Origin of the sequence: Escherichia sp. KTE172 (genome assembly GCF_000408845.1) — a bacterium.
Taxonomy (GTDB): domain Bacteria; phylum Pseudomonadota; class Gammaproteobacteria; order Enterobacterales; family Enterobacteriaceae; genus Escherichia; species Escherichia coli.
The window spans coordinates 807,589-917,137 of record NZ_KE137316.1 but is presented as its reverse complement, the minus strand read 5'-3'; the positions used below and the strand labels follow the sequence as shown (position 1 = coordinate 917,137).

Genomic DNA, 109,549 nt, shown 5'->3' with positions numbered 1-109,549 from the left:
ATCCTGACGCCGGTGCTGTGGAAGTACCTCTATCGATATGCGAAAAAACATCAGGCGCGCGGTAACGGCTTCGGTTATGGAATGGTTTATCCGAACAATCCGCAAAGCGTCACCCGTACGCTGTCTGCTCGTTATTACAAGGATGGCGCGGAAATTTTAATCGACCGCGGCTGGGATATGGCCACGGGTGAGAAAGACTTTGACGATCCGCTGAATCAGCAACATCGTCCACGTCGGTTAACACCTCGTGAATGCGCGCGCTTAATGGGTTTTGAAGCGCCGGGAGAAGCGAAATTCCGCATTCCGGTTTCGGACACTCAGGCCTATCGCCAGTTCGGTAACTCGGTGGTCGTGCCGGTCTTTGCCGCGGTGGCAAAACTGCTTGAGCCAAAAATCAAACAGGCGGTGGCGTTGCGTCAGCAAGAGGCACAACATGGTCGACGTTCACGATAAGGCCACCCGCAGCAAAAATATGCGCGCGATTGCCACGCGTGATACGGCGATTGAGAAGCGCCTCGCCAGTTTGTTAACCGGGCAGGGCCTTGCGTTTCGCGTTCAGGACGCCAGTCTGCCCGGACGCCCGGATTTTGTCGTTGATGAATATCGCTGCGTGATATTTACCCACGGCTGCTTCTGGCATCATCATCACTGCTATCTGTTTAAAGTGCCTGCGACTCGAACCGAGTTCTGGCTGGAGAAGATAGGTAAAAATGTTGAACGCGATCGCCGCGATATCAGTCGCTTGCAGGAACTCGGCTGGCGCGTACTGATTGTCTGGGAGTGTGCGTTACGTGGGCGCGAGAAGCTTACGGATGCGGCGCTTACCGAGCGTCTGGAAGAGTGGATCTGCGGCGAAGGTGCCAGCGCGCAGATCGACACGCAGGGGATTCATTTACTCGCTTGATGCATCCTGAATAACTGGCGCGACAACGGGTTTGGCCGGGAAGAGATATTTTCCCAACGTGACCAGTACCACCGCGAAGACAATTACGCCGAGCGCCAGCCATTCAATCTTCGACAGCGTTTCGCCACCCAGTCCCGTACCCAGCAAGACCGCGACCACCGGGTTAACGTAGGCGTAGCTGGTGGCGAGAGCCGGACTGACGTTGCGGATTAAATACATATAAGCGTTAATGGCGATAATCGAACCAAACAGCGCCAGATAGCCGACCGCAAGGAAGCCTGAAAGGGAAGGGAGCGCCGTCAGTTTTTCACCCGCAATCATCGACGCAATCATTAACACCACGCCAGCCGCCAGCATCTCAATCGCACCCGCCATCATCCCTACAGGTAAGGTAATGCGCGAGCCATAAACCGAGCCAAACGCCCAGCTAATCGAGCCGATTAAAATCAGAATCGCGCCCCATGGATTGCCGCTTAAGTTTCCACCGCTATTGAGCATGATGATTCCGGCAAGCCCAATGGCGATACCCACCCATTCCAGTTTGCGCGTTTTAATGCCAAACAGGCGGCTGAAGCACAGGGTAAAAAGGGGCACGGTTGCAACCACTACGGCGGCGATGCCGGAAGGAACATTTTGATGTTCGGCAACCGTCACCATGCCATTACCGACAGCCAGCAATAACAGGCCAATCAGCGCGGCATTGAGCAGCGGACGTAGCGGGGGAAGTTTGTGTCCGCGCAGTAGCAAAAATGCCAGCAATAAAATACCGGCTGCCAGGAATCGAACGCCCGCCATCATTAACGGAGGCCAGCTTTCCACGCCAATCCGAATGACAAAATAGGTTGAGCCCCAAATGATATACAACGCAAACAGCGCGCCAAAAAGCGGTAACAACTGGCGGAAACGCATAATCCCTCACGGCTGAAATAAAAAGGTGGTTCATAGTAAACGTGAAAATCATTCTGCTGGCGAGAGATATAATTGCACTTGATTGTTAAATAAATGTTGACCTGTGAAGCAAGTATCAGAGCTGCCGTTTTTGCTTCATACTTACACCCTTCAACAATAAAAATGAGAGGGAATGCTTTTGGCCGGGAGTAGTTTACTGACGTTGCTCGATGATATCGCCACACTGCTGGACGATATCTCCGTGATGGGCAAACTGGCGGCGAAGAAAACCGCCGGTGTATTAGGGGATGACTTATCGCTCAATGCGCAACAAGTTTCAGGCGTGCGGGCCAACCGGGAACTTCCCGTGGTCTGGGGCGTGGCGAAAGGTTCGCTGATCAATAAAGTGATTCTGGTGCCGCTGGCGCTGATCATCAGTGCGTTTATCCCGTGGGCGATTACGCCACTGTTGATGATTGGCGGCGCGTTTCTCTGCTTTGAAGGGGTAGAGAAAGTGCTGCATATGCTGGAGGCGCGTAAACATAAAGAAGATCCGGCGCAGAGTCAGCAGCGTCTGGAGAAGCTGGCGGCGCAGGATCCGCTGAAGTTTGAAAAGGACAAAATAAAAGGGGCGATTCGTACCGATTTTATATTGTCTGCGGAAATCGTCGCCATCACGCTGGGGATTGTGGCAGAAGCGCCGTTGCTTAATCAGGTGCTGGTGCTTTCAGGCATCGCGCTGGTAGTGACCGTGGGCGTCTACGGTCTGGTAGGGGTTATCGTTAAGATTGATGACCTGGGGTATTGGCTGGCGGAAAAATCCAGCGCGCTGATGCAGGCATTAGGTAAAGGGTTATTGATCATTGCGCCCTGGTTGATGAAAGCGTTATCGATTGTCGGCACGCTGGCGATGTTCCTCGTCGGCGGCGGGATTGTGGTACATGGTATTGCGCCGTTGCATCACGCCATTGAACATTTCGCCGGGCAGCAAAGTGCAGTGGTGGCGATGATATTACCGACTGTTTTAAATCTGATTCTTGGATTTATCATCGGCGGCATCGTGGTGCTGGGAGTGAAAGCCGTAGCGAAAATGCGCGGTCAGGCACATTAATACTCGCACAGGCTATTATGCAAAATTCGCCATCTTCAACTAAGGTGAACAAGTTTCACTCGAAAAAAGGAGGCGAGTATGAGCTTTATGGTTAGTGAGGAAGTTACGGTTAAAGAGGGCGGCCCGCGGATGATTGTCACTGGATACTCCAGCGGTATGGTTGAGTGTCGTTGGTATGACGGGTACGGGGTCAAGCGGGAAGCTTTTCATGAAACCGAGCTTGTTCCGGGGGAGGGGAGTCGTTCTGCGGAAGAAGTTTGAAAGGGTATCATTAACACCAGGCCGGATCACATCCGGCCTGGTGTCCCAATGCCTGCAATGAATGATAGTCGCGTCTTATCATGCCACCATTATAAAATTATCGCTGTTTTGCGGTACGCTATCGCCGGGTTATGCCAGAATCATAAAAAAGCAGGTTGGGAGTCGTCAGGGTGCAGCACGAGACAAAAATGGAAAACCAGAGCTGGTTGAAAAAACTCGCACGCCGCCTGGGGCCCGGTCATGTCGTTAATCTCTGCTTTATCGTGGTATTGCTTTTTTCCACCTTGCTCACCTGGCGTGAAGTGGTGGTGCTGGAAGATGCCTATATCTCCAGCCAGCGTAATCATCTGGAAAACGTAGCCAACGCGCTCGATAAGCATTTGCAGTATAACGTCGACAAACTGATCTTTTTGCGTAATGGCATGCGCGAAGCTCTCGTGGCGCCACTGGATTTCACCTCTCTGCGTAATGCCGTAACCGAGTTCGAACAGCATCGCGACGAGCACGCCTGGCAAATCGAACTCAACCGACGGCGCACCCTGCCAGTCAATGGCGTATCGGATGCATTAGTCAGCGAGGGGAATCTCCTGTCTCGCGAAAATGAAAGCCTCGACAATGAAATTACCGCTGCACTGGAAGTTGGTTACTTGCTGCGACTGGCGCACAACTCCTCGTCGATGGTTGAACAGGCGGTGTATGTCTCGCGTGCTGGATTTTACGTTTCGACGCTGCCGACCTTGTTTACGCGCAATGTACCAACGCGTTATTACGGCTATGTCACCCAACCCTGGTTTATCGGCCATTCACAACGAGAAAATCGTCACCGCGCGGTACGCTGGTTCACTTCGCAACCGGAACACGCCAGCAATACTGAACCGCAGGTTACCGTCAGTGTTCCGGTAGACAGTAATAACTACTGGTATGGCGTGCTGGGGATGAGTATTCCCGTGCGTACTATGCAGCAATTTTTAAAAAACGCCATCGATAAAAACCTCGATGGTGAGTATCAGCTCTATGACAGTAAGCTGAGATTTTTGACCTCTTCAAATCCTGACCATCCAACAGGGAATATTTTTGATCCTCGTGAACTGGCCTTGCTGGCGCAGGCAATGGAACATGACACGCGGGGCGGCATTCGTATGGACAGTCGCTATGTTAGCTGGGAACGTCTGGACCATTTCGACGGTGTGCTGGTGCGCGTCCATACGCTAAGCGAAGGCGTGCGCGGCGATTTCGGCAGTATCAGCATTGCATTAACCCTGCTGTGGGCGCTCTTTACCACCATGTTACTCATCTCCTGGTATGTGATTCGCCGGATGGTCAGCAACATGTATGTTCTGCAAAGCTCGTTGCAGTGGCAGGCGTGGCACGACACCTTAACGCGTTTATATAACCGTGGCGCATTGTTCGAAAAAGCCCGTCCGCTCGCTAAATTGTGTCAGACGCACCAACATCCTTTTTCTGTCATTCAGGTCGATCTTGACCATTTTAAAGCGATTAATGACCGCTTTGGTCATCAGGCGGGCGACCGTGTTCTTTCTCATGCTGCCGGATTAATTAGCAGTTCCTTGCGTGCGCAGGACGTTGCCGGGCGGGTCGGTGGTGAGGAGTTTTGTGTGATTCTGCCAGGCGCGAATCTGACGCAGGCTGCGGAGGTCGCAGAACGTATTCGCCTGAAGTTAAATGAAAAAGAGATGCTGATCGCCAAGAGTACAACGATACGCATCAGTGCCTCGCTGGGGGTAAGTAGCAGCGAGGAAACCGGTGATTATGATTTTGAACAACTCCAGTCATTGGCCGACCGTCGGCTTTACCTCGCAAAACAGGCCGGGCGTAATCGGGTATTCGCGAGCGATAACGCTTAACGGGCGGAGAAAAAATGGTCCAGCCCTTCACGCCAGCCTTCCGGTCCTTCACGCTGCGTTCGCCAGACGCGGGCCGGATCCTCATCATGCAGATGGACCCCTTCACGGTTTAGCCCTTTCACAATCACCGCGTAATCCATTACCTCCAGTAAAGGCGCATCGTTTGGCCCATCGCCCAGGCCAAGTGTGGTTGGGCGTCTGCCTGACAATTGTTGATAGGTCGCGGTAATCCAGTTGGCAGCCTGATCTTTTCCGGCAGAGGCATCCAGTACGTGCCAGAAGCGCGCACCCTGCATAAACTGCAAGCCCAGTTCGTTCAGACGAGCGATAAATTGTGCCATACGCTCGTCACTGTCGCGCCAGATTAGCGTTACCGACGCCTCATGCAGCTGCGTCAGCGCCGCCTGGCTACGGCTTAATCCCGTCCATTCGGCAATGGTTGCATCGTCGACATCATCAAAAGTCGTGAATTTAAAATGTTCTTTCTCGCGTAGCGTATTTAAAACCTGGCAGATTTCGCCATGGCTAATACCTGAGATGATGCGTGGAAAACCGTCTATATCCTGCCATTGTTCAGCAAGCTGGATCACTGCGCCATTCTCTGCAATCAGCGGTAAGCCTTGTAGCCCCAACATTTTTTGCAAGTACAGCATTTCCGCTGAAGTTTTACTGCTACAGAGAATGACGGGAATATTGGCTTCGTGTAAACGGCTGAGCCAGGGGGCTGCCGGTTGCCAGTCATAACTATGACTGTCCAGCAGGGTGCTATCAAGATCGCTAAAAACCAGTAGTGGTTGTTGAATTGAAAACATGGGCGCAGTACTCCCCTTACCAGGATGATTCTCAAAACAGCACAAATAATCAAAGATGATTTTTTCGGGAGCGATCCCGTTGACACCAGAGCCACCAAGGGGTGACGCGCGTCACATTTCTATTCATAAGTAGCGTTAATCATTCATAGCGCGAATATTTTCTTGTCAGCGAAAAAAATTGCAGATAAGGTGATGAACACATCAGATTTCCTGGTGTAACGAATTTTTTAAGTGCTTCTTGCTTAAGCAAGTTTCATCCCGACCCCCTCAGGGTCGGGATTTTTTTATTGTGCATTCAACGATTCACTTCAGAGACGCTGAAGTCATGAATATCCAGTTCGAAGGCATCCGCCAATTCACGCCATGTATGATATTCACGTCCATCGACGCTAACGTGTTCAGAATCGTTCTGGCTGCGATGAACTTCGCTTTCGCTAATTTCATTGATCGCCGCCAGCAGGGCATCGACATCGACGCTGACCTCACGTTTTGCGGTATCGCTGTACTCTTTTGCGGTTTTCATCATCTTTCCTCGCAACCGTTACTCTGTTGTTGCCGCCAGTCGTTAAGTCCGCCTGGCATCTCTTAAGTATAGACCGTCGAGAAAATCAGCACTCGCGCGCGCCTGGCGCTGCCAGAAAAACGAAATTGTTCTACACTGGCACAAAGCCACAGGAGGAAAACGATGAAGGTGAATGATCGGGTAACAGTCAAAACGGATGGCGGTCCGCGTCGTCCTGGCGTGGTACTGGCAGTTGAGGAGTTTAGTGAAGGCACAATGTACCTGGTTTCGCTGGAAGACTACCCGCTCGGCATCTGGTTCTTTAATGAAGCAGGGCATCAGGACGGTATCTTTGTTGAGAAAGCAGAGTAATCTTATTCAGCCTGACTGGTGGGAAACCACCAGTCAGAATGTGTTAGCGCATGTTGACAAAAATACCATTAGTCACATTATCCGTCAGTCGGACGACATGGTAGATAACCTGTTTATTATGCGTTTTGATCTTACGTTTAATATTACCTTTATGCGATGAAACGGTCTTGGCTTTGATATTCATTTGGTCGGAGATTTGAATGGTTCCCTGACCTGCCATCCACATTCGCAACATACTCGATTCGGTTCGGCTCAATGATAAAGTCGGCATATTTAAAAACGAGGTTATCGTTGTATCTTTTTTCAGAATATCGCCAAGGATATCGTCGAGAGATTCCGGTTTAATCGATTTAGAGCTGATCAATAAATTTTTTCTGACCAATAGATATTCATCAAAATGAACATTGGCAATTGCCATAAAAACGATAAATAACGTATTGGGATGTTGATTAATGATGTGCTTGATGCGCTGACTGTTAGAAGCATCGTGGATGAAACAGTCCTCATTAATAAACACCACTGAAGGGCGCTGTGAATCACAAGCTATGGCAAGGTCATCAACGGTTTCAATGTCGTTGATTTCTCTTTTTTTAACCCCTCTACTCAACAGATACCCGGTTAAACCTAGTCGGGTGTAACTACATAAATCCATAATAATCGTTGACATGGCATACCCTCACTCAATGCGTAACGATAATTCCCCTTACCTGAATATTTCATCATGACTAAACGGAACAACATGGGTCACCTAATGCGCCACTCTCGCAATTTTTCAGGCGGACTTACTATCCCGTAAAGTGTTGTATAATTTGCCTGGAATTGTCTTAAAGTAAAGTAAATGTTGCGATATGTGAGTGAGCTTAAAACAAATATTTCGCTACAGGAGTATCCTGGAAGATGTTCGCAGATATTATTTTTCGGATAATCCTTAGGGTAGCATGATAAACGTTACGGAATTATATTAATGGTAATTCACTAATAATATCAGCCAGCAAATTAAAAATTTCACTGAATAAATGTTCGCAAAAAGGCGCAATTAACGGCATTAATGCCGCCATTAAAGAGATGCCGACAGTCAGAGTTAATGGAAATCCAATAACAAAAATGGATAATTGCGGGGCCATACGATTCAGTAAACCTAATGCCAGATTCAGGGTCAGCAACAGAGTAATGAGCGGTAACGCCAGCATCAGCCCGTTAAGGAAAATCAAACTCCCTGCTTTGGTGAGTGCCAGAAACGCATTGCTGTTCAACGGTTCGCTACCAATCGGCAGGGTGTGAAAGGTATCGACCAGCAGTGAAATCAACCATAAATGACCGTTAAATGTCAGGAACAGCAGTAATGCCAGCATATCCATGATGCGCGCTAAAACGGGCATATTGAGATGGCTGCCAGGATCGACAAATGTCGCAAATGACAGCCCCATTTGCAGACCGATAATTTCGCCAGCGGTTCGCACAGCGGCAAAGGCAAATTGCATGGTAAAACCAAGCGCAATGCCGATCAGGATCTGCTGCACGGCCAGCCACAGAGCAAAGAACGAAAAAACAGGAACATCGTTGGCAGGTAATGATGGGGCAATGGCGAACGTGATCATCATTGCCAGACCCAGTTTTACCCGTTTCGGCACGCTGCGTTCGCTCAGAATTGGCGCGGTAGAAATGAGCGCCAGCACGCGCAGTAACGGCCAGAAGTACAGGCTTAACCAGGAAAGCCATTGATCGCTTGTTACCTGCATCATTGTACGGCCTACCCGATGATATACGGCAGGTTAGTGAACAAGGTGCGGACGTAATCCAGCAACAGATTGAGCATCCACGGTCCGGCAATAATAATGGCGATAAATACGGCGATGATTTTTGGAATAAACGACAGCGTCATTTCGTTGATCTGCGTGGCGGCCTGCAAAATACTGATGATAAGACCCGTGACCAGCGCCACCAGCAACAGTGGGGCAGCCAGTGCCAGCGCGACTTTCATCGCTTCAGTCCCCATCATCATGACCGATTCAGGTGTCATTTTGCCTCTCTAGCTGTAAAAGCTCTGCGCCAGCGAACCGACCAGCAATTGCCAGCCATCCACCAGTACAAACAGCATCAGTTTAAAGGGCAGAGCAATGGTGGCTGGGGGAACCATCATCATCCCCAATGCCATCAACACGCTGGCAATCACCAGGTCGATAATCAAAAAAGGGATGAAAATCGTGAAGCCTATCTGAAATGCGGTTTTCAACTCGCTGGTCACGTAGGCCGGGAGCAAAATGCGCATCGGCACAGCTTCAGGCCCCTGCAACGGGCCGGTATTCGCCAGTCTGGCAAACAACCCTAAATCCGCCTCGCGGGTCTGACGCAGCATAAACTCACGCAGCGGCTGCGCCCCTTTTTCCAGCGCCTCCTGCATTGAGATTTTCTCTTCGCTGAATGGCTGGTACGCATCGACATAAATTTTGTCGATCACTGGCGACATAATAAAAAAGGTCAAAAACAGTGCCAGTCCCAGCAATACCTGGTTAGGTGGCGCGGAGGGCGTTCCCAGCGCGTTACGCAATAAACCAAAAACAATAATGATGCGGGTGAAACTGGTCATCATCAGTAAAATCGCTGGAATGAACGTCAACGAGGTGATGAACACCAGCGTCTGCACCGGGAGCGACCAGCTTTGTCCACCGCCAGGTAGCGGCTGGCTGGTGATACCCGGCAGTTGCGCGAAGGCGAGGGGCGTAATCAGCCAGAGAAGGACCGGTGCGACAGAAAACAAACGACGCATCAGGATCTCCCGCCACGCTTAAGCAAATTTTTCATGACCGACTGAAAATCGGTCTGCGGTATCTCCTCCGTTGGTGCTGAAGGGGGAAGTTTATGTAGCAGATTGATTTGCCCTGCGGTAACGCCGAGCACCAGCCGTGCATCTTCCACATCGACCACCACGACCCGTTCACGCGCGCCCAGCGAAGCACTGGCGCTAATTTTCAGACCGTTAACGCCAGTGCGTTTAGGGGCAAATCCCAGCCGTTTTACCAGCCAGGCGGCAGCGAGGATCAGGGCAATAATGGCGATGAGTGCGCCGCTCACCTGCAGCAGTGGCGCAGCAGAAACCGGCGCGGAAGATTGCACAGTAGCATGGTTATTCATCACTAACGGCTCAGGCGGCGCATCCGCTCGGACGGGGTAATGATATCGGTGATCCGCACGCCATATTTATCGGCAACAACCACCACTTCGCCCTGGGCGATTAAATAACCGTTGATCAGAATATCCAGCGGTTCGCCCGCCAGACCGTCCAGCGCCACGACTGATCCTTGCGTCAGACGCAACAGCTCTTTGATGGTCATCCGCGTACGGCCCAGCTCGACGGTCAGCTTGACCGGAATATCCATAATCAGGTCGATATCCTGCAACGTTCCGCTGACATCTCCGCCGCCAAATTGCTGGAACATTGCGTCGGCAGCGCTTTTTCCGCTGGTTGATTTTTGCTCGCTCAACGCTTCAGCCCACATATCGTCCATTGCGCCGTTGTTGTCATCGGCCGGATTATTCATGTCACTCATTTGGGCTGTTCCTCGTTCAGAGAATTTAAAATCGGGTTAATCAAATGTTCTATCCGTAACGCATACTGACCGTTGAGAGTGCCGTACTGACTGGTCAGAACCGGGACGCCGTCAACATGGGCGATGATGCGATCGGGTTTTTCTATCGGCAGGACGTCGCCGGGTTTCAGTTTTAAAATCTGCGACAGGCGTAGCGAGATATCGGCAAAGTTGGCCACCAGTTCCAGCTGTGAATGCTGCACCTGGCGCACCAGGTTATCGCGCCAGTTCTGATCTTCATTACGCGAGTTTTCCAGCGGCGGGTTAACCAACAATTCCCGTAGCGGCTCGATCATGCTGAATGGCAGGCAGATATTAAATTCGCCGGTCAGGTTGCCAATCTCCACATGGAACGGCGTGTTAACCACAATGTCGTTCGGCGAGGTGGTGATATTGGTAAATTTCACCTGCATTTCCGAACGCACGTACTCAACTTCCAGCGGATTAATCGCTTTCCAGGCGTCGCTATAGCCTTCAAGCGCCAGCTTTAACATGCGGTTGATGACGCGCTGTTCGGTATGAGTAAACTCGCGACCTTCCACTTTGGTCGGGAAGCGTCCATCGCCGCCAAACAGGTTATCCACGGCGATAAACACCAGGCTCGGCGAGAACACCACCAGCCCTGTGCCGCGCAGCGGTTTAAGGTGGATAAGGTTCAGGTTGGTCGGCACCGGCAAGTTGCGGGCAAATTCATGGTACGGCTGAATGCGGATGGCCCCGACGGTAATGTCCGGGCTACGGCGCAGCAGGTTGAACAGCCCCATACGAAAATGGCGGGCAAAGCGCTCATTAATGATTTCCAGCGCCTGCAAACGTTCGCGCACAACCCGTCGTTGGGTATTCGGATCGTACGGACGAATGTCACTTTCGCCGCTAACACTGGCTGTCGGTTCGTCTTTGACTTCGCTGTCACCATTCAACAGCGCATCAATTTCAGCTTGAGAAAGAATACTATCGCCCATGTCGTTATCGCAGAATAAAAGCGGTATACAGCACGTCGGTGACATCCTGTTTCGGTTGCCCGGCAACAAGCGGGGTGGAAAGTGTGGTTTTAATCTCGGCAATCAGGTTTTTCTTGCCTTCTTCTGTCGCCAGTACGGCAGCATCCTGACGTGAAAACAGTAACAGCAAGCGACTACGGACTTCCGGCAAATACTCACTCAGCCGCGAGCGGGTTGCTTCATCTTTCAGTCGCAGGGTTATGCCGATATAAAGCACGCGATCCGCATCGCCCAAATTGACCGTAAAGGTATCCAGCGCATAGAAGACCGGGGAGGGCACGACGCGTTGCTGCGCTTTGTCGTCAGCGGCAACCTGATGCGAATGCCAGTAGCTGTAACCTGCGCTGGCACAGGCCGCGAGGGTAATGAATACCAGAATCGGGATCCAAAGCGATCGCTTGCTTTTCTTGCTTATCGCGTAATCAGTCATGTGTTGCGGTCTTCCTGTGTCGCTACTGCTTATCGGCTAATTATCCTGCGTCTTGAGCGCAACAAAGCGGGGAAAAGACGCGGATTACGGTGCTACCTCTGACGTTAGGCGAAAATATCAACGCCGCTGTTGCCTGTTACACGCCCTTGTAAAGAGACGGGAACCGGAAGCGTATCGTCGTCTTCCCCCGTCAGAGGTTCATGGTTTGCTGTGCGTTGGCTTTGCTGTTGCTGGGAAGCGGCCTGCTGCTGACCACTAAAGCTTTCGCCACTAATGTTGCTTTGCCCTAACTGAATGCCACTTTCGGCCAGCTGCGTACGCAGTACCGGCAGCGCTGCTTCCAGGGCTGCGCGTACGTGCTGATGCGGTGAAATCATCTGGATCTGCGCCTGGTTATCATCCACTTTGAGGGAAATTTGCACTTCACCTAAATCCTGTGGGTGCAGACGCAACTCTGCACTTTGTTGCCCCTGGCGGGTGAACAGCGAAATATGCTGGCTTAATGATTGTTGCCATTCGTGAGAACCCAGCGGTGCACTCAAAACAGGCGCGGCGACGGTGGGCAGTGGCTGTGTCTGGTGTGGAGTGATTAGCGGGCTGGCGGCAGCAGTCACCGGCGAAGGTGTGCTGATGACTTCCGCTTTACTCTGGGCTTCTGCTACCAGCGGTGTTAATGGCTGAGCTGGTGTGCCGGGGGCGTCATCAGGCTGTGCTGTTGTGAGTTGCGCAGAAGTCAGTTTTGTGAAAAGCGTTGGTTTCTCTGCCGGTAACACGGTTGACGGTGCATCAGTCACTTTGGGCGTATTGTCAAAACCCGGCAACATCGCAAAAAGGGCGCTCAGGCTTGCGGTGACGTCTTCATTAAGATCATCCGCTTTTTCGTCTTTTGTCGTATTTTTGTCAGCCACCGCAGCCAACGTCATCGTCTGAGCGGTGGTTAACGGTGTTGATGTGGATTGTTCGTCGTTGATGACAGGCAGTGTTTCATCCACGGGGATCAGTAAATCCGCTTGTTGCGCGTCGGAAACAATATCGCTGATCAGCGGCTCGCCTTTTGTCGTGGGCTTATCTGTTGCCACCAGCAACTGGGGGGCCGCTTTGTCGGTAGTTGTCTCGCCTGCTAATGCTTCGCTCAACAACGCGAGAAAATCTTGTGCAGCATCGCTGGCTTTGCCGCCAGGCAATGTGGTGGTGTCAACGTCGGCGGTAATTAAGGGCGCTAAGCGAATCATTCAGGTTTCCTCATGGCGGCGCGCTGGGCGAACTCATCCATCTTTTTCTGATCGAGGCGGTTTTCTGCAAGCAGTGCCGCCGTGGATTGCCGTTCCTGCAGTGTCTGCCAGGCCTGCAAACGTTGTTTCTTTTCTCGCCAGCTGTTCAGGGCAATGTCAACTTTCTGCGTCCACTGATTAAGTTGCTGGCGATGCTGAGTAATGGCTTTTTCCAGCGTCTGGATAAACTGCTGATAGTTGATCCAGCGGTTGCTGGTCATCCCGGCACTCATATCGCTATTGAGGTTATTGCGATATTCATTCTGATAATCGATCAGCATTTTGAGCTGTTCTTCCGCCTGCTGACATCCGCGACGCATTTCACCCAGCAGGCGCGCGGCATCCTCTACCTCTTTTTCTGCCAGATCTTTCAGGGTCGCCAGCGCGCCATGTTCTGCCATCTGCCGTTATCTCCTGGGTTATGACACTGTCGGGAAAATACGCTCCAGCCCCTGGAGAGACGCTTCCCAGTCCGCGCGTTCAAAAATGCCTTGTTGCAAATAGCCCTCCAGCTGCGGCCACAGGGCGATGGCTTTGTCGAGCATCGGATCGCTGCCTTTGGCATACGCGCCGACGCTAACCAGATCTCGGTTACGCTGAAAACTCGACAACAGCTGTTTGAAGGTGCGCACTCGTGCGTAATGTTGCTCACTGATCAACGCCGTCATTGCGCGGCTGATCGACGCTTCAATATCGATAGCCGGATAGTGCCCGGCTTCCGCCAGTCGGCGAGACAGCACAATGTGACCGTCGAGGATGGCCCGCGCGGAGTCGGCAATGGGGTCCTGCTGGTCATCGCCCTCGGTGAGCACGGTATAAAACGCGGTAATCGAGCCGCCGCCGCTAATGCCATTTCCGGCACGCTCGACCAGTGCCGGTAATTTGGCAAACACCGACGGTGGATAACCTTTAGTAGCAGGTGGTTCGCCAATCGCCAGCGCAATTTCACGCTGGGCCATCGCGTAGCGGGTGAGGGAGTCCATAATCAGCAACACATGCTGACCACGATCGCGAAAATCTTCGGCAATGCGCGTGGCATAGGCGGCACCTTGCATTCGCAGGAGCGGAGAAACATCCGCCGGAGCGGCAATCACCACTGAGCGTGCACGTCCTTCGGCACCGAGGATATTCTCAATAAAATCTTTTACTTCGCGCCCACGTTCACCAATCAAACCCACGACAATGACATCGGCGCGGGTGTAACGTGCCATCATCCCCAACAGCACACTTTTACCAACGCCGGACCCGGCAAACAGCCCCATACGCTGCCCGCGCCCGACGGTAAGCAGGGCATTGATTGGGCGCACGCCGGTGTCCAGCACATGTTCAATCGGTGTACGTTGCAATGGGTTAAATGGCGGGGTAATCAGCGCACCGGTTTCCGTCGTATCGGGGGAGGGGAGGCCATCGAGCGGTTTACCGCTGCCGTCCAGAACACGACCTAATAACGCCGGACCGAGCGGCAACTGCTTGCCGCTTTGCAGCCCTTCTGCCGAAATGTTTTTGGCATATACACGCGCGCCGGGCAGGACACCTTCCACTTCCTCCAGCGGCATTAAAAACAGCCGTTGACCGTTAAAGCCGACGACTTCGCTTTCTACTTCGTGCGTTTTGCTGCCGTTCTGGCGCTCAATGACACAGGTTGCGCCGAGCGGCAATTGTAATCCGGTGGCTTCCAGCACCAGCCCGGTAGCGCGGGTTAATCGCCCGTAGCGACGTACCGCAGGCAACTGCGCCATTTTGGCTTCAAAGTTATCTAGCGTGGTTAGCCAGCGAGTCAGGCGCGTGGTCATTACACCACTCCTGGTGCTGCCAGACGGCAGAGTTCTTGCCAGCGAGTGGCGACACTGGCGTCGAGATCGCCTTCATCGGCGGAGACTTTGCAACCGCCAGGATGGAGGGTGGGATCGCCCCGCAAGCGCCAGCCATGCAAACTTAAAGTTGCGCCGAGCATATCATCAACACGTTGCAGATCATCCGGGTGTACGCGCAGCTGTGGTTTACCGCTGAATAACGGTTCTTGCTGCAACAACTGTTGGATCTGTTTGATCAGTGCCGAGTTATCCACCGTTGGCGTCTGACCTATGACCTGACGTGCTGCCTCCAGCGCCATCTGCATCAGGCGCGAAGCTATCACACTATCAAGCGCATCAAGGGTAGTTTGAAATTCGCTGACCAGTTGCTGCATCCGGGCATGAATTGGCGCTTGTTGAGCCTTCGCCTCTGCCAGACCTTGTTCCAGCCCCTGGGCCAGTCCTTCCTGATAGCCCTGTTCATGACCTTGCTGGCGACCTTCGGCAATCCCTGCCTGATAACCCTGCTCGTGGGCCTGCATTTGCAGTTGCGCCAGTTGCTGCTCAAGGCTGGGTTCGGCCTCTTCAATAATGGTTTCTTCCGACTCGACCATTGGCACAAACTCTGCCGGTGGTGGCGCGAGATCGTCCGGCGTCCAGGTTTTCCACGGCAGATTATCAGACATAGGTATCCTCGCCGCTGCCAATCACCATCTCGCCAGTTTCGGCAAGACGGCGCACAATCAGCAGAATCGCTTTCTGTTCGTTTTCCACCTGCGACAGACGCACCGGACCACGGTTGGCGAGATCGTCGCGCAGAATATCGGCGGCACGCTGCGACATATTGCGCAAGAATTTCTCGCGCAGTGGCTGCTCGGCCCCTTTCAGCGCGATCAGCAGCGATTCGGAATCCACTTCCTGCAACAGACGCTGAATGCTGCGATCATCGACATCCACCAGATTCTCGAACAGGAACATCTCGTCGATGATTTTCTGCGCCAGCTCGCCGTCGAATTCACGCACGGCGGTAATAACGGCTTCTTCCTGCTGCGTTTTCATCAGGTTGATAATTTCGGCTGCCGTTCTCACGCCGCCCATTTTGCTGCGCTTGAGATTCTGACCGTCGAGCAAGCCATTCAGTACTTCGGTCAGTTCCGCCAGCGCGGCTGGCTGCACGCCGCCAAAGGTGGCGATACGCAACATCACGTCGTGGCGCAGACGTTCATCGAACAACGCCAGAATATCGGCGGCCTGGGCGCGCTTCAGATGCACCAGAATGGTGGCGATAATTTGCGGATGCTCATCGCGAATCAGATCGGCGGCGCTCTGCGGCTCCATAAAGTTGAGCGTTTCAATACCGCTGGCGGTATCGCGGGTTTCGAGAATATCTTCCAGCAGGCTGGCGGCACGTTCTTCACCCAGAGCTTTGACCAATACCGAACGCAGATAATCGTTGGCGTTGATATTCAGTGCGGCAAACTGTTCAGCTTCTTGCTCAAACTCCGCCAGCACATCGGTTAGCTGCTTGTTGGAGATCTGCGTGACGTTCGCCATTGCAGCGCTAAGGGTTTGCACTTCGCGCTGGGAGAGGTGCTTGAACACCTCTGCCGCCCGGTCTTCGCCAATGGTCATCAGCAGGATGACGCTTTTATCGGTGCCTGTCAGGTTACTCATGATCGTTATTTATCCACTGGCGAATGACCAGCGCCACCACGCGCGGATCGTTATCAGACATTTCACGGATACGCTGGCTCATGACTTCTGCCCCCAGTCGTTGGTTAGCGCGCCGTTGTTGGAGTTGTTCGTCTTTGCTCAGACGGACTTCCACCGCATCTTCCATTTCCTCGCGGGCCAGCGCTTGTTGCTGCACAGTCTTCACCGCCTCGGCGCGACGTGTTAGCTGCGGGCGTACCGCTTTCCGCCACAGCAACCACGCCACCAGCAGTACCAGCAACCAGCGACCGGCAGCCAGCAACTGATCGATAAACACTTGCTGTTGCCAGAACGGCAGTGCTCCGCCGCTTTCGTCACTGCTATTGAACGGCGAGTTAACAACATTGAGCGAATCACCGCGTTTTTCAGAAAAGCCCATCGCCTCGCGGGTCAGAGCTTCAATTTGCTTCATCTGTTCGTTGCTGAGAGGCAATGGTTTACCGTCTGGCAAGGTTTTGTAATTCACCACTACCGCGACTGACAGACGTTGCACATCGCCCACGTTCATTTTGGTATGACGAATGGTGCGATCGACTTCGTAGTTACTGGTTTCATTCCGCTGTGTGCTACGCGGCCCACTATTGCTGGTGGTGCTCGCCTGCTGCTGGCGGTTATTTTGATTTGCCGGAGGCGTGCTGATTGGTGCGTTATTCGCAGGTGCCGGTTGATTCGACAACGCCCCCGGTACGCCGCCCGGATAACCGGAACCGCTTTGCTCGCTCTCATTAAGCTGGCGTGAACGAAGCGCCGCATGAGATTCATCACCGTTAGGGCGATACTGTTCTTCCGTTTGTTCTTTACTGGCGAAGTCCAGTTGCGCCGTGACCTGGGCGTGAATATTACCGTTACCAACAATAGGCGACAGGATCGCTTCAATACGCCGCTGAATACGGCCTTCGACATCGCTGGCATATTTCAACTGAGCGTCATTAAGATCGCGCCCGCTGGTATTGGACTGGGTTAACAGATGCCCGCCCTGATCCACCAGCGTGACGTTTCCTGGCGGCAGACCAGCAACCGCGCTGGAAACCAGATGTACAATAGCGCTAATTTGCCCTTCATCGAGTGCGCGGCCGGGTAACAGATTTACCGTCACCGATGCAGAAGGGGATTTTTGTTCACGGACGAATAAAGACGGTTTCGGCATTGCCAGATGTACGCGCGCCCCTTTTACCGGGCCGATAGTTTCGATGGTACGAGAAAGCTCGCCTTCCAGCGCCCGCTGATAATTCACCTGTTCGCTGAACTGGCTGATACCAAACTTTTCCTGATCGAGCAGTTCGAAACCGACCGCGCCGCCTTTGGGCAAACCTTGTTGCGCCAGGCGCAGGCGCAGTTCGTGAACTTTATCTGCCGGAACCTCAATAGCGCCGCTGGCTTCGCTGAAGCGGTAAGGAATATTCATTTGCGTCAGTTGGCTGACAATTGCGCCACCATCCTGATCGGAAAGATTGCTGAATAATGTGCGGTAGTCGGGGGCTTTCGCCCACAGGATCAGTGCGACCATGACCGCCACTGCTGCGGAACCGGCAACAATCAATGGAATTTTCGGATTCGCACGCAGGCGATTAAGCCACTCAAGAGATTTTGTCTGGGCTGCAGTCGCATTCATCGCGCACCTCGTGGCTGATTATGGACGGCGTTATTGGCAAAGTGGAACAAGACTCACTCCCGGGTCAGCAAACTCGAAAAATTGACGCTCCCATTATTTGTGCTTTCGTTTTTTTCTATCCGCCAATAAACCCGTTTTTTTGTTGCTATTTAGCGCCTTTGTCTTATTGACTTACTGGTAGGCTTTGCTATCAGAAATTATCCGGGAGACGAAAATGTCAGCGATACAGGGGATTGAAGGGGTTATCAGCCAGTTACAGGCTACGGCGATGAGTGCGCGTGCGCAGGAATCACTGCCGCAACCGACCATTAGTTTTGCCGGGCAGCTGCACGCCGCGCTCGATCGCATAAGCGATACACAAACAGCCGCCCGCACGCAGGCAGAAAAATTCACCCTCGGTGAACCCGGCGTGGCGCTAAACGATGTGATGACCGATATGCAAAAAGCCTCAGTTTCTATGCAAATGGGGATTCAGGTGCGTAATAAGCTGGTGGCGGCGTATCAGGAAGTGATGTCCATGCAGGTGTAGGTTGTGTAACCTGTTGACTATGCTTGTTTAATTATATCCGATCCCACAGCGTGGGGCATGGATGGGCAAACTCACTCAATTTCTGGTTTAAAATGGATACCTGATCCTGGTTGTTTTCTGCCATCCACGATCCGTAAACGCGATAACATGTTTTGTCTTCGCTTTGCTCCCAGGAAGAGTGAACTCTTTCGTTAGCCTGGGGTTCCTTCTGATCATTATTGTTCCTGCCTTTATCTCTTGCCACGCCAGAGCCCCCTGGATACACATACACCAGGATGAAAACAGTGAGTTGTGTTCAAACTGTAGTACAATTCTCTCCAGTATGAACAGGAAAGAATATGCTATGAACCCTTATATTTATCTTGGTGGCGCAATACTTGCAGAGGTCATTGGTACAACCTTAATGAAGTTTTCAGAGGGGTTTACACGGTTATGGCCCTCTGTTGGCACAATTATTTGCTATTGTGCATCATTCTGGTTATTAGCTCAGACGCTGGCTTATATACCTACAGGGATTGCTTATGCTATCTGGTCAGGAGTCGGTATCGTTCTGATTAGTTTGCTTTCCTGGGGATTTTTTGGTCAACGACTGGACCTGCCAGCTATCATAGGCATGATGTTGATTTGTGCCGGTGTGTTAGTCATTAACTTGTTGTCACGAAGTGCACCGCATTAAAAAATAATTATCCTTGAGATAACAGGAATCTGATTTGTGCATATTATGGCTAATGTTCGGGGCACCTTTATAATTATGATTGCATTTGCGCGATCATTGCGCCTTTATGCATAATGAGATCAAGGCACATCAAATAAAATAACGATAGGTCACAACAATGAGGTTTTTATGAAAAAACTTATCGTTTCAAGTGTATTGGCATTCATAACATTTTCTGCGCAGGCCGCAGCATTTCAGGTCACTAGTAATGAAATAAAAACAGGAGAGCAACTTACAACGTCTCATGTATTTTCTGGATTTGGGTGTGAAGGTGGTAATACATCGCCCTCATTAACCTGGTCTGGTGCTCCTGAAGGCACCAAAAGCTTTGCCGTAACTGTGTATGATCCAGATGCTCCTACAGGCAGTGGATGGTGGCACTGGACTGTTGCTAATATTCCAGCAACTGTAACATATTTGCCCGCTGATGCAGGAAGACGTGATGGTACAAAACTTCCGACTGGTGCTGTTCAAGGCCGAAATGATTTTGGTTATGCAGGATTTGGTGGAGCATGTCCTCCCAAAGGAGATAAACCCCATCATTACCAGTTTAAAGTATGGGCTCTAAAAACTGATAAAATTCCTGTGGATTCTAATTCCAGCGGAGCGTTAGTTGGTTATATGCTTAATGCCAATAAAATTGCAACCGCTGAGATAACACCAGTTTATGAGATAAAGTAGGGTAAGAGTATGCTGGCAAAAGATAAGACTAACCTAAAGATTGAAGAAATACGGATGCATAAACATCATGAGATTCACAGGGTTAAGCCTCTTATGCCAGCTTTATGTCGTATCCGTCAGGGAAAAAAAGTTATCAATTGGGAGACGCATAGTCTAACTGTTGATAATAATCAGATAATATTATTTCCCTGTGGATATGAATTTTATATTGCGAATTATCCAGAAGCAGGTCTTTATCTTGCAGAAATGCTTTGTTATCCCATTGATCTAATTGAAAAGTTTCAAAAATTTTATGCGATAACTGATCAAATTCGTAACACGACAGGTTTCTGCTTACCTCAGAACCCCGAGTTAATATATTGTTGGGAGCAACTAAAAACATCTATTTCCCGAGGCTTCTCAACGCAAATTCAGGAACACTTAGCAATGGGCGTTCTACTTTCATTAGGAGCACATCATGTTAATTGTTTACTTTTATCAGATAGTAAACAATCATTAATAAGTCGTTGTTATAACCTAATGCTATCCGAACCTGGAACAAAATGGACAGCAAACAAGGTAGCGAGATATCTCTACATTTCTGTTTCCACATTGCATCGCCGTCTGGCAAGCGAGGGAGTAAGTTTTCAAAGTATATTGGACGACGTGAGGTTAAATAATGCGTTGTCTGCTATACAAACGACAGTAAAACCCATCAGCGAGATTGCCAGGGAAAATGGTTACAAGTGTCCTTCTCGTTTTACTGAAAGGTTCCATAATCGTTTTAAGATAACACCAAGAGAGCTAAGAAAAGCGTCCAGAGAGTAAAAGTATTTTATGAAGGAGCAACAGCATCGATTTTTATTTTGGAAAATAAATACGGCATACTCAACCTATTGGAGTCTGAACAATCCGGTGACTTCTGCGCTAATCGGGGACGTTTCTAAGCACATATAATTGATACTATCTTCCTCCATCACAATTTCAGAAATGCACGTGTGATTTTTTTGCATCCGGCGTTTGGACTATGTGGAGCTCAAGAGTGGGAAAGTTACAAGAGGTTGAGGGGATAATTAAAGGGATGCTTATGACATTAGATATCCGGTTAGGTACGGATATCGTTGTTATTAAATCTAGTTGATACGTTAAGATGCAGCTACTGACAAAATAGCCAGGACTCCACAAAACGCCTTTGTCGTAATACCTGACTGCAATATCTGGTCGATCTCGTCGCAGTAACCTACTCGATACGCCTTTGAGGCTGTTTACCAGACTGGATATCGCCAGTTTGGGAGGATAGTTAATTAACAAATGGACGTGATCTGGTCCGCCATCCATTTCAACCCGTTCAGCTTCAAAATCAGCACATACATTTGAAAAGTAAGTGCGTAGTTTTTCTGTCGCGTCATGGTCAAAAATCTGACGTCGGTATTTAGTAACGAAGACCAGGTGAACATGCTTCAGGAAAACACAATGCCTTCCGCGTCGGATATCGGTTTCTTTTTTCATAGGCCAAAGTATGATTTGGCCCATGAAACGACTACAGGCATTCAAATTCCGGTTAAGACCAGGTGGTCAACAGGAGCGTGGAATGAGGCGCTTCGCAGGCGCATGTCGTTTCGTTTTCAATCGTGCTCTGGCGCTTCAGAATGAGAATCATGAGGCCGGTAATAAATACATCCCTTACGGGAAAATGGCTTCCTGGTTGGTTGAGTGGAAAAATGCCACTGAAACGCAATGGCTTAAAGATTCGCCCTCACAGCCATTGCAACAGTCACTGAAAGACCCTGAGCGGGCTTACAAAAACTTCTTCCGGCTTCGTCACCACGCTCAAACGGTGTGCTACCTATCGCGGCTATAAAAACAGCTTGTCCATCAGCACGATAGATAAAATAAGGCTGCTTTTTGTCGCCTTCTTTTTTCCACTCAAACCAGCCATCGGCAAAACAGATTGCCCGACCATGTTGCCAGAGCGGTTTAAACATGTGACTGGTTGCGGCAGTTTCTACGCGGGCGTTAATCAGCGGCGGTTTATCCCACCATCCGGGAGCATATCCCCAGAAAACCGGATCCAGATGAAGGTGTTCATCACGTTCACTGAGCAGAAGGACTTTGGTTCCCGGCGCGACGTTGTATCTGCCAATAGGTTCGGGATCGTAGGGAATATCGCGTTCAATATCTTCCGCGAGAAACGCGAGGTAATCTTCACGCGTTTGGGATTGGGCAAAGCGTCCACACATAGAAACCTCCTGAGAGCACACTGAAAAGAATAGGAGAGAGGGCGGGTAAAATCTATGTGATAGAGAGGTAACGATGTTCCCGCTGTGGGCCACAGCGGGAATGAGGGATTACTTCTGAATTAAATAACGAATGGTCGGCCCGTCTTGCTGAATATCCAGCACCGTATAGCCGTGATTACGCGCATCCAGTGGAATATTATTGATCGACTGCGGACAGTCGCTCACCACTTCCAGGATCTCCCCTTTTTTTAACTGCGGCATCGCCTCAAGGGTTGCGACTGCCGGATAAGGGCAGGGTTCACCCACCATATCAAGACGGTAATCAGGAACGATATTTTTCATGCGATCTCCTTAGCAGTCTGCGGTGCCGCACGGCGGAAGAAGCGTTTTTCCCAGCCAATAATCAACATTAGAGCAGCAAACAACAGCAAATATGTCACCAGCAGGCCGCCCATCGGGCCAAAGGTTTTCAGCAGGTTGATTTTGTCCCAGTCGGTGGCCAGCGCCGGAGCGAAATCATCCCAGTAGTACGCCAGAATCGTTGAGCCGATCACGTTGCCCAGACCGACCCACCAGTAGTGCACCTGGCCTTCTACCGCGCGGTACATCCAGCCGGTTTCGCAGCCGCCTGCCAGCACGATGCCAAAACCAAACAGTAAACCACCAATTACCGCGTTTGGTCCCGCCCACATGATTTTGGGTTCAACGCCTAACTGTACGTAACTGAAGATCCCGATGGCACTTACCGCCATACCGATAATGATTGCTTTCGCCATATGGGTACGTCCGGTGATCCACATATCGCGGAACGCCGAAGTAAAGCAGATTTGCGCACGTTCAATCAGTAAACCAAAGCCGACGCCAAACAGCATTGCCAGCCCCAGTTTGGGCTGGTTCATCGCCGTCAGCAGCGCCCAGCCCAGCATGCCGAAAAAGACCAGCATCCCGAGACGAAAACGACGCCGCGCCTGATCCGGTTTTTGCGTCAACGGTGAGGCAGCAGAAACTTTCTGCATTTTCACGGGAATACGGAAGATGGGCAGAAGGGTAAAGCGCGCGCCAAACCATGAACCAATGGCAGTGGCGATGGCAAAGAACCAGGCGTGCAGCGAGAACTGTGGAATTCCGGTAAAGAACGCCGCCAGGTTACAGCCCATTGCCAGACGTGCGCCAAAACCGGCGATAATACCGCCAATGATGGCCTGCATAATGCGGATACGGCTGCGCGGCATGCGCAGTTTGACATTGTTGGCCCACAGCGCTGCGGCAAAACAGCCGCCAAACATACCGAGGATCATCATTCCGTCGATGCGGGTTAATGGCGATCCTTCCAGATGGATAATTTTAAAATAACCCCACTCTTCAGCATGGACGCCGAACAACTGCAGGAGCTGACCGCCCCAACGGGTAAATTCACCCGTGACTGCCCAAAAGGTGCCAGTGATGCCAAAATAGTAAGTGGAGAGAATACCCGCCGCGATGACCGCGGGGATGGGCGCCCAGAATTTAATCAACCAGGCGTGTTTGAATTGCTGCCATGACATGAATGTAGCCTCTGAACTCAGAAGGTTTGAAACAAGAGTCGCGAATCATACACCATGCAAATTTATTTTCGGGGTAATAATTCACAAAAATAATGGTTAGATCAAATTTCTCTCTGAACCTGGAAAGGCTGGCGACATCAGGGCTTTAATGCCACAATCCTCTTTTCTTCTCATGCAGGACGAATGATGAAAAAACTCGCAATTGCAGGTGCGCTCATGTTGCTGGCGGGCTGTGCCGAAGTCGAAAACTATAACAATGTCGTGAAAACCCCCGCGCCGGACTGGCTGACGGGTTACTGGCAGACCAAAGGGCCGCAACGTGCGTTGGTCAGTCCGGAAGCGATAGGCAGCCTCATTGTCACTAAAGAGGGCGATACCCTGGATTGCCGTCAGTGGCAGCGGGTGATTGCCGTGCCGGGTAAGTTGACATTGATGTCTGATGATCTCACTAACGTTACCGTAAAACGTGAGCTGTACGAGGTTGAGCGTGACGGTAACACCATTGAGTACGATGGTATGACGATGGAGCGTGTGGATCGCCCGACGGCAGAGTGTGCCGCCGCGCTGGATAAAGCGCCGTTACCGACGCCACTGCCGTAATGAAATCTCCCCGGCTTGCCGCCGGGGATGGATTTAAATCACCTCTTCGATAACCCACACGCTGACGCTGCCGCCGTTGCAAAAGAAGGTCGCTTCGCCGTTTTCGTCTGTCACTACGCTCTCTTGCCGGTTCCCCAGAAAATCGCGCCAGGTTTTATTGCCGTAATTCTCTCCCAGATGAATGGTTTTTTCGCCATCATCTCCGTTCGACATGACCACCACGCAGCCGGGATATTCGTCGGTGCCACTGCGGCTAAAGGCAATGCAGTTCGGATGGTCGAAAAATAACGTCTGTACACCGTGGGCGAAACGCTGACGGGCGAGAATTAACTCATCAAGCTGTTCGATTATTGGCATATCTATCGGATAGGTTTGCCCGTCACCACCGACATCTTCGTAATGTGCACCGTAGAGGTCCGGATAGAACACCGAAGGAACGCCATTTTCCCGCAACAAAATTAAGGCATACGCCAGCGGTTTAAACCACGGTTCGACGGGGGCTTCGAGGGCTTGCAACGGTTGGGTGTCGTGGTTGGCAACGAGGGTTACGGCGTGAAAAGGATCGGCTTCCACCAGCGTCCCAGTGAAGATCTGCGTCATGTCGTAGTCGCGACCCATGCGCGATGCTTCATGGAATTTCATCTGCAGCGGCGCATCAAACAGCATGGTTTTGCCTTCCACCTGATCAATATACGTTTGCAGTTTATCGACTTCATGCGACCAGTATTCAGCCACAATAAACAACGGCTTTGGCGCAACTTCCTGTACGTGTTCGATCCACTCTTTATAAAACCATGCCGGAATATGTTTGACCGCATCAAGACGAAAGCCGTCGCATTGCGTTTGTTCCATCACCCAGCGCGCCCAGTATTTAATCTCTTCCGTCACGGCATGATTGCGAAAATCGATATTCTCCCCCATCAGATAATCGAAATTACCGAGTTCATCATCAACCTGATCGTTCCAGCCTTCTCCGGTATAGTCGTTAACAATTTTAAAAATGCCATCTTCATCAGGGTTTTCGATATGGTCGATACCGCTAAAACATTTGAAATCCCAGATAAACTGCGAGTATTGCCCGGCACGAGCGGGGAAGGTGTAACGCGTCCAGCCTTCACACTCAATGATTTCTTCGTCAATTTGCGTACGGTCATCAGCATTTACACGCTGCACGCGAATAGCTTCTTTTTCATCCGCGCCCATTTTGTGGTTGACTACCACGTCCAGCAGCACCGCAATGTCATTACGTTTCAGGGCGTCAATGGCGGCCAGCAGTTGTGCTTTATCACCATATTTAGTAGGGATGCTGCCTTTCTGATCAAACTCACCTAGATCAAATAAATCATAGGAGTCGTAGCCGACCGAATAGCCGCCCGATGCGCCTTTATAGGCGGGCGGCAACCAGACCATATTGATACCAATATCATTAAAACCGTCTGCGCGCTCGGCCAGTTCAGGCCAGAGCTTACCGCCTTCCGGGTAATACCAGTGAAAACATTGTAACAGCGTGGGATTACGCATTCTTCGACTCCATTCAAGGGGAATATTAGAAGCGTAGCCGTAATCGGATTATTCGCGAGCCATCGGCTCATTAAGATTCAAAAGAGGTTATCCTGCGGAGCCAGCACAAAGCCGCCCTGATCGCCATAGGCACTTAACACCGATTTTTGCACCGATGACTGACCGACCAGTTTCGCCAGTTCATCCATCCGAATCTGTAATAACTGCTTTATCTTGCTTTCGTTGTCGAGAATCAGGCGCAGCATCGGGCGGAGCTGCTCCTGCATCGTAGTGGACGGGGCAACCTCTTCAGTCAGGTGTGCGATCTCCTGCACCGCATTCACATACGCCATTTCGCTGGCGATGAGTTCGTCCCATTGTTCTTCCGTTGCCAGGCGTAACATGAGCTGGCTTTTTTCGACGAGTTGTTGCCAGGCGAAATACAAATGCGGTGCATTGTTCATCAGACTGGGTCCTGAATCAAAGAAGGGGAGAGTAAAGACTCTTTCCAGGCATCGGCAATATTGCGCATTAATGCTTCCACTTCTTCGACTGCGGAGACATCGTTGCGTAAATTGGCTTGCAGCAAACGCCTGACCATATAGCTATAAAGAGCAATCAAGTTTTGGGTTAGTTCGTCTTTGCTCTCTTCATCAAGACTCACCCGCAGTCCGTTCTCAATGATGTTGATCGCTTTTGACAAAGAGACGCCTTTGCCTTGCTGATTGTTGTCCTGCATAAACAGGCGCGCTCTAACCAGTGCGCTCAACACTCCATCAAATAGCATGGTGACCAACTGCTGTTGGCTGGCGCTCATTACGGCGCTTTCGACGCCAATTTGTGCATAGGCCTGGGTGCCTTTTGCCGCGTACATAGTCTCTCCTGAAGATTATTTCGAGTTGCTATTTGAGGTGTCGAACTGCTGTGTCAGATAGCTACTAGTGGAGTTCAGCGAGTTCATTAACACATCTAATTGGGTGAACTGGGCTTTATAGCGCGTCATTAAGGTATCGATACGTTCACTGGCTGCGTTGTACTGGTCGGTCAAATTATTCAGCGTTTTGCTGACGCCATCTTTTGCTGCCTGGATTATCCCGGTGGAAGAGAGCCAACTGGTCAGGTTGCTACTAATGCCGGTGGTTACCCCAGTACTTTTGCCGTCACCTATAAACATTTCACCGATACCAGCGGCATCATTTTTTAGCGCCGTTTGCAGTTTGTCGGTCGCGATTTCCAGCTTGCCGGTACTGGCATCGCTGGTAATGCCAATCTGTGCCAGCGTTTTATAGTTTGAACTGCTGTGAGTATTGGCGAGCAAGGTTTTAAGCTGAGTCTGGATGGTACGCAGTGTGGAGTCACCGAGTAATGCGCCATTACTGGAGTCCTGACTTTCAGCTCCGGCATCGACAGCGGTGTATTTGGTTAAGCTGCTGAATGTATCCTGCAATGTGTTATAGGCATCCACCCACGCTTTAACCGCATTTTCAGCTTTGGATGTGTCTTTACTGATGGTCAGTGTCTGATTACCGGTGGTGACGTCATTCAGGTTGAGGGTGATATCTTCCAGTGAGTCGCTGATAGTGTTACTGCTGTTTTCAATCTCAACGTTATTGACTGTCAGTTTGGCGTTTTGCGCGGTGACGCTTTCAATCATGCCATTGCTGCTATCACCCGGCGTTCCGTTGTAACCCATAAAACTTTCCAGGGCGCTGTCGCCGCTGACGCTAAGTTTCATAGCGTTATTGCTGCCCGTATCGTTAGCGGTGATGGACAGACGATATTCGCCGTTTCCCACATTGATGATACTGGCGCTGACACCAGCTTTGGCGTTGTTAATGGCATCGCGAATGCCGGAAAGTGACGAGTTACCCGCGCTGATATCAATCGTGACCGGATCTTTACCGCCGCCTTGTTGGATGGTCAGTACGCTATCGCTGGTGGCGATGGCGGCTTTACTGTCTTTTTGACTATTTTTTGTTGTCAGCGTCTGTGCCTGCGCCAGTTGGCTAACGCTAATGGTGTATTTCCCAGCAATCGCGCTGCCCGTGGTGGTGGCGCTGAAAGCCGATGAACTGCTGGTGGTTGAGGTGGCGGTAAATAAATCGGCTTTATTCAGTGCTGTGTTGGCTGTCTGGAAACTCTCTAGTGCACTTTTCAGCGTCCCGTAGGCGCTCAGTTTCGCGGTGTAAGAGCTTTGCTGTTTTGATATCGGCGTCAGGGTAGATTTTTCTGCCGCCTCCAGACTGTCAAGGATGCTGCTTAAGTCCAGCCCCGACCCAACCCCAAGCGTTGAAATACTAGCCATATAGTTTCCTTAATCATGCGACGTGTATAGAACGAATACCGGGGTTATCGGCGTAAGCGGGGTAAAGTTTACGATTTATTTTTTGCCTTAATGGCACGAACAGCAACGAGGAAGGGGAGTATTTCGACCGCTAGAAAAAAATTCTAAAGGTTGTGAGTGACCAGACGATAACAGGGTTGACGGCGACGAAGCCGAAGGGTGGAAGCCCAATACTTAAACCGTAGACTTGAAAACAGGAAAATGAATTATGGCACAAGTCATTAATACCAACAGCCTCTCGCTGATCACTCAGAACAACATCAACAAAAACCAGTCTGCGCTGTCGACTTCTATCGAGCGCCTCTCTTCTGGTCTGCGTATTAACAGCGCTAAAGATGACGCCGCGGGCCAGGCGATTGCTAACCGCTTTACTTCTAACATCAAAGGTCTGACTCAGGCCGCACGTAACGCCAACGACGGTATTTCTCTGGCGCAGACGGCTGAAGGCGCGCTGTCAGAGATTAACAACAACTTGCAGCGTATTCGTGAACTGACCGTTCAGGCCTCTACCGGCACGAACTCTGATTCCGACCTGTCTTCTATTCAGGACGAAATCAAATCCCGTCTTGATGAAATTGACCGTGTATCTGGTCAGACCCAGTTCAACGGTGTGAACGTGCTGTCGAAAAACGATTCGATGAAGATTCAGATTGGTGCCAATGATAACCAGACGATCAGCATTGGCTTGCAACAAATCGACAGTACCACTTTGAATCTGAAAGGATTTACCGTGTCCGGCATGGCGGATTTCAGCGCGGCGAAACTGACGGCTGCTGATGGTACAGCAATTGCTGCTGCGGATGTCAAGGATGCTGGGGGTAAACAAGTCAATTTACTGTCTTACACTGACACCGCGTCTAACAGTACTAAATATGCGGTCGTTGATTCTGCAACCGGTAAATACATGGAAGCCACTGTAGTCATTACCGGTACGGCGGCGGCGGTAACTGTTGGTGCAGCGGAAGTGGCGGGAGCCGCTACAGCCGATCCGTTAAAAGCACTGGATGCCGCAATCGCTAAAGTCGACAAATTCCGCTCCTCCCTCGGTGCCGTTCAAAACCGTCTGGATTCTGCGGTCACCAACCTGAACAACACCACCACCAACCTGTCTGAAGCGCAGTCCCGTATTCAGGACGCCGACTATGCGACCGAAGTGTCCAACATGTCGAAAGCGCAGATTATCCAGCAGGCGGGCAACTCCGTGCTGTCTAAAGCCAACCAGGTACCGCAGCAAGTTCTGTCTCTGTTACAAGGCTAATGGCCTTAACCTGCCTGACCCCGCCAACGGCGGGGTTTTTTCTGCCCGCAATTTACCGGTAACCCCCAAATAACCCCTCATTTCACCCACTAATCGTCCGATTAAAAACCCTGCAGAAACGGATAATCATGCCGATAACTCATATAACGCAGGGCTGTTTATCGTGAATTCACTCTATACCGCTGAAGGTGTAATGGATAAACACTCGCTGTGGCAGCGTTATGTCCCGCTGGTGCGTCACGAAGCATTGCGCCTGCAGGTTCGACTGCCCGCGAGCGTGGAACTTGACGATCTGCTACAGGCGGGCGGCATTGGGTTACTTAATGCCGTCGAACGCTATGACGCCCTACAAGGAACGGCATTTACAACTTACGCAGTGCAGCGTATCCGTGGCGCTATGCTGGATGAACTTCGCAGCCGTGACTGGGTGCCGCGCAGCGTGCGACGCAACGCGCGTGAAGTGGCACAGGCAATAGGGCAACTGGAGCAGGAACTTGGCCGCAACGCCACGGAAACTGAGGTAGCGGAACGTTTAGGGATCGATATTGCCGATTATCGCCAAATGTTGCTCGACACCAATAACAGCCAGCTCTTCTCCTACGATGAGTGGCGCGAAGAGCACGGCGATAGCATCGAACTGGTTACTGATGATCATCAGCGAGAAAACCCGCTACAACAACTGCTGGACAATAATCTGCGCCAGCGGGTGATGGAAGCCATCGAAACGTTGCCGGAGCGCGAAAAACTGGTATTAACCCTCTATTATCAGGAAGAGCTGAATCTCAAAGAGATTGGTGCGGTGCTGGAGGTCGGGGAATCGCGGGTCAGTCAGTTACACAGCCAGGCTATTAAACGGTTACGCACTAAACTGGGTAAGTTATAACGTCAGTAAATGCCGCACTTTAATTTTGACTACCAGGAGTTCTTAATGATGGTGCAGCACCTGAAAAGACGGCCATTAAGCCGCTATCTTAAAGACTTTAAACACAGCCAGACCCATTGCGCGCATTGCCGTAAATTACTCGATCGCATTACCCTCGTTCGCGACGGCAAAATAGTGAATAAAATCGAGATTTCCCGCCTGGACACGCTGCTTGATGAAAATGGCTGGCAAGTGGAACAACAATCATGGGCGGCATTGTGCCGATTTTGCGGTGATTTACATTGCAAAACGCAGAGTGATTTTTTCGATATTATCGGCTTTAAGCAATTTCTTTTTGAGCAAACTGAAATGAGCCCTGGTACGGTGCGTGAATATGTCGTTCGTCTGCGCCGTTTGGGGAATCATCTACACGAGCAAAATATTTCCCTCGATCAGCTGCAGGACGGTTTCCTCGATGAAATCCTCGCCCCGTGGCTGCCCTCCACCAGCACCAACAATTACCGCATCGCGTTACGGAAGTATCAACACTATCAGCGTCAAACGTGTACCGGACTTGTGCAGAAATCCTCCAGCCTGCCTGCTTCTGATATATATTAAATAAGAATAAGATGTAGCGGAGTTGTTTTTGTGTTTACAAACAATGGCTCTACACTGCAAACAGACATAACAACATTCGGGGTGAATATGAAATTAGCACATCTGGGACGTCAGGCATTGATGGGTGTGATGGCCGTGGCGCTGGTTGCGGGTATGAGCGTTAAAAGTTTTGCAGATGAAGGTCTGCTTAATAAAGTCAAAGAGCGCGGCACGCTGCTGGTAGGGCTGGAAGGAACTTATCCGCCGTTCAGTTTTCAGGGGGATGACGGCAAATTAACCGGTTTTGAAGTGGAATTTGCCCAACAACTGGCAAAACATCTTGGCGTTGAGGCGTCACTAAAACCGACCAAATGGGACGGTATGCTGGCGTCGCTGGACTCTAAACGCATTGATGTGGTGATTAACCAGGTCACCATTTCTGACGAGCGCAAGAAAAAATACGATTTCTCTACCCCGTACACCATTTCTGGTATTCAGGCGCTGGTGAAAAAAGGCAACGAAGGCACCATTAAAACGGCTGATGATCTGAAAGGCAAAAAAGTGGGTGTCGGTCTGGGCACCAACTATGAAGAGTGGCTGCGTCAGAATGTTCAGGGCGTCGATGTGCGTACCTATGATGATGACCCGACCAAATATCAGGATCTGCGCGTAGGCCGTATCGATGCGATCCTCGTTGATCGTCTGGCGGCGCTGGATCTGGTGAAGAAAACCAACGATACGCTGGCAGTAACCGGTGAAGCATTCTCTCGTCAGGAGTCTGGCGTGGCGCTGCGTAAAGGAAATGAAGACCTGCTGAAAGCGGTGAATGATGCAATTGCGGAAATGCAAAAAGATGGCACTTTGCAAGCCCTTTCCGAAAAATGGTTTGGTGCTGATGTGACCAAATAATCAGCATAATGACAAAAAAGGGCGCTTTCACTAGCGCCTTTTTTATTTACGCGTTTTCAGCGTGCATAATAAGAAAATCACAACAACACACATCGGAGGCTGTTATGCCACTGCATAATTTAACCCGTTTTCCACGGCTGGAGTTTATTGGCGCGCCAACGCCGCTCGAATATCTGCCGCGCTTTTCTGATTATCTTGGACGGGAAATTTTCATCAAACGGGATGACGTCACTCCCATGGCAATGGGCGGCAATAAATTACGTAAGCTGGAATTTCTCGCGGCAGATGCTCTGCGTGAAGGTGCCGATACGCTGATTACTGCCGGGGCGATCCAGTCTAACCATGTGCGCCAGACTGCCGCAGTCGCTGCGAAACTCGGTCTGCACTGCGTGGCGCTGCTGGAAAATCCTATTGGTACAACCGCGGAAAACTATTTAACCAACGGCAATCGTTTGTTGCTGGATCTGTTCAATACCCAGATTGAAATGTGCGACGCACTGACCGATCCCAATGCCCAACTGGAAGAGCTGGCGACGCGAGTCGAAGCACAAGGCTTTCGCCCGTATGTCATTCCGGTTGGCGGTTCTAATGCTTTGGGCGCGCTGGGTTATGTGGAGAGTGCGCTGGAAATCGCGCAACAGTGTGAAGTGGCGGTTAATATTTCGTCGGTGGTGGTCGCATCGGGCAGTGCCGGAACTCACGCCGGACTGGCTGTTGGGCTGGAACAGCTGATGCCTGAAAGCGAACTGATTGGCGTGACTGTGTCGCGTTCAGTTGCCGATCAATTGCCGAAAGTGGTTAACCTCCAACAGGCGATTGCGAAAGAACTGGAGCTGACCGCATCAGCGGAAATTTTACTCTGGGATGACTATTTTGCACCTGGCTACGGCGTGCCGAACGACGAAGGCATGGAAGCAGTGAAATTGCTGGCGAGGCTGGAAGGCATTCTGCTTGATCCTGTGTATACCGGAAAAGCGATGGCGGGGCTGATTGACGGTATCAGTCAGAAACGCTTCAAAGATGAAGGGCCGATTTTGTTTATTCATACCGGCGGTGCGCCTGCGCTGTTCGCCTATCATCCCCACGTTTAGCTCCGGGAACGCTCATGCAAGAAAGTATACAACTGGTTATTGATTCCTTGCCGTTCCTGCTGAAAGGGGCTGGGTATACGCTGCAACTCAGTATCGGAGGCATGTTTTTTGGCTTACTGCTCGGGTTTATTCTCGCGCTGATGCGCCTGTCGCCAATCTGGCCCGTGCGCTGGCTGGCGCGTTTTTATATCTCTATTTTTCGTGGTACGCCGCTCATCGCACAACTGTTTATGATCTATTACGGACTGCCACAGTTTGGTATCGAATTAGATCCCATTCCGTCAGCAATGATTGGTCTGTCGCTGAACACTGCCGCCTATGCTGCTGAAACGCTGCGCGCCGCCATTTCTTCTATTGATAAAGGTCAGTGGGAAGCTGCAGCCAGTATTGGTATGACGCCATGGCAGACCATGCGTCGCGCGATTTTGCCACAGGCGGCGCGGGTGGCGTTGCCGCCGCTGTCGAACAGCTTTATCAGCCTGGTAAAAGATACGTCGCTGGCCGCGACAATCCAGGTGCCGGAGCTGTTCCGTCAGGCGCAGTTGATTACCTCGCGCACGCTGGAGGTGTTCACCATGTACCTGGCGGCTTCGCTCATCTACTGGATCATGGCGACTGTGTTATCGACGTTGCAGAACCATTTTGAGAATCAACTTAATCGCCAGGAGAGAGAACCCAAATGAGTGCCATTGAAGTTAAGAACCTGGTGAAAAAATTCCACGGTCAGACGGTGCTGCATGGTATCGACCTTGAGGTGAAGCCAGGCGAAGTAGTGGCAATTATCGGTCCGAGTGGTTCCGGCAAAACCACGTTGCTACGCAGCATAAATCTGCTGGAACAACCGGAAGCGGGAACCATCACCGTTGGCGATATCACTATTGATACTGCACGTTCATTAAGTCAGCAAAAATCGCTGATTCGCCAGTTGCGTCAGCACGTCGGGTTTGTCTTCCAGAACTTTAATCTGTTTCCGCATCGTACGGTGCTGGAAAACATTATTGAAGGGCCGGTGATCGTCAAAGGCGAACCGAAAGAAGAGGCCACGGCGCGCGCTCGCGAGCTGCTGGCGAAAGTTGGGCTGGCCGGTAAAGAAACCAGTTATCCACGTCGTTTGTCTGGCGGTCAACAGCAGCGCGTTGCGATTGCGCGAGCGCTGGCTATGCGTCCTGAAGTGATTTTGTTTGACGAGCCAACGTCGGCGCTGGATCCAGAGCTGGTGGGCGAAGTCCTGAACACCATTCGTCAGCTGGCGCAGGAAAAGCGCACGATGGTGATTGTGACGCACGAAATGAGCTTTGCCCGGGATGTTGCGGACCGGGCGATTTTTATGGACCAGGGGCGGATAGTCGAGCAGGGGGTAGCAAAAGCGTTATTTGCTGATCCTCAGCAGCCTCGCACCCGCCAGTTCCTGGAGAAGTTTCTGCTGCAATAATAAGAAAAAATCAGCCCCGACGATTCACCAGTCGGGGCGGGACGCCATTTCAAACGTGATAAAACTGCTTAACAAATCAGCATAACTCATTAATAACATAAGAGAATGCGATGGCTTGCAAAAGTAATTCATTGCCTGAATAATATAAATTATATATAAATCTTATTTATGTGATAGTTTGAATTATCATTATAAATGATACTCACTCTCAGGGGCGTTGCGGTTTACTATGCAGGATACGGATTTTTTCAGCTGGCTTCGCACGATGCTGTTGCGTTTTCAGAGGATGGAGGCCGCAGAAGAGGTCTACCATGAAATAGAGCTTCAGGCTCAGCAGCTGGAGTACGATTACTATTCGTTATGTGTTCGCCACCCGGTACCATTCACGCGACCTAAAGTGGCTTTCTACACCAATTACCCTGAGTCGTGGGTTAGTTATTATCAGGCAAAAAATTTTCTCGCAATTGATCCGGTGCTGAACCCTGAAAACTTTAGTCAGGGCCATTTAATGTGGAATGATGACTTATTCAGCGAAGCACAGCCGTTATGGGAAGCTGCGCGCGCACATGGTTTACGCCGCGGTGTCACTCAGTATTTAATGCTGCCAAATCGGGCGTTGGGCTTTTTGTCCTTTTCCCGTTGCAGCACGCGCGAAATACCCATTCTTAGTGATGAACTGCAATTAAAAATGCAGCTACTGGTGCGCGAAAGTCTGATGGCTCTGATGCGTTTAAATGATGAAATAGTGATGACGCCAGAGATGAATTTCAGCAAGCGCGAAAAAGAAATTCTGAAATGGACGGCGGAAGGTAAGACATCAGCAGAGATAGCGATGATTTTGTCAATCTCTGAGAATACGGTCAATTTCCATCAGAAAAACATGCAGAAAAAAATCAATGCACCGAATAAGACGCAGGTTGCCTGTTACGCGGCCGCTACTGGCTTAATTTGATCTCTTTTCTGTTCTGCGTGCCAGATGCAAAAACCGGCTGAAAGGCACGCTCTCAGCCGGTTTTATATTACTGACGGTAGGCTTGTTTAATTTGCTTAACCGTTTTGGAAAATACTGCAGCCTGGGTTTCGTCTTCGATCAGCGCAAGCTGTTTTTCCATCTTTAACATCACGCGGCCCGCGTCAGCTTGTCCCATCGCCTGCAGCATCAGCGTCAGCATCGCTTTCAGGCAGGAGACTTCATTTGCCAGTTCTTGATTATTCTCGGCAGTAGAAAAATCAGGCGTACTCATTTATTTTCCTCGTCATGTTGCAATGAAAATTTGCGGTGAAAAATGTTAAGGCGGCGGAGTATACCATAAGCTTTGCTAAAAATAGCAGTGGTTGTTTTTTGAGCGTGATATCAACAGTACTATAAAATACGTTAATATAATGACCAATAAATATTTTTATCATGAATGTTTTTTGCCCGTATTGTTCGGGTTAATTAATGTTACATATTCAGCGGGCTGATTTTCATTTTTGCTGAATAAAGTCAATTTTTGTCACATTTCATCGCCGGGCTTACTGTGAAACGATCCCGGAAGCCGTTGGTGACGGGCGTGACCATAACTGTGGACAATCGAATTGACAAAAACGAGAGAAAAATCGAATACCCACCATTTTTAACGTTTCAAAGTTGCAATAAAAACCGCTAATATACGAATGACTAACTATCAGTAGCGTTATCCCTATTTCTGGAGATATTCCTTTGATCAACGTTCTACTTGTTGATGACCACGAACTGGTGCGCGCAGGGATACGACGCATTCTGGAAGATATAAAGGGTATAAAAGTCGTCGGTGAGGCATCGTGCGGTGAAGACGCCGTTAAATGGTGCCGGGCAAATGCCGTTGACGTGGTGCTAATGGACATGAGTATGCCGGGCATTGGCGGTCTTGAGGCGACGCGTAAAATCGCGCGTTCCACAGCTGATGTCAAAATCATCATGCTTACCGTCCATACAGAAAACCCTTTACCAGCGAAAGTCATGCAGGCCGGAGCTGCGGGCTACCTCAGCAAAGGCGCGGCTCCGCAGGAAGTCGTGAGTGCGATTCGTTCTGTCTATTCAGGGCAGCGTTACATTGCTTCTGATATCGCTCAACAAATGGCGTTAAGCCAGATCGAACCAGAAAAAACAGAAAGCCCATTTGCCAGTTTGTCTGAACGTGAATTGCAGATTATGCTGATGATCACCAAGGGCCAGAAGGTCAATGAGATCTCAGAACAGCTCAATCTCAGTCCGAAAACGGTGAACAGCTACCGCTATCGTATGTTCAGTAAACTAAACATTCATGGCGATGTTGAGCTGACTCACCTGGCAATTCGCCATGGTCTGTGTAATGCGGAGACATTATCAAGTCAGTGAGTGATCAGTTTGACGCAAAAGCGTTTTTAAAAACCGTAACCAGCCAGCCAGGCGTTTATCGCATGTATGATGCTGGTGGTACGGTTATCTATGTCGGCAAAGCGAAAGACCTGAAAAAACGGCTTTCCAGCTATTTCCGTAGCAACCTCGCTTCGCGCAAAACCGAAGCGCTGGTCGCCCAGATCCAGCAAATTGATGTAACGGTTACTCATACAGAAACCGAAGCGCTGTTACTGGAACACAACTACATCAAACTTTATCAGCCGCGTTACAACGTTTTGCTACGCGATGATAAATCATATCCTTTTATCTTCCTGAGTGGCGATACCCACCCGCGTCTGGCGATGCATCGTGGAGCGAAGCATGCCAAAGGTGAATATTTCGGCCCGTTCCCGAATGGCTATGCCGTACGTGAAACACTGGCGCTACTGCAAAAGATTTTCCCCATTCGCCAGTGCGAAAACAGTGTTTATCGCAACCGCTCGCGTCCGTGTCTGCAATATCAGATAGGGCGCTGTCTGGGGCCGTGCGTTGAAGGACTGGTGAGTGAAGAAGAATACGCTCAGCAGGTCGAGTATGTGCGCCTGTTTTTGTCTGGCAAAGATGATCAGGTGCTTACGCAACTCATTAGTCGTATGGAAACTGCCAGCCAGAATCTGGAGTTTGAAGAAGCGGCGCGGATTCGCGACCAAATTCAGGCGGTGCGACGTGTCACCGAAAAACAGTTTGTTTCCAATACCGGCGACGACCTTGACGTTATTGGAGTGGCGTTCGATGCGGGTATGGCTTGTGTCCACGTATTGTTCATTCGTCAGGGCAAAGTGCTCGGCAGCCGCAGCTATTTCCCGAAAGTGCCTGGCGGTACGGAACTGAGCGAGGTGGTGGAAACCTTCGTAGGTCAGTTCTATTTACAAGGCAGCCAGATGCGCACCTTACCGGGTGAGATCCTGCTCGATTTTAATCTTAGCGATAAAACGCTGCTCGCCGATTCCCTTTCAGAACTGGCGGGACGCAAGATTAATGTTCAAACCAAACCTCGTGGCGATAGAGCGCGTTATCTGAAACTCGCGCGTACCAATGCGGCGACGGCCTTAACCAGCAAACTTTCGCAGCAATCTACCGTTCACCAGCGGCTGACCGCGCTTGCCAGCGTGTTGAAATTGCCGGAAGTGAAGCGGATGGAGTGCTTTGACATCAGCCATACCATGGGTGAACAAACCGTCGCTTCCTGTGTGGTGTTTGATGCCAACGGCCCGCTGCGTGCGGAGTATCGGCGCTATAACATTACTGGCATCACGCCGGGCGATGATTACGCGGCGATGAATCAGGTGCTGCGTCGGCGTTATGGTAAAGCTATCGACGACAGTAAGATCCCGGATGTGATCCTTATTGACGGCGGCAAAGGCCAGCTTGCGCAGGCGAAAAATGTTTTCGCCGAACTGGATGTCTCATGGGATAAAAATCATCCGCTGCTACTTGGCGTTGCCAAAGGAGCAGATCGTAAGGCTGGGCTGGAAACGCTGTTCTTTGAGCCGGAAGGTGAGGGATTTAGTTTGCCGCCAGATTCTCCCGCGCTGCATGTTATCCAGCATATTCGCGATGAATCACACGATCACGCGATTGGCGGGCACCGTAAAAAACGGGCGAAGGTCAAAAATACCAGTTCCCTGGAAACCATTGAAGGCGTCGGGCCAAAACGTCGGCAAATGTTGTTGAAATATATGGGCGGTTTGCAAGGTTTACGTAACGCCAGCGTCGAGGAAATTGCAAAAGTGCCGGGTATTTCGCAAGGTCTGGCAGAAAAGATCTTCTGGTCGTTGAAACATTGATGTCTCTGTAGCAACATAGGGGTAATCTTACTGACAACAGATAGTTACCCGTCATTATGCAATTTAATATCCCTACGTTGCTTACACTGTTCCGTGTCATCCTTATCCCATTCTTTGTATTGGTCTTTTATTTGCCTGTCACCTGGTCGCCGTTTGCCGCCGCGCTCATTTTCTGCGTCGCGGCGGTGACTGACTGGTTCGATGGTTTTCTGGCACGCCGCTGGAATCAGAGTACCCGGTTTGGTGCTTTCCTTGACCCTGTCGCAGATAAAGTTCTCGTGGCTATCGCCATGGTGCTGGTAACCGAGCATTACCACAGCTGGTGGGTGACCTTACCGGCAGCAACGATGATCGCCCGTGAAATTATTATTTCTGCGCTACGCGAATGGATGGCGGAGTTGGGTAAACGCAGTAGCGTGGCTGTCTCCTGGATTGGAAAAGTGAAAACCACTGCCCAGATGGTGGCGTTGGCATGGCTGCTGTGGCGTCCGAATATTTGGGTTGAGTACGCCGGTATTGCACTTTTCTTTGTGGCTGCGGTACTGACTCTGTGGTCAATGTTGCAATATTTGAGCGCTGCGCGTGCAGATTTGCTTGATCAGTGATCGTTTCGGCGCAATTTTCAGCAAACGATCAAAAGTGGTGAAAAATATCGTTGACTCATCGCGCCAGGTAAGTAGAATGCAACGCATCGAACGGCGGCACTGATTGCCAGACGATAATAAAATCAAGTGATTAACTGATTGCTTGATGAATGCGGGAATAGCTCAGTTGGTAGAGCACGACCTTGCCAAGGTCGGGGTCGCGAGTTCGAGTCTCGTTTCCCGCTCCAGTTTAAAAGGCATCGGCGTCAGCGGATGTCTGGCTGAAAGGCCTGAAGAATTTGGCGCGTTAACAAAGCGGTTATGTAGCGGATTGCAAATCCGTCTAGTCCGGTTCGACTCCGGAACGCGCCTCCACTTTTTTCCCGAGCCCGGATGGTGGAATCGGTAGACACAAGGGATTTAAAATCCCTCGGCGTTCGCGCTGTGCGGGTTCAAGTCCCGCTCCGGGTACCATGGGAAAGATAAGAATAAAATCAAAGCAATAAGCAGTGTCGTGAAACCACCTTCGGGTGGTTTTTTTGTGCCTGCAACTTGTCGTTACACCCTCCTTAATTTTTAATCACCGGCAAAGCCACTCAAAAAGTATCTCTGTTACGGACCGACATGTAAGATAGGTGCTGGCGAGTTGAGATCCACAAGGAAAAGCGTATGAAAACGGGACCGTTAAACGAAAGTGAGTTGGAATGGCTGGACGATATTCTGACCAAATACAACACTGACCACGCCATTCTTGATGTGGCGGAGCTGGACGGTTTATTGACGGCGGTGTTGAGTTCTCCGCAAGAGATTGAACCGGCACAGTGGCTGGTTGCCGTGTGGGGTGGGGCTGACTATGTGCCACGCTGGGCGTCAGAGAAAGAGATGACGCGCTTTATGAACCTGGCTTTTCAGCATATGGCTGATACCGCAGAGCGTCTGAACGAATTCCCGGAGCAGTTTGAGCCGTTATTCGGCTTGCGAGAAGTCGATGGCAGCGAGCTGACGATTGTTGAGGAGTGGTGCTTTGGCTATATGCGGGGCGTGGCGCTTTCTGACTGGTCAACGTTACCCGATTCGTTAAAACCAGCGCTGGAGGCGATTGCGCTGCACGGTACTGAGGAAAACTTCGAGCGGGTAGAGAAGATGTCGCCAGAAGCGTTTGAAGAGAGCGTAGATGCCATTCGACTGGCGGCGCTTGATCTACATGCGTACTGGATGGCGCATCCGCAGGAAAAAGCTGTTCAGCAACCGATCAAAGCAGAAGAGAAACCGGGGCGTAATGATCCTTGCCCGTGCGGTAGTGGTAAGAAATTTAAGCAGTGCTGCCTGCATTAAGAGATCAAATTGGGTGTCAGCGTTAATTCTGGCACCCAATAAGGAATTTGAGGCTATCTGATCACCCCACTTCTGGTAACAAGCCTGCTGCAATCAAAAATTGCACGCTAATCACAGCAATACCACAGAGAAACACCACCACCAGCGCCGGACGACCACCTTTGACCCGGTAACCCGCTTGAGGATTGTGCTTTCTGCTTTGCCAGGTCAACAGCGAAGGGATAATCAATGCCAGTACCGCCAGCGCCACACCGGCGTAACCCAGCGCCATCACAAATCCTCGTGGATAAAACAGTGCAAACGCCAACGGCGGCAGAAAGGTAATTGCACCAGTTTGCAATCGTCCACCAACGGTATTTGAACGCTGAAACAAATCTGCCAGATAATCAAATAAACCTAACGCAACGCCGAGAAATGACGTGGCGAGGGCTAAATCAGCAAATAAATGCACCGCCAGCTCAACATGCGGAGAGGCCACCATTTCGCGTAACGCCTGTAACAGCCCGTTTAACCCGGCATGATTAGCCAGCAATCCCATAAAGGTTGTTGAATCAATGCTGCCAAGCGTCGCCACCTGCCAGAAAATATATGCCACCAGGGGGATCGCACTACCGATTATAAACACCCAGCGTAGCTTACGAATGTTGCCATCCATATAGCTGACAATACTCGGCACGCTACCGTGAAAACCAAACGATGTAAAAATCACCGGGATTGCAGATAGTGCCAGCCCCTGTTGCAACGGCAGGGTTAAAAGATTCACCTTGTGAATATGCGGAAGCAGCAGTACCAGCATCACCACCAGAAAAATAATTTTGGCGCTGAACAGAAAACGGTTAAACAAATCGACCAGCGATGTCCCGACACAAACCACGCCACCGGCAACAAAAGTGAACAACAGCACGCCAGCGGTTGCCGACATTGAAATACCTGTCCAGTCGCTGATGCTGGAGGCCAACAATTCACCGGCACCGCTGATGTATGCCGCAGTTAGAGCATACATTAAGAACATCATACTGAAGCCCGTCAGCCACTGACCGTAGCGTCCCAGATAGCGTTTTGCCAGCGTGCCAAGGCCGGTATCTGCCGGGACATGCTGGTACACCTCCAGCAGTAATAGCGCCGTGTAGCACATCAACGCCCAAAGCCCAATCAACAAGATTAACGTGACGCTAAAACCAACACCTGCCGCAGCCAGCGGCATTGCCAGCATGCCTGCGCCAATTGTGGTTCCCGCCACGATAAAAACACTTCCCAGAGTTCTGTTTTTCACGCTTTCTTCTGTCCTGACGATCTTTATGAGTGATATCTGCGGCGCAGGTTAAGGCATAACGGCTGGTTCGTCAAACCGGCGTTACATATGGTGTAAATATAAATGTACAATAAAATGCGTTCAGTCCTGCGCTGGCGCAAAGTCTTGGTAAGCGGCAATCGCTACGCTAGCCTTTTTTCGAGGAGGAACGATGGACTCTATTCACGGTCATGAAGTGTTAAATATGATGATTGAATCAGGTGAGCAATATACGCATGCCAGTCTGGAAGCTGCGATTAAAGCGCGTTTTGGTGAACAGGCACGTTTTCACACTTGCTCGGCAGAAGGGATGACAGCGGGAGAGCTGGTAGCGTTTCTGGCAGCAAAAGGCAAATTTATACCTTCGGAAGACGGTTTTTCGACCGATCAGAGTAAGATTTGCCGTCACTGATTTGAAACGGCGGCAGAAAACCTGCCGCCTGAGAGCATTAGTTTTGTGTGTCGAGGGTAGAGAGTTCTTTGTCGATAAAATACAGACCTTCGCCGCTTTTGCCTGCCAGGCTTAATTTATCAATAATCGATTTGAACAGTTTCTCTTCTTCATGCTGCTCAGAAACATACCATTGCAGGAAATTAAATGTTGGGTAGTCCTGATTGGTCATTGCAGCATGAGCCAGTTCGTTAATTTTCTGGGTGATTAATTGTTCGTGTTTATAGGTTTCCTGGAATAATTCATCAAGTGAGGAATATTCAGCAAACGGAGATTCAACGGTATTAATACGCGGTAAATTGCCGGTATCAGTCAGATAATCAAACAGACGCTGCATATGCGTCATCTCTTCCTGGGCGTGACGGCGCAGGAACGCGGCAGCACCTTCGAAGGTATGATAGCTGCACCAGGCGCTCATTTGCTGATAAAGCAGTGAAGAGTACAGTTCCAGGTTCATCTGCTCATTAAGTTTTTCAATCATTTCTGGTTTCAGCATGATAGTGCTCCACAAAGATTATATTTGTTGCTGTGGCGTCACTATAATTTGTTATTTTATTATTTGCAAAAGGTAAAATATAAACTTCATTTATTAAAAATACGAATGGGAATAAAACGCATTACCGCTATTTCTTTAATCAGCGAAGATCCCCTCGCTGATTAAAATATTTAGAGAAAGACAGGGAAGGCGGAATGATGGCACTGATATGACAAAGTGAATTCCGTATTCAAACATAAGGAACCCGCAAAAAGGCTACAGTTGCCTACTGGCTGACCAAAGGGGATCGCGTGGGTATAGCCTTCCTGCTGGCATGCGCGATCGGCGATCCCGCGACTGACATAACGATCGGTATGGGCATGCTGCAAAAAAGCCTGGTCATAAACCAACCGTACAATACCTGTTGCCGCGTCAACTTCGCTCACATGGGCCTGGCGAGTAACCGTACATCCCGCCAGCGTTATTAATGAAAGAGTCAGAATCAGAAGTCTCATGGTCCAGCCAGAAGAGTAAAAGAAAGCACTATTTTACGCGTTACAGCGCTGCGACAATGGCCGGAAAAGACGCCTGGCAGGCGCTATTTCTTGCCATCTGTAGGTGTCAGAAATGGGGTAGCTGCTTTTTGATTATCATTTTTATAACATCAAAGGGGTATTTATGTGATTTGCATCACATAAAGATTGATTTTTGTGATGATTGTCATATTATAAGCGCAAAGACAATAACACCTGTATAACAAATGGTCGGAGTGCCGCGATGAAACTGCGCAAAATCCTGAAAAGTATGTTCAATAACTATTGCAAGACGTTCAAAGACGTACCGCCAGGCAATATGTTCCGATAACAAAAAACCTGCTCCGGCAGGTTTTTTTGTGTCCTGATGACGGTGGATGTGACTATCGCTGAAGATGTGAAGCCGCTACTATAACGGCTTTCAAAATGCTATCAGGAGTTTACGATGTCCCAGCCGCTGAATGCCGATCAGGAACTGGTTTCTGATGTGGTTGCTTGCCAGTTGGTTATCAAACAAATTCTGGATGTTCTCGATGTAATCGCGCCCGTTGAAGTTCGTGAAAAAATGTCCAGCCAGCTGAAGAATATCGACTTTACTAACCATCCCGCCGCCGCAGACCCGGTCACCATGCGGGCAATCCAAAAAGCCATCGCGCTGATTGAACTCAAGTTTACCCCACAGGGCGAATCCCATTAAAAAAACCGCTGCTTCAAAAAGATGAGGCAGCGGTTTCTCAAAAACTTCATCGGCGCAATGCATTAGCGCCGATGTATGATCAATGCAGCTGATGCGACACGACATTCAGAACATGTTGATCGGTCTGCACAGGGCACATACCCGCAAGTTTCGCACTACGCACTTCATCAAGAATGGTTTGCAGCAACAGGCCATCATGCTGCTGTTCTTTTTCCAGATCGCGCAGGAAATTGACGGTTGAATCATCATTCAGTTCTTTCGCTTCATCGGCTAACTGCGCCAGCGTGCTTGAACGTTGCTCGTATTCTTCCATCGTTTTTTGGAACAGTTCTTCCAGAGAGTTCAGTTTTTCACCGGGAACATCAATGGCTTTAACGATGGGGGTAGCGCCGACACTCTTCATAAAGTTAAACATGCGCATCATTTGGGTCACATTACTCTGTGCCTGGGCGCGAAGGAAAGTGGCGGTGCCGTTCAGACTCTGTTCAGAACACCAGTTACTCAGGTGAAGGTAGAGATTGGATGCGTAAAACTCGCGGTTCATTTGAGAGTTGAGTTTGAGAAGCATTCCAGCGGTTGCCATACCTAATATCCTTATATCCAGAAGTGGAGAGGTGCAAGATAAATCAAAACACCATAATTACTGTTTGCAGAATAATTCCTTTCTGCCGGTCCGAAATGTGATCGTGGAGTCAATTCTGACGATGATCTGAAATAAGAATAACGTCTGAACGGGTATAAGAAAATGCTTAAATCATCAAGTTTATATATTTTTACATTTCATTGATGAAATCAATGTGACTGCAATGAATTTTAATGATAGTGATTTTTGTATCTTGTTGATATTAATCGATTAATTTTGATTCATGATGAAATGATGATTTTATAAAACGTTTTTTCATTTTTGCGAGATGGCTCTCATTATACGTGTTCTGTTAATTAATGAGCACAGTGATAATTAATGGCGAAATGAATGACGCGCATTTTCCACATCTTTGAGTTGTGGTTATTACACCATTTCAAAAACTCAACGCCAGGTAATGCGGCCTATTGACTGGTTAAAAAGAAGACATCCCGCATGGGTACCAAAGACAACAAGGATTTCCAGGCTAATCTTATGGATTAATCTGCTGTGCATTCGACAATTTGTCTGACAAATTGACTTTCCCTTATGTCTTTTCCCGCTAAATTTATGCACGTTCTCACTGTAATTCTGCGATGTGATATTGCTCTCCTATGGAGAATTAATTTCTCGCTAAAACTATGTCAACACAGTCACTTATCTTTTAGTTAAAAGGTAATGCTTTGTTTTCCGATTAATTTAACGAATGTCATTCGTTTTTGCCCTACACAAAACGACACTAAAGCTGGAGAGAACCATGCACAAATTTACTAAAGCCCTGGCAGCCATTGGTCTGGCAGCCGTTATGTCACAATCCGCTATGGCGGAGAACCTGAAGCTCGGTTTCCTGGTGAAGCAACCGGAAGAGCCGTGGTTTCAGACCGAATGGAAGTTTGCCGATAAAGCCGGGAAGGATTTAGGGTTTGAGGTTATTAAGATTGCCGTGCCGGATGGCGAAAAAACATTGAACGCGATCGACAGCCTGGCTGCCAGTGGCGCAAAAGGTTTCGTTATTTGTACTCCGGACCCCAAACTCGGCTCTGCCATCGTCGCGAAAGCGCGTGGCTACGATATGAAAGTCATTGCCGTGGATGACCAGTTTGTTAACGCCAAAGGTAAGCCAATGGATACCGTTCCGCTGGTGATGATGGCGGCGACTAAAATTGGCGAACGTCAGGGTCAGGAACTGTATAAAGAGATGCAGAAACGTGGCTGGGATGTCAAAGAAAGCGCGGTGATGGCGATTACCGCCAACGAACTGGATACGGCACGTCGCCGTACAACGGGTTCTATGGATGCGCTGAAAGCTGCAGGATTCCCGGAAAAACAAATTTATCAGGTACCTACCAAATCTAACGACATCCCGGGGGCATTTGACGCTGCCAACTCAATGCTGGTTCAACATCCGGAAGTTAAACATTGGCTGATCGTCGGTATGAACGACAGCACCGTACTTGGCGGCGTACGCGCGACGGAAGGTCAGGGCTTTAAAGCGGCCGATATCATCGGTATCGGTATTAACGGTGTGGATGCGGTGAGCGAACTGTCTAAGGCACAGGCAACCGGCTTCTACGGTTCCCTGCTGCCAAGCCCGGACGTACATGGCTATAAATCCAGCGAAATGCTTTACAACTGGGTAGCAAAAGACGTTGAACCGCCAAAATTTACCGAAGTTACCGACGTGGTATTGATCACGCGTGACAACTTTAAAGAAGAACTGGAGAAAAAAGGTTTAGGCGGTAAGTAATTTGCCGGAAAAATTCCCCTCTGCATGATGCAGAGGGGGTGTGAACGACCAGTGATTCACGGAGACGTTATGCAACAGTCTACCCCGTATCTCTCATTTCGCGGCATCGGTAAAACGTTTCCCGGCGTTAAGGCGCTGACGGATATTAGTTTTGATTGCTATGCCGGTCAGGTTCATGCGTTGATGGGTGAAAATGGCGCAGGAAAATCAACTCTCTTAAAAATCCTCAGCGGCAACTATGCGCCAACCACGGGTTCTGTAGTGATTAATGGGCAGGAAATGTCCTTTTCCGACACGACCGCAGCACTTAACGCGGGTGTGGCGATTATTTACCAGGAACTGCATCTCGTGCCGGAAATGACCGTCGCGGAAAACATCTATCTCGGCCAGCTGCCGCATAAAGGCGGCATTGTGAATCGCTCATTGCTGAATTATGAGGCGGGTTTACAACTTAAACATCTTGGTATGGATATTGACCCGGACACGCCGCTGAAATATCTCTCCATTGGTCAGTGGCAGATGGTTGAAATCGCCAAAGCGCTGGCGCGTAACGCCAAAATTATCGCCTTTGATGAGCCAACCAGCTCCCTCTCTGCCCGTGAAATCGACAATCTTTTCCGCGTTATTCGTGAACTGCGAAAAGAGGGGCGGGTGATCTTATACGTTTCTCACCGTATGGAAGAAATATTTGCCCTCAGCGATGCCATCACCGTCTTTAAAGATGGGCGTTATGTCAAAACCTTTACTGATATGCAGCAGGTTGACCACGACGCCCTGGTGCAGGCGATGGTCGGGCGCGACATCGGCGATATCTACGGCTGGCAACCGCGTAGTTATGGCGAGGAGCGCCTGCGTCTTGATGCTGTGAAAGCACCAGGCGTGCGTACGCCAATAAGTCTGGCGGTTCGCAGTGGAGAAATTGTCGGTCTGTTTGGTCTGGTCGGGGCAGGGCGTAGCGAATTAATGAAAGGCATGTTTGGCGGTACGCAAATCACCGCCGGTCAGGTTTATATCGACCAACAGCCGATCGATATTCGTAAACCGAGCCACGCTATTACCGCAGGCATGATGCTCTGCCCGGAAGATCGCAAAGCGGAAGGCATTATTCCTGTGCACTCCGTTCGCGACAATATCAACATCAGTGCCAGACGCAAACATGTGCTCGGCGGTTGTGTAATCAACAACGGTTGGGAAGAAAACAATGCCGATCACCACATTCGTTCGCTCAACATCAAAACGCCGGGCGCTGAGCAACTGATTATGAATCTCTCAGGTGGAAATCAGCAAAAAGCCATTCTGGGCCGCTGGTTATCGGAAGAGATGAAGGTCATTTTGCTGGATGAACCTACGCGCGGCATTGATGTTGGTGCTAAGCACGAAATATATAACGTGATTTATGCGCTGGCGGCGCAGGGTGTGGCGGTGCTGTTTGCCTCCAGCGACTTACCTGAAGTCCTCGGCGTTGCCGACCGAATTGTGGTGATGCGGGAAGGCGAAATCGCCGGTGAATTGTTACACGAGCAGGCAGATGAGCGTCAGGCACTGAGCCTTGCGATGCCTAAAGTCAGCCAGGCAGTTGCCTGAGTAAGGAGAGTATGATGTCTTCTGTTTCTACATCGGGTTCTGGCGCACCTAAGTCGTCATTCAGCTTTGGGCGTATCTGGGATCAGTACGGCATGCTGGTGGTGTTTGCGGTCCTTTTTATCGCCTGTGCCATTTTTGTCCCAAATTTTGCCACCTTCATTAATATGAAAGGGTTGGGCCTGGCAATTTCCATGTCGGGGATGGTGGCGTGTGGCATGTTGTTCTGCCTTGCTTCCGGTGACTTTGACCTTTCTGTCGCCTCCGTAATTGCCTGTGCGGGTGTCACCACGGCGGTGGTTATCAACCTGACTGAAAGCCTGTGGATTGGCGTGGCAGCGGGTTTGTTGCTGGGCGTTCTCTGTGGCCTGGTCAATGGCTTTGTTATCGCCAAACTGAAAATAAATGCTCTGATCACGACACTGGCAACGATGCAGATTGTTCGAGGTCTGGCGTACATCATTTCAGACGGTAAAGCGGTCGGTATCGAAGATGAAAGCTTCTTTGCCCTTGGTTACGCCAACTGGTTCGGTCTGCCTGCGCCAATCTGGCTCACCGTCGCGTGTCTGATTATCTTTGGTTTGCTGCTGAATAAAACCACCTTTGGTCGTAATACCCTGGCGATTGGCGGGAACGAAGAGGCCGCGCGTCTGGCGGGTGTACCGGTTGTTCGCACCAAAATTATTATCTTTGTTCTCTCTGGCCTGGTATCAGCGATAGCCGGAATTATTCTCGCTTCACGTATGACCAGTGGGCAGCCAATGACGTCGATTGGTTATGAGCTGATTGTTATCTCCGCCTGCGTTTTAGGTGGCGTTTCTCTGAAAGGTGGCATCGGAAAAATCTCATATGTGGTGGCGGGTATCTTAATTTTAGGCACCGTGGAAAACGCCATGAACCTGCTTAATATTTCTCCTTTCGCGCAATACGTGGTTCGCGGCTTAATCCTGCTGGCAGCGGTGATCTTCGACCGTTACAAGCAAAAAGCGAAACGCACTGTCTGATGCTTTTTTCCACAACAATTTAACGTTTTTTCCCACCACAGCCAGCCGCCACAACGGTTGGCTGTTCTTCGTTACAAATGGCGACCCCCGTCACACTGTCTATACTTACATGTCTGTAAAGCGCGTTCTGCGCAACACAATAAGAAAAGAGAAGGAGGAGAACCGGGTGACAGAACCGTTAACCGAAACCCCTGAACTATCCGCGAAATATGCCTGGTTTTTTGATCTCGATGGAACGCTGGCGGAAATCAAACCGCATCCCGATCAGGTCGTCGTGCCTGACAATATTCTGCAAGGACTTCAGCTACTGGCAACCGCAAGTGATGGTGCATTGGCATTGATATCAGGGCGCTCAATGGTGGAGCTTGACGCACTGGCAAAACCTTATCGCTTCCCATTAGCGGGCGTGCATGGGGCGGAGCGCCGTGACATCAATGGTAAAACGCATATCGTTCATCTGCCGGATGCGATTGCACGTGATATTAGCGTGCAACTGCATACGGCTATCGCCCAGTTTCCCGGTGCGGAGCTGGAGACGAAAGGGATGGCCTTTGCGCTGCATTATCGTCAGGCTCCGCAGCATGAAGACGCATTAATGACATTAGCGCAACGTATTACTCAGATCTGGCCACAAATGGCGTTACAGCAGGGAAAGTGTGTTGTCGAGATCAAACCGCGAGGCACCAGTAAAGGTGAGGCGATTGCTGCCTTTATGCAGGAAGCTCCCTTTATCGGGCGAACGCCGGTATTTCTGGGCGATGATTTAACCGATGAATCTGGCTTCGCTGTCGTTAACCGGCTGGGCGGAATGTCAGTAAAAATTGGCACAGGCGCAACTCAGGCATCATGGCGACTGGCGGGCGTACCGGATGTCTGGAGCTGGCTTGAAATGATAACCACCGCATTACAACAAAAAAGAGAAAATAACAGGAGTGATGACTATGAGTCGTTTAGTCGTAGTATCTAACCGGATTGCACCACCAGATGAGCACGCCGCCAGTGCCGGTGGCCTTGCCGTTGGCATTCTGGGGGCACTGAAAGCCGCAGGTGGACTGTGGTTTGGCTGGAGTGGCGAAACAGGGAATGAGGATCAGCCGCTAAAAAAGGTGAAAAAGGGTAACATTACGTGGGCCTCTTTTAACCTCAGCGAACAGGACCTTGACGAATACTACAACCAATTCTCCAATGCCGTTCTCTGGCCTGCTTTTCATTATCGGCTCGATCTGGTGCAATTTCAGCGTCCTGCCTGGGACGGCTATCTACGCGTAAATGCGTTGCTGGCAGATAAATTACTGCCGCTGTTGCAAGACGATGACATTATCTGGATCCACGATTATCACCTGTTGCCATTTGCGCATGAATTACGCAAACGGGGAGTGAATAATCGCATTGGTTTCTTTCTGCATATTCCTTTCCCGACACCGGAAATCTTCAACGCGCTGCCGACATATGACACCTTGCTTGAACAGCTTTGTGATTATGATTTGCTGGGTTTCCAGACAGAAAACGATCGTCTGGCGTTCCTGGATTGCCTTTCTAACCTGACCCGCGTCACGACGCGTAGCGCAAAAAGCCATACGGCGTGGGGCAAAGCGTTTCGAACGGAAGTTTACCCGATCGGCATTGAACCGAATGAAATAGCGAAACAGGCTGCCGGACCACTGCCGCCAAAACTGGCGCAACTTAAAGCGGAACTGAAAAACGTACAAAATATCTTTTCTGTCGAACGGCTGGATTATTCCAAAGGTTTGCCGGAGCGTTTTCTCGCCTATGAAGCGTTGCTGGAAAAATATCCGCAGCATCATGGTAAAATTCGTTATACCCAGATTGCACCAACGTCGCGTGGTGATGTGCAAGCCTATCAGGATATTCGTCATCAGCTCGAAAATGAAGCTGGACGAATTAATGGTAAATACGGGCAATTAGGCTGGACGCCGCTTTATTATTTGAATCAGCATTTTGACCGTAAATTACTGATGAAAATATTCCGCTACTCTGACGTGGGCTTAGTGACGCCACTGCGTGACGGGATGAACTTGGTAGCAAAAGAGTATGTTGCCGCTCAGGACCCAGCCAACCCGGGCGTTCTTGTTCTTTCGCAATTTGCGGGAGCGGCAAACGAGTTAACGTCGGCGTTAATTGTTAACCCCTACGATCGTGACGAAGTTGCAGCTGCGCTGGATCGTGCATTGACTATGTCGCTGGCGGAACGTATTTCCCGTCATGCAGAGATGCTGGACGTTATCGTGAAAAACGATATTAACCACTGGCAGGAGTGCTTCATTAGCGACCTAAAGCAGATAGTTCCGCGAAGCGCGGAAAGCCAGCAGCGCGATAAAGTTGCTACCTTTCCAAAGCTTGCGTAGGAGCGGTTAATCTCCCGTAAGTGGAACTAACAGCACATCGACCTCACTAGAGGCAATAACTCTTTTCGCCGAGCAGGATGCTCGCGAAAAGAAACTGTGATTGTGATTACCGCAAATCACCAAATCGAAATGATATTTGCGACAAACTTCCAGAATATGTTCGCTTAACTCACCGTAGGCAATAAACGTCTCGTCAACGGGATACCCCGCATCCTGAATTAACTTATCAAGAAAGCTTTGTGTTTCTTCCTGCATCACGCTGCGTAAATCTTCAAGCATCGGCGCAGCTAATTGATTGTACATTTCCGGGTCGGAAGCGAGAGTAATTAAACTGATGTGTCCCTTTACTGGCCTGGCGATAGATACCGCTTTTGCCAGCAGTTGCAGACTTTCCGGTGTAACCGCAACGGCGACAAGAATATTGCTATAGCTCATAACCTGTTCCTTATTCTGTGAACTTCAGGTGACATTAAAGCTTTACTCCTAATGGAGAAACGACGCAATCCCAACTCAGTCAAACAGGTAAATATTAGTCTGATTATTAGTAAAGACAATTAATCAATCACTCTCGGTGATCATATGATTTCAACTGTAATTATAAGAAAATAATGTACTGATTCCCCGCATTAAACAAGTGGTTAATATATGCAAAACATTTTATTAACATTGAGTTGATTGTTGCCTTTCTTTGTATTTAATTAGTTTGTTGTGCGGTAAGTGTCTGTTTAAAAATAGCTTATCTGGTATTGCATAAAAGTGATTATTTATAGCAGATGATTATTTACGGTGAGTTATTTTAACTGTGCGCAACATCCCATTTCGATTATTCCTGTTTCATTTTTGCTTGCTAGCGTAGCGAAAAACTTTTTAACAGATTGAAATACACCCAAAACAAAAGTATGACTTATACATTTATGTTAAGTAATTGAGTGTTTTGTGTGATCTGCATCACACATTATTGAAAATCGCAGCCCCCCTCCGTTGTATGTGCGTGTAGTGACGAGTACAGTTGCGTCGATTTAGGAAAAATCTTAGATAAGTGTAAAGACCCCCCTTCTATTTGTAAGGACTTATTAAACCAAAAAGGTGGCTCTGCTTATTGCAGCTTATCGCAACTATTCTAATGCTAATTATTTTTTACCGGGGCTTCCCGGCGACATCACGGGGTGCGGTGAAACCGCATAAAAATAAAGTTGGTTATTCTGGGTGGGAATAATGCATACCTCCGAGTTGCTGAAACACATTTATGACATCAACTTGTCATATTTACTACTTGCACAGCGTCTGATTGTTCAGGACAAAGCGTCCGCTATGTTTCGTCTCGGCATAAATGAAGAAATGGCGACAACATTAGCGGCACTGACTCTTCCGCAAATGGTTAAGCTGGCAGAAACCAATCAGCTGGTTTGTCACTTCCGTTTTGACAGCCACCAGACGATTACTCAGTTGACGCAAGATTCCCGCGTTGACGATCTCCAGCAAATTCATACCGGCATCATGCTCTCAACACGCTTGCTGAATGATGTTAATCAGCCTGAAGAAGCGCTGCGCAAGAAAAGGGCCTGATCATGAGTGAAAAAAGCATTGTTCAGGAAGCGCGGGATATTCAGCTGGCAATGGAATTGATCACCCTGGGCGCTCGTTTGCAGATGCTGGAAAGCGAAACACAGTTAAGTCGCGGACGCCTGATAAAACTTTATAAAGAACTGCGCGGAAGCCCACCGCCGAAAGGCATGCTGCCATTCTCAACCGACTGGTTTATGACCTGGGAACAAAACGTTCATGCTTCGATGTTCTGTAATGCATGGCAGTTTTTACTGAAAACCGGTTTGTGTAATGGCGTCGATGCGGTGATCAAAGCCTACCGTTTATACCTTGAACAGTGCCCGCAAGCAGAAGAAGGACCGCTGCTGGCATTAACCCGTGCCTGGACATTGGTGCGGTTTGTTGAAAGTGGATTACTGCAACTTTCCAGCTGCAACTGCTGCGGCGGCAATTTTATTACCCACGCTCATCAGCCTGTTGGCAGCTTTGCCTGCAGCTTATGTCAACCGCCATCCCGGGCAGTAAAAAGACGTAAACTTTCCCAGAATCCTGCCGATATTATCCCACAACTGCTGGATGAACAGAGAGTACAGGCTGTTTAACTTATACGGTGTGGCGCAACATTCCAGCAGCGGTAACGACGTACCGCTGCTTTTTTTTGCCCCAATCGCGCGTTAACGCCTGACGACTGAACATCCTGTCATGGTCAACAGTGGAAGGATGATGTCGTGCTTATCTTATTAGGTTACCTGGTTGTTCTCGGTACAGTTTTCGGCGGTTATTTGATGACCGGTGGAAGCCTTGGAGCACTCTATCAACCCGCTGAACTGGTGATTATTGCCGGTGCAGGGATTGGGTCGTTTATCGTCGGCAATAATGGCAAAGCGATTAAAGGCACGCTGAAGGCGCTGCCGTTGCTGTTTCGTCGCTCCAAATACACCAAAGCAATGTATATGGATCTGCTGGCTCTGCTTTATCGGTTGATGGCGAAATCGCGGCAGATGGGGATGTTTTCGCTGGAACGTGATATTGAAAATCCCCGTGAGAGCGAGATCTTCGCCAGCTACCCACGCATCCTTGCGGATAGCGTCATGCTTGATTTTATCGTCGATTATCTGCGTCTGATTATCAGCGGTCACATGAACACCTTCGAAATCGAAGCCCTGATGGATGAAGAGATTGAGACGCACGAAAGCGAAGCAGAAGTCCCGGCGAACAGTCTGGCGCTGGTCGGGGACTCACTTCCGGCGTTTGGTATTGTCGCGGCTGTGATGGGGGTCGTTCACGCGTTAGGTTCAGCCGATCGTCCTGCCGCCGAGCTGGGGGCGCTTATCGCACATGCGATGGTGGGGACTTTCCTCGGCATTTTATTGGCTTACGGATTTATTTCCCCATTAGCGAGTGTTTTACGTCAGAAAAGCGCCGAAACCAGCAAAATGATGCACTGCGTCAAAGTCACACTGCTATCTAATCTGAACGGTTACGCACCGCCTATCGCCGTTGAGTTTGGTCGCAAAACGCTCTATTCCAGCGAACGTCCGTCGTTTATTGAACTGGAAGAGCATGTGCGTGCGGTGAAAAATCCGCAACAACAGACGACAACCGAGGAAGCATGAAGAATCAAGCGCATCCGATTATTGTCGTCAAACGACGCAAAGCCAAAAGCCACGGGGCAGCACATGGATCGTGGAAGATTGCTTATGCCGACTTTATGACCGCGATGATGGCCTTTTTTCTGGTGATGTGGCTAATCTCCATCTCCAGCCCAAAAGAGCTGATTCAGATTGCGGAGTACTTCCGGACTCCACTGGCGACTGCGGTTACGGGCGGCGATCGCATTTCTAATAGTGAAAGCCCAATTCCCGGTGGGGGTGATGATTACACCCAAAGCCAGGGGGAAGTGAATAAGCAGCCGAACATCGAAGAGCTGAAAAAACGCATGGAGCAAAGTCGATTGCGGAAATTGCGTGGCGATCTCGACCAGTTGATAGAGTCCGATCCGAAACTGCGGGCGTTACGTCCACATCTCAAAATCGATCTGGTCCAGGAAGGTCTACGTATTCAGATCATCGATAGCCAGAATCGCCCGATGTTCAGAACCGGCAGTGCCGATGTGGAACCCTATATGCGCGACATTCTGCGCGCCATCGCGCCTGTACTGAACGGTATTCCCAACCGTATTAGCCTTTCAGGTCATACCGATGATTTTCCCTACGCCAGCGGTGAGAAAGGTTACAGCAACTGGGAGCTTTCTGCCGATCGGGCCAATGCATCCCGCCGCGAACTGATGGTCGGCGGGTTGGATAGCGGCAAAGTGTTACGTGTCGTCGGCATGGCGGCAACGATGCGCTTAAGCGATCGCGGACCTGATGATGCCGTCAACCGTCGCATCAGCCTGCTGGTACTGAACAAACAAGCCGAACAGGCCATTTTGCATGAAAACGCCGAAAGCCAGAATGAGCCAGTAAGCGCCCTGGAAAAACCTGAGGTTGCACCACAGGTCAGTGTTCCCACAATGCCATCAGCCGAACCGAGGTGACAGCGTGAGCATGGATATAAGCGATTTTTATCAGACATTTTTTGATGAAGCGGACGAACTGTTGGCTGATATGGAGCAGCATCTGCTGGTTTTGCAGCCGGAAGCGCCAGATGCCGAACAATTGAATGCCATCTTTCGGGCTGCCCACTCGATCAAAGGAGGGGCAGGAACCTTTGGCTTCAGCGTTTTGCAGGAAACCACGCATCTGATGGAAAACCTGCTCGACGAAGCCAGACGAGGTGAGATGCAACTCAACACCGACATTATCAATCTGTTTTTGGAAACGAAGGACATCATGCAAGAACAGCTCGACGCTTATAAACAGTCGCAAGAGCCGGATGCCGCCAGCTTCGATTATATCTGCCAGGCCTTGCGTCAACTGGCATTAGAAGCGAAAGGCGAAACGCCATCCGCAGTGACCCGATTAAGTGTGGTTGCCAAAAGTGAACCGCAAGATGAGCAGAGCCGCAATCAGTCGCCGCGACGAATTATCCTTTCGCGCCTGAAGGCCGGGGAAGTCGACCTGCTGGAAGAAGAGCTGGGGCATCTGACAACGTTAACCGACGTGGTGAAAGGGGCGGATTCTCTCTCGGCAATATTAACGGGCGACATCGCCGAAGATGACATCACAGCGGTACTCTGTTTTGTGATTGAAGCCGATCAGATTACCTTTGAAACAGTAGAAGTCTCGCCCAAAATATCCCCCCCACCAGTGCTTAAACTGGCAGCTGAACAAGCGCCAACCGGTCGCGTGGAGCGGGAAAAAACGACGCGCAGCAGTGAATCCACCAGCATCCGTGTAGCGGTAGAAAAGGTTGATCAATTAATTAACCTCGTCGGCGAGCTGGTCATCACCCAGTCCATGCTTGCCCAGCGTTCCAGCGAACTGGACCCGGTTAATCATGGTGATTTGATTACCAGCATGGGGCAGTTACAACGTAACGCTCGTGATTTGCAGGAATCAGTGATGTCGATTCGCATGATGCCGATGGAATATGTCTTTAGCCGTTATCCCCGGCTGGTGCGTGATCTGGCGGGAAAACTCGGCAAGCAGGTAGAACTGACGCTGGTGGGCAGTTCTACTGAACTCGACAAGAGCCTGATAGAACGCATTATCGACCCGCTGACCCACCTGGTACGCAATAGCCTCGATCACGGTATTGAACTGCCAGAAAAACGGCTCGCCGCAGGTAAAAACAGCGTCGGAAATTTAATTCTTTCTGCCGAACATCAGGGCGGCAACATTTGCATTGAAGTGACCGACGATGGTGCAGGGCTAAACCGTGAGCGAATTCTGGCAAAAGCGGCCTCGCAAGGTTTGACTGTCAGCGAAAACATGAGCGACGACGAAGTCGCGATGCTGATATTTGCACCAGGCTTCTCCACGGCAGAGCAGGTCACCGACGTCTCTGGGCGCGGCGTCGGCATGGACGTCGTTAAACGTAATATCCAGGAGATGGGCGGTCATGTCGAAATCCAGTCGAAGCAGGATACTGGCACTACGATCCGCATTTTACTGCCGCTAACGCTGGCCATCCTCGACGGCATGTCCGTACGCGTTGCGGATGAAGTTTTCATTCTGCCGCTGAATGCTGTTATGGAATCACTGCAACCCCGTGAAGCCGATCTGCATCCACTGGCAGGCGGCGAGCGGGTGCTGGAAGTGCGGGGTGAATATCTGCCCATCGTCGAACTGTGGAAAGTGTTCAACGTCGCGGGCGCGAAAACCGAAGCTACCCAGGGAATTGTGGTGATCTTACAAAGTGGCGGTCGCCGCTACGCCTTGCTGGTGGATCAATTAATTGGTCAACACCAGGTTGTGGTTAAAAACCTTGAAAGTAACTATCGCAAAGTCCCCGGCATTTCTGCTGCGACCATTCTTGGCGACGGCAGCGTGGCACTGATTGTTGATGTCTCCGCCTTGCAGGCGATAAACCGCGAACAACGTATGGCGAACACCGCCGCCTGAATGAGTAAAAAGGTAACAATATGACCGGTATGACGAATGTAACAAAGCTGGCCAGCGAGCCGTCAGGCCAGGAATTTCTGGTATTTACCCTTGGTGATGAAGAGTACGGTATTGATATCCTGAAAGTGCAGGAGATCCGTGGCTACGATCAGGTAACACGGATTGCGAACACGCCAGCGTTTATCAAAGGCGTCACGAATCTGCGCGGCGTTATTGTGCCGATTGTCGACTTACGAATTAAGTTCAGCCAGGTGGATGTGGACTATAACGACAACACGGTAGTTATCGTCCTGAATTTCGGACAGCGGGTGGTCGGCATCGTGGTTGACGGCGTTTCAGACGTGCTTTCATTGACGGCGGAGCAAATTCGTCCGGCACCGGAATTTGCCGTGACGCTTTCAACAGAATATCTCACTGGACTGGGCGCACTGGGCGACCGGATGTTGATTCTGGTGAACATCGAAAAACTGCTGAACAGCGAAGAGATGGCGCTGTTAGATAGCGCGGCGTCAGAAGTGGCGTAATTCTCCCGATTTCCTCAATTGCAATGAACCCGATGACCTGCGCATCGGGTTTTTTATTTCAGTTTCGCGGCGGGTGGCATCAGCAATAAAGTTTCCCCCTTCCTTGCCGATAACGAGATCAACTTGTTTTCAGGAAGGTGCCTTATGATTAACCGTATCCGCGTAGTCACGCTGTTGGTAATGGTGCTGGGGGTATTCGCACTGTTACAGCTTATTTCCGGCAGTCTGTTTTTTTCTTCCCTTCACCATAGCCAGAAGAGCTTTGTGGTTTCCAATCAATTACGGGAACAGCAGGGCGAGCTGACGTCAACCTGGGATTTAATGCTGCAAACGCGCATTAACCTGAGTCGTTCAGCGGTGCGGATGATGATGGATTCCTCCAATCAACAAAGTAACGCCAAAGTTGAATTGCTCGATAGCGCCAGGAAAACATTGGCCCAGGCCGCGACGCATTATAAAAAATTCAAAAGCATGGCACCGTTACCTGAAATGGTCGCTACCAGTCGTAATATTGATGAAAAATATAAAAACTATCACACAGCGTTAACTGAACTGATTGATTATCTTGATTATGGCAATACTGGAGCTTATTTCGCTCAGCCAACCCAGGGAATGCAAAATGCAATGGGCGAAGCGTTTGCTCAGTACGCCCTCAGCAGTGAAAAACTGTATCGCGATATCGTCACTGACAACGCAGATGATTACCGATTTGCCCAGTGGCAACTGGCGGTTATCGCGCTGGTGGTGGTATTGATTCTGCTGGTGGCGTGGTACGGCATTCGCCGTATGTTGCTTACACCGCTGGCAAAAATTATTGCTCACATTCGCGAAATCGCCAGTGGTAACCTGGCGAATACCCTGACCATTGACGGGCGCAGTGAAATGGGCGACCTGGCGCAGAGCGTTTCACATATGCAACGCTCTTTGACTGACACCGTCACTCATGTGCGTGAAGGTTCAGATGCCATCTATGCCGGTACCCGTGAAATTGCGGCGGGCAACACCGATCTTTCCTCCCGTACTGAACAGCAGGCATCTGCGCTGGAAGAAACTGCCGCCAGCATGGAGCAGCTCACCGCGACAGTGAAGCAAAACGCCGATAACGCCCGCCAGGCCTCGCAACTGGCGCAAAGTGCCTCCGATACTGCCCAGCACGGCGGAAAAGTAGTGGATGGTGTAGTGAAAACGATGCATGAGATCGCCGATAGTTCGAAGAAAATTGCCGACATTATCAGCGTTATCGATGGTATTGCCTTCCAGACTAATATCCTCGCGTTGAATGCCGCTGTTGAAGCCGCGCGTGCGGGTGAACAGGGCCGTGGTTTTGCCGTGGTGGCGGGCGAAGTGCGTAATCTTGCCAGTCGCAGCGCCCAGGCGGCAAAAGAGATCAAAGCCCTCATTGAAGACTCCGTCTCGCGCGTTGATACCGGTTCGGTGCTGGTCGAAAGCGCCGGGGAAACAATGAACAATATCGTCAATGCTGTCACTCGCGTGACTGACATTATGGGCGAGATTGCATCGGCATCGGATGAACAGAGCCGTGGCATCGATCAAGTCGCATTGGCGGTTTCGGAAATGGATCGCGTCACGCAACAGAACGCATCGCTGGTGCAGGAATCAGCTGCCGCCGCAGCTGCGCTGGAAGAACAGGCCAGTCGTTTAACGCAAGCGGTTTCCGCGTTTCGTCTGGCAGCCAGCCCACTCACCAATAAACCGCAAACACCATCCCGTCCTGCCAGTGAGCAACCACCGGCACAGCCACGACTGCGAATTACTGAACAAGATCCAAACTGGGAAACATTTTGACGAGTATTTACTAACGCGGTCATTGCCGCCTGATGGGGAGCGTTGATGTTTAATCGTATTCGAATTTCGACCACGCTGTTTTTAATTTTGATTCTCTGCGGGATCTTGCAGATTGGCAGTAACGGCATGTCTTTTTGGGCATTTCGCGACGATTTGCAACGACTGAATCAGGTCGAGCAGAGCAATCAGCAACGTGCGGCATTAGCGCAAACTCGGGCAGTAATGTTACAGGCCAGTACCGCGCTGAACAAAGCAGGCACTCTGACAGCGCTTAGCTATCCGGCGGATGACATTAAAACGTTGATGACGACGGCGCGCGCCAGTCTGACGCAATCCACCACGCTGTTTAATAGTTTTATGGCGATGACTGCGGGCAATGAGCACGTCAGGGCGTTGCAAAAAGAGACGGAGAAAAGTTTTGCCCGCTGGCACAACGATCTCGAACATCAGGCGACCTGGCTTGAAAGTAATCAACTTTCGGATTTCCTCACTGCGCCGGTGCAGGAATCACAGAATGCGTTTGACGTTAACTTTGAGGCCTGGCAGCTGGAGATCAACCATGTGCTGGAAGCTGCCAGTGCGCAAAGCCAGCGTAACTATCACATTTCGGCGCTGGTGTTTATCAGCATGATTATTGTTGCAGCGCTCTACATCAGCAGTGCACTGTGGTGGACGCGCAAGATGATTGTTCAACCACTGGCCATCATCGGTAGCCATTTTGACAGCATTGCTGCGGGTAATCTGGCGCGTCCGATTGCGGTGTATGGTCGCAATGAGATCACCGCCATTTTTGCCAGTCTGAAGACCATGCAGCAGGCTTTGCGTGGGACGGTAAGTGATGTGCGTAAGGGAAGCCAGGAGATGCACATTGGTATCGCGGAGATTGTCGCAGGCAATAATGATCTCTCAAGTCGTACCGAACAGCAGGCGGCATCGCTGGCACAAACGGCCGCCAGTATGGAGCAATTAACCGCCACGGTAGGGCAAAACGCCGATAACGCGCGCCAGGCGTCGGAACTGGCAAAAAATGCCGCGACAACGGCGCAGGCGGGCGGTGTTCAGGTCAGTACCATGACTCACACCATGCAGGAGATCGCCACCAGCTCGCAAAAAATAGGCGACATTATCAGCGTTATCGACGGCATTGCTTTCCAGACCAATATTCTGGCCCTGAATGCGGCACTGGAAGCGGCTCGCGCCGGAGAGCAGGGGCGTGGTTTTGCGGTAGTGGCAGGTGAAGTGCGCAATCTTGCCAGCCGTAGCGCGCAGGCAGCAAAAGAGATCAAAGGGCTGATCGAAGAGTCAGTCAATCGTGTCCAGCAGGGTTCGAAACTGGTGAATAACGCCGCCGCGACCATGACTGATATTGTCAGTTCGGTAACCCGCGTGAACGACATTATGGGAGAAATTGCTTCGGCGTCGGAAGAACAACGGCGGGGGATTGAGCAGGTTGCGCAGGCTGTCAGCCAGATGGATCAGGTGACACAGCAGAACGCCTCGCTGGTAGAAGAAGCGGCGGTGGCAACGGAACAACTGGCGAATCAGGCCGACCATCTTTCGTCGCGTGTGGCGGTATTTACCCTTGAAGAACATGAAGTAGCACGACATGAGTCGGCGCAGTTACAAATTGCGCCAGTGGTATCCTGAAGTGATTGAGAAGGCGCTATGACTTCATCTCTGCCCTGTGGGCAAACGTCTTTATTGTTACAGATGACCGAGCGCCTGGCGCTTTCCGACGCGCATTTTCGGCGGATAAGTCAATTGATCTATCAACGAGCCGGGATCGTCCTGGCCGACCATAAACGCGACATGGTTTACAACCGACTGGTTCGTCGTTTGCGTTCGCTGGGACTGACGGATTTCGGCCATTACTTGAACTTGCTGGAATCTAACCAGCACAGCGGTGAGTGGCAGGCGTTTATCAATTCGCTGACCACGAATCTGACGGCATTTTTCCGTGAGGCGCATCATTTTCCTCTGCTCGCGGATCACGCCCGGCGTCGTTCTGGCGAGTATCGCGTATGGAGCGCGGCGGCTTCGACCGGCGAAGAGCCGTACAGCATTGCGATGACACTGGCTGACACATTGGGCACCGCGCCCGGACGCTGGAAAGTGTTTGCCAGCGACATTGACACCGAAGTGCTGGAAAAAGCCAGAAGCGGTATTTATCGCCATGAAGAGTTGAAAAACCTGACGCCGCAGCAACTGCAGCGGTACTTCATGCGAGGGACGGGACCGCATCAAGGGCTGGTACGCGTGCGTCAGGAACTGGCGAATTATGTTGATTTTGCCCCGCTGAATTTACTGGCGAAACAGTACACCGTGCCGGGGCCGTTTGATGCGATCTTCTGTCGTAACGTCATGATCTACTTCGATCAAACTACCCAGCAGGAGATTTTGCGCCGCTTTGTTCCGCTCCTTAAACCCGACGGATTGCTGTTTGCGGGTCACTCTGAAAACTTTAGCCACCTTGAGCGCCGCTTCACGCTGCGTGGTCAGACGGTGTATGCGCTAAGTAAGGATTAACGATGAGCAAAATCAGGGTGTTATCTGTCGATGATTCGGCACTGATGCGCCAGATCATGACAGAAATCATCAACAGCCATAGCGACATGGAAATGGTGGCGACCGCCCCTGATCCGCTGGTTGCGCGGGATTTGATTAAGAAATTCAATCCCGATGTATTGACGCTGGATGTTGAAATGCCGCGGATGGACGGACTGGATTTCCTCGAAAAATTAATGCGTTTGCGCCCAATGCCCGTTGTGATGGTTTCTTCCCTGACCGGCAAAGGGTCAGAAGTCACGCTGCGCGCATTGGAGCTGGGGGCGATAGATTTTGTCACCAAACCGCAACTGGGTATTCGCGAAGGAATGCTGGCGTATAGCGAAATGATTGCTGAAAAGGTGCGTACAGCAGCAAAGGCGAGCCTTGCAGCACATAAGCCATTGTCGGCACCGACAACGCTGAAGGCAGGGCCGTTGTTGAGTTCTGAAAAACTGATTGCGATTGGTGCTTCAACGGGTGGAACTGAGGCAATTCGTCACGTACTGCAACCGTTGCCGCTTTCCAGCCCGGCACTGTTAATTACCCAGCATATGCCGCCCGGTTTCACCCGCTCTTTTGCCGACAGACTTAATAAGCTTTGCCAGATCGGGGTTAAAGAAGCCGAAGACGGAGAACGTGTCTTACCGGGGCATGCCTATATTGCGCCAGGCGATCGGCATATGGAGCTGGCGCGTAGTGGTGCAAATTACCAAATCAAAATTCACGATGGCCCGGCGGTTAACCGTCATCGGCCTTCGGTAGATGTGTTGTTCCATTCTGTCGCGAAACAGGCGGGGCGTAATGCGGTTGGGGTGATCCTGACCGGTATGGGCAACGACGGTGCGGCGGGAATGTTGGCGATGCGTCAGGCGGGGGCATGGACCCTTGCGCAAAACGAAGCAAGTTGCGTGGTGTTCGGCATGCCGCGCGAGGCCATCAATATGGGTGGTGTCTGCGAAGTGGTCGATCTTAGCCAGGTAAGCCAGCAAATGTTGGCAAAAATTAGTGCCGGACAGGCGATACGTATTTAAATCAGGAGTGTGAAATGGCGGATAAAGAACTTAAATTTTTGGTTGTGGATGACTTTTCCACCATGCGACGCATAGTGCGTAACCTGCTGAAAGAGCTAGGATTCAATAATGTTGAGGAAGCGGAAGATGGTGTCGACGCTCTCAATAAGTTGCAGGCAGGCGGTTATGGATTTGTTATCTCCGACTGGAACATGCCCAACATGGATGGCCTGGAATTGCTGAAAACAATTCGTGCGGATGGCGCGATGTCAGCATTGCCAGTGTTAATGGTGACTGCAGAAGCGAAGAAAGAGAACATCATTGCTGCGGCGCAAGCGGGGGCCAGTGGCTATGTGGTGAAGCCATTTACCGCCGCGACGCTGGAGGAAAAACTCAACAAAATCTTTGAGAAACTGGGCATGTGAGGATGCGACTATGATGCAACCATCAATCAAACCTGCTGACGAGCATTCAGCTGGCGATATCATTGCGCGCATCGGCAGCCTGACGCGTATGCTGCGCGACAGTTTGCGGGAGCTGGGGCTGGATCAGGCCATTGCCGAAGCGGCGGAAGCCATCCCCGATGCGCGCGATCGTTTGTACTATGTTGTGCAGATGACCGCCCAGGCTGCGGAGCGGGCGCTGAACAGTGTTGAGGCGTCACAACCGCATCAGGATCAAATGGAGAAATCAGCAAAAGCGTTAACCCAACGTTGGGATGACTGGTTTGCCGATCCGATTGACCTTGCCGACGCCCGAGAACTGGTAACAGATACGCGGCAATTTCTGGCAGATGTCCCCGCGCATACCAGCTTTACTAACGCGCAACTGCTGGAAATCATGATGGCGCAGGATTTTCAGGATCTCACCGGACAGGTCATTAAGCGGATGATGGATGTCATTCAGGAGATCGAACGCCAGTTGTTGATGGTGCTGTTGGAAAACATCCCGGAACAGGAGTCGCGTCCAAAACGTGAAAACCAGAGTTTGCTTAATGGACCTCAGGTCGATACCAGCAAAGCCGGTGTGGTAGCCAGTCAGGATCAGGTGGACGATTTGTTGGATAGTCTTGGATTTTGATTTGTATTGCCTGATGTGGCGTGACTACGTCATATCAGGCGGTCGGATAACGCGATGACGCCGCATCCGACAAACGCATACTATGCTTGATGTGTGGCAGCAAAAGCCCTAAATCCCGCCTGTTTTGCCCCTTACTCAAACCATTGAACGCTTTGCGCTCTGGCATCATTTACGCTTAATACTCTTTCCAGGATTGGCGACGTGTCTGACGAGAGCGACGACAAAACAGAAGCCCCCACACCTCACCGACTAGAAAAAGCGCGGGAAGAGGGGCAAATCCCGCGTTCACGTGAATTAACGTCACTGCTGATTTTGTTAGTGGGCGTGTGTGTTATCTGGTTTGGCGGTGTGTCGCTGGCCCGTCGATTGTCGGGCATGCTCTCCGCGGGATTGCATTTTGATCACAGCATCATCAATGACCCGAATCTGATCCTCGGGCAAATTATTCTGCTGATCAGAGAAGCCATGCTGGCGCTGCTGCCGCTGATTAGCGGCGTGGTGCTGGTGGCGCTCATTTCTCCGGTCATGCTGGGAGGGCTGGTATTTAGCGGCAAATCCTTGCAGCCGAAGTTTTCCAAACTCAACCCGCTACCGGGGATTAAACGGATGTTCTCGGCACAGACTGGCGCGGAGTTGCTTAAAGCAATTTTGAAAACCATCCTGGTTGGCAGCGTGACGGGATTTTTTCTCTGGCATCACTGGCCGCAGATGATGCGCTTAATGGCCGAGTCTCCTATTACCGCCATGGGTAATGCGATGGATCTGGTAGGGCTGTGCGCGCTGCTGGTGGTACTTGGTGTTATTCCGATGGTGGGATTTGACGTCTTTTTCCAAATCTTCAGCCACCTGAAAAAGCTGCGAATGTCGCGGCAGGATATTCGTGATGAGTTCAAACAAAGCGAAGGCGACCCCCATGTTAAAGGGCGGATCCGTCAGATGCAGCGAGCGGCTGCACGGCGTCGGATGATGGCCGATGTGCCGAAAGCGGATGTCATTGTCAATAACCCGACCCACTATTCGGTAGCGTTGCAGTATGACGAAAACAAAATGAGCGCACCGAAAGTGGTCGCTAAAGGTGCAGGGCTGGTCGCGCTGCGCATTCGTGAAATTGGCGCTGAAAATAACGTCCCTACGCTTGAAGCGCCGCCGCTGGCGCGAGCGCTGTATCGACATGCGGAGATCGGTCAACAAATCCCGGGTCAACTGTACGCCGCAGTGGCGGAAGTGCTGGCCTGGGTCTGGCAACTGAAACGCTGGCGTCTGGCTGGTGGACAGCGCCCTGTACAACCTACTCATCTTCCGGTGCCGGAAGCCCTGGATTTTATTAACGAGAAACCGACCCATGAGTAATCTGGCCGCGATGCTGCGCCTGCCCGCAAACCTGAAATCGACACAATGGCAGATCCTTGCCGGACCGATTTTGATCTTGCTGATTTTGTCGATGATGGTGCTGCCATTGCCTGCATTCATTCTCGACCTGCTGTTTACCTTTAATATCGCCTTGTCGATCATGGTGTTGCTGGTGGCGATGTTTACCCAGCGCACGCTTGAGTTTGCTGCGTTTCCGACGATTCTGTTGTTTACCACGTTGTTGCGTCTGGCACTTAACGTAGCTTCAACCCGCATCATTTTGATGGAAGGGCATACCGGCGCGGCGGCGGCTGGGAAGGTGGTCGAAGCGTTCGGTCACTTCCTCGTTGGTGGCAATTTCGCTATCGGTATCGTGGTGTTCGTCATTCTCGTGATCATCAACTTTATGGTCATTACCAAAGGTGCCGGGCGTATCGCAGAAGTGGGGGCGCGCTTTGTTCTCGATGGTATGCCGGGTAAGCAGATGGCGATTGACGCCGACCTTAACGCCGGATTGATTGGTGAAGATGAAGCGAAAAAACGCCGCTCCGAAGTGACTCAGGAAGCCGATTTTTACGGTTCAATGGACGGGGCAAGTAAGTTTGTTCGCGGCGATGCCATCGCCGGGATCCTCATCATGGTCATAAACGTTGTCGGTGGGTTGCTGGTCGGCGTGCTGCAACATGGCATGAGCATGGGGCACGCGGCGGAAAGTTATACGCTATTGACCATTGGCGACGGTCTGGTGGCACAAATTCCGGCGTTGGTGATTTCTACCGCCGCGGGGGTCATCGTTACGCGTGTCAGCACCGATCAGGATGTTGGCGAGCAGATGGTGAATCAGCTTTTCAGTAACCCGAGCGTTATGTTGTTAAGCGCCGCCGTGCTCGGTTTACTCGGCCTGGTGCCTGGAATGCCGAACCTGGTATTTTTGCTGTTCACTGCCGGATTGCTTGGGCTGGCCTGGTGGATCCGCGGACGCGAACAAAAAGCGCCTGCCGAACCAAAACCGGTAAAAATGGCAGAGAATAATGCCGTTGTCGAAGCGACGTGGAACGATGTACAACTGGAAGATTCTCTGGGAATGGAAGTGGGTTATCGCCTGATCCCGATGGTCGATTTCCAGCAGGATGGTGAGTTGCTGGGCCGTATACGCAGTATTCGCAAGAAATTTGCCCAGGAGATGGGGGTTCTGCCGCCAGTGGTGCACATTCGCGACAATATGGATCTGCAACCTGCCCGCTATCGCATTTTGATGAAAGGCGTGGAGATAGGCAGTGGTGATGCTTATCCGGGGCGTTGGTTGGCGATTAACCCTGGTACCGCTGCCGGGACGTTACCTGGTGAGGCGACCGTCGATCCGGCATTTGGCCTGAATGCTATCTGGATTGAAAGTGCGCTTAAAGAACAGGCGCAGATTCAGGGGTACACCGTGGTTGAGGCCAGCACGGTGGTGGCAACGCATCTTAACCACCTCATTAGCCAGCATGCCGCAGAGCTGTTTGGTCGTCAGGAGGCGCAACAGTTGCTGGATCGCGTCGCCCAGGAGATGCCAAAGCTGACGGAAGATCTCGTTCCTGGCGTCGTCACGCTCACCACACTGCATAAAGTGCTGCAAAATCTGCTCGATGAAAAAGTGCCGATTCGCGATATGCGCACTATTCTCGAAACGCTGGCGGAACATGCGCCCATCCAAAGCGATCCACATGAATTAACCGCCGTCGTGCGCGTGGCGTTGGGACGGGCGATTACCCAGCAGTGGTTTCCTGGCAAAGATGAAGTTCATGTTATTGGCCTCGATACACCGCTGGAACGTTTGTTGCTACAGGCGTTGCAGGGCGGGGGCGGACTGGAGCCAGGGCTGGCGGATCGTTTACTGGCGCAAACTCAGGAAGCTCTATCCCGTCAGGAGATGTTGGGTGCGCCGCCAGTTTTATTGGTGAACCACGCGCTGCGACCATTATTGTCTCGCTTCCTGCGCCGCAGCTTGCCGCAGTTAGTGGTGCTGTCGAATCTGGAACTATCTGATAACCGACATATCCGCATGACGGCGACAATTGGCGGTAAATGATGAGAACCTTATTAGCAATATTATTGTTTCCGCTGCTGGTGCAAGCCGCCGGGGAGGGGATGTGGCAGGCGAGTAGTGTGGGCGTTACGCTGAATCACCGTGGTGAGTCGATGTCGTCAGCGCCTCTTTCTACTCGACAACCTGCTGCAGGATTGATGACGCTGGTGGCGTGGCGTTATCAGCTTATCGGTCCGACACCTGCAGGATTGCGGGTTCGCTTGTGTTCGCAATCTCGTTGTGTCGAATTAGATGGGCAGAGCGGAACCACCGTGGCCTTTTCCGGTATACCGGCGATAGAACCGTTACGATTTATCTGGGAAGTGCCTGGCGGTGGGCGGTTAATTCCGCCGCTGAAAGTACAACGTAATGAAGTGATTGTGAATTATCGTTAATGATAAAAAAGCCGATGTCTGCCATGACATCGGCTTTTGCCGTATAACGCGATTACATACGCTCTACTGTCTCAATACCCAGCGTATCCAGACCCAGTTTCAGCGTCTTCGCCGTCAGTTGTGCCAGTTTCAGACGGCTGTTACGCACTTCTTCGTTTTCTGCGCTGAGGATCGGGCAGTGCTCGTAGAAGCCAGAGAACAGACCAGCCAGATCGTACAGGTAAGCACACATCACATGCGGCGTGCCTTCACGGGCAACCACGGTGAGGGTTTCTTCAAACTGCAGCAGGCGAGCTGCCAGTTGCGCTTCACGATCTTCACGGATGATAACCGGAGCTGCAGCCAGTTGCTCTTCGTCAATTTCTGCTTTACGGAACACGGACAATACACGCGTGTAAGCATACTGCATGTATGGCGCGGTATTACCCTCAAACGCCAGCATGTTGTCCCAGTCGAAGATGTAGTCCGTGGTGCGGTTTTTGGAGAGATCCGCATATTTCACCGCACCAATACCAACCGCGTTAGCCAGTTTTTCCAGCTCGTCGGCTGGCATATCCGGGTTCTTTTCTGCCACCAGACGGCGTGCACGTTCCAGGGCTTCATCCAGCAGATCGGCCAGTTTCACTGTACCACCCGCGCGGGTTTTGAACGGTTTGCCGTCTTTGCCCAGCATCATGCCGAACATGTGGTGTTCCAGCGGTACGGATTCCGGTACATAGCCTGCTTTACGGACGATAGCCCACGCCTGCATCAGGTGTTGATGCTGACGGGAGTCGATGTAATACAGCACGCGATCGGCATGCAGTGTTTCATAACGATATTTCGCACAGGCGATATCAGTGGTGGTGTAGAGATAGCCACCATCTTTCTTCTGAATGATCACGCCCATCGGTTCGCCTTCCTTGTTTTTGAACTCATCAAGGAATACGACGGTCGCGCCTTCACTTTCTACTGCCAGACCTTTTGCTTTCAGGTCCGCCACGATACCCGGCAGCATTGGGTTGTAGAGACTTTCACCCATGACGTCATCGCGGGTCAACGTCACGTTGAGACGATCGTAGGTGATCTGGTTCTGCGTCATGGTGATGTCGACCAGTTTGCGCCACATCTCGCGGAAATATTCGTCACCGCTTTGCAGTTTGACTACGTAGTTACGTGCACGCTCGGCAAACTCTTCATCTTCGTCGTAATGCTTTTTCGCATCGCGGTAGAAACCTTCAAGGTCAGCCAGCTCCATTTCACCGGCGTTTTCTTGCTGCTGCTTTTCCAACCACGCAATCAGCATACCGAACTGAGTACCCCAGTCGCCGACGTGGTTTGCGCGAATCACTTTGTGACCGAGGAACTCCAGAGTACGAACTGCTGCGTCACCAATAATGGTAGAGCGCAGGTGACCGACATGCATCTCTTTCGCCACGTTTGGCGCAGAGTAGTCAACCACAATGGTCTGTTTTTCTGGCGTAGCAACACCGAGACGATCGGACGCCAGCGCCTGCTGAACATGATCAGCCAGGAATGCCGGATCAAGGAAAATGTTGATAAAGCCTGGACCGGCGATCTCAACTTTGCTGGCGATACCGTTAAGATCCAGATGAGTCAGCACCTGCTCTGCTAATTGTCGCGGTGCCATACCCAGTTTTTTAGCAACTGCCATCATGCCGTTAGCCTGATAGTCGCCGAACTGAACTTTTGCTGACTGACGAACCTGCGGTTCGCAATCCGCAGGCGCGCCTGCCGCAATCATGGCCTGACGGACTTTTTCTGAGAGAAGAGCCTGAATATTCACCGGAATACCTTACATTGATGAAGCGAGCAAAAATTGCCCGCACCAGTTAAAGAAATTAGGGCGGGAGTATACTGCAAATGGCTGTTTTCGTCAGCAACGTGCGCGTGGCGTATTGCCGTTTTCACTATTGCATCAGAAGCGGCGTGAAATCAGCGGTTGGTTGGCGCAGGGCAACAGGGTAAATTAACGCTTTTACTGAAAGACGAAGAGTGATTATGGCGAACTGGCAATCTATCGACGAGCTGCAGGATATTGCATCGGATTTACCGCGATTTACCCACGCATTAGATGAACTTTCCCGCCGTCTGGGGTTGGATATCACTCCGCTGACTGCCGATCACATTTCCTTGCGTTGCCATCAAAACGTCACCGCTGAACGCTGGCGTCGCGGGTTTGAACAGTGCGGCGAGCTTTTGTCAGAAAATATGATCAATGGCAGGCCGATTTGTCTGTTTAAATTGCATGAACCGGTACAGGTTGCGCACTGGCAGTTTTCCATTGTGGAGCTACCGTGGCCCGGGGAAAAACGTTACCCGCACGAAGGTTGGGAACATATTGAAATCGTTCTGCCGGGCGATCCAGAAACGCTGAATGCCCGTGCGCTGGCATTGCTTTCTGATGAAGGACTCAGCCTGCCGGGGATCTCAGTGAAAACCAGTTCGCCAAAAGGTGAGCATGAGCGATTACCGAATCCGACGCTGGCGGTCACCGATGGCAAAACGACCATTAAATTTCATCCGTGGTCCATTGAAGAGATCGTTGCCAGCGAGCAGTCGGCGTAATTAAGGAGCAAAAATGGCATTACTGGAAATTTGCTGTTACAGCATGGAATGCGCGCTAACGGCGCAGCAAAACGGCGCAGACAGAGTTGAATTATGCGCAGCCCCAAAAGAGGGGGGCTTAACGCCGTCGTTGGGGGTACTGAAATCCGTGCGCCAGCGGGTGACGATCCCTGTGCATCCGATTATCCGCCCACGCGGTGGTGATTTTTGCTACAGCGACGGTGAATTTGCCGCCATTCTTGAGGATGTGCGCACAGTCCGCGAATTAGGTTTTCCTGGACTGGTGACGGGCGTTCTCGATGTTGACGGGAATGTCGATATGCCACGAATGGAAAAAATAATGGCTGCTGCCGGTCCGCTGGCAGTGACTTTTCATCGCGCCTTCGATATGTGCGCTAACCCTTTAAATACACTCAATAATCTTGCGGAATTTGGCGTTGCTCGGGTACTGACATCAGGGCAAAAATCAGACGCACTGCAAGGTTTATCAAAAATTATGGAACTTATTGCCCATGGTGATGCTCCAATCATTATGGCCGGAGCAGGAGTCCGTGCAGAAAACCTGCACCACTTCCTCGATGCCGGAGTGCTGGAAGTCCATAGCTCCGCGGGAGCGTGGCAAGCCTCACCAATGCGTTATCGTAATCAAGGATTGTCCATGTCATCAGATGCACACGCGGACGAGTATTCGCGTTATGTCGTCGACGGGGCGGCGGTTGCTGAAATGAAAGGAATCATTGAACGCCATCAGGCCAAATGATTTTTACCGTTGCATCATGTCGCCCAATATGATGCTTGCTCGTACCAGGCCCCTGCAATTTCAACAGGGGCCTTTTTTTATCCCCGAGAAGTATAAAAAACGAACGATTTCGGTGATCAGTTGAGCGCGTGACAGTGCGCATAGCGTTGTGCTAAAAATTTTTATACATTCATATTAATTATGTAATTTAAATTACTAAAACTGACAAATATATATTCTAAATAACAACTGGGTTATTCTTTAGCAATTAATGATTACATTGTAATAAATCATATTCTTTATCGATTATTTCAGGCAGTGTTGTGCCGAATTATGCAAGCGGTCAATTCGTTGTATATTTAATTATACAATGATTTCGGTGTTCTGGAATTAATTAGAGGAATCTATGCGAGGGAAAAAACGCATTGGGTTAATGTTTTTGCTGATAGCGGTTGTGGTTGGTGGCGGCGGGTTATTGCTGGCGCAAAAAGCCTTACATAAAACGTCGGATACAGCATTTTGCCTTTCCTGCCACTCGATGAGTAAACCTTTTGAGGAATATCAGGGAACTGTCCACTTTTCGAACCAGAAAGGGATACGTGCGGAATGTGCCGATTGCCATATTCCAAAGTCAGGGATGGATTATTTATTTGCTAAATTAAAAGCTTCTAAAGATATTTATCATGAATTTGTTAGCGGCAAAATAGACAGTGACGATAAATTCGAAGCGCATCGTCAGGAAATGGCCGAAACAGTATGGAAAGAATTAAAAGCAACTGATTCTGCAACGTGTCGTAGTTGCCATTCTTTTGATGCCATGGATATTGCCTCGCAAAGTGAATCTGCGCAGAAAATGCATACCAAAGCGCAAAAGGACGGCGAAACCTGTATCGATTGTCATAAAGGCATTGCCCATTTTCCACCAGAAATAAAAATGGATGACAACGCGGCGCATGAGCTGGAAAGTCAGGCCGCTACTTCAGTTACCAATGGCGCACATATTTATCCTTTCAAACCTTCCCGCATAGGCGAACTGGCCACTGTGAATCCTGGTACCGATCTCACCGTCGTTGATGCCAGTGGCAAACAGCCGATCGTTCTGTTGCAGGGTTATCAAATGCAGGGCAGTGAAAACACGCTCTACCTGGCGGCAGGTCAACGGCTGGCGCTAGCCACATTAAGTGAAGAAGGTATCAAGGCGCTGACGGTAAACGGGGAATGGCAGGCTGACGAGTACGGCAATCAATGGCGTCAGGCGTCTATACAGGGTGTGCTTACCGATCCCGCATTAGCGGACCGTAAACCGCTATGGCAATACGCTGAAAAACTTGACGATACCTATTGCGCTGGTTGCCATGCGCCTATTGCCGCTGACCATTACACCGTCAATGCCTGGCCGTCCATTGCCAAAGGAATGGGGGCGCGAACCAGCATGAGCGAAAATGAACTGGACATTTTGACGCGGTACTTCCAGTACAACGCCAAAGATATTAGCGAAAAACAGTGATCCTCGTTGATCAGGGAGGAAGTTATGACATTAACAAGACGTGAATTTATTAAACACAGCGGTATTGCCGCTGGGGCGCTGGTGGTGACATCGGCTGCACCGCTACCCGCATGGGCAGAAGAGAAGGGCGGTAAAATCCTCACCGCGGGACGTTGGGGAGCGATGAACGTAGAAGTGAAGGACGGCAAGATTGTTTCTTCGACAGGCGCGCTGGCGAAAACCATACCGAACTCCTTACAGTCTACGGCGGCGGATCAGGTACACACCACGGCGCGTATTCAGCATCCGATGGTGAGAAAAAGCTATCTCGATAATCCACTGCAACCGGCAAAAGGTCGTGGCGAAGATACCTATGTACAGGTGAGCTGGGAACAAGCATTAAAACTGATTCATGAGCAACACGATCGTATTCGTAAAGCTAACGGACCATCGGCCATTTTTGCCGGATCTTACGGCTGGCGATCTTCTGGCGTGTTGCATAAAGCGCAAACCTTACTGCAACGTTATATGAACCTTGCGGGCGGTTATTCCGGGCATAGCGGCGATTATTCAACCGGGGCGGCACAGGTGATCATGCCGCATGTGGTCGGTTCTGTAGAGGTGTATGAACAGCAGACCTCCTGGCCGCTGATTCTGGAAAACAGCCAGGTTGTGGTGCTGTGGGGGATGAACCCGCTGAATACCTTAAAAATTGCCTGGAGCAGTACCGATGAGCAAGGGCTGGAATACTTCCATCAGCTGAAAAAATCTGGCAAACCCGTGATTGCCATTGATCCTATCCGCTCCGAAACCATCGAATTCTTTGGCGATAATGCCACCTGGATCGCGCCGAATATGGGCACCGACGTGGCACTGATGTTAGGGATTGCGCATACCCTGATGACACAAGGCAAACACGATAAAGTGTTCCTTGAAAAATACACTACCGGATATCCGCAGTTTGAAGAGTATCTGACAGGTAAGAGCGATAATACACCGAAGAGCGCGGCCTGGGCGGCGGAAATTTCTGGCGTACCGGAAGCGCAGATAGTCAAACTCGCTGAACTGATGGCGGCGAATCGCACAATGCTGATGGCAGGCTGGGGAATTCAGCGCCAGCAATATGGTGAACAGAAACACTGGATGCTGGTGACGCTGGCGGCGATGTTAGGGCAGATTGGTACACCGGGCGGCGGTTTTGGTTTCTCTTATCATTACTCCAATGGTGGCAACCCGACGCGTGTTGGCGGCGTGCTGCCGGAAATGTCTGCGGCGATTGCCGGACAGGCCAGCGAGGCCGCTGATGATGGCGGAATGACGGCGATTCCTGTTGCCCGTATCGTCGATGCGCTGGAAAATCCTGGCGGCAAATATCAGCATAACGGTAAAGAACAAACGTATCCGAATATCAAAATGATCTGGTGGGCGGGTGGCGGGAACTTTACCCATCACCAGGATACTAATCGTCTGATTAAAGCATGGCAGAAACCGGAGATGATCGTCGTTTCTGAATGCTACTGGACCGCAGCTGCTAAACATGCAGATATCGTATTACCGATCACCACATCGTTTGAGCGCAATGACTTGACGATGACCGGTGATTACAGCAACCAGCATATTGTACCGATGAAGCAGGCTGTCGCTGCGCAATTTGAAGCGCGTAACGATTTTGACGTGTTTGCCGATCTTGCTGAATTACTGAAACCTGGCGGAAAAGAGATCTATACCGAAGGTAAAGATGAGATGGCGTGGCTGAAATTTTTCTATGATGCCGCTCAGAAAGGTGCCCGTGCGCAACGCGTGACTATGCCGATGTTTAATGCCTTCTGGCAGCAAAATAAACTGATCGAAATGCGCCGCAGCGAGAAGAACGAACAGTACGTTCGTTATGGTGATTTCCGCGCCGATCCGGTGAAAAATGCGCTGGGTACGCCAAGCGGCAAAATTGAGATTTACTCCAAAACGCTGGAAAAATTTGGCTATAAGGATTGCCCGGCACACCCAACCTGGCTTGCGCCTGATGAGTGGAAGGGTACCGCCGACGAGAAGCAGTTGCAGCTTCTGACCGCACATCCGGCACATCGTTTACACAGTCAGCTTAACTATGCGGAACTGCGTAAAAAATATGCGGTTGCCGATCGTGAACCGATCACTATTCACACCGAAGATGCTGCTCGCTTTGGTATTGCGAATGGCGATCTGGTGCGTGTCTGGAACAAACGTGGTCAGATTCTGACAGGCGCGGTGGTGACTGACGGGATCAAAAAAGGCGTGGTATGCGTGCATGAAGGTGCATGGCCAGATCTGGAAAATGGCTTGTGTAAAAACGGCAGTGCGAACGTGTTAACGGCGGATATCCCCAGCTCTCAGCTGGCAAATGCCTGTGCCGGTAACTCTGCGCTGGTGTATATCGAAAAATATACGAGCAATGCGCCGAAGTTAACGGCGTTTGATCAGCCAGCTGTTCAGGCATAAGACGTGAAAAGCGCCCGGAAACGGGCGCTAATCTTTACGGCTTACGCGCAATCAGCACCGCGCGTTTAGGCGCAGGATAACCTTCCACCGTTTTACCCGGATCATGTGGGTCGAGGAAATCGGCCAGCGATTCAGTAACCATCCATTCGGTGCGTCGCTGTTCTTCTGTAGTGGTAACGCTCACATCCGCAATGCGAATATCAACAAAACCACACTTCTTCAGCCAGTTTTTCAGCGCCAGCGCGGAAGGGATGAAATAGACATTACGCATTTGCGCGTAACGATCGCCCGGCACCAGCACCGTGTTCTCATCACCATCAATAACCAGCGTTTCAAGCACCAGTTCACCTTCATTGACCAGTTGATCTTTCAACTGCCAGAGATGCTCCAGCGGTGAACGACGATGATAAAGCACGCCCATCGAAAAGACGGTATCAAAGGCTTTCAGTGCCGGAAGTTGTTCAATGCCTAACGGCAGCAGATGCGCACGTTGATCGTTACCTAACAATTTACGCACTGCTTCAAACTGGCACAGAAACAGTTGCGTAGGGTCGATCCCCACCGCCAGATGTGCGCCTGCGCCAATCATGCGCCACATGTGATAACCGCTGCCACAGCCGACATCAAGAATGGTGCGCCCGGTTAAATCAGAAAGATGGGGCAGAACGCGATCCCATTTCCAGTCGGAACGCCATTCGGTATCGATGTTGACGCCATACAGTGAGAACGGCCCTTTGCGCCACGGCATCAGGTTGCGCATCAGCGTTTCAATGCGTTTAATTTGCCCGGCGCTCAGTGGCTCTTCGCTTTCGGCGGTTACGCTATGCAATAAATCCAGACGATACGGTTTAATTTCAGGCAGAAATTCCACCGCGTTGGACCACTGCTTAAACAGCCCGTGCTGCTGCTCGCGCTGCCAGTTAGCAATCTGCGCGGGCAGCGTTTCCAGCCAGTGTGAAAGATGATTTTTGGCAATCAGAGAATAAAAGTTACCAAAGTCGATCATGCAGCGTCCTCTGCTTTTAATGCCACCAGGGAACCAAAGTTAAAGCACTGGAACCACAGCTCGCTATGCTCAAAACCAGCTTGATGCAGGCGTGCTTTATGGGTTTCCACAGAATCGGTTAGCATCACGTTTTCCAGCATGCTGCGCTTCTGGCTGATCTCCAGTTCGCTGTAACCGTTAGCACGTTTAAAGTCGTGGTGCATGTTGAACAGCAATTCACCAACTTTGGCATCTTCGAAACTGAATTTTTCCGAAAGCACCAGCGCACCGCCCGGGTTCAGCCCTTGATAAATTTTATCCAGTAACGCCTGACGCTCGGAAGGTTCCAGGAATTGCAGGGTAAAATTCAGCACCACCATCGATGCGTTTTCAATGGCGATATTGCGAATATCACCTTCAATAACGTCTACTGGCGTAGGGGCTTTATAGGCGTCAATATGACGACGGCAGCGTTCAATCATCGCCGGAGAGTTGTCGATGGCAATAATTTTGCAATTATCATGATGAATGTTGCGACGCACCGAGAGCGTCGCCGCGCCCAGAGAACAACCCAGATCGTAAACCTGCGTACCAGGTTGAACGAAGCGCTCGGCTAACATACCAATCATGGAAATAATATTGGAATAACCGGGAACGGAACGCTGGATCATATCCGGGAAGACTTCAGCTACCCGTTCATCAAAGGTCCAGTCACCCAGTCTGGCGATAGGGGCAGAAAATAGCGTGTCGCGGTGAGACATAACGTAAAAATCCGGGAAAAAGAAAGTGGCGTATTGTGCGCTAACGCAGGGAGAAAACCAACTCCCAGGGCATATACCAAAGATTCGCCAGCACCATCAGCAACAGCGCACACCATGTGGCGCTCATGCCGGAACGTCGCCAGCGGAACAGACGGTGATGAAAACCGTAATAATGCATCAGACGACCAGCAAGCAAAACGATGCCGCAAATATGCACCATCCAGGTTTCTGCGCCATTCATTTCCATAAACAGCATCAGCACAATCGCGATGGGAATATATTCCACCGCGTTACCATGAATGCGAATAGCGCTTTGCAGTTCGCTAAAACCACCGTCACCATAGGCAACGCGGTACTGCATTCGCAGGCGAACGACATCAAAAGAGAACTTCATTAATAACAACGCACTTAAAACGGCATACAGCGCGCTTACCATACAAACTCCCTTTAAAATGGCCGATGGCACCTGTCTATGATAGGTGGCAAATTCAGAAAAGAGAAGATTGCTGTGGAATAGCCGGAACTGCTCCGATCTCTGGAAGCGTTTTACGTAAGTCTTCCCACAGGGTATGTACCAGTTCCGGGGCCTGGGCAATATCTGGCGTATGTAAAAAAAGATAAGGCGTAGTGGTCTGATGCCACTGCGCTAATTTTTGTAACCAGACCTGAAATAATTCCCGGTTTTGCGTCATATCATCACTACCGATAAAACGGATCAGCGGATTTGTCGCCGTCAGTACAGCATGTACCGGAACTTTAGGTTTTTTTCGTTGAGCGTCGCGAATAGCTTCACTGTGTGGACGTGCTGCATGAACCGGGCGGCTGTCTAAAATCACCCGATTAACGCCGCGCTGATGTAAACCGCGATTAAGCGTTTGTTCCTCTTCCCCTTTGGCGAAAAACTGTGGATGGCGGACTTCCACACCATAATTAAATTCGCCGGGAAGAGAATCGAGAAAATGCCAAAGCGCAGGCAGATCCCGTGGGCCAAATGTGGCAGGCAGTTGCAGCCAGTATTGCCCAATGCGCGGCGCTAACGGTGACATGCGGGTCAAAAATTCAGTCACTAAATCATCGCAATGCCGTAATGCTGCCTGATGCGAAATGGTCGCCGGAAACTTAAAACAGAAGCGGAAGTCATCTGTGGTCTGCTCACGCCAGCGCAGGACAACCTCGGGTTTGGGCAGGGCGTATAGCGTGGTGTTGCCCTCCACACAGTTAACATGACGGGTATTGAAGTCTAACCTACTGATTTTAATAAGTCTCTTGTGTCACTTTGGTGACCATGGGACATCATTGGGACATAATCTGCCAGCTTCTGATTCAGCATTGCGATCTGTTCTGCATTACTGTCAGTCATCCATGCTCCGTATACATTGAATACCATCTGGGCACTTGCATGGCCCATCTGGCTGGCAATGAAGCTTGGGTTTGCTCCGGCAGATAATGACCAGCACGCATAAGTGTGTCGTGACTGGTATGCTTTCCGGTGCCTGATGCCCGCACGCTTAACGGCTGTTTCCCATGAGTCGCCAATAGAATCTACCTTGTAGATAAAACCGACCTGTTTGCTTTTTCTAACCACCTGGGGGTTAAATACGAAAGTACATTCATGATTCACTGAGCGCCCATATTCACGTAGTTGAACCTTGATGTGGTGCTGCTTACCCAGTCTTGTCATTTCAGCCTGATTTTTCAGGACACTGATAGCGGGCTGGATAAGATGCACAACCCTGTTTGTACTTGCTTCAGTTTTAGGTAGAGTGAACTCACTGAGTTTCGTATAATTGCGCCTGATAGTAATAGTTCCTGCTTTCAGATCGATATCTTCCCAGGCCAGGGAGACCAGTTCACCGTGACGCATTCCTGTGTACACAGCCAATGACCACAGGTTTTTCGTCTGCTGATGTCGGCAAGCATCTATCAGGCGAATAAATTCGTCACGAGTTAGCGGATCTGGCTCTGCCCTGGCTCTTTTAAGAGGCTTAATTCCCTGGAAGGGATTTGCTTCTAAGTAACCGTGATCTGCAGCAAACTGAAACATTCCAGCGATAGTTGTCATGTAATAATTTACAGTAACGACGCTCCGTCCTTTTGCTGCTGCTTTGTTTTTCGTTGAATTCTGATACCCGGTCAGTAAATCTTTCCTGATATACAGCAATTCCTCTTTGGTTACCGATGACACCAGTCTGCTGCCTCCAATTTTCGGAACCATCGTTCTTGCAACGGATTCATAGCGATTGAATGCATTTGCAGAGATTTCCATTCGTTTCAGATCCAGCCACTTTTCTTCAAGTTCCTTCACCGTAATTTCTTTTTTACTTACCCCAAAAGCCTGAAGGTTGGGGGAGTCAGGGAACTGTGCGGCATAATCAAAGCTTCCTGTGCGGATGGCAAAACATACCGATGTCCGCAGTTCCCCGGCGATCTTCCTGTTCTTGGCAGTGTCAGGGACACCAAGATTTTCCCTGACACGTTTACCTTTAAAATTAAACCAGATGCGTAATGTGCCGCCGTGGTTTTCGACGCCTGTTGGATATTTGACTTTATCCATTGATACCTCCAGACGCCCAAGAGCGATACGAGCTTACATACTTCATGGCATTAAATCACCCAGGTTGTTTGTTTTTCATTGAAGCGACCCAGGCATCTATTGCTTTTCTGTTATACATACATTCACTGGAAGGCTTTGGATTACCGTCTGGTGATACGTGAATATACTCTCTTCCAACCATCCAGCATTCTTTCCGGGCCCGAAGAATTGTGCCTGGTTTGAGCCCGGTAATTGCGATTAGAACGCTTTCACAAACCCATTCATTGGGAGCCAGTTGAATCACATTGCCCATGCATTACCTCACACAACACTCAGCCCACGGCAGTGGCACCACACTTCAAACATTCGTTTCACAATTTCACGACAGTAGAAACCGTCAACATCTCGTGTCAGGTCATAGCGATTGCCGTAACGCTGGTGGCCCCATCGTTCAAATGCTTTATTCATTCTTTACTTCCTTTTCATGGCCCGTAATTTTTTCAGATGAGCTTCCTGCTCTGTTTCTGCCAGAATTTTGCGGTACTCCTGGTGGTCAATATGTTCGAACAGGCAGTTTAACTCACCAATGCGTACCCGCCCGGATCGTCCGTCCATCCGTCGAAAGAACACTGAGTGCTCAGTGATGCGAGTAATCACCACGGGGTATCCGGCTCTGTCCGTGTATATCTGACTGCGTTGAATCAAAGCGAACATGTGGTTATCCCCATCGACAAATCGAGAACACAACAAACGCTGCTGCGAATACCACCCCCAGAGTTACGATTGCATCACGCCAGCTCATTGATTCACCTCCTGCGGCGGTTCTGGCAGCGGCATCCAGTGGGTTACCTCCTTGAGATACAGGTCTTCGCCACCACCGTCATCCCAAGTGGGCTTGCCATCATTAAACCAGTCGCCATATACGCCGACCTGAGTGTTGGGGATGCTTGGTGGGTAGTTGTTTTTAAAGTCAGCAGCTAACACATAGCATTGTCGCTCTCCCATTTCTGGCATTCGCTCACTACAGCTTATCCAACCATCCGGAGTTACCGGAACTTGTGGAATGGCTGTCTGCTCTCGAACGTCATTAGGCGCTATAGGTTCTGCTGCCAACTGACTGGCATATTTGTTAATGGTAACGATAAGCTCTTGCTCAGCCTCATCCAGACAATCACCGATACCTCGCCTGTCACCGTCAAAATCATCGAAATCGGCACGAATCCTGGCAACCTTCAGGATTGCGGACAACACCTCACTAGGAATTGCCGGATAGTTGGTTGACGTTTCCGCGATTTCCCGAAAATTATTGGTTGACGAATTCTTGTTTTCCCGAAAGTTTCCGGACTGAAGCATGGCGGCGCGGCAGGCGTTCCATATTTCGGCAGCAATATCGCGCTCGCTATCGGTTAATTTGTACGTTGAAACATAGCCAGAGAGCATTTCTACGTTTTCCGGAGTTGCTTCTTCAGGCACTACCGGTGCTGGAGGGGCGGCGTAAATGCCCTCTATCACTAAATGTTTGCGCTCAAAATCATCTGGCTCTCGATGATATACGTAACTCCAATCACCAAGGTTATCATTGCGCCTGCAACGGAAACCTATCGGCTCTGCTTCCAGCGATGCCAGAGCAATTCGTGCCAGTTCCATTTGTTCGCCACGGGTAAGTCCGTTATCAAGCGGATTTTTAATGAATAATTCGATACGTTCTTTGGTAATAGTGGTCATAGCTATTTCACCTTAATCTCAACATTTCGCAGCTTTAGCTCTACTGGCAGGTCTGACTTTCCTGTTAATGATAATGCGAGATTTTCTGGAGTAATGAGAGCAGTTATTGTTTTCCCCCTCGCCAGACGAATAATCATTCGTATCTCGCGATCGTCACATGCTCCCGGTCGAACAATTGATATTTGTCCGTCCATCTCACTCTCCTTTGATGCGAATGCCAGCGACGCGTAATGCGTGTTCTAGGTCAATCAGGTAAAGCCAACTGCCATTTTCTTTAGGTATCATGACATGTCGCTCATCTGCATTTATCGGGTGTCCATATCGAAGGTCGTAGCGAGTCGGTAATTGAACTTCCCGCGCTTCCAGTTCAGCAATACGCTTGCACCCATCAGAGATAACTCCCTCGTAATACTCGCGCTGCTCGTTGAGTTTTGATTTTGTCTCCTCAAGCTCAACGCGCAGCTTCCCTACCGTTAGCGCAATATCCTCGTTCTCCTGGTCGCGGCGTTTGATGTATTGCTGGTTTCTTTCCTGTTCATCCAGCAGTGCCAGCACGGTAGCCGGGTTAGCCTCTGCTATGAATTCAGCGTTTGCATAAGCCTGAGCATCTGTTTCAACCAGGCAGTTAACGTGACATTCTGCAATTACGCCACCGGGTTCTCCTTTCCATTTTTGACAAACAAAAACTCCTGTTAAATTGCCGTGTTGGTTAACAGATGTATGCCCTACGATGTAGCTTCCTTTAGTTGCTTTCTCTGCCTTTTCACGCAGTACCTGATAGTTAATGTTGCTCACTGGTTGCCTCCTTTACGGATCTGCGCTGCGATGCACGAAAAAAAAGACTTTCGCGTATGACTGTTAAGAGCTGGCGCGAACGCCGCGTTAAGAACGGCGGCATCACAGCCGTCATCGATATAGAGCGCAATTTTTTTCTCCAGGCGTGCTTTGGCTTCCTGCAACTGCATATCCCGGCACGCACGCGGGATATACTCAGCAATTTGAGCGATAGATTTTTCGTTCTGTTTAAACATGCTTCACCTCGATAGGCTTGATGGTATCGATCAGCAGTCGGCGGCGAGTATTTTCTGCAAAGTGGCGGCGTCCGGTTTCTTTGTGGTAAAACTCGTTTTTTCCGACGACCCACATCCGCTTTGTCTGGTGCAGTTTTTTTACCTGCGGACCGTCTCGGGTGATAACAATTCCTGTATGAGTTTTTATCACGCTCATTTTTTATTCTTCGGTGCTTTCGGCATTACTGCCCAGTGAGTGATATTGACGTTTTCAAGGTCCCCGACCTGAAATGTCCACAGCCATTCTCCGGTTTCTTTTTGTCCCCAGGTGTACCAGAGAGAACGCCAGCCAATTAGCCAGCCTTCTCCGTTAGCATCAAATAACAGAACACTTTCATTTGCTGGCGGCAGTTCAGCTGACACTGGTATTATTTTGTTTTCCAGTGCCGCACATTTAGCTTCAAGCGCATCGAATTTACGTACCAGGTACTCAGCATTTGTTTCATTCACTTTCAGATCTCGTGGTACACATTTCCCGCGAAGAAACCCTTCCATTTCGAAAACATTCATGCGCATTTGCGTAACTCCGATAACTCGTTAAAACGTTCCATAAACATCCCGTAGGCATGGCCTGGTGACAGTGGAATAACTTTGAACATCTCTGTCGCCGGGATACCTTCCAGTACAGGCCAGAAAGAGCCATCATCAAGCCCGAGATCGCGACGTTCGGTTGCCAGCATAATGAGATCGGCATATTTCACTGGCGTGCTCATAACAGGAGGTAACCCGTATTTCTCACGGATTACGGCGTCTATTTTTTCTTCCATCCGTTTATAGTCAGGAAGAAGGCGTTTCAGTGGAGCTGGGATGTCCTGGCAATACGCTTCTGTTGCATCATGCATTAACGCTTCAAAAGCAAATTCCTGCGGCACCAGCTGGCTGCAAAGCACCGCATGTTGGGCGACGCTGTAGAAGTGAGAAAGATGACCGGCAAAGCGACAGATATTTGAAAGGGAAACCGCGATATCGTTAATAACGATGTCATCTTTATTTATCTTGTCATAATAAAAATGCTTCCCGGAAAAAGTTTTAATAAATGACATTTTGTTCTCCACGTATATGCGCTGCACCGCGCTGAATTTGGGTAAAAGGAAGCCCTCACCATCCGGTGATTATTGAGTTAATTACGTTTCCATAAATGCCCCCGCAGGGGCATTTGCAGTAATGAAATCAGGCGGTGAAAGTACCAATAAAGGTTTCTACTTTGCTGTCTTTGAATTTCTCAACAAGCAGATCACGAAATTCGTTAGCCATATCTTCCTGCACCGCTTCCAGCTGAATAATGCGCAGAACCAGTACAGGACGATCGCCAGTGATAATGCTGAGGCGTAATTTAAACGGACGTTCTTTCAGACCTTCAAACGGAACGCATTTAAATTCAAATGCCACTGGCATAATGTCTTTGGTCTTCGCTTCGACAGATTCCATCAGGGAGCGTTTGCCGCTGAAGTCATTATCTTCAAAATCAGCGGTCTGGTTTGCTTCAATCGTGATTTTACGGATTGCCGCAGCCGCTTTTGTTGCCTGAATGGCGTCACCATTAGCATCAAAGCCCACAAGGTAGTCGGCCCAGTCTTCAATCCATTCTGCCAGTGATTTCTGGGAGTTACGCTCGCCGTTAACAGACAACAGGGCAGAGAACGGTGCTGTCTTTTTCAGTTTGAGAGTGGCGGTGTTATCTGCGTGACCTGGTTCATCAATAGTACCCAGGTTAAGCACACTGACGGCACGCATATTATCAGCATCGATAAAGCAGCGGGTGCCTTCATCTGCAAGATCTTTAGAATAACGGGTAAAGTCATCGATGCTGGCAGTGGAAAGCGCACCACGGAAACGGAAGCGATTTAAATTAAATTTTTCCAGATCATGAATGCGGAAATTCTCAGGCAATGCCACAGCATCGGCACCAATCTTACTGATAATTTCATTAACACCCTGAGCAGAAATAAGGGCATGGATTTGATTAATTGCGGTTGCGTCTAAGTTCTGAGACATAATAAGTCCTCACTATATTAAGATATTCAGTGATGAGATAAATAATCAGTTAATTAAGAACGATATTAATGACCTGCTGCGCGGAGTTTTCCGTCAGGTTCACCGGCAAGAGTCAGTAATTGTCCCTGGTCTTCCTGCAGAATAGTCAGGCGACCACCGCGATTGACATACATCGGCGTTTCGGTGGTGTCTTCTTCAGAAATTTTCCCGCGGTTAGTCGGGCGAACATATGAGAGTTTGTGTTTGATTTTCACACGGTTCTCATCAAACGGTTCGATTTCCAGGTTGAGCGAGACCTTACCTTTGGTTTTCGTGTTCATCACACCGGAAGCGACTTCACTGAGAACTGCGCCGATTTTGGTTTCAAATACGCCGCCGTCCAGCTCCCCGATAAATGCCTGCACATCAGTACTGCGTTCGCTAGCCATTTTGCTGCTCCTCATCATATCGACCCTGCAAGGTCGGTTGGTTTCTCCACAAAACAGAGAAGAACACCTGCGGTGGCAGCCGCCCGGATGGATTGGGTTATGAGCCCGTCGTCCGGTGATGCTCTTCTCTGTTTTGTAAAAAGAGCGGTACCAGCCGGAAGCAAGTGTACAAACTGGTACCGCCAAAGCAGTGGCTGTTGTGGTGACCGGTGCTGATCTCCGGCTTGCGGTTATTTCAGACTCTCACGGGCGTTTAATTGCCCCGCCGAACAGCTCTTTTCCGCAATAGCTGCAATGTCTTTCGCGCATCAGCCTGCGCATTCACCACAACGCTAAGGATTCTCTCTGGTTGAAAATACTTAGCTGTTATGTGCCTGCTTTTAGCCACATCAGGCGAGGTGGACCTGGTTATTCCCCAACAACAAGGATTTGGTTATTATGTAACCCTCCCCAACAACGATAAGGATTTATATGGATCTATGTGTAGATAAGTATGAGGAGAGGCATGTGCCGTTAAGACAAAAGCCTCCAGTTCCTCCAAAACCACCCAAGGAAAACTGAGACTAATATGACCAGAGACGATTATAAATTTTATGTTCACTACTCTTATGTATTGGAGAAGATGAATTACACGTTGTTAACTCGCATTGATAAATTAATAACGTTGATGTTAATCGTTCTCGGTTTTTCAGTTTTCGCCCCGTACAGTAATTTATTTATTTTCGGTTTGTTTGTTGCCGTACTTTCGGTTCTTCAGTTGGTCTATCAGTTTGGCCAAGAGGCTGGAATGTCTAAAGAGCAAGCGAGGCATTACAAAAGACTGCTGATTGAGTCTGATACCCTTCCTGAAGATCAGTTGCAAGCTAGGTATTTAAAAATCCAAGATACTGATAGTAATCCATGGAAATCACTTGAACGAGCGGCTTTCATTCGGGCCTGTATTTTTGCTGGTGTTCCAACTAAGTACGATTTAACAACCAAAGAAAAATTTATAGCTTGGTGTGCGGGAGATCTACCTCTAGAGAATGAACTAACGGATATTAATGATGACCAACAAGCATAATCCAGTTCACGGACATGTACCTCCGAAGCCGAAACCACCGAAACCGAAGAAATGAGACATAATAGGATTGGATAATGAGTCGACCAATAGAGCCTTTTCATATTCCACCTCGTCCCAGGCCACCAGATCCAGGCCCAAAGTGAGGGTTACTGATTTTTAAAGAGCGAAGCGTCCGGTAGGGCGCTTTTTTGGTACTAACGAATCATCCTGGACTTCATATGCCCCAGGCGGCTACTTCGTGGGCGTCCTGCCTGTTCGTTATCTTTGATATAAAATCTAACTTAACTTAGTTTTAATGGCAAGAGAAAACACCAAACTTTTCTTAGTTCGGTGTTTTGGTTAGAGAAAAGGGGGGGCTAGAGTTCGTATTGAACTCCTTTGACTACACCAATGATGAGGCAATTACCATTGATCGGGATGTTGGGGTACCGGGGATTTAATGGCACTAAAAACTTTTGAGGGCCATCGATAACTAATTTTTTTACTGTGGCTTCGTTTGTTCCATCAAGTCTAGCGATGACTATTTTTCCATGCCGGGGTTCTGCATCAGGATCTACAATCACTGTTGCGCCTTCTGGTATTGTTGGGAGGCCGTTAGGGTTAGTCATGGAGTCGCCTTTAACCTCCAATGCAAATGAGTTATCACCAATCTTTAATGATGTATCTACCCACTTGTCTACTTCACTAAACACTTCTGCTGTCCTGCACTCAGTAAACTGCCCAGCCTGAACCCACGAGATTACAGGAACTCTGCGCATGTTTGTGACGAGTTTGCCTTCAAACTCCGCACCATAAAGAATGTAATCTATTGACGTATTGAAGAACTTCGCTAATTTTGAAAGTGCTTCCCCACCAGGGACATTGATGTCTTTCTCCCAGTACCCCACAGCAACGTCACTTACTCCACAAAATTTACCCAATTCTTTCTGGGACGTTCTGGTAACTCTTCTCAGAGCTTTTATACGCTGACCAACCGTTTCCATAGGAGCACCATTTCTTTAATTACTAAGTAATCTTAGTTTTTATTGACCTAAGATAGATTGATAATTAACATCTAATAAAACTTAGTTTGGAGGGCATATGACGACTGACGATATCGAAAGCTACTTCGGCAGCATTGAGAAAGTTGCTGCTTTTTTCGGCATAACAACTGAAGCCGTTTATCAGTGGCGAAACCGTCCTGGCCAGTTAATTCCAAAAGGACGTGCAGCAGAGGCTGCATATAGAACTTGCGGACGGTTGCCATTTAAACCTGAGCTTTATGAAAAATCTAATGGATAAATCGATTTACAGAAACCACAGATATGAGGGCTTAAACGTGGGTAAAGAACCTGAATGGAAAGTTGATAAGCAACCAGCATGGCTGGTGGCAGCAATACGAAGAACGATTGCTGATTTACCTCATGGCTATGAGGAAGCAGCAGAAATTCTTGGTTTGTATAAATCTGATGATATCACCCCAGCAAAAGATCAATTGCATAACAGACTGCGTAGCGGTGGGGATCAAATTTTTCCACTTGAGTGGGCCATGGTTTTACAGGATGCCAGTGGTACCAGGCATGTAACGGATGCAATAGCCCGTCGTAGTAATGGGGTGTTTGTGCCGCTGGTGGTCATTGATGACATTGACAATGGTGACATTAATCAGCGGCTGATGGAGTCAATAGAATGGATTGGCAAGCATTCCCAGTACTTACGCAAGGCAACTGCTGATGGAGTTATTGACCAAGCTGAGCGTGAGCAAATCGAAGAGAACAGCTACCAAGTAATGGCGAAGTGGCAGGAGCATTTAACACTGTTATTTCGTGTTTTTTGTGCGCCGGAAAAGAGTAACGCCCGCGAGTGTGCAGCTCCGGGCGTCGTGGCGTCGATTGCTTCTGGTTGTGGAGAAACTAACGCATGAACAGTTTAACAACACACTACCGTCGCTCGCAACTGATTGCGCTTCCTGTGCCGGGTGGAAAAGCGAAGGTGGAGTATTGCTATGCAGTGAATGTACCAGGTGACAGGGAAATTGTAACCCACAGCTTTGCAGAGTGGGCTGTGGGTGATTTCAACCGGCAGAAGGAGACAGTCCTTTGCGACAAGTTAACCGCTGGTTCAAAGATCACTACGGAGTGCCCGTCAGAGTCATTCGTTGGGAGCCGGAAACACAACGGGTTATCTACCTCCGTGAAGGCTATGAACATGAATGCTTCAGTCCGCTCGAACAGTTTCGTCGTAAATTCAGGGAAATAGAGGTCGGTCATGAGCCTGTTAATGACATCCCAGCCCATTGTGATAAATCGTGATCTTGCATGCCGTATTGGTCTGAATGAGGCAATTGTGTTGCAGCAGCTTCATTACTGGCTGAATGAAACGAATTCAGGCACTGAGCATGGCGGAATTCGCTGGGTTTATAACACGACAGAACAGTGGCTGGAGCAGTTTCCGTTCTGGTCAGAGTCCACTCTGAAACGCACATTTGCAAGCCTGAAATCACTTGGGGTTTTGCGTCGCGAGCAACTCAATAAATCGAAGCGTGACATGACCAACTTCTACACGATCAACTATGAAAGTGAGCTTTTAGAAGAGGTCAAAGTGAACGAATCCATCAGGTCAAAATGCACTTCTCCATCGGGTCAAAGTGACCTGATGGATGGGCGCAAAATGACACGATCCATTGGTTCAAAACGACACGCTGTCATCGGGTCAAAATGGCCCAATGATCTTACAGAGAATACAACAGAGATTACTACAGAGAATAAAACCTCTTCTCGTCCGGACGCTTCGCAACCGGACACGCAAACGGCTGAACAGGAGTTTTTAACTCGCCATCCTGATGCGGTTGTATTCAGCCCTAAAAAGCGCCAGTGGGGAACGCAGGATGATTTGACCTGCGCACAGTGGCTCTGGAAAAAAATCATCGCCCTGTACGAGCAGGCCGCCGAATGTGACGGCGAGGTGGTTCGTCCCAAAGAACCGAACTGGACAGCATGGGCAAACGAAATTCGCCTGATGTGTGTGCAGGATGGTCGTACTCACAAACAAATCTGCGAGATGTACAGCCGCGTCAGCCGCGATCCGTTCTGGTGCCGTAACGTGCTCAGCCCGTCGAAGCTGCGGGAAAAATGGGATGAGCTTTCCCTGCGCTTATCGCCGTCCGTAAGCACGTACACCGAAAAACGCGAAGACCCGTACTTCAAAGCCAGTTACGACAATGTGGACTACAGCCAGATCCCGGCAGGATTCAGGGGGTGATCATGAGTCTTTTGAATGACGTTCAGAAATTCATTGAAGCCCATCCGGGGTGTACTTCCGGAGACATTGCGGATGCTTTTGCTGGTTACTCACGGCAGCGCGTTCTGCAGTCAGCAAGCAAGTTACGTCAGAGTGGGCGTGTGGCTCACCGTTGTGAAGGAGATACACGCAGACATTTCCCACGCCTGACTGAGAGAGCGCAGGATCCGGAACCACAACCAGTTCGTGAAACCAGACCTGTGCGCAATTTCTATGTCGGCACTAACGATCCCCGTGTGATTTTGTGCCTGACCCGCCAGGCTGAAGAACTGGAGTCCAGGGGCTTATACCGTCGTGCTGCAACGGTGTGGATGGCGGCATTCCGTGAAAGCCACTCCCAGCCAGAACGAAACAATTTTCTGGCACGTCGTGAGCGGTGCTTACGGAAAAGCAGCAAGCGCGCTGCATCGGGTGAAGAGTGGTATCTGTCAGGGAATTTCGTGGGGGCTTAATGAGTAATAAATATTGCCAGGCGCTGGTGGAACTGCGGAACAAACCAGCCCATGAACTGAAGGAAGTGGGCGATCAGTGGCGCACGCCGGACAACATTTTCTGGGGAATTAACACCCTGTTTGGCCCGTTTGTTCTGGATCTGTTCACTGACGGTGATAACGCCAAATGTGCTGCGTATTACACGGCGGAAGACAACGCGCTGGCGCATGACTGGTCAGAACGTCTTGCGGAGCTTAAAGGGGCTGCCTTTGGTAATCCCCCATACAGCCGCGCCAGTCAGCATGAGGGGCAATACATCACCGGCATGCGTTACATCATGAAACATGCCAGTGCCATGCGTGATAAGGGGGGGCGCTATGTTTTCCTGATCAAAGCTGCCACCAGCGAAGTGTGGTGGCCGGAAGATGCGGACCATATTGCTTTTATTCGAGGGCGTATTGGTTTTGAACTGCCTGCCTGGTTTATCCCGAAAGACGAGAAGCAGGTACCGACAGGCGCTTTCTTCGCTGGTGCTATTGCTGTTTTCGACAAGACCTGGAAGGGACCGGCAATCAGCTACATCGGGCGCGATGAACTTGAGGCATGTGGTGAGGCCTTTCTGGCGCAGGTTCGCCAGCAGGCAGAAAAACTGGTCAGGGAGATGGCGGCATGACGACGTTAACTCAATGCCAGCAGCAGGTGCTGGATATGCTGATTTCTTATCAGAAAGAACGTGGCTTCCCGCCAACCAATCAGGAGGTGGCAACCATGCTGGGATACCGTTCAGTGAATGCAGCGGTGGAGCATCTTCGCGCACTGGAGAAAAAAGGCGTCATCACGATAAAGCGTGGTGTGGCCCGGGGGATCACGCTTCATACCGCAGTGAAGGACGACGACAGCGAAGCGGTCGGGATTATCCGCTCACTGCTTGCCGGTGAGGAAAACGCAAGGCTGCGTGCAACCCACTGGTTACATGAGAGGGACCTGAAAGTATGAAGCTGATCCTGCCTTTTCCGCCCAGCGTGAACACGTACTGGCGACACCCCAACAAAGGGGCGTTTGCTGGTAAGAGCCTGATAAGCTCGGCGGGGCGAAAATTCCAGAGCGCGGCGTGCGCAGCAATAGTTGAGCAGTTACGTCGTCTGCCGAAACCAACGTCGGCACCTGCTTCAGTGGAGATCGTGTTGTTTACTCCGGATAACCGGATCCGCGATCTGGACAACTATAACAAGGCGCTGTTTGACGCCCTGACCCACGCGGGTGTGTGGGAAGACGACAGCCAGGTGAAAAGAATGCTGGTGGAGTGGGGACCAGTTATCCCGGAAGGGAAGGTCGAGATCACTATCAGTAAGTACGAGAAAACGGCGGGTGCAGCCGCCTGATTAAGAGGAGAAACGAAGTATGAATAATCTGATGGTCATTGATGGTATTGAAGTTCGTCGTGATGCTTATGGGCGTTACAGCCTGAACGATCTACACAGGGCTGCCGGTTCTCTGGATAAGCATAAGCCTGCATTCTGGCTCCGCAATGAGCAAACTGAACGTTTAATAAGCGAGTTGCAGATTTGCAACTCGGTCAATATAGAGCCTGTTAACGTTATTCGTGGCGGAAATAACCAGGGGACGTATGTCTGCAAAGAACTGGTGTATGCCTATGCAATGTGGATCAGTCCGTCATTCCATCTGAAGGTGATCCGTACTTTCGATACGGTAACCAGCGCACCGGATAAATTATCCGGACAGGCTGCTGACAAGATGCAGGCTGGTGTGATTCTGCTGGACTTTATGCGCCGGGAATTAAACCTGTCTAACTCTTCAGTGCTTGGTGCCTGTCAGAAACTCCAGGAGGCTGTTGGCTTACCGAATCTGGCACCGCGCTATGCCATTGATGCTCCTGCTGACGCGCCTGATGGCTCAAGCCGCCCCACGCTGTCACTGAGTGCACTGCTGAAGCAGTATGGTATCCGCCTGACGGCTAATCAGGCATATCACCAGATGGCGAAGCTGGGGATCGTTGAACAACGCGAACGATACAGCCGTACCGCGATTAACAACATCAAAAAATTCTGGTCGCTGACCGCGAAAGGCTGCATGTTCGGCAAGAACATCACCAGTCCTGCAAATCCGCGCGAGACGCAGCCGCATTTCTTCGAATCCCGATTTCCTGAGCTGTTAAAGCTGCTCGATACCGTTCACTGATGGGAGGCGTGGAGCATGAGAATTACACCACCCCATCTGCAGCCAGTTTTATCCAGGGTTAAACGTTTTGTTGAACGAATGCCGGAAGGCGCAACACTGACCCAGATATCACAGAAAGTGCAGGCGTACAGTCTACTGAATAAAAGGGATAAGGAGATACTCATTGGCATTATCCGCGACAGTGGACTTCTGGTCGTTGCGAATGATGGAAGAACTACAACGTTACATCATCCTAAATTTGGACATCAGGCAGTAAATAGTGAAATACCAGTAAAAACAGAGGAACCCGTTGTGATTAAAAAGACCGTTACTCCGGATGAATTACGCAGGCATGCTGAGGAGCTGATCAGGGCTGCGGAAGAAGCAGAGAAGAAATTTAATGATCGTGCGGAAATTAAAAAGCAACTGGATCCTCTGAAACTGGAAATCCTCCAGGCGTATGGAATGGCAAGTCGTAAATTTGATGAGTTTGTTGATGCTATGGCGGATATGGGGAAAGCGGTACAGAAACTGAAACAGATTGTGCTGTGAGGTTCTACGTTGAGAGCACTGCTGACCCCTGAAATAGCCCCGCGTATGGGGATCGTCTTGTTCAGACCCGGTTCAGAGCTGATGCCCCTGTTTATGCAGGGGCGCGTCCTGCTGGAGCCTGAGCCGGAACGTTATTCATCTTTTGCCAGTGGTGCCGTTCCGGCAGCATCACAACCGCTGGCGGATGATCCTGCCGTTCGGGCCGTGTTCCGCCATGAGGCGGTGATCCGTCGTGCTGGTGGCGTGGAATGCCTTGAGAGCTGGTTACTTCGTGAAAAGGGCTGTCAGTGGCCTCATTCCGACTGGCACAGCGAGAACATGACCACAATGCGGCACGCGCCAGGCGCAATCCGTCTGTGCTGGCACTGTGACAATCTTCTCCGTGACCAGTTCACGGAACGGCTGGAATCAATGGCAACGGATAACTGTGCCCGCTGGGTGTTATCTGTTGTGCGCCGTGATCTCGGTTTTGATGACAGTCACGTTGTGACAATGCCGGAACTGTGCTGGTGGCTGGTTCGTAATGACCTGGCGGATGCCTTACCGGAAAGTGCAGCCCGTAAGGCACTGAGATTACCGAAGCCTGTTGTGCCGTCTGTCACCCGGGAGAGTGACCTTGTTCCTTCGGTTCCTGCCACCAGCATTATCCAGGATAAAGCGAAAAAGGTGCTGGCGCTGAAAGTGGATCCGGAGTCGCCGGAGTCTTTTATGTTACGCCCAAAACGTCGCCGCTGGGTTAATGAAAAGTACACGCGCTGGGTTAAGACACAGCCGTGTGCATGTTGTGGAAAGCCAGCTGATGATCCCCACCACCTGATAGGCCACGGTCAGGGGGGAATGGGTACAAAAGCGCATGACCTCTTTGTGTTGCCTTTGTGCAGAAAGCATCACGACGAGCTGCATGCGGATACCGTGGCATTTGAAGAGAAGTATGGCTCCCAGCTGGAGCTGATATTTCGTTTTATCGATCGTGCGCTGGCAATTGGCGTGCTGGCCTGATTTTGTGGAGAAAGTTGATGCGTGATATTCAGATGGTTCTTGAACGCTGGGGGGCATGGGCTGCAAGTGGTAACACCGGGGTGGACTATTCTCCGATCGCTGCCGGATTCAAAGGACTTTTACCATCTGCCACTAAACCACGTCCGGCCTGCTGCGATGATGACGGACTTATCATTGAAAACTGTCTTGCTCGTCTGAAGCAGAAAAAACCTGAGGAGTATTCGCTTCTCATTGCTCATTATTTGTTGCGAATATCAAAAAGACAGATAGCCAGGACGAGAAAGAAAAGCGAAAAAGCAATACGAATTGAGATGCAGATAGCCGAAGGGTTTATTGACGGATGTTTGTCTGTGCTGGGGGTAAGACTGGAGATGGACGACTGGCTGCTAAAAAAGTAAAAAATGATTAGTGCGGTCCGCAAAAAGTATGTCAGTATGTTAAGAGTGGTTACTTCGCCACACAGCTTAAACCCGCCGCGAGCGGGTTTTTTTATGGCTGAACGTTAAATGCGCTGGTGGTTGTGAATGCCGACTGCGGCGGTATTTTGGCGTGACGGCGCAGGTGCCGTATACCGATGTCTGGACGCATAAACCGGTGCAGTTCTATCCCGGGAAACATCCGTGCGAAAAACCGGCAGAAATGCTGCAGCAGATAATCAGCGCTAGCAGTCGTCCGGGTGACCTGATTGCAGATTTTTTCATGGGGTCGGGTTCGACAGTGAAAGCGGCACTGGCGCTCGGGCGTCGTGCAATTGGCGTTGAGCTGGAGACTGAACGTTTTGAGCAGGCGGTTCGGGAAGTACAGGATTTAGTCAGCCAGAACGGATGATATTGAAGAATTAATTACGCGTCGTTATTATGCGGCTCCCGGCCCTTTAGCTCAGTGGTGAGAGCGAGCGACTCATAATCGCCAGGTCGCTGGTTCAAATCCAGCAAGGGCCACCATCACATACCGCCATTAGCTCATCAGGATAGAGCACCAGCCTTCGAAGCTGGTTGCGCGGGGTTCGAGTCCCCGAAGGCGGTCCATTATCTGTACCCTGCGTTGTTAGCTCAACCGGACAGAGCAATTGCCTTCTAAGCAATCGGTCACTGGTTCGAATCCAGTACAACGCGCCAGACTTATTTTTCCCGGCTCGCTTTTGCGGGCCTTTTTTTTAAATGTCTCACAATTCAGACGGTTGACAGTTGTCTGTTTTGCGGGGAGTTTGTTAAAAGAAACTGGCATGGTGAATCCCCCTGTGCGGATGGGCAATCAGCGAGTAGGTATATGGGATAATCGCGGATTCAGGTGCTGGTACTGAATTCACCGGGAGGCACCCGGCACCATGCAGTTGACTGAAACCATGTATACTCTCAGGCCCCACGCACATGTGTTGGGGCCTTTTTACATGCAAAAAAAAGCCCGCATATGGATACGGGCGGCAAGGAACAAAAAACGTGAAGTGATCTATTCAGCCAGTGGATAATACCCTGACGTTACCATATTGCGCAATCGCGCATTCTTTCTTTTTCGCTCCCCTTATAACTACGCCATCCGTTCGCTGCGGAGGTGAGGCTATGAAATCCATGGATAAAATTTCAACGGGCATTGCCTACGGCACCTCCGCAGGCAGTGCTGGCTACTGGTTTTTACAGTGGCTTGATCAGGTCAGTCCGTCACAGTGGGCTGCGATTGGTGTACTGGGGAGTCTGGTTCTGGGCTTCCTGACATATCTGACTAACCTGTATTTCAAAATCAGAGAGGACCGTCGTAAGGCTGCACGGGGAGAGTAATTCAATGACTCAAAACTATGAACTGATTGTGAAAGGGATCCGCAATTTTGAGAATAAAGTTACGGTAACTTTAGCGTTACGGGACAAAAAACGCTTTGACGGTGAAATTTTTGACCTGGACATCTCGCTGGACCGTGTTGAAGGTGCCGCGCTGGAGTTTTATGAGGAAGCAGCCAGAAGGAGCATCAGACAGGTCTTCCTGGATGTTGCTGCCGGGTTATGTGAAGGGGGTGAGCAGTCGCCGGAAAAGCGCCCCGTAATTTTAGAGGCGCAGAATGTGTGGATAACCTACAAAGGAAAGCTACCGGGAAGAATTACTGGTTCTCTGAAGACTCCACCGCTGGGCTGAAGACTTAACATATCCAGGTATTCGGAACCGATAAATCCTGATAAATATCCATGAACGCAAAAATCAGATACGGCCTGTCGGCTGCCGTTCTGGCGCTGATTGCCGCAGGTGCGCCTGCGCCTGACATTCTCGACCAGTTTCTGGATGAAAAGGAAGGCAACCACACCACGGCATACCGTGATGGTGCAGGTATCTGGACCATCTGCCGTGGTGCCATCATGGTGGATGGCAAACCTGTCGTTCCGGGCATGAAGTTGTCGAAGGAAAAATGCGACCAGGTTAACGCCATTGAGCGTGATAAAGCGCTGGCGTGGGTGGAGAAAAACATCAGAGTGCCGCTGACCGAACCCCAGAAAGCGGGGATCGCGTCATTCTGTCCGTACAACATTGGCCCCGGTAAGTGTTTCCCGTCGACGTTTTATAAGCGGCTGAATGCCGGTGATCGTAAGGGGGCATGCGAAGCGATTCGCTGGTGGATTAAGGATGGTGGGCGCGATTGCCGCATACGTTCAAATAACTGCTATGGGCAAGTTATTCGTCGTGACCAGGAAAGCGCATTAGCCTGTTGGGGGATAGAGCAGTGAGCAGAGTCGCCGCGATTATTTATGCTCTGGTTATCTGCATCATCGTCTGCCTGTCGTGGGCGGTTAATCATTACCGTGATAACGCCATCACCTACAAAGAACAGCGTGATAAAAAAGTCAGTGAGCTGAAGCAGCTGACCGCCACCATCGCTGACATGCAGCAGCGTCAGCGTGATGTTGCTGCGCTCGATGCAAAATACTCGAGGGAATTAGCCGATGCGAGAGCTGAAAATGAAACTCTTCGCGCTGACGTTGCCGCTGGTCGTAAGCGCCTGCGGATCAACGCCACCTGCCCCGGTACCGTGCGTGAAGCCACCGGCACCTCCGGCGTGGATAATGCAACCAGCCCCCGACTGGCAGACACCGCTGAACGGGATTATTTCACCCTCAGAGAGCGGCTGATGACGATGCAGATGCAACTGGAAGGGGCACAGGAGTATATCCGCACTCAGTGCATTAAGTAGCCTTTTTATCGTGGTAAACATTTCGCAGGGTATGAGGTATTTATGCCCCCACGAATCCCACGCGCCTGCCGTAAGCGTGGATGTGCAGGTACAACCACAGACAGTTCTGGTTACTGCGATAAACATCGTGGCGAAGGATGGGTACAGCATCAACGCGGACTGAGCCGCCACCAGCGTGGCTATGGCTCGAAATGGGATGCCATACGTGCGCGCATACTGAAGCGTGATAATCATCTGTGTCAGAACTGCCTGCGCAATGGGAGAGCCGTTGAAGCCAGAACTGTGGACCACATCATTCCGAAAGCTCATGGTGGCACGGATGCAGACAGTAACCTGCAGAGTCTGTGCTGGCCCTGTCATAAAGCAAAAACAGCGCGTGAACGCATCAACTGATAACAGTTCCTATCTGCAGGGGGGCGGGTCAAATCTCTGCAGCCCTGGCTGCTCAGTACCGCCGCCTGACCTTTCCTCGCATCGCCGCAGGTTCGAAAACTTTTTTTTGGAATGTGATTAAATGATTGATAGGTAAAACCGATTATGTCTGGACCCCCGAAAACCCCGCCACGCCTGCATTTGATACGAGGCAACCCCTCAAAGCGGCCAGTTAAAGACCTCAAAAAAACCGCTAAAAAGGATGAAAAAGGTCTCCCTAAAATTCCGCAACATTTAGGGGCGCAGGGGAAGTACTGGTTCAGGCGAATGGCGGAAGAGCTGAATGCGGAAGGGATCATTTCTCAGCTTGATGCGCGTGCGCTTGAGCTACTGGTGGAAGCCTATACCGAATACCGGCATCACTGCGAAACACTCGATGTTGAGGGGTACACCTACCGCTCGGAAACGCAGAACGGTGATGTGCTGATTAAGGCACACCCGGCTGCTGCGATGAAAGCGGATGCCTGGAAGCGGATCCGGGCGATGCTTGCAGAATTTGGTATGTCACCGGCAAGCCGGGCAAAAGTAAATACCGCCGGACCGGATAATGTTGATCCGCTGGCAGAGCTTTTAAAAGCGAGAGACTGATGGCAAAAGTGGCTGACGGGATCCGCTACGCCGAACGTGTTGTTGCAGGAGAAATTGTTGCTGGCGAATTTGTCCGCCTGGCCTGCCAGCGTTTTCTTGATGATCTGAAGTACGGCGAAAAGCGGGGGATTTATTTCAGTGAACCCCGTGCGCAGCACATCCTGAATTTCTACAAATTTGTGCCTCATGTAAAAGGGGCACTGGCAGGCCAGCCCATTGAGTTGATGGACTGGCATGTATTTATCCTCATTAATATTTTTGGTTTTGTCATTCCGCTGGTCAATGAAGAAACCGGGGAAGTTGTCATGCGCAGCGATGGCAGCGGACGTCCGGTGATGGTGCGCCGGTTCCGGACGGCGTACAACGAAGTCGCCCGTAAAAACGCAAAATCAACACTGTCATCGGGTATCGGCCTGTATATGACGGGGGCAGATAGTGAAGGCGGAGCTGAGGTGTATTCAGCCGCAACCACGCGTGACCAGGCCAGAATCGTGTTTGAAGACGCCAAAAATATGGTCAGAAAAGCCCGGTCGACACTCGGGCGGTTGTTTGATTTCAACAAGCTGGCGATTTACCAGGAGCAGAGCGCATCAAAATTTGAACCGCTTTCCTCGGATGCAAACAACCTGGACGGTCTGAACATCCACTGCGCCATTATTGATGAGCTGCATGCACATAAAACCCGCGACGTGTGGGACGTTCTGGAAACGGCAACCGGTGCCCGTCTGCAGTCCCTGTTATTTGGTATCACCACGGCTGGCTTTAACAAGGAAGGGATTTGTTACGAGCAGCGTGATTACGCCATCAAGGTATTGCGAGGCTATAACAGCGACGTGGAGGGCGCTGTAAAAGACGACTCTTACTTTGCGATCATTTACACGCTTGATGAGGGAGATGATCCGTTTGATGAAACGGTCTGGCAGAAAGCGAATCCTGGCCTGGGCATCTGTAAACGCTGGGATGATCTGCGTCGTCTGGCGAAAAAAGCGAAGGAGCAGGTCTCTGCGCGGGTGAATTTTTTTACCAAACACATGAATGTGTGGGTCACTGCCGAATCTGCCTGGATGGATATGATTAAGTGGGAGAAGTGCGAATACATTGCTCCACAACATGAGCTGAAAACATATCCCATGTGGGTCGGCGTAGACCTTGCTCATAAGATTGATATCTGTGCGGCGGCAAAACTCTGGCGAACCGATAACGGACATGTTCATGCTGATTTTAAATTCTGGCTTCCGGAAGGACGGCTGGAGCGATGCTCGCGGCAGCAGGCAGAACTTTACCGGAAGTGGGCGGAGATGGATAAGCTCATCCTGACGGATGGTGATGTTATCGATCATGCTCAGATAAAAAGTGACTTACTGGAATGGATTGGCGGTGAAAACCTCAGGGAACTGGGATTTGACCCGTGGAGCGCAATGCAGTTCAGCCTGGCACTGGCTGAAGAAGGGATACCGCTGGTGGAGGTTCCGCAGACGGTCCGCAATCTGTCAGAGGCCATGAAGGAAACGGAATCACTGGTTTATGCCGGGCGTTTCCATCACAGCAATCATCCGGTCATGAACTGGATGATGTCTAACGTTACGGTAAAACCGGACAAAAACGACAACATCTTCCCGAATAAATCCACGCCTGAAGCCAAAATCGACGGCCCTGTTGCACTTTTTACGGCCATGAGCCGCTTTCTGGTAAATGGCGGGGGCGTGAATGACTTTCTGTCCACGCTTGATCCTGATGAGGACCTGTTAATTCTGTGAAACAGCTTATTACTGATATGACCGGGCTGATCGGTTTCGGTTTGCTCACTGCTGGCGTTTATCTGTATGCAGGTCTGCCAGCGTCTCTGATGCTGTCGGGCTGTTTGTTGCTGCTTTATGCACTGGTGGTGTCCATGAGGAGAAAACATGCTTCTTGATGCTCTGTTTCGCAGTGAGCCTCTGGAAAATCCCTCGGTTCCGGTAACCGGAGAGGCCGCTGAGACGGATAATATTTTTGCCCGGGATGTGTATGTCAGTCCGGAAACATCCATGAAGCTGGCTGCTGTCTATGCCTGTATTTATGTTATTTCATCCAGTGTGGCTCAGATGCCCCTGCATGTGATGCGAAAAACGAATGAGCATGTTCAGCCTGCACGCGATCATCCGTTGTTCTGGCTCGTTCATGATGAACCGAATGCCTGGCAGACCAGCTATAAGTGGCGGGAACTGAAGCAGCGTCATGTGCTGGGGTGGGGCAATGGTTATACGTGGGTAAAACGTAATCGTCGTGGAGAGGTTACCAGCCTTGAATGCTGTATGCCATGGGAAACTACGTTACTTAACACCGGTGGGCGTCATACTTACGGGGTGTATAACGAAGAGGGTGCATTTGCGGTAAGTCCGGACGACATGATCCATATCAGGGCGCTGGGAAACAATCAGAAAATGGGACTGAGCCCGATCATGCAGCATGCTGAAACCATTGGTATGGGAATGAGTGGCCAGCAGTATACCAGCGCCTTTTTTAACGGTAATGCCCGTCCTGCCGGTATTATTTCTGTGAAAAATGAACTGAACGAACAAAGCTGGGGCAGGCTTAAAAATATGTGGCAGCGGGCGGTGACAGCGCTTCGCAGCCAGGAAAATAAAACCATGTTGCTGCCTGCGCAACTGGATTACCGCGCTCTGACAGTTTCTCCGGTGGATGCTCAGATCATTGATATGACCAAGCTGAACCGGTCGATGATTGCCGGGATTTTTAATGTCCCGGCGCACATGATTAATGACCTGGAAAAAGCCACATTTTCGAATATTACGCAGCAGGCGATTCAGTTTGTTCGCTACACGATGATGCCCTGGGTTGCGAACTGGGAGCAGGAGCTTAACCGTCGCCTGTTTACCCGTACAGAACGGGCTGCCGGGTATTACGTTCGTTTCAACCTCACGGGGTTGCTCCGTGGGACCCCACAGGAGCGTGCGCAGTTCTATCACTTTGCCATTACAGATGGCTGGATGAGTCGGAATGAAGCCAGGGCATTTGAGGATATGAACCCGGTTGACGGTCTGGATGAAATGCTGGTCAGCGTAAATGCAGCAAATCCGTTGAATAACTTTAAAGATACGAAAGGCAAAGAGGAAAAGAACGATGAATGACCGTGAAACGCGCTGTTACAGCGGGGAGGTGCGGGCGGAACAATATGATAATGCCCCGACCCACATTCTGGGCTATGGCTCGGTATTTAACAGTCGTTCAGAACCTCTGTGGGGATTTCGTGAAATCATCAAGCCGGGGGCTTTTGATGATGTACTGAATGATGATGTACGTGGCTTGTTTAATCATGATCCTAATTTCATTCTCGGACGAAGTTCTGCCGGCACGTTGTCATTGTCGGTGGATGAACGCGGTTTACGTTATGACATTGTTGCACCGGATACTCCGACTATTTGTGACCTGGTGCTGTCTCCAATGTTGCGTGGTGACATTAATCAGTCCTCGTTCGCGTTTCGTGTCGCCCGTGACGGAGAGAGCTGGTATGAAGACGACGAGGGGATTGTTATCCGGGAAATCACGCGCATTTCTCGTCTGTATGACGTCAGCCCGGTGACATATCCGGCCTATCAGGACGCAGACTCTGGTGTCCGCTCAATGAAAGCCTGGCAGGAAGCGCGGGCGAGTGGTGCGCTGAAGAAAGCTGTTAACGAACGAATGGCGCGTGAGCGTCTTTTGACCCTTCTTAATGCATAAGGATACTACTGACGATGAAACTTCATGAGATGAAGCAAAAACGAAACACCATTGCAAAGGATATGCGTGCACTGCATGAAAAAATTGGTGATAACGCATGGACTGATGAGCAACGGGCAGAGTGGAACAGGGCGAAAGCTGAGCTGGATGCGCTGGATGAGCAAATCGCCCGTGAAGAAGAGTTGCGCCGTCAGGATCAGGCATATGTGGATGAGTCCGGGCCGGAAGAGCGCCAGAATAATGAGGCGGAGAACGGGAAAAAGGCGGTGGAAGAGAAGCGCGCTGCGGCATTTAACCGTTTTCTGCGTGCCGGATTTGCAGAACTGAATGCTGAAGAGCGTAATCTGATGCGTGAACTGCGGGCTCAGAGTGTAACAACGGATTCTCAGGGCGGATATACGGTGCCCACGCAGATGCGTAACAAAATCATTGACACCATGAAGGCTTATGGCGGGATTGCCAGTGTGGCGCAACTTCTGACCACATCAACCGGGCAGGATATCACCTGGTCAACGTCTGATGGCACGACTGAAGAGGGCGAACTGCTGGCGGAAAATACAGCCGCAACGGAACAGGATGTGACGTTCGGGACCGCTATTCTGGGGGCTAAAAAGCTGTCATCAAAAATAATTCGTGTGTCCAATGAGCTGCTCCATGACAGTGGGGTGGATATTGAATCTTATCTGGCAAACCGTATTGCCCAGCGTATTGGTCGTGGAGAGGCAAAATATCTGGTTCAGGGGACCGGAACGGGATCACCGTTACAGCCAAAAGGGCTGGCAGCGTCGGTGACGGGAACCATCCAGACTGCAGCCTCTGCCGCTTTCACCTGGAAAGAAATGAATGCCCTGAAACATGCCATTGATCCGGCATATCGTGGTGGGCCGAAATACCGCTGGGCATTCAATGATGCCACATTGCAGACTATTGAAGAGATGGAGGATGGACAGAAACGCCCGTTATGGCTGCCGGATATTGCAGGCGGTACGCCGGCTACTGTGCTGGGGATCCCTTATGTTATTGATCAGGCTATTGACGGGATTGGTACCGGAAAAAAATTCATTTTCCTGGGGGATTTCAACCGCTTTATCATTCGCCGCGTTACTTATATGGAACTGAAACGTCTGGTTGAGCGTTATGCTGAGTTTGATCAGGTGGCATTTCTGGCTTTCCATCGTTTTGACTGTGTGCTGGAAGATGTGGCAGCCATCAAGGCGCTCACTGGCAAATAACCACTCGTTGTTCAGTTACAGACCGCGCCGACGCGGTTTTTTTATGCCCGCACAGTGTTGCGGGCAGGAGTTTCTGATGGCAGCAATAGTGGAAAAACTCAGGGCGCAGTGCCGTATTGATACAGATGATGCAACTGATGATGAGTTACTGATGCTGTATTTCCGGGCTGCCTGCCGCAAGGCAGAAAATTTTATCAACCGTAAGCTTTATGAGGAGACGGTGCCGGAAGGTGATCCTGAAGGGGTGCTTATAGCTGATGATGTTTTGCTGGCGCTCATGTTGCTGGTCGGGCACTGGTACGAAAACCGGGAAAATTCCTCAGATGTCAGCAAGGCACCAGTCCCGTTTGGTTTTTCTTCTCTTCTGGAGCCTTATCGTTTTATTCCTTTGTAGGAGGAGACATGCAGGCGGGCAGATTACGTGATCGCGTAATTATTCTGAATGTCACCACCGCCCGCTCTCCGTCAGGGCATCCGGTGGAGACGGTGACGGAGGGAGCTACCGTATGGGCAGAAGTTAAGGGTATCAGCGGGAGGGAGATAATCTCAGGCGGAGCAGAAACCGCTCAGGCTACGGTCAGAGTCTGGATGAGATTCCGGCGCGATGTGACAGCGACTTCACGTCTGAAAGTGCTGACCGGTGCATTCAAAGGCGCGATTCTGGGTATAGAAGGTCCACCAATACCGGATGCACGCGCTACCCGGCTTGAAATGCTCTGCAGCCTGAAGGGAAATGTGTGATGGATTTCAGTCTTGATTTTTCCGGCCTGGCGGATATTGCACGGGATTTGGAGGCGCTCAGCAGGGCAGAAAACAATAAGGTTCTGCGCGATGCCACCCGTGCCGGTGCTGAAGTTATGCGGGATGCAGTTGTTGAACGTGCGCCGGAGCGAACCGGGAAACTGAAGAAAAATGTGGTTGTTCTCACTCAGCGTTCAAAGCGTCGGGGGGAAATTATCTCGGGTGTCCACATTCGCGGACGGAACCTGCGAACCGGAAACAGTGATAACAGCATGAAAGCCAGCGATCCCCGAAATGCATTTTACTGGCGCTTTGTGGAGCTGGGAACGATAAACATGCCCGCGCATCCATTCATTCGTCCGGCTTTCGATACGACAGAGGAGCTGGCGGCGCAGGTTGCCATACAGCGAATGAATCAGGCTATTGATGAGGTCTTAAGTAAATGAGGGAGGGCACACTGTATTCCCTGTTGTCTCAGCTGGCCGGAGGACAGGTTTATCCTTATGTGGTCCCGCTGACGGAGGGAAAGCCTGCGGTATCTCCGCCGTGGCTGGTGTTTTCTGTGGTGTCTGACACGGCATCTGATGTGCTTGATGGGCAGGCTGAATCCAGAATTACCGTGCAGATCGATGTCTGGGCGACAGTACTTGATGACGCAGATAATATTCGTGAGCAGGCGCTTGATGCGGTAAGAAAACTGGCACCCTCCGTTATTTCTAAAACGCAGGGGTATGATCCTGACTCCCGTCTGAGCAGAGCCACGCTTGAATTTCAGGTAATAGCCTGAGGTCGTTAATGATTTACCCACCCGCCGCTGGCGGGTTTTTTTATTTTCAGGAGACGAGTATGTCCTCTAATTTTGAGCGTTCGCAACTGACGAAAATTATGATTTCGTCTGCACCGGTAACAGCAGAAACCCTGGATTCTGCCAGCTATCTTGGCCTGAGCTGTACAATCAAAGAGGTGCAGTTTACCGCAGGACAAAAGCAGGATATTGATGTCACCACGCTGTGTTCTGTTGAGCAGGAAAATATTAACGGCCTTGTGGCTGCTTCAGAGATTTCCATGTCAGGCAACTTTTATCTGAATGCTGCCCAGAACGCGTTGCGCAGTGCCTATGACAATGACACCACGTATGGCTTTAAAGTTATTTTTCCGTCAGGCAACGGATTTACCTTTATGGCAGAGGTGCGTCAGCATACCTGGTCTGCAGGAACCAATGGTGTTGTGGCTGCAACGTTTTCCCTGCGTCTGAAAGGTAAACCTGTGCTGACGACAGAGCCGCTGAAAGTGAAGGCCAATTTAAAAAGCACGCTGCGGGTTGCTTCCGGAGCGAAACTTGAAATGGCGGTTGAGGCTGCGGGTGGTGTGCCGCCTTATTCTTATGTCTGGAAGAAAGGTGGTTCTCCTGTTTCCGGACAGACGGCGGCAACGTTCAGTAAGGCATCAGCATCATCCGGTGATGCGGGTGCGTATACCTGCGAGATTTCTGATTCAGCGAGCCCGGTTAACAAAGTGACCTCCACTTCCTGCACTGTAACCGTCAGTTAATGAGGATGGATGTGATGACTAAAAATATCCGTAATCTGGCACTGGCAACGATGTCGGGGTTTCGCCATAAAACCGTTGATGTGCCTGAATGGGAGGGAGCAACGGTTGTGTTACGGGAACCTTCTGCAGAAGCCTGGTTGCGCTGGCAGGAGATCGTTAAAGCAAAAGATGATGAGACACCGTTATCCGTTGCGGAGCGCGCCCGCCGAAATCTGGAGGCAGATGTTGAACTGTTCATTGATGTTCTGTGTGATACCGGACTGCAACCCGTATTTTCAGAGGATGATCGTGAACAGGTGATTGCCGTGTATGGCCCGGTGCATGCGCGGCTTCTTCGGCAGTCTCTGGAACTGATCAGTGATGCCGGCGAGGTTAAAAAAAAGTAGCGCTTCCGGGGATGCGTTTTCTGATGATGCTGGCGCTCAGGATGGGGCGCACATTGTCAGAGTTACGCCGGGAAATGTCCGCATCAGAAATCATGATGTGGGCAGAATTTGACAGGTTCAGCCCGCTGGGTGACGAGCGGGCTGATATCCGGGCTGCCCAGATTGTTTCAGCTGTTTACGGTGCGCAGGGGGTCAAAGTGCCACTGAATGATGCGCTTCTTCAGTGGGAGCAGGAGCAGACAGAAGGCGTCTCAGATCCATTTGCCGGACTGGAAAACGCGCTTTTAATAGTGTCTCAGTGAGTCAACATAACCGCTTCGGCGGTTTTTTTTCGTCCGGAGAATGAGTGTGGCGACATTACGTGAACTGATTATTAAAATCTCGGCAAATTCCCGGTCATTCCAGTCAGAGATCTCCCGGGCTTCGCGTATGGGGCAGGATTACTACCGTACCATGCAGAACGGAGGCCGACAGTCCGCTGCTGCATCCCGTGAAATGCGGCGTGCACTGGCAGAAGTGACGGATCAGATAAATACAGCTAAATCTTCGGCACTGAACATGGCGGGGGCATTTGCCGGGGCTTTTGCTACCGGTCATCTTATTTCTCTCGCCGATGAGTGGAATTCAGTAAATGCCCGTCTGAAGCAGGCCTCACAGTCCAGTGATGATTTTCAGTCATCACAGCGTGAATTAATGGCGATCAGCCAGAGAACGGGGACGGCTTTTTCTGATAACGCCAGCCTTTTTGCCCGCTCTGCAGCTTCCATGCGGGAGTATGGTTACAGTTCTGAGGAGGTACTGAAAGTCACCGAGGCGATCTCCACGGGCCTGAAATTATCCGGTGCCAGTACAGCAGAAGCCAGTTCGGTGATCACGCAGTTCAGTCAGGCTCTGGCGCAGGGAGTGCTGCGCGGTGAAGAGTTTAACTCGGTGAATGAGAACGGCGATCGTGTTATTCGTGCTCTGGCTGCGGGAATGGGAGTTGCCCGTAAGGATCTGAAGGCCATGGCGGATAACGGAAAGTTGACCGCCGATAAGGTTGTTCCTGCACTGATTAGTCAGCTTGGGGCATTACGTGATGAATATGCGGCAATGCCTGATACGGTTTCATCCTCTGCAACCAAAGTTGAAAACGCCTTTATGGCCTGGGTTGGTGGTGCGAACGAGGCAAGCGGAGTGACGAAGACGCTCTCCGGTGTGCTGAATGGTATTGCAGGCAATATTGACACCGTGGCAACCGCTGCCGGTGCTCTGGTTGCCGTCGGGGTAGCCCGATATTTTGGCAATATGGCGTCGTCTGCTGGATCTGCAACTGCCGGATTAATTACTGCAGCCAGAAACGAAGTGGCTCTTGCTGAAGTGCAACTTCGGGGGACACAGATAGCAACCGCCAGGGCGCGTGCGGCGGTTTATCGTGCGCAACAGGCGGTTGTTGCTGCTCGCGGTACCGAAAGGCAGGCCGCAGCAGAAGCGAAGCTGACAGCTGCCCAGGTGTCACTTACCCGTAATATTGCGGCCAGAACAGCGGCACAGACAACGCTGAATAATGTTACGTCAGTGGGGAGTCGTTTATTAAGTGGCGCGCTGGGGCTGGTTGGTGGTGTGCCGGGACTCGTCATGCTGGGGGCTGCGGCCTGGTACACGATGTATCAGAATCAGGAGCAGGCCAGAGAATCTGCACGCCAGTATGCCGCAACAATCGACGAAATTCGCCAGAAAACGTCGGCAATGTCGCTTCCTGAAGCGTCAGATAATGAGGAAAAGACGCGACAGGCACTGAAGGAGCAAAACAGGTTAATTGACGAGCAGAAAAGTAAGATTAAATCCTTACAGGAAAAAATTGCTGGCTATCAGTATGTGCTGGCAAACCCGGGCTGGACAACCGATAACGGTTTTATGATTAACCACATGACGTCGGTAAAAACTGTCACAGAAGGGCTTGCAGAAGCAACAAATCAACTGGCAGTTGAACAGTCTCGCCTCACTCAAATGCAGGGCAAAGCGCAATCCATTCAGGATGTGCTTGCCGGGCTGGAGGAGCGACGGGTGGCGTTGATCCGTCAACAGGCAGCGGAACAAAACAAAGCGTATCAGTCCCTGTTGATCATGAATGGGCAGCATACCGAGTTTAATCGCCTTCTCGGGCTCGGTAATGAATTACTTCAGCAGCGACAGGGGCTGGTGAATGTACCGTTACGGCTACCACAGGCAACCCTGGATGATAAACAGCAGACCGCACTGAATAACAGCGAGCGCGAACTGGCTCTGTCCCGCCTGAAGGGGGAAGCTCGTGAGCGTGCCCGCCTGGGTTATGCTGCGGATGATCTCGGCTTTGTGGGAGAGGCGTATCAGACAGCAAGACTGAATTATATAAATAACTCACTGGATGCATGGCGAAATAACCAGGCAAATAAACCCAAAGCGCATAAAAAGACCGAAGCGGAAAAAACAGAGGATATTTATAAACGGCTGATTAAACAGCAAAAAGAACAGATAGCACTGGCAGGGCAGAATACTGAACTGGCTAAGATGAAATATCAGGTCAGTCAGGGCGAATTATCAACCCTGTCAGAAGCGCAGAAAAAAACGCTTTTGCAGAATGCAGCACTTATCGACCAGAAAAAGATTCGTGAGCAGCTTGCTGCGTATGAGAGCAGTCTGGCGGACAGTAATGCCAGTGTCAGAGCATCAAATGAGGCTCAGTTACTGGGATATGGTGAAGGCTCACGGATGCGTGAACGACTTCAGGAAATGTGGAGCATCCGGCAGGAGTTTGAGCAGAAAAATAACGAGCTACTGAGACAGTATCAGGCCGGAGAAATTGAAGAAGCCCTGTGGAAACAGGAGAAAGAGCTGAATAAAAAATATCTGGAAGAGCGTCTCAGCGATCAGCAGGATTATTATGCAAAGGCTGATGCTTTACGCAGTAACTGGAATGCCGGGCTCAAAGAGGGGCTGACGAACTGGGCAGACAGTGCCACCGATTATGCTTCGCAGGCGGCAGATGCTGTCGTTTCCACGATGGACGGGCTGGTATCAAATATTTCCGATGCACTGGCCGGGAATGTTGTGGACTGGAGGAACTGGGGGAGTTCAGTTCTCCGGGAAGTTTCAAAAATTCTGATGAATGCAGCCATTGTTAACGGACTGAAATCACTCTCCGGTGCCGGAGGGTGGCTTGGTACGGTCGGCGGATGGATTTCGGGGGCAGTGGCAAACGCAAAAGGTGGTGTTTACACATCGGCAAATCTGAGTGCGTACAGCAACAGCATTGTGGACACGCCCACGTACTTTGCGTTTGCAAAAGGGGCCGGGCTGATGGGGGAAGCCGGACCTGAAGCCATTATGCCCCTGACCCGGGCGGCGGATGGCTCGCTGGGCGTACGCGCGGTGGGCAGTATGAACGGCAGTGCCGGTCTGGTGTATTCCCCGGTCTACCACATCGCCATTCAGAATGACGGGGCTAACGGACAGATAGGGCCGGAGGCGGCAGGCAGTCTTGTGCAGCTGATTGACCAGCGGGTGCAGGCGGTGATGCTGTCCATGCGACGTGACGGAGGAATGCTGAGTGGCTGAGATAAAAACGCTGCATCTGGTCCCGCGTGAAGGGATGCAGGTGAGTGAGAAACCGTCGGTGGTGAGGGTTCGGTTTGGTGACGGTTATGAACAGCGCCGCCCCACAGGACTGAATCCTCAACTGAAGACGTTTCAGGCGGTGTTCCGGGTGACGGATGAGTCAACCCGGCGCTGGCTGGATGAATTTTTATCCTGGCATGGTGGTTACCGTGCCTTTTTGTGGCGACCGCCGAAACATAACCGGACGGTGAGGGTGGTGTGTCGGGAGTGGAGCGTCACGGATAACGCCCGGTACAGTGATTTCAGCTGTACGATTGAGCAGGTGGTGAACTGATGCAGGATATCCGACAGGAAACACTGAATGAATGCACCCGTGCGGAGCAGTCTGCCAGCGTGGTGCTCTGGGAAATCGATCTGACAGAGGTTGGTGGAGAACGTTATTTTTTCTGTAATGAGCAGAACGAAAAAGGTGAGCCGGTCACCTGGCAGGGGCGACAGTATCAGGCATATCCCATTCAGGGGAGTGGTTTCGAACTGAATGGCAAAGGCACCAGTACGCGCCCCACGCTGACGGTTTCTAACCTGTACGGCATGGTCACCGGGATGGCGGAAGATCTGCAGAGTCTGGTCGGCGGAACGGTGGTCCGGCGTAAGGTTTACGCCCGTTTTCTGGATGCGGTGAACTTCGTCAACGGAAACAGTGACGCCGATCCGGAGCAGGAGGTGATCAGCCGCTGGCGCATCGAGCAGTGCAGCGAACTGAGCGCGGT

133 protein-coding genes, 6 tRNA genes and 7 pseudogenes (1 of these 146 cut by a window edge) are annotated in these 109,549 nt (G+C 50.5%); 92 read left to right on the top strand and 54 right to left on the bottom strand.

Annotation, left to right across the window (positions count from 1 at the left end; genetic code table 11):
- Positions 1 to 453, top strand: the 3' portion of a protein-coding gene (gene dcm / locus G434_RS19035) for a DNA-cytosine methyltransferase (protein WP_001157265.1). 966 nt of this gene lie to the left of the window's left edge; the window shows 453 of its 1,419 coding nt (coding positions 967–1,419); its start codon lies beyond the left edge, outside the window; its stop codon occupies positions 451 to 453.
- Positions 434 to 904 carry a VSPR family DNA mismatch endonuclease gene (gene vsr / locus G434_RS19040; protein ID WP_000228686.1) on the top strand — a complete coding sequence of 157 codons (471 nt, stop codon included), beginning with the start codon at positions 434 to 436 and terminating at the stop codon, positions 902 to 904. Before dcm ends, vsr begins: the two co-directional genes overlap by 20 nt.
- Here vsr and yedA read toward each other — a convergent pair.
- Positions 893 to 1,813, bottom strand: a complete 921-nt coding sequence (gene yedA / locus G434_RS19045; RefSeq protein ID WP_001212226.1) for a drug/metabolite exporter YedA — start codon at positions 1,811 to 1,813, stop codon at positions 893 to 895. The two genes, vsr and yedA, sit on opposite strands and share 12 nt — an antisense overlap.
- 172 nt (positions 1,814 to 1,985) lie before the next feature.
- On the opposite strand from yedA, the gene G434_RS19050 reads away from it, so the two are divergent.
- The 3 genes from G434_RS19050 (at position 1,986) to dgcQ (ending at position 5,029) form a co-directional block, all read left to right on the top strand.
- Positions 1,986 to 2,903, top strand: coding sequence for a DUF808 domain-containing protein (locus tag G434_RS19050; protein WP_000922683.1), 918 nt, complete (start codon positions 1,986 to 1,988; stop codon positions 2,901 to 2,903).
- A 78-nt stretch (positions 2,904 to 2,981) separates the two neighbouring features.
- On the top strand, positions 2,982 to 3,164 hold the full coding sequence (locus tag G434_RS19055) for a YodC family protein (RefSeq protein WP_000009307.1): 183 nt from the start codon (positions 2,982 to 2,984) through the stop codon (positions 3,162 to 3,164).
- A gap of 170 nt (positions 3,165 to 3,334) precedes the next feature.
- Complete coding sequence (gene dgcQ, locus G434_RS19060; protein ID WP_001531784.1) at positions 3,335 to 5,029, top strand: cellulose biosynthesis regulator diguanylate cyclase DgcQ; 1,695 nt, start codon at positions 3,335 to 3,337, stop codon at positions 5,027 to 5,029.
- Here the strand turns inward: dgcQ and G434_RS19065 are convergent.
- Together G434_RS19065 and yodD are read right to left on the bottom strand one after the other, a co-directional pair.
- The gene (locus G434_RS19065) at positions 5,026 to 5,841 is read right to left on the bottom strand and encodes a mannosyl-3-phosphoglycerate phosphatase-related protein (protein WP_000491527.1); all 816 of its coding nucleotides are present in this window, start codon (positions 5,839 to 5,841) and stop codon (positions 5,026 to 5,028) included. The genes dgcQ and G434_RS19065 overlap by 4 nt on opposite strands.
- A 295-nt stretch (positions 5,842 to 6,136) precedes the next feature.
- Positions 6,137 to 6,364: a peroxide/acid resistance protein YodD gene (gene yodD, locus G434_RS19070; protein WP_000844800.1), complete on the bottom strand. Its 228-nt coding sequence runs from the start codon at positions 6,362 to 6,364 to the stop codon at positions 6,137 to 6,139.
- Positions 6,365 to 6,526: 162 nt separating this feature from the next.
- On the opposite strand from yodD, the gene dsrB reads away from it, so the two are divergent.
- Positions 6,527 to 6,715 carry a protein DsrB gene (gene dsrB / locus G434_RS19075; RefSeq protein WP_000867217.1) on the top strand — a complete coding sequence of 63 codons (189 nt, stop codon included), beginning with the start codon at positions 6,527 to 6,529 and terminating at the stop codon, positions 6,713 to 6,715.
- 43 nt (positions 6,716 to 6,758) lie between these two features.
- On the opposite strand, the gene rcsA is transcribed toward dsrB, so the two are convergent.
- The 14 genes from rcsA to fliF form a co-directional block, all read right to left on the bottom strand.
- A complete protein-coding gene (rcsA, locus tag G434_RS19080; RefSeq protein ID WP_000103992.1) occupies positions 6,759 to 7,382 on the bottom strand; it encodes a transcriptional regulator RcsA in 624 nt (207 codons plus the stop codon).
- Between the two features lie 289 nt (positions 7,383 to 7,671).
- Positions 7,672 to 8,457: a flagellar biosynthetic protein FliR gene (gene fliR / locus G434_RS19085; RefSeq protein WP_000983988.1), complete on the bottom strand. Its 786-nt coding sequence runs from the start codon at positions 8,455 to 8,457 to the stop codon at positions 7,672 to 7,674.
- A gap of 8 nt (positions 8,458 to 8,465) precedes the next feature.
- Positions 8,466 to 8,735: a flagellar biosynthesis protein FliQ gene (gene fliQ, locus G434_RS19090; RefSeq protein WP_000187358.1), complete on the bottom strand. Its 270-nt coding sequence runs from the start codon at positions 8,733 to 8,735 to the stop codon at positions 8,466 to 8,468.
- A 9-nt stretch (positions 8,736 to 8,744) separates the two neighbouring features.
- Complete coding sequence (gene fliP, locus G434_RS19095) at positions 8,745 to 9,482, bottom strand: flagellar type III secretion system pore protein FliP (protein WP_001253318.1); 738 nt, start codon at positions 9,480 to 9,482, stop codon at positions 8,745 to 8,747.
- Complete coding sequence (gene fliO / locus G434_RS19100) at positions 9,482 to 9,847, bottom strand: flagellar biosynthetic protein FliO (protein ID WP_001313947.1); 366 nt, start codon at positions 9,845 to 9,847, stop codon at positions 9,482 to 9,484. Before fliO ends, fliP begins: the two co-directional genes overlap by 1 nt.
- Before the next feature lie 2 nt (positions 9,848 to 9,849).
- Positions 9,850 to 10,263, bottom strand: coding sequence for a flagellar motor switch protein FliN (gene fliN, locus G434_RS19105; protein ID WP_001282103.1), 414 nt, complete (start codon positions 10,261 to 10,263; stop codon positions 9,850 to 9,852).
- Entirely contained in the window at positions 10,260 to 11,264 is a 1,005-nt protein-coding gene (gene fliM / locus G434_RS19110; protein ID WP_001295641.1) for a flagellar motor switch protein FliM, read from the bottom strand. Before fliM ends, fliN begins: the two co-directional genes overlap by 4 nt.
- A gap of 4 nt (positions 11,265 to 11,268) precedes the next feature.
- Positions 11,269 to 11,733 (bottom strand): flagellar basal body-associated protein FliL, encoded by a 465-nt coding sequence (gene fliL / locus G434_RS19115; protein ID WP_000133106.1) that lies wholly within the window; start codon positions 11,731 to 11,733, stop codon positions 11,269 to 11,271.
- Between the two features lie 104 nt (positions 11,734 to 11,837).
- Positions 11,838 to 12,965, bottom strand: coding sequence for a flagellar hook-length control protein FliK (locus G434_RS19120; protein WP_000620069.1), 1,128 nt, complete (start codon positions 12,963 to 12,965; stop codon positions 11,838 to 11,840).
- Positions 12,962 to 13,405, bottom strand: coding sequence for a flagellar export protein FliJ (gene fliJ, locus G434_RS19125; protein WP_000807584.1), 444 nt, complete (start codon positions 13,403 to 13,405; stop codon positions 12,962 to 12,964). Before fliJ ends, G434_RS19120 begins: the two co-directional genes overlap by 4 nt.
- Positions 13,406 to 13,423: 18 nt before the next feature.
- Entirely contained in the window at positions 13,424 to 14,797 is a 1,374-nt protein-coding gene (gene fliI, locus G434_RS19130) for a flagellar protein export ATPase FliI (protein ID WP_000213308.1), read from the bottom strand.
- Entirely contained in the window at positions 14,797 to 15,483 is a 687-nt protein-coding gene (gene fliH / locus G434_RS19135; protein ID WP_001282677.1) for a flagellar assembly protein FliH, read from the bottom strand. The genes fliI and fliH overlap by 1 nt, the downstream gene beginning before the upstream one ends.
- On the bottom strand, positions 15,476 to 16,471 hold the full coding sequence (fliG, locus tag G434_RS19140; RefSeq protein WP_000067950.1) for a flagellar motor switch protein FliG: 996 nt from the start codon (positions 16,469 to 16,471) through the stop codon (positions 15,476 to 15,478). Before fliG ends, fliH begins: the two co-directional genes overlap by 8 nt.
- On the bottom strand, positions 16,464 to 18,122 hold the full coding sequence (gene fliF / locus G434_RS19145) for a flagellar basal-body MS-ring/collar protein FliF (RefSeq protein ID WP_000994425.1): 1,659 nt from the start codon (positions 18,120 to 18,122) through the stop codon (positions 16,464 to 16,466). Before fliF ends, fliG begins: the two co-directional genes overlap by 8 nt.
- A 214-nt stretch (positions 18,123 to 18,336) precedes the next feature.
- On the opposite strand from fliF, the gene fliE reads away from it, so the two are divergent.
- The 4 genes from fliE (at position 18,337) to G434_RS19165 (ending at position 20,854) form a co-directional block, all read left to right on the top strand.
- Positions 18,337 to 18,651 carry a flagellar hook-basal body complex protein FliE gene (fliE, locus tag G434_RS19150; protein WP_001274299.1) on the top strand — a complete coding sequence of 105 codons (315 nt, stop codon included), beginning with the start codon at positions 18,337 to 18,339 and terminating at the stop codon, positions 18,649 to 18,651.
- Between the two features lie 343 nt (positions 18,652 to 18,994).
- Positions 18,995 to 19,327, top strand: coding sequence for a multidrug efflux SMR transporter EmrE (emrE, locus tag G434_RS19155; RefSeq protein WP_001070440.1), 333 nt, complete (start codon positions 18,995 to 18,997; stop codon positions 19,325 to 19,327).
- Between the two features lie 168 nt (positions 19,328 to 19,495).
- The gene (ybcL, locus tag G434_RS19160; protein ID WP_001310919.1) at positions 19,496 to 20,047 is read left to right on the top strand and encodes a Raf kinase inhibitor-like protein YbcL; all 552 of its coding nucleotides are present in this window, start codon (positions 19,496 to 19,498) and stop codon (positions 20,045 to 20,047) included.
- A gap of 9 nt (positions 20,048 to 20,056) precedes the next feature.
- Complete coding sequence (locus G434_RS19165) at positions 20,057 to 20,854, top strand: helix-turn-helix transcriptional regulator (protein ID WP_000879824.1); 798 nt, start codon at positions 20,057 to 20,059, stop codon at positions 20,852 to 20,854.
- Positions 20,855 to 21,010: 156 nt separating this feature from the next.
- On the opposite strand, the gene tnpA is transcribed toward G434_RS19165, so the two are convergent.
- Positions 21,011 to 21,535, bottom strand: a complete 525-nt coding sequence (tnpA, locus tag G434_RS19170) for an IS200/IS605 family transposase (RefSeq protein WP_001347174.1) — start codon at positions 21,533 to 21,535, stop codon at positions 21,011 to 21,013.
- Between the two features lie 22 nt (positions 21,536 to 21,557).
- Here tnpA and G434_RS27110 point away from each other — a divergent pair.
- Positions 21,558 to 21,848, top strand: a pseudogene (locus G434_RS27110) (helix-turn-helix domain-containing protein); the annotation flags it as partial.
- Here G434_RS27110 and G434_RS19175 read toward each other — a convergent pair.
- The 3 genes and pseudogenes from G434_RS19175 to yedE form a co-directional block, all read right to left on the bottom strand.
- Positions 21,841 to 22,266 (bottom strand): annotated as a pseudogene (locus G434_RS19175) (SOS response-associated peptidase family protein); the annotation flags it as partial. The pseudogenes G434_RS27110 and G434_RS19175 overlap by 8 nt on opposite strands.
- 108 nt (positions 22,267 to 22,374) lie before the next feature.
- Complete coding sequence (gene yedF, locus G434_RS19180) at positions 22,375 to 22,608, bottom strand: sulfurtransferase-like selenium metabolism protein YedF (protein ID WP_000790504.1); 234 nt, start codon at positions 22,606 to 22,608, stop codon at positions 22,375 to 22,377.
- Positions 22,605 to 23,810 (bottom strand): selenium metabolism membrane protein YedE/FdhT, encoded by a 1,206-nt coding sequence (gene yedE, locus G434_RS19185; RefSeq protein ID WP_000118897.1) that lies wholly within the window; start codon positions 23,808 to 23,810, stop codon positions 22,605 to 22,607. Before yedE ends, yedF begins: the two co-directional genes overlap by 4 nt.
- Before the next feature lie 186 nt (positions 23,811 to 23,996).
- On the opposite strand from yedE, the gene yedD reads away from it, so the two are divergent.
- Positions 23,997 to 24,410, top strand: a complete 414-nt coding sequence (gene yedD / locus G434_RS19190) for a lipoprotein YedD (RefSeq protein ID WP_001296171.1) — start codon at positions 23,997 to 23,999, stop codon at positions 24,408 to 24,410.
- A gap of 33 nt (positions 24,411 to 24,443) precedes the next feature.
- Here yedD and amyA read toward each other — a convergent pair whose 3' ends face one another.
- The 4 genes from amyA to fliD form a co-directional block, all read right to left on the bottom strand.
- Positions 24,444 to 25,931: an alpha-amylase gene (gene amyA / locus G434_RS19195; protein WP_001245699.1), complete on the bottom strand. Its 1,488-nt coding sequence runs from the start codon at positions 25,929 to 25,931 to the stop codon at positions 24,444 to 24,446.
- A 77-nt stretch (positions 25,932 to 26,008) separates the two neighbouring features.
- A complete protein-coding gene (fliT, locus tag G434_RS19200) occupies positions 26,009 to 26,374 on the bottom strand; it encodes a flagella biosynthesis regulatory protein FliT (RefSeq protein ID WP_001057839.1) in 366 nt (121 codons plus the stop codon).
- Positions 26,374 to 26,784: a flagellar export chaperone FliS gene (gene fliS / locus G434_RS19205; RefSeq protein WP_000270663.1), complete on the bottom strand. Its 411-nt coding sequence runs from the start codon at positions 26,782 to 26,784 to the stop codon at positions 26,374 to 26,376. The genes fliT and fliS overlap by 1 nt, the downstream gene beginning before the upstream one ends.
- Positions 26,785 to 26,799: 15 nt before the next feature.
- A complete protein-coding gene (gene fliD, locus G434_RS19210) occupies positions 26,800 to 28,215 on the bottom strand; it encodes a flagellar filament capping protein FliD (protein ID WP_000146831.1) in 1,416 nt (471 codons plus the stop codon).
- Between the two features lie 247 nt (positions 28,216 to 28,462).
- Here fliD and G434_RS19215 point away from each other — a divergent pair, with 247 nt between their 5' ends.
- From G434_RS19215 to sdiA, 8 genes are all read left to right on the top strand, one after another.
- Positions 28,463 to 29,512: a flagellin FliC gene (locus tag G434_RS19215; protein ID WP_000079759.1), complete on the top strand. Its 1,050-nt coding sequence runs from the start codon at positions 28,463 to 28,465 to the stop codon at positions 29,510 to 29,512.
- 163 nt (positions 29,513 to 29,675) lie between these two features.
- On the top strand, positions 29,676 to 30,395 hold the full coding sequence (fliA, locus tag G434_RS19220; protein ID WP_001087463.1) for an RNA polymerase sigma factor FliA: 720 nt from the start codon (positions 29,676 to 29,678) through the stop codon (positions 30,393 to 30,395).
- A gap of 45 nt (positions 30,396 to 30,440) precedes the next feature.
- On the top strand, positions 30,441 to 30,992 hold the full coding sequence (gene fliZ, locus G434_RS19225; protein ID WP_001296169.1) for a flagella biosynthesis regulatory protein FliZ: 552 nt from the start codon (positions 30,441 to 30,443) through the stop codon (positions 30,990 to 30,992).
- Between the two features lie 87 nt (positions 30,993 to 31,079).
- Positions 31,080 to 31,880, top strand: coding sequence for a cystine ABC transporter substrate-binding protein (gene tcyJ / locus G434_RS19230; protein WP_001296168.1), 801 nt, complete (start codon positions 31,080 to 31,082; stop codon positions 31,878 to 31,880).
- Positions 31,881 to 31,984: 104 nt separating this feature from the next.
- Entirely contained in the window at positions 31,985 to 32,971 is a 987-nt protein-coding gene (gene dcyD, locus G434_RS19235) for a D-cysteine desulfhydrase (RefSeq protein WP_001128232.1), read from the top strand.
- 14 nt (positions 32,972 to 32,985) lie between these two features.
- A complete protein-coding gene (gene tcyL, locus G434_RS19240; protein ID WP_001158220.1) occupies positions 32,986 to 33,654 on the top strand; it encodes a cystine ABC transporter permease in 669 nt (222 codons plus the stop codon).
- A complete protein-coding gene (gene tcyN / locus G434_RS19245) occupies positions 33,651 to 34,403 on the top strand; it encodes an L-cystine ABC transporter ATP-binding protein TcyN (RefSeq protein ID WP_001273000.1) in 753 nt (250 codons plus the stop codon). Before tcyL ends, tcyN begins: the two co-directional genes overlap by 4 nt.
- A gap of 229 nt (positions 34,404 to 34,632) precedes the next feature.
- The gene (gene sdiA, locus G434_RS19250) at positions 34,633 to 35,355 is read left to right on the top strand and encodes a quorum-sensing transcriptional regulator SdiA (protein ID WP_001154255.1); all 723 of its coding nucleotides are present in this window, start codon (positions 34,633 to 34,635) and stop codon (positions 35,353 to 35,355) included.
- 67 nt (positions 35,356 to 35,422) lie between these two features.
- Here sdiA and yecF read toward each other — a convergent pair whose 3' ends face one another.
- Together yecF and yecU are read right to left on the bottom strand one after the other, a co-directional pair.
- The gene (gene yecF / locus G434_RS19255) at positions 35,423 to 35,647 is read right to left on the bottom strand and encodes a DUF2594 family protein YecF (protein ID WP_000106474.1); all 225 of its coding nucleotides are present in this window, start codon (positions 35,645 to 35,647) and stop codon (positions 35,423 to 35,425) included.
- On the bottom strand, positions 35,634 to 35,810 hold the full coding sequence (gene yecU, locus G434_RS29655) for a protein YecU (protein WP_001307856.1): 177 nt from the start codon (positions 35,808 to 35,810) through the stop codon (positions 35,634 to 35,636). The genes yecF and yecU overlap by 14 nt, the downstream gene beginning before the upstream one ends.
- A gap of 295 nt (positions 35,811 to 36,105) precedes the next feature.
- On the opposite strand from yecU, the gene uvrY reads away from it, so the two are divergent.
- From uvrY to yecA, 7 genes are all read left to right on the top strand, one after another.
- The gene (uvrY, locus tag G434_RS19260; protein ID WP_000611328.1) at positions 36,106 to 36,762 is read left to right on the top strand and encodes a UvrY/SirA/GacA family response regulator transcription factor; all 657 of its coding nucleotides are present in this window, start codon (positions 36,106 to 36,108) and stop codon (positions 36,760 to 36,762) included.
- Entirely contained in the window at positions 36,759 to 38,591 is a 1,833-nt protein-coding gene (gene uvrC, locus G434_RS19265; protein ID WP_001283421.1) for an excinuclease ABC subunit UvrC, read from the top strand. The genes uvrY and uvrC overlap by 4 nt, the downstream gene beginning before the upstream one ends.
- Positions 38,592 to 38,647: 56 nt before the next feature.
- Positions 38,648 to 39,196 carry a CDP-diacylglycerol--glycerol-3-phosphate 3-phosphatidyltransferase gene (gene pgsA, locus G434_RS19270; RefSeq protein WP_001160187.1) on the top strand — a complete coding sequence of 183 codons (549 nt, stop codon included), beginning with the start codon at positions 38,648 to 38,650 and terminating at the stop codon, positions 39,194 to 39,196.
- A gap of 151 nt (positions 39,197 to 39,347) precedes the next feature.
- A tRNA-Gly gene (locus tag G434_RS19275) sits at positions 39,348 to 39,423 on the top strand.
- A 53-nt stretch (positions 39,424 to 39,476) separates the two neighbouring features.
- A tRNA-Cys gene (locus G434_RS19280) sits at positions 39,477 to 39,550 on the top strand.
- Positions 39,551 to 39,562: 12 nt separating this feature from the next.
- A tRNA-Leu gene (locus G434_RS19285) sits at positions 39,563 to 39,649 on the top strand.
- Between the two features lie 195 nt (positions 39,650 to 39,844).
- Positions 39,845 to 40,510: a UPF0149 family protein YecA gene (gene yecA / locus G434_RS19290; RefSeq protein ID WP_000847882.1), complete on the top strand. Its 666-nt coding sequence runs from the start codon at positions 39,845 to 39,847 to the stop codon at positions 40,508 to 40,510.
- Between the two features lie 61 nt (positions 40,511 to 40,571).
- Here yecA and tyrP read toward each other — a convergent pair whose 3' ends face one another.
- A complete protein-coding gene (gene tyrP, locus G434_RS19295; protein WP_000797561.1) occupies positions 40,572 to 41,783 on the bottom strand; it encodes a tyrosine transporter TyrP in 1,212 nt (403 codons plus the stop codon).
- 190 nt (positions 41,784 to 41,973) lie between these two features.
- Between tyrP and G434_RS19300 the strand changes: the two genes are divergently transcribed.
- The gene (locus tag G434_RS19300; RefSeq protein ID WP_000377223.1) at positions 41,974 to 42,213 is read left to right on the top strand and encodes a YecH family metal-binding protein; all 240 of its coding nucleotides are present in this window, start codon (positions 41,974 to 41,976) and stop codon (positions 42,211 to 42,213) included.
- 37 nt (positions 42,214 to 42,250) lie between these two features.
- On the opposite strand, the gene ftnA is transcribed toward G434_RS19300, so the two are convergent.
- Positions 42,251 to 42,748 carry a non-heme ferritin gene (ftnA, locus tag G434_RS19305; RefSeq protein WP_000917208.1) on the bottom strand — a complete coding sequence of 166 codons (498 nt, stop codon included), beginning with the start codon at positions 42,746 to 42,748 and terminating at the stop codon, positions 42,251 to 42,253.
- Positions 42,749 to 42,918: 170 nt separating this feature from the next.
- Complete coding sequence (locus tag G434_RS19310) at positions 42,919 to 43,242, bottom strand: YecR-like family lipoprotein (RefSeq protein WP_001237866.1); 324 nt, start codon at positions 43,240 to 43,242, stop codon at positions 42,919 to 42,921.
- Between the two features lie 262 nt (positions 43,243 to 43,504).
- Between G434_RS19310 and azuC the strand changes: the two genes are divergently transcribed.
- A complete protein-coding gene (azuC, locus tag G434_RS28960) occupies positions 43,505 to 43,591 on the top strand; it encodes a stress response protein AzuC (protein WP_010723106.1) in 87 nt (28 codons plus the stop codon).
- A 114-nt stretch (positions 43,592 to 43,705) separates the two neighbouring features.
- Positions 43,706 to 43,957 carry a DUF2766 family protein YecJ gene (gene yecJ / locus G434_RS19315; RefSeq protein ID WP_000082127.1) on the top strand — a complete coding sequence of 84 codons (252 nt, stop codon included), beginning with the start codon at positions 43,706 to 43,708 and terminating at the stop codon, positions 43,955 to 43,957.
- Positions 43,958 to 44,036: 79 nt separating this feature from the next.
- Here the strand turns inward: yecJ and G434_RS19320 are convergent, their stop codons facing one another.
- Positions 44,037 to 44,540 carry a non-heme ferritin-like protein gene (locus tag G434_RS19320; protein ID WP_000179469.1) on the bottom strand — a complete coding sequence of 168 codons (504 nt, stop codon included), beginning with the start codon at positions 44,538 to 44,540 and terminating at the stop codon, positions 44,037 to 44,039.
- 796 nt (positions 44,541 to 45,336) lie between these two features.
- Here G434_RS19320 and araF point away from each other — a divergent pair.
- The 5 genes from araF to otsA all read left to right on the top strand — a co-directional run bounded on the left by araF (position 45,337) and on the right by otsA (position 51,277).
- Positions 45,337 to 46,326, top strand: a complete 990-nt coding sequence (gene araF / locus G434_RS19325) for an arabinose ABC transporter substrate-binding protein AraF (protein WP_000548675.1) — start codon at positions 45,337 to 45,339, stop codon at positions 46,324 to 46,326.
- A gap of 69 nt (positions 46,327 to 46,395) precedes the next feature.
- Entirely contained in the window at positions 46,396 to 47,910 is a 1,515-nt protein-coding gene (gene araG, locus G434_RS19330) for an arabinose ABC transporter ATP-binding protein AraG (protein ID WP_001187822.1), read from the top strand.
- 14 nt (positions 47,911 to 47,924) lie between these two features.
- Positions 47,925 to 48,911, top strand: a complete 987-nt coding sequence (araH, locus tag G434_RS19335) for an arabinose ABC transporter permease AraH (protein WP_000100205.1) — start codon at positions 47,925 to 47,927, stop codon at positions 48,909 to 48,911.
- Between the two features lie 166 nt (positions 48,912 to 49,077).
- Entirely contained in the window at positions 49,078 to 49,878 is an 801-nt protein-coding gene (otsB, locus tag G434_RS19340; protein ID WP_001309561.1) for a trehalose-phosphatase, read from the top strand.
- Positions 49,853 to 51,277 (top strand): alpha,alpha-trehalose-phosphate synthase, encoded by a 1,425-nt coding sequence (gene otsA, locus G434_RS19345; RefSeq protein ID WP_001309560.1) that lies wholly within the window; start codon positions 49,853 to 49,855, stop codon positions 51,275 to 51,277. The genes otsB and otsA overlap by 26 nt, the downstream gene beginning before the upstream one ends.
- A 6-nt stretch (positions 51,278 to 51,283) precedes the next feature.
- Here otsA and uspC read toward each other — a convergent pair whose 3' ends face one another.
- Positions 51,284 to 51,712 (bottom strand): universal stress protein UspC, encoded by a 429-nt coding sequence (gene uspC, locus G434_RS19350; protein ID WP_000122407.1) that lies wholly within the window; start codon positions 51,710 to 51,712, stop codon positions 51,284 to 51,286.
- Between the two features lie 780 nt (positions 51,713 to 52,492).
- Between uspC and flhD the strand changes: the two genes are divergently transcribed.
- The 15 genes from flhD to flhe all read left to right on the top strand — a co-directional run bounded on the left by flhD (position 52,493) and on the right by flhe (position 68,110).
- Positions 52,493 to 52,843 carry a flagellar transcriptional regulator FlhD gene (gene flhD, locus G434_RS19355; RefSeq protein ID WP_001295647.1) on the top strand — a complete coding sequence of 117 codons (351 nt, stop codon included), beginning with the start codon at positions 52,493 to 52,495 and terminating at the stop codon, positions 52,841 to 52,843.
- Positions 52,844 to 52,845: 2 nt separating this feature from the next.
- Entirely contained in the window at positions 52,846 to 53,424 is a 579-nt protein-coding gene (gene flhC, locus G434_RS19360; RefSeq protein ID WP_001291603.1) for a flagellar transcriptional regulator FlhC, read from the top strand.
- A gap of 126 nt (positions 53,425 to 53,550) precedes the next feature.
- Complete coding sequence (gene motA / locus G434_RS19365) at positions 53,551 to 54,438, top strand: flagellar motor stator protein MotA (protein ID WP_000906334.1); 888 nt, start codon at positions 53,551 to 53,553, stop codon at positions 54,436 to 54,438.
- On the top strand, positions 54,435 to 55,361 hold the full coding sequence (gene motB, locus G434_RS19370; protein ID WP_000795630.1) for a flagellar motor protein MotB: 927 nt from the start codon (positions 54,435 to 54,437) through the stop codon (positions 55,359 to 55,361). The genes motA and motB overlap by 4 nt, the downstream gene beginning before the upstream one ends.
- Before the next feature lie 4 nt (positions 55,362 to 55,365).
- Positions 55,366 to 57,330, top strand: coding sequence for a chemotaxis protein CheA (cheA, locus tag G434_RS19375; protein ID WP_001513320.1), 1,965 nt, complete (start codon positions 55,366 to 55,368; stop codon positions 57,328 to 57,330).
- A gap of 20 nt (positions 57,331 to 57,350) precedes the next feature.
- Positions 57,351 to 57,854, top strand: a complete 504-nt coding sequence (gene cheW, locus G434_RS19380) for a chemotaxis protein CheW (RefSeq protein WP_000147301.1) — start codon at positions 57,351 to 57,353, stop codon at positions 57,852 to 57,854.
- A 144-nt stretch (positions 57,855 to 57,998) separates the two neighbouring features.
- The gene (gene tar / locus G434_RS19385) at positions 57,999 to 59,660 is read left to right on the top strand and encodes a methyl-accepting chemotaxis protein II (RefSeq protein ID WP_001306742.1); all 1,662 of its coding nucleotides are present in this window, start codon (positions 57,999 to 58,001) and stop codon (positions 59,658 to 59,660) included.
- Between the two features lie 45 nt (positions 59,661 to 59,705).
- Positions 59,706 to 61,307 (top strand): methyl-accepting chemotaxis protein IV, encoded by a 1,602-nt coding sequence (tap, locus tag G434_RS19390; protein ID WP_000483244.1) that lies wholly within the window; start codon positions 59,706 to 59,708, stop codon positions 61,305 to 61,307.
- Positions 61,308 to 61,325: 18 nt separating this feature from the next.
- On the top strand, positions 61,326 to 62,186 hold the full coding sequence (gene cheR / locus G434_RS19395) for a protein-glutamate O-methyltransferase CheR (RefSeq protein ID WP_000204341.1): 861 nt from the start codon (positions 61,326 to 61,328) through the stop codon (positions 62,184 to 62,186).
- Positions 62,187 to 62,188: 2 nt separating this feature from the next.
- On the top strand, positions 62,189 to 63,238 hold the full coding sequence (cheB, locus tag G434_RS19400; RefSeq protein ID WP_000036371.1) for a protein-glutamate methylesterase/protein glutamine deamidase: 1,050 nt from the start codon (positions 62,189 to 62,191) through the stop codon (positions 63,236 to 63,238).
- 14 nt (positions 63,239 to 63,252) lie between these two features.
- Entirely contained in the window at positions 63,253 to 63,642 is a 390-nt protein-coding gene (cheY, locus tag G434_RS19405) for a chemotaxis response regulator CheY (RefSeq protein ID WP_000763867.1), read from the top strand.
- A gap of 10 nt (positions 63,643 to 63,652) precedes the next feature.
- A complete protein-coding gene (gene cheZ, locus G434_RS19410; RefSeq protein ID WP_000983609.1) occupies positions 63,653 to 64,297 on the top strand; it encodes a protein phosphatase CheZ in 645 nt (214 codons plus the stop codon).
- A 201-nt stretch (positions 64,298 to 64,498) separates the two neighbouring features.
- Positions 64,499 to 65,647 carry a flagellar biosynthesis protein FlhB gene (flhB, locus tag G434_RS19415; RefSeq protein ID WP_001278923.1) on the top strand — a complete coding sequence of 383 codons (1,149 nt, stop codon included), beginning with the start codon at positions 64,499 to 64,501 and terminating at the stop codon, positions 65,645 to 65,647.
- On the top strand, positions 65,640 to 67,718 hold the full coding sequence (gene flhA / locus G434_RS19420) for a flagellar biosynthesis protein FlhA (protein ID WP_000066971.1): 2,079 nt from the start codon (positions 65,640 to 65,642) through the stop codon (positions 67,716 to 67,718). The genes flhB and flhA overlap by 8 nt, the downstream gene beginning before the upstream one ends.
- Positions 67,718 to 68,110 (top strand): flagellar protein FlhE, encoded by a 393-nt coding sequence (gene flhe / locus G434_RS19425; protein WP_001259587.1) that lies wholly within the window; start codon positions 67,718 to 67,720, stop codon positions 68,108 to 68,110. The genes flhA and flhe overlap by 1 nt, the downstream gene beginning before the upstream one ends.
- A 52-nt stretch (positions 68,111 to 68,162) precedes the next feature.
- Here flhe and argS read toward each other — a convergent pair whose 3' ends face one another.
- Entirely contained in the window at positions 68,163 to 69,896 is a 1,734-nt protein-coding gene (gene argS / locus G434_RS19430; RefSeq protein WP_001025308.1) for an arginine--tRNA ligase, read from the bottom strand.
- Between the two features lie 215 nt (positions 69,897 to 70,111).
- On the opposite strand from argS, the gene G434_RS19435 reads away from it, so the two are divergent.
- The 4 genes from G434_RS19435 to torZ all read left to right on the top strand — a co-directional run bounded on the left by G434_RS19435 (position 70,112) and on the right by torZ (position 75,378).
- Positions 70,112 to 70,678: a VOC family protein gene (locus G434_RS19435; protein ID WP_001304291.1), complete on the top strand. Its 567-nt coding sequence runs from the start codon at positions 70,112 to 70,114 to the stop codon at positions 70,676 to 70,678.
- 13 nt (positions 70,679 to 70,691) lie between these two features.
- Positions 70,692 to 71,438, top strand: coding sequence for a copper homeostasis protein CutC (gene cutC / locus G434_RS19440; protein ID WP_001185724.1), 747 nt, complete (start codon positions 70,692 to 70,694; stop codon positions 71,436 to 71,438).
- A 385-nt stretch (positions 71,439 to 71,823) separates the two neighbouring features.
- Complete coding sequence (locus G434_RS19445; protein ID WP_001214346.1) at positions 71,824 to 72,924, top strand: NapC/NirT family cytochrome c; 1,101 nt, start codon at positions 71,824 to 71,826, stop codon at positions 72,922 to 72,924.
- Between the two features lie 24 nt (positions 72,925 to 72,948).
- On the top strand, positions 72,949 to 75,378 hold the full coding sequence (gene torZ, locus G434_RS19450; RefSeq protein WP_000176790.1) for a trimethylamine N-oxide reductase TorZ: 2,430 nt from the start codon (positions 72,949 to 72,951) through the stop codon (positions 75,376 to 75,378).
- A gap of 34 nt (positions 75,379 to 75,412) precedes the next feature.
- Here torZ and cmoB read toward each other — a convergent pair whose 3' ends face one another.
- The 19 genes and pseudogenes from cmoB to yfdP form a co-directional block, all read right to left on the bottom strand.
- Positions 75,413 to 76,384, bottom strand: a complete 972-nt coding sequence (gene cmoB / locus G434_RS19455; protein WP_000564725.1) for a tRNA 5-methoxyuridine(34)/uridine 5-oxyacetic acid(34) synthase CmoB — start codon at positions 76,382 to 76,384, stop codon at positions 75,413 to 75,415.
- On the bottom strand, positions 76,381 to 77,124 hold the full coding sequence (gene cmoA / locus G434_RS19460) for a carboxy-S-adenosyl-L-methionine synthase CmoA (protein WP_000019598.1): 744 nt from the start codon (positions 77,122 to 77,124) through the stop codon (positions 76,381 to 76,383). The genes cmoB and cmoA overlap by 4 nt, the downstream gene beginning before the upstream one ends.
- A gap of 40 nt (positions 77,125 to 77,164) precedes the next feature.
- A complete protein-coding gene (locus G434_RS19465; RefSeq protein WP_000252980.1) occupies positions 77,165 to 77,560 on the bottom strand; it encodes an MAPEG family protein in 396 nt (131 codons plus the stop codon).
- 52 nt (positions 77,561 to 77,612) lie between these two features.
- Complete coding sequence (locus tag G434_RS19470; RefSeq protein ID WP_050572918.1) at positions 77,613 to 78,383, bottom strand: DUF72 domain-containing protein; 771 nt, start codon at positions 78,381 to 78,383, stop codon at positions 77,613 to 77,615.
- Positions 78,365 to 79,678, bottom strand: a complete 1,314-nt coding sequence (locus G434_RS19475) for a tyrosine-type recombinase/integrase (RefSeq protein ID WP_016239042.1) — start codon at positions 79,676 to 79,678, stop codon at positions 78,365 to 78,367. The genes G434_RS19470 and G434_RS19475 overlap by 19 nt, the downstream gene beginning before the upstream one ends.
- Positions 79,679 to 79,733: 55 nt before the next feature.
- Positions 79,734 to 79,970, bottom strand: a complete 237-nt coding sequence (locus tag G434_RS19480; RefSeq protein WP_000528717.1) for an excisionase family protein — start codon at positions 79,968 to 79,970, stop codon at positions 79,734 to 79,736.
- Positions 79,971 to 79,978: 8 nt separating this feature from the next.
- On the bottom strand, positions 79,979 to 80,125 hold the full coding sequence (locus G434_RS19485; RefSeq protein WP_016239041.1) for a hypothetical protein: 147 nt from the start codon (positions 80,123 to 80,125) through the stop codon (positions 79,979 to 79,981).
- Between the two features lie 3 nt (positions 80,126 to 80,128).
- Complete coding sequence (locus G434_RS19490) at positions 80,129 to 80,371, bottom strand: DUF4222 domain-containing protein (RefSeq protein ID WP_016239040.1); 243 nt, start codon at positions 80,369 to 80,371, stop codon at positions 80,129 to 80,131.
- A gap of 84 nt (positions 80,372 to 80,455) precedes the next feature.
- A complete protein-coding gene (locus G434_RS30675) occupies positions 80,456 to 80,662 on the bottom strand; it encodes a DUF551 domain-containing protein (RefSeq protein ID WP_238745400.1) in 207 nt (68 codons plus the stop codon).
- 261 nt (positions 80,663 to 80,923) lie between these two features.
- Positions 80,924 to 81,259, bottom strand: a pseudogene (locus G434_RS30670) (DUF551 domain-containing protein); the annotation flags it as partial.
- Positions 81,254 to 81,382: pseudogene (locus G434_RS30665) on the bottom strand (DUF551 domain-containing protein); the annotation flags it as partial. The pseudogenes G434_RS30665 and G434_RS30670, both read right to left, overlap by 6 nt.
- Before the next feature lie 2 nt (positions 81,383 to 81,384).
- Entirely contained in the window at positions 81,385 to 81,576 is a 192-nt protein-coding gene (locus tag G434_RS19500; RefSeq protein ID WP_016239038.1) for a hypothetical protein, read from the bottom strand.
- Positions 81,577 to 81,742: 166 nt separating this feature from the next.
- Positions 81,743 to 82,177 (bottom strand): annotated as a pseudogene (locus G434_RS19505) (ead/Ea22-like family protein); the annotation flags it as partial.
- On the bottom strand, positions 82,174 to 82,413 hold the full coding sequence (locus G434_RS19510) for a hypothetical protein (RefSeq protein ID WP_000476207.1): 240 nt from the start codon (positions 82,411 to 82,413) through the stop codon (positions 82,174 to 82,176). The pseudogene G434_RS19505 and the gene G434_RS19510, both read right to left, overlap by 4 nt.
- The gene (locus tag G434_RS19515; RefSeq protein ID WP_000111289.1) at positions 82,406 to 82,609 is read right to left on the bottom strand and encodes a hypothetical protein; all 204 of its coding nucleotides are present in this window, start codon (positions 82,607 to 82,609) and stop codon (positions 82,406 to 82,408) included. The genes G434_RS19510 and G434_RS19515 overlap by 8 nt, the downstream gene beginning before the upstream one ends.
- Complete coding sequence (locus tag G434_RS19520) at positions 82,606 to 82,968, bottom strand: phage protein (RefSeq protein ID WP_001242713.1); 363 nt, start codon at positions 82,966 to 82,968, stop codon at positions 82,606 to 82,608. The genes G434_RS19515 and G434_RS19520 overlap by 4 nt, the downstream gene beginning before the upstream one ends.
- Positions 82,959 to 83,495 (bottom strand): 5'-deoxynucleotidase, encoded by a 537-nt coding sequence (gene yfdR / locus G434_RS19525; protein WP_000008178.1) that lies wholly within the window; start codon positions 83,493 to 83,495, stop codon positions 82,959 to 82,961. Before yfdR ends, G434_RS19520 begins: the two co-directional genes overlap by 10 nt.
- Positions 83,496 to 83,622: 127 nt before the next feature.
- Positions 83,623 to 84,447: a YfdQ family protein gene (locus G434_RS19530; protein ID WP_000081278.1), complete on the bottom strand. Its 825-nt coding sequence runs from the start codon at positions 84,445 to 84,447 to the stop codon at positions 83,623 to 83,625.
- A 65-nt stretch (positions 84,448 to 84,512) separates the two neighbouring features.
- A complete protein-coding gene (yfdP, locus tag G434_RS19535) occupies positions 84,513 to 84,875 on the bottom strand; it encodes a protein YfdP (protein WP_000135680.1) in 363 nt (120 codons plus the stop codon).
- Between the two features lie 568 nt (positions 84,876 to 85,443).
- Here yfdP and G434_RS19540 point away from each other — a divergent pair.
- The gene (locus G434_RS19540; protein WP_001513551.1) at positions 85,444 to 85,938 is read left to right on the top strand and encodes a hypothetical protein; all 495 of its coding nucleotides are present in this window, start codon (positions 85,444 to 85,446) and stop codon (positions 85,936 to 85,938) included.
- Between the two features lie 356 nt (positions 85,939 to 86,294).
- On the opposite strand, the gene G434_RS19545 is transcribed toward G434_RS19540, so the two are convergent.
- Entirely contained in the window at positions 86,295 to 86,921 is a 627-nt protein-coding gene (locus G434_RS19545; protein ID WP_000450740.1) for a LexA family protein, read from the bottom strand.
- Positions 86,922 to 87,018: 97 nt separating this feature from the next.
- Here G434_RS19545 and G434_RS19550 point away from each other — a divergent pair, with 97 nt between their 5' ends.
- The 16 genes and pseudogenes from G434_RS19550 to G434_RS19620 all read left to right on the top strand — a co-directional run bounded on the left by G434_RS19550 (position 87,019) and on the right by G434_RS19620 (position 94,496).
- On the top strand, positions 87,019 to 87,219 hold the full coding sequence (locus G434_RS19550) for a Cro/CI family transcriptional regulator (RefSeq protein WP_000205494.1): 201 nt from the start codon (positions 87,019 to 87,021) through the stop codon (positions 87,217 to 87,219).
- A gap of 37 nt (positions 87,220 to 87,256) precedes the next feature.
- Positions 87,257 to 87,841, top strand: coding sequence for a YmfL family putative regulatory protein (locus G434_RS19555; protein ID WP_000514174.1), 585 nt, complete (start codon positions 87,257 to 87,259; stop codon positions 87,839 to 87,841).
- Between the two features lie 175 nt (positions 87,842 to 88,016).
- On the top strand, positions 88,017 to 88,229 hold the full coding sequence (locus tag G434_RS27085; protein ID WP_001250270.1) for a DUF4222 domain-containing protein: 213 nt from the start codon (positions 88,017 to 88,019) through the stop codon (positions 88,227 to 88,229).
- Positions 88,186 to 89,178: a hypothetical protein gene (locus tag G434_RS30270; RefSeq protein ID WP_016239036.1), complete on the top strand. Its 993-nt coding sequence runs from the start codon at positions 88,186 to 88,188 to the stop codon at positions 89,176 to 89,178. Before G434_RS27085 ends, G434_RS30270 begins: the two co-directional genes overlap by 44 nt.
- The gene (locus G434_RS19570) at positions 89,175 to 89,669 is read left to right on the top strand and encodes a PerC family transcriptional regulator (RefSeq protein ID WP_077767312.1); all 495 of its coding nucleotides are present in this window, start codon (positions 89,175 to 89,177) and stop codon (positions 89,667 to 89,669) included. Before G434_RS30270 ends, G434_RS19570 begins: the two co-directional genes overlap by 4 nt.
- Positions 89,669 to 90,322, top strand: a complete 654-nt coding sequence (locus G434_RS19575; protein ID WP_000066917.1) for a phage N-6-adenine-methyltransferase — start codon at positions 89,669 to 89,671, stop codon at positions 90,320 to 90,322. Before G434_RS19570 ends, G434_RS19575 begins: the two co-directional genes overlap by 1 nt.
- Entirely contained in the window at positions 90,319 to 90,645 is a 327-nt protein-coding gene (locus G434_RS19580; RefSeq protein WP_000210168.1) for a LexA family protein, read from the top strand. Before G434_RS19575 ends, G434_RS19580 begins: the two co-directional genes overlap by 4 nt.
- Positions 90,642 to 91,031, top strand: coding sequence for a RusA family crossover junction endodeoxyribonuclease (locus tag G434_RS19585; RefSeq protein WP_016239034.1), 390 nt, complete (start codon positions 90,642 to 90,644; stop codon positions 91,029 to 91,031). Before G434_RS19580 ends, G434_RS19585 begins: the two co-directional genes overlap by 4 nt.
- A 19-nt stretch (positions 91,032 to 91,050) precedes the next feature.
- Positions 91,051 to 91,848, top strand: a complete 798-nt coding sequence (locus G434_RS19590) for a KilA-N domain-containing protein (RefSeq protein ID WP_016239033.1) — start codon at positions 91,051 to 91,053, stop codon at positions 91,846 to 91,848.
- 15 nt (positions 91,849 to 91,863) lie between these two features.
- A complete protein-coding gene (locus G434_RS19595; protein ID WP_001223333.1) occupies positions 91,864 to 92,379 on the top strand; it encodes a hypothetical protein in 516 nt (171 codons plus the stop codon).
- Positions 92,380 to 92,388: 9 nt separating this feature from the next.
- A complete protein-coding gene (locus G434_RS19600) occupies positions 92,389 to 93,378 on the top strand; it encodes a DUF968 domain-containing protein (RefSeq protein WP_016239032.1) in 990 nt (329 codons plus the stop codon).
- A 17-nt stretch (positions 93,379 to 93,395) separates the two neighbouring features.
- Complete coding sequence (locus tag G434_RS19605; protein ID WP_001204806.1) at positions 93,396 to 93,776, top strand: antiterminator Q family protein; 381 nt, start codon at positions 93,396 to 93,398, stop codon at positions 93,774 to 93,776.
- A gap of 133 nt (positions 93,777 to 93,909) precedes the next feature.
- Positions 93,910 to 94,206: pseudogene (locus G434_RS0124900) on the top strand (site-specific DNA-methyltransferase); the annotation flags it as partial.
- Positions 94,207 to 94,246: 40 nt separating this feature from the next.
- A tRNA-Ile gene (locus G434_RS19610) sits at positions 94,247 to 94,322 on the top strand.
- 7 nt (positions 94,323 to 94,329) lie between these two features.
- Positions 94,330 to 94,406: transfer RNA gene (locus G434_RS19615), tRNA-Arg, on the top strand.
- A gap of 13 nt (positions 94,407 to 94,419) precedes the next feature.
- A tRNA-Arg gene (locus G434_RS19620) sits at positions 94,420 to 94,496 on the top strand.
- A gap of 95 nt (positions 94,497 to 94,591) precedes the next feature.
- Here the strand turns inward: G434_RS19620 and G434_RS30660 are convergent.
- Positions 94,592 to 94,750, bottom strand: a pseudogene (locus tag G434_RS30660) (hypothetical protein); the annotation flags it as partial.
- A 187-nt stretch (positions 94,751 to 94,937) separates the two neighbouring features.
- Here G434_RS30660 and G434_RS19625 point away from each other — a divergent pair.
- From G434_RS19625 to G434_RS19720, 21 genes are all read left to right on the top strand, one after another.
- A complete protein-coding gene (locus G434_RS19625) occupies positions 94,938 to 95,153 on the top strand; it encodes a class II holin family protein (protein ID WP_000839574.1) in 216 nt (71 codons plus the stop codon).
- A 4-nt stretch (positions 95,154 to 95,157) separates the two neighbouring features.
- Positions 95,158 to 95,502 carry a YdfR family protein gene (locus G434_RS19630; RefSeq protein WP_016239030.1) on the top strand — a complete coding sequence of 115 codons (345 nt, stop codon included), beginning with the start codon at positions 95,158 to 95,160 and terminating at the stop codon, positions 95,500 to 95,502.
- A 50-nt stretch (positions 95,503 to 95,552) separates the two neighbouring features.
- Positions 95,553 to 96,086: a lysozyme gene (locus G434_RS19635; RefSeq protein ID WP_016239029.1), complete on the top strand. Its 534-nt coding sequence runs from the start codon at positions 95,553 to 95,555 to the stop codon at positions 96,084 to 96,086.
- On the top strand, positions 96,083 to 96,550 hold the full coding sequence (locus tag G434_RS31080) for a lysis protein (RefSeq protein ID WP_016239028.1): 468 nt from the start codon (positions 96,083 to 96,085) through the stop codon (positions 96,548 to 96,550). The genes G434_RS19635 and G434_RS31080 overlap by 4 nt, the downstream gene beginning before the upstream one ends.
- Positions 96,551 to 96,592: 42 nt before the next feature.
- On the top strand, positions 96,593 to 96,943 hold the full coding sequence (locus tag G434_RS19645; protein WP_001135103.1) for an HNH endonuclease: 351 nt from the start codon (positions 96,593 to 96,595) through the stop codon (positions 96,941 to 96,943).
- Between the two features lie 144 nt (positions 96,944 to 97,087).
- Positions 97,088 to 97,570: a phage terminase small subunit P27 family gene (locus tag G434_RS19650; RefSeq protein WP_001330091.1), complete on the top strand. Its 483-nt coding sequence runs from the start codon at positions 97,088 to 97,090 to the stop codon at positions 97,568 to 97,570.
- Entirely contained in the window at positions 97,570 to 99,327 is a 1,758-nt protein-coding gene (locus tag G434_RS19655; RefSeq protein WP_001140907.1) for a terminase large subunit, read from the top strand. The genes G434_RS19650 and G434_RS19655 overlap by 1 nt, the downstream gene beginning before the upstream one ends.
- The gene (locus G434_RS30265) at positions 99,324 to 99,485 is read left to right on the top strand and encodes a hypothetical protein (RefSeq protein WP_000811487.1); all 162 of its coding nucleotides are present in this window, start codon (positions 99,324 to 99,326) and stop codon (positions 99,483 to 99,485) included. Before G434_RS19655 ends, G434_RS30265 begins: the two co-directional genes overlap by 4 nt.
- On the top strand, positions 99,475 to 100,701 hold the full coding sequence (locus tag G434_RS19660; RefSeq protein WP_000923129.1) for a phage portal protein: 1,227 nt from the start codon (positions 99,475 to 99,477) through the stop codon (positions 100,699 to 100,701). The genes G434_RS30265 and G434_RS19660 overlap by 11 nt, the downstream gene beginning before the upstream one ends.
- Positions 100,694 to 101,293 carry an HK97 family phage prohead protease gene (locus G434_RS19665; RefSeq protein ID WP_000999828.1) on the top strand — a complete coding sequence of 200 codons (600 nt, stop codon included), beginning with the start codon at positions 100,694 to 100,696 and terminating at the stop codon, positions 101,291 to 101,293. Before G434_RS19660 ends, G434_RS19665 begins: the two co-directional genes overlap by 8 nt.
- Positions 101,294 to 101,307: 14 nt before the next feature.
- Entirely contained in the window at positions 101,308 to 102,525 is a 1,218-nt protein-coding gene (locus tag G434_RS19670; RefSeq protein ID WP_016239027.1) for a phage major capsid protein, read from the top strand.
- Between the two features lie 76 nt (positions 102,526 to 102,601).
- Positions 102,602 to 102,919 carry a head-tail connector protein gene (locus G434_RS19675; RefSeq protein ID WP_000719066.1) on the top strand — a complete coding sequence of 106 codons (318 nt, stop codon included), beginning with the start codon at positions 102,602 to 102,604 and terminating at the stop codon, positions 102,917 to 102,919.
- Positions 102,920 to 102,927: 8 nt separating this feature from the next.
- Positions 102,928 to 103,266, top strand: coding sequence for a phage head closure protein (locus G434_RS19680; protein WP_001147816.1), 339 nt, complete (start codon positions 102,928 to 102,930; stop codon positions 103,264 to 103,266).
- Positions 103,266 to 103,712 (top strand): HK97-gp10 family putative phage morphogenesis protein, encoded by a 447-nt coding sequence (locus tag G434_RS19685; protein WP_000347787.1) that lies wholly within the window; start codon positions 103,266 to 103,268, stop codon positions 103,710 to 103,712. The genes G434_RS19680 and G434_RS19685 overlap by 1 nt, the downstream gene beginning before the upstream one ends.
- On the top strand, positions 103,709 to 104,053 hold the full coding sequence (locus G434_RS19690) for a tail completion protein gp17 (RefSeq protein ID WP_016239026.1): 345 nt from the start codon (positions 103,709 to 103,711) through the stop codon (positions 104,051 to 104,053). Before G434_RS19685 ends, G434_RS19690 begins: the two co-directional genes overlap by 4 nt.
- A 59-nt stretch (positions 104,054 to 104,112) precedes the next feature.
- On the top strand, positions 104,113 to 104,817 hold the full coding sequence (locus G434_RS19695; protein WP_024193856.1) for an immunoglobulin domain-containing protein: 705 nt from the start codon (positions 104,113 to 104,115) through the stop codon (positions 104,815 to 104,817).
- Between the two features lie 14 nt (positions 104,818 to 104,831).
- Positions 104,832 to 105,203, top strand: coding sequence for a phage tail assembly chaperone (locus G434_RS19700; protein ID WP_000164661.1), 372 nt, complete (start codon positions 104,832 to 104,834; stop codon positions 105,201 to 105,203).
- Between the two features lie 23 nt (positions 105,204 to 105,226).
- Complete coding sequence (locus tag G434_RS19705) at positions 105,227 to 105,505, top strand: phage tail assembly protein T (protein ID WP_000978931.1); 279 nt, start codon at positions 105,227 to 105,229, stop codon at positions 105,503 to 105,505.
- Between the two features lie 46 nt (positions 105,506 to 105,551).
- A complete protein-coding gene (locus tag G434_RS19710) occupies positions 105,552 to 108,779 on the top strand; it encodes a phage tail tape measure protein (protein WP_000224012.1) in 3,228 nt (1,075 codons plus the stop codon).
- On the top strand, positions 108,772 to 109,113 hold the full coding sequence (locus G434_RS19715) for a phage tail protein (RefSeq protein ID WP_000807954.1): 342 nt from the start codon (positions 108,772 to 108,774) through the stop codon (positions 109,111 to 109,113). Before G434_RS19710 ends, G434_RS19715 begins: the two co-directional genes overlap by 8 nt.
- Positions 109,113 to 109,549: phage minor tail protein L (locus G434_RS19720; protein ID WP_016249732.1), on the top strand; the 437-nt coding region annotated here is incomplete at its 3' end. The genes G434_RS19715 and G434_RS19720, both read left to right, overlap by 1 nt.

Excerpts from the sequence above, each read along its gene's own strand:
- tnpA (WP_001347174.1), bottom strand. The coding sequence starts at position 21,535 with ATGAAAAAAGAAACCGATATCCGACGCGGAAGGCATTGTGTTTTCCTG.
- G434_RS19490 (WP_016239040.1), bottom strand. The coding sequence starts at position 80,371 with ATGTTCGCTTTGATTCAACGCAGTCAGATATACACGGACAGAGCCGGA.
- fliQ (WP_000187358.1), bottom strand. The coding sequence starts at position 8,735 with ATGACACCTGAATCGGTCATGATGATGGGGACTGAAGCGATGAAAGTC.
- fliE (WP_001274299.1), top strand. The coding sequence starts at position 18,337 with ATGTCAGCGATACAGGGGATTGAAGGGGTTATCAGCCAGTTACAGGCT.
- otsA (WP_001309560.1), top strand. The coding sequence starts at position 49,853 with ATGAGTCGTTTAGTCGTAGTATCTAACCGGATTGCACCACCAGATGAG.
- G434_RS19465 (WP_000252980.1), bottom strand. The coding sequence starts at position 77,560 with ATGGTAAGCGCGCTGTATGCCGTTTTAAGTGCGTTGTTATTAATGAAG.
- G434_RS19445 (WP_001214346.1), top strand. The coding sequence starts at position 71,824 with ATGCGAGGGAAAAAACGCATTGGGTTAATGTTTTTGCTGATAGCGGTT.
- G434_RS19055 (WP_000009307.1), top strand. The coding sequence starts at position 2,982 with ATGAGCTTTATGGTTAGTGAGGAAGTTACGGTTAAAGAGGGCGGCCCG.
- cutC (WP_001185724.1), top strand. The coding sequence starts at position 70,692 with ATGGCATTACTGGAAATTTGCTGTTACAGCATGGAATGCGCGCTAACG.
- G434_RS19660 (WP_000923129.1), top strand. The coding sequence starts at position 99,475 with ATGCTTCTTGATGCTCTGTTTCGCAGTGAGCCTCTGGAAAATCCCTCG.
- yfdP (WP_000135680.1), bottom strand. The coding sequence starts at position 84,875 with ATGGCTAGCGAACGCAGTACTGATGTGCAGGCATTTATCGGGGAGCTG.
- fliM (WP_001295641.1), bottom strand. The coding sequence starts at position 11,264 with ATGGGCGATAGTATTCTTTCTCAAGCTGAAATTGATGCGCTGTTGAAT.
- vsr (WP_000228686.1), top strand. The coding sequence starts at position 434 with ATGGTCGACGTTCACGATAAGGCCACCCGCAGCAAAAATATGCGCGCG.
- sdiA (WP_001154255.1), top strand. The coding sequence starts at position 34,633 with ATGCAGGATACGGATTTTTTCAGCTGGCTTCGCACGATGCTGTTGCGT.
- G434_RS19545 (WP_000450740.1), bottom strand. The coding sequence starts at position 86,921 with ATGGAAACGGTTGGTCAGCGTATAAAAGCTCTGAGAAGAGTTACCAGA.
- fliH (WP_001282677.1), bottom strand. The coding sequence starts at position 15,483 with ATGTCTGATAATCTGCCGTGGAAAACCTGGACGCCGGACGATCTCGCG.
- ybcL (WP_001310919.1), top strand. The coding sequence starts at position 19,496 with ATGAAAAAACTTATCGTTTCAAGTGTATTGGCATTCATAACATTTTCT.
- G434_RS19705 (WP_000978931.1), top strand. The coding sequence starts at position 105,227 with ATGATGCTGGCGCTCAGGATGGGGCGCACATTGTCAGAGTTACGCCGG.
- yecA (WP_000847882.1), top strand. The coding sequence starts at position 39,845 with ATGAAAACGGGACCGTTAAACGAAAGTGAGTTGGAATGGCTGGACGAT.
- flhA (WP_000066971.1), top strand. The coding sequence starts at position 65,640 with ATGAGTAATCTGGCCGCGATGCTGCGCCTGCCCGCAAACCTGAAATCG.
- G434_RS19475 (WP_016239042.1), bottom strand. The coding sequence starts at position 79,678 with ATGGATAAAGTCAAATATCCAACAGGCGTCGAAAACCACGGCGGCACA.
- G434_RS19550 (WP_000205494.1), top strand. The coding sequence starts at position 87,019 with ATGACGACTGACGATATCGAAAGCTACTTCGGCAGCATTGAGAAAGTT.
- cheY (WP_000763867.1), top strand. The coding sequence starts at position 63,253 with ATGGCGGATAAAGAACTTAAATTTTTGGTTGTGGATGACTTTTCCACC.
- G434_RS19695 (WP_024193856.1), top strand. The coding sequence starts at position 104,113 with ATGTCCTCTAATTTTGAGCGTTCGCAACTGACGAAAATTATGATTTCG.
- G434_RS19625 (WP_000839574.1), top strand. The coding sequence starts at position 94,938 with ATGAAATCCATGGATAAAATTTCAACGGGCATTGCCTACGGCACCTCC.
- G434_RS19515 (WP_000111289.1), bottom strand. The coding sequence starts at position 82,609 with ATGAGCGTGATAAAAACTCATACAGGAATTGTTATCACCCGAGACGGT.
- motB (WP_000795630.1), top strand. The coding sequence starts at position 54,435 with ATGAAGAATCAAGCGCATCCGATTATTGTCGTCAAACGACGCAAAGCC.
- G434_RS19690 (WP_016239026.1), top strand. The coding sequence starts at position 103,709 with ATGAGGGAGGGCACACTGTATTCCCTGTTGTCTCAGCTGGCCGGAGGA.
- G434_RS19580 (WP_000210168.1), top strand. The coding sequence starts at position 90,319 with ATGACGACGTTAACTCAATGCCAGCAGCAGGTGCTGGATATGCTGATT.
- G434_RS19310 (WP_001237866.1), bottom strand. The coding sequence starts at position 43,242 with ATGAGACTTCTGATTCTGACTCTTTCATTAATAACGCTGGCGGGATGT.
- G434_RS30270 (WP_016239036.1), top strand. The coding sequence starts at position 88,186 with ATGAGCCTGTTAATGACATCCCAGCCCATTGTGATAAATCGTGATCTT.
- G434_RS19215 (WP_000079759.1), top strand. The coding sequence starts at position 28,463 with ATGGCACAAGTCATTAATACCAACAGCCTCTCGCTGATCACTCAGAAC.
- G434_RS19675 (WP_000719066.1), top strand. The coding sequence starts at position 102,602 with ATGGCAGCAATAGTGGAAAAACTCAGGGCGCAGTGCCGTATTGATACA.
- fliS (WP_000270663.1), bottom strand. The coding sequence starts at position 26,784 with ATGTACGCGGCAAAAGGCACCCAGGCCTATGCACAAATTGGCGTCGAA.
- fliL (WP_000133106.1), bottom strand. The coding sequence starts at position 11,733 with ATGACTGATTACGCGATAAGCAAGAAAAGCAAGCGATCGCTTTGGATC.
- tcyN (WP_001273000.1), top strand. The coding sequence starts at position 33,651 with ATGAGTGCCATTGAAGTTAAGAACCTGGTGAAAAAATTCCACGGTCAG.
- G434_RS30675 (WP_238745400.1), bottom strand. The coding sequence starts at position 80,662 with ATGGGAGAGCGACAATGCTATGTGTTAGCTGCTGACTTTAAAAACAAC.
- cmoA (WP_000019598.1), bottom strand. The coding sequence starts at position 77,124 with ATGTCTCACCGCGACACGCTATTTTCTGCCCCTATCGCCAGACTGGGT.
- dsrB (WP_000867217.1), top strand. The coding sequence starts at position 6,527 with ATGAAGGTGAATGATCGGGTAACAGTCAAAACGGATGGCGGTCCGCGT.
- dcyD (WP_001128232.1), top strand. The coding sequence starts at position 31,985 with ATGCCACTGCATAATTTAACCCGTTTTCCACGGCTGGAGTTTATTGGC.
- G434_RS19065 (WP_000491527.1), bottom strand. The coding sequence starts at position 5,841 with ATGTTTTCAATTCAACAACCACTACTGGTTTTTAGCGATCTTGATAGC.
- yecF (WP_000106474.1), bottom strand. The coding sequence starts at position 35,647 with ATGAGTACGCCTGATTTTTCTACTGCCGAGAATAATCAAGAACTGGCA.
- cmoB (WP_000564725.1), bottom strand. The coding sequence starts at position 76,384 with ATGATCGACTTTGGTAACTTTTATTCTCTGATTGCCAAAAATCATCTT.
- tap (WP_000483244.1), top strand. The coding sequence starts at position 59,706 with ATGTTTAATCGTATTCGAATTTCGACCACGCTGTTTTTAATTTTGATT.
- yedF (WP_000790504.1), bottom strand. The coding sequence starts at position 22,608 with ATGAAAAATATCGTTCCTGATTACCGTCTTGATATGGTGGGTGAACCC.
- tcyL (WP_001158220.1), top strand. The coding sequence starts at position 32,986 with ATGCAAGAAAGTATACAACTGGTTATTGATTCCTTGCCGTTCCTGCTG.
- amyA (WP_001245699.1), bottom strand. The coding sequence starts at position 25,931 with ATGCGTAATCCCACGCTGTTACAATGTTTTCACTGGTATTACCCGGAA.
- G434_RS19605 (WP_001204806.1), top strand. The coding sequence starts at position 93,396 with ATGCGTGATATTCAGATGGTTCTTGAACGCTGGGGGGCATGGGCTGCA.
- uspC (WP_000122407.1), bottom strand. The coding sequence starts at position 51,712 with ATGAGCTATAGCAATATTCTTGTCGCCGTTGCGGTTACACCGGAAAGT.
- yfdR (WP_000008178.1), bottom strand. The coding sequence starts at position 83,495 with ATGTCATTTATTAAAACTTTTTCCGGGAAGCATTTTTATTATGACAAG.
- G434_RS19165 (WP_000879824.1), top strand. The coding sequence starts at position 20,057 with ATGCTGGCAAAAGATAAGACTAACCTAAAGATTGAAGAAATACGGATG.
- G434_RS19645 (WP_001135103.1), top strand. The coding sequence starts at position 96,593 with ATGCCCCCACGAATCCCACGCGCCTGCCGTAAGCGTGGATGTGCAGGT.
- azuC (WP_010723106.1), top strand. The coding sequence starts at position 43,505 with ATGAAACTGCGCAAAATCCTGAAAAGTATGTTCAATAACTATTGCAAG.
- fliP (WP_001253318.1), bottom strand. The coding sequence starts at position 9,482 with ATGCGTCGTTTGTTTTCTGTCGCACCGGTCCTTCTCTGGCTGATTACG.
- G434_RS19540 (WP_001513551.1), top strand. The coding sequence starts at position 85,444 with ATGACCAGAGACGATTATAAATTTTATGTTCACTACTCTTATGTATTG.
- araH (WP_000100205.1), top strand. The coding sequence starts at position 47,925 with ATGTCTTCTGTTTCTACATCGGGTTCTGGCGCACCTAAGTCGTCATTC.
- G434_RS19650 (WP_001330091.1), top strand. The coding sequence starts at position 97,088 with ATGTCTGGACCCCCGAAAACCCCGCCACGCCTGCATTTGATACGAGGC.
- yedE (WP_000118897.1), bottom strand. The coding sequence starts at position 23,810 with ATGTCATGGCAGCAATTCAAACACGCCTGGTTGATTAAATTCTGGGCG.
- G434_RS19680 (WP_001147816.1), top strand. The coding sequence starts at position 102,928 with ATGCAGGCGGGCAGATTACGTGATCGCGTAATTATTCTGAATGTCACC.
- yecJ (WP_000082127.1), top strand. The coding sequence starts at position 43,706 with ATGTCCCAGCCGCTGAATGCCGATCAGGAACTGGTTTCTGATGTGGTT.
- G434_RS19585 (WP_016239034.1), top strand. The coding sequence starts at position 90,642 with ATGAAGCTGATCCTGCCTTTTCCGCCCAGCGTGAACACGTACTGGCGA.
- cheB (WP_000036371.1), top strand. The coding sequence starts at position 62,189 with ATGAGCAAAATCAGGGTGTTATCTGTCGATGATTCGGCACTGATGCGC.
- G434_RS19635 (WP_016239029.1), top strand. The coding sequence starts at position 95,553 with ATGAACGCAAAAATCAGATACGGCCTGTCGGCTGCCGTTCTGGCGCTG.
- fliI (WP_000213308.1), bottom strand. The coding sequence starts at position 14,797 with ATGACCACGCGCCTGACTCGCTGGCTAACCACGCTAGATAACTTTGAA.
- cheR (WP_000204341.1), top strand. The coding sequence starts at position 61,326 with ATGACTTCATCTCTGCCCTGTGGGCAAACGTCTTTATTGTTACAGATG.
- fliT (WP_001057839.1), bottom strand. The coding sequence starts at position 26,374 with ATGAACAATGCACCGCATTTGTATTTCGCCTGGCAACAACTCGTCGAA.
- G434_RS19500 (WP_016239038.1), bottom strand. The coding sequence starts at position 81,576 with ATGGACGGACAAATATCAATTGTTCGACCGGGAGCATGTGACGATCGC.
- fliR (WP_000983988.1), bottom strand. The coding sequence starts at position 8,457 with ATGATGCAGGTAACAAGCGATCAATGGCTTTCCTGGTTAAGCCTGTAC.
- G434_RS19700 (WP_000164661.1), top strand. The coding sequence starts at position 104,832 with ATGACTAAAAATATCCGTAATCTGGCACTGGCAACGATGTCGGGGTTT.
- G434_RS19630 (WP_016239030.1), top strand. The coding sequence starts at position 95,158 with ATGACTCAAAACTATGAACTGATTGTGAAAGGGATCCGCAATTTTGAG.
- fliF (WP_000994425.1), bottom strand. The coding sequence starts at position 18,122 with ATGAATGCGACTGCAGCCCAGACAAAATCTCTTGAGTGGCTTAATCGC.
- G434_RS19120 (WP_000620069.1), bottom strand. The coding sequence starts at position 12,965 with ATGATTCGCTTAGCGCCCTTAATTACCGCCGACGTTGACACCACCACA.
- emrE (WP_001070440.1), top strand. The coding sequence starts at position 18,995 with ATGAACCCTTATATTTATCTTGGTGGCGCAATACTTGCAGAGGTCATT.
- fliG (WP_000067950.1), bottom strand. The coding sequence starts at position 16,471 with ATGAGTAACCTGACAGGCACCGATAAAAGCGTCATCCTGCTGATGACC.
- fliD (WP_000146831.1), bottom strand. The coding sequence starts at position 28,215 with ATGGCTAGTATTTCAACGCTTGGGGTTGGGTCGGGGCTGGACTTAAGC.
- G434_RS19510 (WP_000476207.1), bottom strand. The coding sequence starts at position 82,413 with ATGTTTAAACAGAACGAAAAATCTATCGCTCAAATTGCTGAGTATATC.
- G434_RS19665 (WP_000999828.1), top strand. The coding sequence starts at position 100,694 with ATGAATGACCGTGAAACGCGCTGTTACAGCGGGGAGGTGCGGGCGGAA.
- fliZ (WP_001296169.1), top strand. The coding sequence starts at position 30,441 with ATGATGGTGCAGCACCTGAAAAGACGGCCATTAAGCCGCTATCTTAAA.
- flhe (WP_001259587.1), top strand. The coding sequence starts at position 67,718 with ATGAGAACCTTATTAGCAATATTATTGTTTCCGCTGCTGGTGCAAGCC.
- G434_RS19590 (WP_016239033.1), top strand. The coding sequence starts at position 91,051 with ATGAATAATCTGATGGTCATTGATGGTATTGAAGTTCGTCGTGATGCT.
- G434_RS19530 (WP_000081278.1), bottom strand. The coding sequence starts at position 84,447 with ATGTCTCAGAACTTAGACGCAACCGCAATTAATCAAATCCATGCCCTT.
- G434_RS19520 (WP_001242713.1), bottom strand. The coding sequence starts at position 82,968 with ATGCGCATGAATGTTTTCGAAATGGAAGGGTTTCTTCGCGGGAAATGT.
- tcyJ (WP_001296168.1), top strand. The coding sequence starts at position 31,080 with ATGAAATTAGCACATCTGGGACGTCAGGCATTGATGGGTGTGATGGCC.
- G434_RS19595 (WP_001223333.1), top strand. The coding sequence starts at position 91,864 with ATGAGAATTACACCACCCCATCTGCAGCCAGTTTTATCCAGGGTTAAA.
- G434_RS19685 (WP_000347787.1), top strand. The coding sequence starts at position 103,266 with ATGGATTTCAGTCTTGATTTTTCCGGCCTGGCGGATATTGCACGGGAT.
- yodD (WP_000844800.1), bottom strand. The coding sequence starts at position 6,364 with ATGAAAACCGCAAAAGAGTACAGCGATACCGCAAAACGTGAGGTCAGC.
- torZ (WP_000176790.1), top strand. The coding sequence starts at position 72,949 with ATGACATTAACAAGACGTGAATTTATTAAACACAGCGGTATTGCCGCT.
- yedA (WP_001212226.1), bottom strand. The coding sequence starts at position 1,813 with ATGCGTTTCCGCCAGTTGTTACCGCTTTTTGGCGCGCTGTTTGCGTTG.
- rcsA (WP_000103992.1), bottom strand. The coding sequence starts at position 7,382 with ATGTCAACGATTATTATGGATTTATGTAGTTACACCCGACTAGGTTTA.
- G434_RS19655 (WP_001140907.1), top strand. The coding sequence starts at position 97,570 with ATGGCAAAAGTGGCTGACGGGATCCGCTACGCCGAACGTGTTGTTGCA.
- cheW (WP_000147301.1), top strand. The coding sequence starts at position 57,351 with ATGACCGGTATGACGAATGTAACAAAGCTGGCCAGCGAGCCGTCAGGC.
- ftnA (WP_000917208.1), bottom strand. The coding sequence starts at position 42,748 with ATGCTGAAACCAGAAATGATTGAAAAACTTAATGAGCAGATGAACCTG.
- G434_RS19435 (WP_001304291.1), top strand. The coding sequence starts at position 70,112 with ATGGCGAACTGGCAATCTATCGACGAGCTGCAGGATATTGCATCGGAT.
- araG (WP_001187822.1), top strand. The coding sequence starts at position 46,396 with ATGCAACAGTCTACCCCGTATCTCTCATTTCGCGGCATCGGTAAAACG.
- G434_RS19050 (WP_000922683.1), top strand. The coding sequence starts at position 1,986 with ATGCTTTTGGCCGGGAGTAGTTTACTGACGTTGCTCGATGATATCGCC.
- G434_RS19300 (WP_000377223.1), top strand. The coding sequence starts at position 41,974 with ATGGACTCTATTCACGGTCATGAAGTGTTAAATATGATGATTGAATCA.
- G434_RS19670 (WP_016239027.1), top strand. The coding sequence starts at position 101,308 with ATGAAACTTCATGAGATGAAGCAAAAACGAAACACCATTGCAAAGGAT.
- yecU (WP_001307856.1), bottom strand. The coding sequence starts at position 35,810 with ATGATAAAAATATTTATTGGTCATTATATTAACGTATTTTATAGTACT.
- yedD (WP_001296171.1), top strand. The coding sequence starts at position 23,997 with ATGAAAAAACTCGCAATTGCAGGTGCGCTCATGTTGCTGGCGGGCTGT.
- fliN (WP_001282103.1), bottom strand. The coding sequence starts at position 10,263 with ATGAGTGACATGAATAATCCGGCCGATGACAACAACGGCGCAATGGAC.
- pgsA (WP_001160187.1), top strand. The coding sequence starts at position 38,648 with ATGCAATTTAATATCCCTACGTTGCTTACACTGTTCCGTGTCATCCTT.
- G434_RS19320 (WP_000179469.1), bottom strand. The coding sequence starts at position 44,540 with ATGGCAACCGCTGGAATGCTTCTCAAACTCAACTCTCAAATGAACCGC.
- flhD (WP_001295647.1), top strand. The coding sequence starts at position 52,493 with ATGCATACCTCCGAGTTGCTGAAACACATTTATGACATCAACTTGTCA.
- G434_RS19480 (WP_000528717.1), bottom strand. The coding sequence starts at position 79,970 with ATGGGCAATGTGATTCAACTGGCTCCCAATGAATGGGTTTGTGAAAGC.
- G434_RS19485 (WP_016239041.1), bottom strand. The coding sequence starts at position 80,125 with ATGAATAAAGCATTTGAACGATGGGGCCACCAGCGTTACGGCAATCGC.
- fliJ (WP_000807584.1), bottom strand. The coding sequence starts at position 13,405 with ATGGCAGAACATGGCGCGCTGGCGACCCTGAAAGATCTGGCAGAAAAA.
- cheZ (WP_000983609.1), top strand. The coding sequence starts at position 63,653 with ATGATGCAACCATCAATCAAACCTGCTGACGAGCATTCAGCTGGCGAT.
- araF (WP_000548675.1), top strand. The coding sequence starts at position 45,337 with ATGCACAAATTTACTAAAGCCCTGGCAGCCATTGGTCTGGCAGCCGTT.
- flhC (WP_001291603.1), top strand. The coding sequence starts at position 52,846 with ATGAGTGAAAAAAGCATTGTTCAGGAAGCGCGGGATATTCAGCTGGCA.
- G434_RS19575 (WP_000066917.1), top strand. The coding sequence starts at position 89,669 with ATGAGTAATAAATATTGCCAGGCGCTGGTGGAACTGCGGAACAAACCA.
- tar (WP_001306742.1), top strand. The coding sequence starts at position 57,999 with ATGATTAACCGTATCCGCGTAGTCACGCTGTTGGTAATGGTGCTGGGG.
- fliO (WP_001313947.1), bottom strand. The coding sequence starts at position 9,847 with ATGAATAACCATGCTACTGTGCAATCTTCCGCGCCGGTTTCTGCTGCG.